This window comes from Pseudomonas sp. CHM02, assembly GCF_000612585.1.
Classification (GTDB): domain Bacteria; phylum Pseudomonadota; class Gammaproteobacteria; order Pseudomonadales; family Pseudomonadaceae; genus Aquipseudomonas.
Window position 1 is genome coordinate 111,887 of record NZ_JFCA01000002.1, and the last position, 107,740, is coordinate 219,626.

Below are 107,740 nucleotides of genomic sequence, written 5' to 3' on the forward strand. Positions count from 1 at the left end.
TCAACGACCTGACCTTTGACGATGCTGAGTTGACCGTGACCCGTGCAGGTAAACCTATCAACCTCACCGAGCGTGAATACCGGCTGGCCAGTTGCTTGTTTGCCAACCTCGCGCGGCCGCTGTCGCGCGAATATCTGTACGAGCGGTTTTGGACCCATGAAGAAATGGTGTCGTCACGACCGCTTGATACGCATATCTACCGCCTGCGCAATAAGCTTGGGCTGACTGCGGACAGGGGCTGGCAGTTGCTGACGATCTACGGGTATGGGTATCGCCTGGAGAGTGTGGCGACTGTTTCTGAAGGCTGAAAATGCAGATGTTCCACGTGGAGCATTTTGTAGATCACTGGAAATTGCCCAATAAAAAAGGCCAACGCTAAGCGTTGGCCTTTTGGGTTTGGCTGGTTACCTGAATCAGAAGTCCAGGTTGGACACCGCCAACGCGTTGCTCTCGATGAAGTCACGACGAGGCTCGACCGCATCACCCATCAGGGTGTTGAAGATCTGGTCCGCGCCAATGGCGTCTTCGATGGTCACGCGCAGCATGCGACGCTGAGCAGGGTCCATGGTGGTTTCCCACAGCTGATCCGGGTTCATTTCGCCCAGACCTTTGTATCGCTGAATGGTGTGACGCTTGGTGCTTTCGGCCATCAGCCAGTCGAGGGCTTCCTTGAATTCCTTGACCTGCTTCTTGCGTTCGCCACGCTGAATATAAGCGCCGTCGTCCAACAGGGTGCTCAGTTGCGCGCCCAGGGTCACCACGGTTTTGTAGTCATTGCTGCCGAAGAAGTCGCGGTTGAAGGTGACGTAGTTCGACAGGCCATGGGAGATCAGTTCAACCTCCGGCAACCATACGTTACGTTCACGGTCTTCACGCAGGCTAGCTTTATACACCAGGCCGGATTTCTCGACGGTGCGCAGGCGCACTTCGTACTGAGCCAGCCAATCCTGCATGTGCGCGTGGTCGCCCAACTGCTCCAGGCTCACGGCTGGCAGGTAAATGAAGTGCTCGGTCAGCTCCTGCGGGTACAGGCGCGACAGACGCTTGAGGGTCTTCATCACCATGCGGAAGTCGTTAACCAGACGCTCCAGCGCTTCACCGGAGATACCCGGTGCTTCGTCGTTCAAGTGCAGGCTGGCATCTTCCAGGGCCGACTGCGTCATGTACTCTTCCATGGCGTCGTCGTCTTTGATGTATTGCTCTTGCTTGCCTTTTTTGACTTTATACAACGGCGGCTGAGCGATGTAGATGTAGCCACGCTCGATCAGCTCCGGCAACTGACGGAAGAAGAAGGTCAGCAGCAGGGTACGGATGTGCGAACCGTCGACGTCAGCATCGGTCATGATGATGATGTTGTGGTAGCGCAGCTTGTCGATGTTGTACTCGTCACGGCCAATACCGCAGCCCAACGCCGTGATCAAGGTGCCGACTTCCTGGGAAGAAATCATCTTGTCGAAGCGCGCCTTCTCGACGTTGAGGATCTTACCCTTCAACGGCAGGATGGCCTGGGTGCGACGGTTGCGACCCTGCTTGGCGGAACCGCCAGCAGAGTCACCTTCCACCAGGTACAGCTCGGAGAGGGCAGGGTCCTTCTCCTGGCAGTCAGCCAGTTTGCCTGGCAGGCCGGCGATATCCAGTGCGCCTTTACGGCGAGTCATCTCACGGGCCTTACGCGCGGCTTCACGGGCGCGTGCAGCGTCGATCATCTTGCCGACGACCAGCTTGGCTTCGTTCGGGTTCTCCAGCAGGAAGTCGGAGAAGTACTTGCCCATTTCCTGTTCAACGGCCGTCTTCACTTCGGAAGATACCAGCTTGTCTTTGGTCTGGGAGCTGAACTTCGGATCCGGTACTTTCACCGAGATAATCGCGGTCAGGCCTTCGCGGGCGTCGTCACCGGTGGTGGCGACTTTATGCTTCTTGGCCAGGCCTTCGGCTTCGATATAGGTGTTCAGGTTACGCGTCAGTGCGGAACGGAAACCCACCAGGTGGGTACCGCCGTCGCGCTGAGGAATGTTGTTGGTGAAGCACAACAGGTTCTCGTTGAAGCTGTCGTTCCACTGCAGGGCGATTTCCACGCCGATGCCGTCTTCACGTTGGATGTTGAAGTGGAACACCTGGTTGACCGCAGTCTTGTTGGTGTTCAGGTATTCAACGAATGCACGCAAGCCGCCTTCATACTTGAACAGCTCTTCCTTGCCGCTGCGTTCATCCTTGAGGACGATACCCACACCGGAGTTGAGGAAGGACAGTTCACGAATACGCTTGGCCAGGATGTCCCAGCTGAAGTGGATATTCTTGAAGGTCTCAGCCGATGGCTTGAAGTGGATTTGCGTACCGGTGGTTTCGCTGTCGCCGACGATTTTCATCGGTTCTTGTGGAACACCGTGGACGTAAGTCTGTTCCCAGATCTTGCCGCTGCGGCGCACAGTCAGAATCAGTTCTTCGGAGAGTGCGTTCACTACGGACACGCCCACACCGTGCAAACCGCCGGAGACTTTATAGGAGTTGTCGTCGAACTTACCGCCGGCGTGAAGCACGGTCATAATGACCTCTGCCGCCGAAACGCCTTCTTCTTTGTGCACGTCTACCGGAATGCCGCGACCGTTGTCGCGCACAGTAATCGACTCATCCGGGTGGATGATAATGCTGATGTCGTCGCAGTGACCGGCCAAAGCTTCGTCGATGGAGTTGTCGACCACCTCGAACACCATGTGGTGCAGACCGCTACCGTCATCAGTGTCGCCAATGTACATACCGGGACGTTTGCGTACGGCATCCAAACCTTTCAGCACTTTAATGCTGGTCGAGTCGTACGTGTTTTCTTCGCTCATGCCTTCACTCCCGATGGTCGTGGGTCTGGGTGATACGGCCTTGTTCCACGTGGAACAAAGCGACTGGCGTTTCCGTCTGCCAGCCTTCCCTCAATAATTCGTGGTCTACACAGGTGATAAACACCTGGCAGCGTAATTCTTCCAACAAGCGGCATAGCGCACGGCGGTGTTGCTCGTCGAGCTCCGACGGCAAGTCATCCACCAGATAAATACACTGACCGCGCCGGGCCTGGCTAACCAGGTGGCCTTGGGCAATCCGCAATGCGCACACCACCAACTTCTGCTGGCCACGGGACAAAATATCCGCGGCATTGTGAGCGCCCAATCTAAGGCGCAAATCAGCCCGTTGTGGTCCGGCTTGGGTATGGCCAATTTGCTGATCCCGCTGCAAGGACGTCGCGAGCACTGCGCTCAGCTCACGCTCTTTATCCCAACCACGGTAGTAACTCAGCGTCAGCCCCTCGAGATCCAACAACTCACTCAAGGTCTGCTCAAAGACTGGTTTCAAGGCTTTGATGTAGGCACGGCGGTATTCATCTATTTCGTCGCTGGCCAGGCACAGTTCCCGGTCCCAGGCCGCTTGCGAAGCGGCGTCAAGTGTACCATGCCGCAGCCATGAGTTCCGCTGCCGCAGGGCCTTCTGCAGGCGCTGCCAAGTGGCCATGAAGCGCGGTTCCACGTGGAACACTCCCCAGTCGAGGAATTGTCGGCGGATTTTGGGCGCACCTTCCAACAGACGGAAACTGTCGGGGTTAATCAATTGCAGCGGCAGAATCTCCGCCAACTGCGCAGCGCTACGAGCATTTTGCCCGTCAATACGAATTTGGAACTCGCCGCCACGATCACGAGATATCCCCAGGCTGCTGTGCCCACCCTCAGCGAGTTCAACTTGGCCAAACACTGTGCACGCCAATTGCTCATACTGGATAACCGGCAACAAGCGGGCGCTGCGAAAGGAACGGGCGAGCCCCAGCAAGTGAATGGCTTCCAGCACGCTGGTTTTGCCACTGCCGTTGGCGCCGTGGAGGATATTGATGCGGGGGGAGGGGGAGAAGGTCACCGGGTGCAGATTGCGCACCGCGGTGACCGAGACGCGACTGAGGGACATCTAGCTTCTGCTGAGCATGATTACAGGCGCATCGGCATGACAACATAAGCCGAGTCGTCGTTGTCGGATTCCTGCACCAGGGCACTGCTGTTGGAGTCCGACAGAATCAGGCGAACCTGTTCGGTGGTCATCACACCCAGCACGTCCAACAGGTAGCTCACGTTGAAGCCGATCTCCAGCGAACCGCCGTTGTAGTCGACGCCGACTTCTTCTTCCGCTTCTTCCTGCTCCGGGTTGTTCGCCTGGATCTTCAATTGACCGTTGGCCAGTTGCAGACGGATACCACGGTACTTTTCGTTGGACAGAATCGCGGTGCGGCTGAACGCTTCACGCAGCGCTTGGCGATCACCCAGTACCAGCTTGTCACCGCCTTTAGGCAGCACGCGCTCGTAATCCGGGAACTTACCGTCAACCAGTTTGGAGGTGAAGGTGAACTCGCCGGTGGTTGCACGAATGTGGTGCTGACCCAGGACGATGCTGACGTTGCCTTCCGGCTCGGTGAGCAAGCGTGCCAGCTCAAGGATGCCTTTGCGTGGCACGATCACCTGGTGACGGTCTGGCTGGCCAATATCGGCGCGCATCGAGCACATCGCCAGACGGTGACCGTCGGTAGCCACGGCGCGGATGATGCCTTCCGACACCTCCAGCAGCATGCCGTTGAGGTAGTAACGTACGTCCTGCTGGGCCATGGCGAAGCTGGTGCGCTCGATCAAACGACGCAGCTTGCTCTGCTCCAGGCTGCAGGTCAGCGAGCCCGGGCCTTCTTCAACCGTCGGGAAATCATTCGCCGGCAAGGTGGACAAGGTGAAGCGGCTACGGCCGGCCTTGACGACCAGTTTCGCCTCATCGACCTTGATGTCGATCAGCGCGTCGTTCGGCAGGCTTTTGCAGATGTCCATCAGCTTGCGCGCCGGCACGGTGATCTCGCCAGGCTCGGCAGGCTCTTCCAGCTGTACACGGCCGACCAGTTCCACTTCCAGGTCGGTACCGGTCAGGGACAACTGCTGGCCTTCGACAACCAGCAATACGTTGGAGAGCACCGGCAAGGTCTGTCGGCGCTCGACGACGCCTGCGACCAGTTGCAGGGGTTTCAACAGGGCTTCGCGTTGAATGGTGAAATGCATGGTCTAGTCCCTTGCCTTATTAAGCTGCGCTGGTGTCATCAAGTTGTCAGTGTACGCAGCAGGTTCTTGTAGTCCTCGCGAATATCCGCGTCGGATTCCTTAAGTTCATTGATCTTGCGGCACGCGTGCAAGACCGTGGTGTGGTCGCGTCCGCCAAACACATCACCGATTTCCGGCAGGCTGTGGTTAGTCAACTCCTTGGAGAGGGCCATGGCCACCTGACGAGGACGTGCCACAGAGCGCGAACGGCGCTTGGACAGCAGGTCGGAAATCTTGATCTTGTAGTACTCGGCCACGGTGCGCTGGATGTTATCCACACTCACCAGTTTGTCCTGCAGTGCCAGCAAGTCCTTCAGGGATTCACGAATCAGCTCGATGGTGATGTCGCGGCCCATGAAGTGAGAGTGTGCGATGACCCGCTTGAGCGCGCCTTCCAACTCACGCACGTTGGAGCGGATGCGTTGAGCGATGAAAAAAGCCGCATCGTGGGGCAAGTCGACCTTGGCCTGGTCGGCTTTTTTCATCAGGATCGCGACGCGGGTTTCCAGCTCCGGCGGCTCTACCGCAACGGTCAGGCCCCAGCCGAAGCGCGATTTCAGGCGTTCTTCCAGACCTTCGATTTCTTTCGGGTAACGGTCGCTGGTCAAGATGACCTGTTGGCCACCTTCGAGCAGGGCGTTGAAGGTGTGGAAAAACTCTTCCTGGGAACGTTCTTTGCGGGCAAAGAATTGAATGTCATCGATCAGCAACGCGTCAACCGAGCGGTAGAACCGCTTGAACTCGTTGATTGCGTTGAGCTGCAAGGCCTTGACCATGTCAGCCACGAAGCGCTCCGAGTGCAGGTACACGACCTTGGCATTCGGGTTCTTCTTTAATAGGTGGTTACCCACAGCGTGCATCAAGTGGGTCTTACCCAAGCCAACGCCACCATAAAGAAAGAGCGGGTTGTAACCATGCTTGGGGTTATCGGCTACCTGCCAGGCGGCTGCACGAGCCAGCTGGTTGGATTTACCTTCGACGAAGTTCTCGAAGGTAAACGTACGGTTCAGGTAGCTGGTGTGCTTGAGCGCGCCTTCGACCTGCACGGTGCGCTGTTCGGCACGGACCGGGGCCTGCTGGGAGCTGGCGCCTGCCATCGGGTCGAAGCTGTCGCGGGATGGCTCTTCATTCTCTGGTGCATTTTTTTGCGCAGAGGATTTGGAGGGTGCCGCCGGTGCAGGCGCCGGTGTGCTGGCAGCCGGTGCTGCCGCGGCCTGGGCTTGCGACGCAGCAGCAGCCAATGGCGCGTTCGGCGCTGCGCGAGGCGCGGAGCTACGCTTGCTGCCTATCAATAAGGAGAGCACGGGCGCGAGGCCGTTGCCATGTTCGTCGAGCAATTCGAGAACGCGGCTCAGGTACTTCTCGTTGACCCAGTCGAGAACAAAACGATTGGGTGCGTAGACACGCAACTCGTCGCCTTCGGCTTCGACCTGTAGCGGACGGATCCAGGTGTTGAATTGCTGGGCAGGCAGCTCATCGCGCAAAAGCTCCACGCACTGCTGCCAAAGTTCCACTGACACGGATATCCCCTAAGTTGAAAGCCGGTGAGGCAAAAACAGCCGCCATTGTAGCGGCGAGCCGCCCACTTATCCACATGTAGGTTGATCACAGCCCAGCCAAAATCAACGTCTTAAGCGTAAAAAAGTCGACCAGCGGTCTGTGCATAAGCTCTGTGGATAAACCTGCCTGAGGTCGTTGTACAAGTGGGGGCGAAAGTCTGTGGGTAACCAGCCTGTGGATAACAAGCCATTCCACACACAGCTTATCCGACAGCGCAGCACAGGCAGAGCACTGTTTCTCCCCCGTGTTGTCATTCTCTGTACATCACGTGGAATATGGCCTCAAGGTAGTTATCCACAGATGAATGCCTACCTAGCTTTTATAAGCTTTACAGAAAAGCTTTAAATAACTTCCTTCTTTATTTTTATATTTATCCCATGACGTGTGGAAGCCAAGCGAACAGAAAAGGCCGGATTGCCTGTGGAGATCTAATTAAAGGAAAAGCTGGTTGGAAATTGACCTAGAGGCTTGCTTTCACTAGAATCGCCGGTCTCTTAAAACGGGGGCCATTCCGGCCCGTTGTGGACGAACCAGGTAACAACGCCATGAAACGTACTTTCCAACCAAGCACCATCAAACGCGCCCGCACCCACGGCTTCCGTGCTCGCATGGCTACCAAGAACGGCCGTGCTGTCCTGTCGCGTCGTCGCGCCAAAGGTCGTGCGCGCCTGGCAGTTTGATAATCCGGTACTGGTGGTGAGTCAGGACTTCAGTCGGGAAAAGCGTCTGCTAACCCCCCGGCATTTCAAGGCAGTCTTTGACTCCCCCACCGGCAAGGTTCCGGGGAAAAATCTCCTGCTCCTTGCGCGTAACAACGATCTGGATCACCCCCGACTCGGGTTGGTGATCGGCAAGAAGAGCGTAAAGCTCTCCGTTGAGCGCAATCGCCTCAAGCGTCTGATGCGCGAATCGTTTCGCCTCCACCAGGACACTCTGGTTGGTTGGGATATTGTTATCGTCGCGCGCAAAGGCTTGGGGGATGTAGAAAACCCCGAATTGATTCAGCATTTCGGCAAGCTCTGGAAACGTTTGGCGCGTACCAACAAGCCAGCACCAGCAGTCAGCACCGAAACTGTAGGGGTAGACAGCCTTGATGCGTAAACTGGCCCTCGTTCCGATCCAGTTTTATCGCTATGCCATTAGTCCTCTGATGGCCAACCACTGTCGTTTCTACCCCAGTTGTTCCTGCTACGCGTTAGAGGCCATAGAAAACCATGGTCTTCTGCGCGGTGGCTGGCTGACCTTTCGTCGTTTAGGTCGCTGTCATCCGTGGAATCCCGGTGGTTATGACCCGGTTCCACCTATCCCTACCTCCCGTTCTTCTTCGATGGCCGAGTAATCATGGATATTAAACGCACGATCCTGATCGTCGCCCTGGCAATCGTGTCCTACGTCATGGTTCTTAAGTGGAACCAGGACTACGGCCAGGCTGCCCTGCCGACTCAGAATGTTGCTACCAACCAGGCTGCGCCGGCTATTCCGGACACCCCGCTGGGTAACAATGCGTCCGCGAGTGCCGATGTTCCCAGCGCGAATGGCGAGACAAGCGCCCCTCTAGAAACGCCAGTGGTCACCAATAAAGACCTCATCCACGTAAAAACGGATGTGCTCGACTTGGCTATCGACCCACAGGGTGGTGATATCGCGCAGTTGAAACTGCCGCTGTATCCACGTCGCCAGGACCATCCGGATGTTCCGTTCCAACTGTTCGATAACGGTGGTGAACGTACTTATCTGGCGCAAAGCGGCCTGACCGGCACCAACGGTCCGGATGCACGTGCTACCGGTCGTCCGGTTTATTCGACCGAGCAAAAGACTTATCAACTGGCTGATGGCCAGAACCAGTTGAACGTCGACCTGAAATTCAGCCTCGACGGCGTCAACTACATCAAGCGTTTCAGCTTCACCCGTGGTTTGTACGACTTGAAGGTCACTTACCTGATCGACAACGAAAGCGACAAACCGTGGAGCGGCAACCTGTTTGCCCAGCTCAAGCGTGACGCCAGCTCCGATCCTTCTTCCAGCACTGCCACCGGCACCGCGACTTACCTGGGTGCTGCCCTGTGGACAAGTAACGAGCCGTACAAAAAAGTGTCGATGAAAGACATCGACAAGGGCTCGCTGAAAGAGACCGTCCAAGGTGGTTGGGTAGCCTGGCTGCAACACTACTTCGTGACCGCCTGGATCCCGAACAAAGGTGAAGCGAACCTGGTTCAGACCCGCAAGGACAGCCAGGGCAACTACATCATCGGTTTTACTGGCCCGGCGTTGACCGTCGCTCCAGGTGCCAAGGCTGAAACCAGCGCGACCCTGTACGCCGGTCCGAAAAGCCAGGCCGTACTGAAAGAGTTGTCCCCAGGTCTTGAGCTGACTGTGGATTACGGCTTCCTGTGGTTCATCGCCCAGCCGATTTTCTGGTTGCTGCAACATATCCACAGCATTGTGGGTAACTGGGGCTTCTCGATCATCTTCCTGACCATGCTGATCAAGGGGATCTTCTTCCCACTGTCGGCAGCCAGCTACAAGTCGATGGCGCGCATGCGTGCCGTAGCCCCGAAACTGGCGGCGCTGAAAGAACAACATGGCGATGACCGGCAGAAGATGTCGCAGGCCATGATGGAGCTGTACAAGAAAGAGAAGATCAACCCGCTGGGTGGATGCTTGCCGATTCTGGTGCAGATGCCAGTGTTCCTCTCGCTGTACTGGGTACTCCTGGAAAGCGTGGAAATGCGCCAGGCGCCGTTCATGCTGTGGATAACCGACCTGTCGATCAAAGACCCGTTCTTTATCCTGCCGATCATCATGGGCGCGACCATGTTCATCCAGCAGCGCTTGAACCCGACTCCTCCGGATCCGATGCAGGCCAAGGTGATGAAAATGATGCCAATCATCTTCACCTTCTTCTTCCTGTGGTTCCCAGCTGGTCTGGTGCTGTACTGGGTGGTCAACAACGTGTTGTCGATCTCTCAACAGTGGTACATCACACGTAAAATCGAAGCGGCTACCGCAAAAGCCGCGTCGTAATTTACTCTGTGGATAACCACTCAAGACGCCCCCTAGTGGGGCGTTTTGCTTTCCGTCACTTTTGTTCTGGAATCTGCTGATGAGCGCTCCTCGTGAAACCATCGCTGCTGTCGCTACCGCTCAGGGTCGCGGCGGTGTCGGTATCGTTAGAATTTCCGGGCCGCTCGCAAGCGTTGCTGCCAAGGCCATCAGCGGCCGTGAATTGAAGCCGCGTCACGCCCATTACGGCCCGTTCCTGGATGCAGACGAAACTGTGCTGGACGAAGGTTTGTCCCTCTACTTTCCCGGGCCCAATTCATTCACCGGTGAAGATGTCCTGGAATTGCAGGGCCACGGCGGTCCGGTCGTGCTGGATATGTTGCTGCAGCGTTGCTTGCAACTGGGCTGCCGCTTGGCCAGACCGGGGGAATTCAGCGAGCGGGCTTTTCTCAATGACAAGCTCGACCTGGCCCAGGCTGAAGCCATCGCTGACTTGATCGAGGCCAGTTCTGCACAGGCTGCACGCAATGCCCTGCGCTCGCTGCAGGGCGCGTTTTCCCTGCGTGTGCATAACTTGACCGAACAACTGATCAGCCTGCGCATTTACGTCGAGGCGGCGATTGATTTTCCCGAGGAAGAAATCGACTTTCTCGCCGATGGCCATGTATTGGCGATGCTGGACAAGGTCCGCGATGAGTTATCCACAGTCCTGCGCGAAGCCGGGCAGGGTGCGCTGCTGCGTGATGGCATGACGGTAGTGATCGCTGGGCGGCCCAATGCGGGCAAATCCAGCCTGCTCAATGCGCTGGCGGGCCGTGAAGCGGCCATTGTCACGGAGATCGCCGGCACGACCCGGGATATCCTGCGCGAACATATCCACATCGACGGCATGCCGCTGCACGTCGTCGACACAGCCGGTTTGCGCGATACCGATGACCAGGTGGAAAAGATCGGCGTGGAACGCGCGCTCAAAGCCATCGGCGAAGCGGACCGGGTACTGCTGGTGGTGGACGCCACGGCGCCGGAGGCTGTGGATCCTTTTGCGTTGTGGCCGGAATTCCTCGAGCAACGGCCGGACCCGGCCAAAGTCACCTTGATTCGCAACAAAGCCGACTTGACGGGTGAGGCTATTGCGATGGAAACCAGCGCTGATGGCCACGTCACCATCAGCCTGAGCGCGAAGGCAGCGGGTGAGGGCCTGGAATTGCTGCGCGAGCACCTCAAGGCCTGCATGGGCTACGAGCAGACCTCGGAAAGCAGCTTCAGTGCGCGCCGCAGGCACCTGGAGGCGTTGCGCCATGCAAGCGCGGCATTGGAGCATGGTCGGGCACAGCTGACCTTGGCGGGGGCAGGGGAGCTGCTGGCTGAAGACCTGCGCCAAGCGCAGCAGCTGTTGGGAGAAATCACTGGCGCATTCAGCTCCGATGACCTGTTGGGACGGATCTTCTCCAGCTTCTGCATCGGTAAATAACCAAGTTATCCACACCCCCTGGAGGTACTGGTTTGCCTGAAGAACGCCGGGTTCTTCAGGCCTTCACCCATTACCAGTTGTACGACACCGTCCCAAGCAGTGTACGGCTGTCACCCCAGTAGCAGCGGCCCGCGTCGTTGCAGCCAGAAACATATTCCTTGTCGAACAGGTTCTTGGCGTTCACGTCCACTGACCAGTGTGTGTCGATCTGGTAGCCGACTGCTGCGTCCACCAGAGTGACGCTCCCAGCGTCCAGCTTTCCGTACAGGCTTGGCTGGGTGTAGGAAAACGTACTGTCGAAATAACGCACACCGCCGCCCAGGGACAAACCCTTGAGTTGGCCATCAAGGAAGCGGTACTTGCCCCATACCGAGGCTTGGTTGCGCGGAACCCCCGTCATCTGGTGCCCCTCGACCAGCGATGTAGCCGAATCCTTGGTAATCCGAGCGTCAGTGTAGGTGTAGGCCGCGGTCACATTCAGGTTGGGCGTGATGTTGCTGTTCACCTCGACCTCGGCCCCTTTGGCCCGGCTTTCGCCCACTTGGCGGTAGCTGTTGGTGGTAGCGTCGAGGTAGGTGTCGTCTTCCTTGCGCAAGTCATACACCGACAGGGTCATCGCGGTGTCCCAACCGATCGGCTCGTACTTCACACCCACTTCGTACTGGCTGCTAGTGATCGGTTTCAGTGGTGAACCGGCATTGGAAATCTGCTGTACGGGGACGAATGCGGTGGAATAGCTGACGTACGGCGTCAGGCCGTTGTCGAACTGGTACATCACCCCGCCCTGGTAGGTGAACTTGCGGTCTTCGGAGCCGGTGTTGCTGGCCTTGTTGACCTTGTCGCGGAAGTCACTGTCGACCCAGTCCTGGCGGCCACCCAGCAGGAACAGCCAGTGGTCATACTTGCTCTGGATCTGTGCATAAACACCCTTCATCTGCTGCTCGAGCAGGGTGTTTTGCACAGCCACCGGGGTCAGCGGATCGCGCAGGTACACGGGGTTATACACATTGATGGTGCCGGCGAAGCCTGCGTCCCAATCCTGGTTGAACGAGGTGCGGTCATAACTGGCACCGAACAGCACGGTATTTTCCAAGCCTCCGACCTGGAATTTGCCTTCCAGCTGGTTATCCAGGGAATAGACCATCGACTTGTTGTACCGGTCGTAGGCGGTCATGTTCAGTTGGGTGCCGAAACCGCCATTGTTCAAGGTGCTCGGCCAGGTTTCGTGACGGTTGATGCGCGACTGCATGTACCGCGAGTTCTGCCGGAACTGCCAATCGTCGTTGAAGCTGTGGCTGAATTCGTAGCCGGTGCTCCAGGCTTCACGTTCGAACGTGTTCCAGTCCGGATCGCCGAGCATGGTGTGCTTGGACAGCTTTCCGTTCGGATTTGTCAGCAAGGTGCCCGCGGCGGGTAGGCCGAGTTCGAGATTGGTGTGGTCCTTTTGGTAATTGGCCAACAGGGTAAGGGTGTTGAAGTCGTCGAAATTCAGGGTCAGTGATGGCGCGATATACAGGCGATCATCAGGAACATGGTCAGTCTGCGTGTCGGATTTGCGACCGAGCATCACAACCCGACCAAGGATGTTGCCGCTGTCGTTGAGTGGCCCCGAGATATCCACACCCAACTGACGCCGATTATTCGAGCCATAACCGAGCTGCACTTCACCTTGCGGCGTGGCAGTCGGATGTTTACTCACCAGGTTCACCAAACCGCCAGGTGCGTTTTCACCGTAGAGCAGGGAGGAGGGACCACGGAAGATTTCGACCCTTTCCAGGCCATAGGGCTCACTGGTGGTGTCATACCGATTGCCTTGCACACGCAGGCCATCTCGCAGCAAACCGTAGCCGTAATCAGTGGCATTGAAACCGCGGATGAAGAACAAGTCTCCTGCGAGACCGTCGCCGGCAGCAAAGGGCGGCGCGAAGATGCCGGGCACGTAGCCCAATACTTCAGTCAGGGTCTGCGACTTCTGGTCCTTGATGCGCTGGCCGGTGACAACCGATACCGAACGTGGTGTTTCCGACAGAGGCGTGCTGGTCTTGGTACCGATGCGGCTGTTTTGCGCCTTGTAGCCCACATCACCGGCAATCTCTTGATTGAACCCCGCCTGTTGATAAGTGCTGACCGTGGTCGGCGCGAGCGTGAGTTGCCCTGCGGGAATGGCCTGCAGGACATAGCTGCCGGGCGCCTGGACGATCGCTTGTAACCCCGAGTTCTGCAGCAACAGTGCAAAGCCTTGCTCAACCGAATAGTCACCTTCCAGCCCGGTCGTGTTCAAACGCGCGGTTTGCTGGGGCGAGAAAGACAGAATCACATTCGCCCTGGCGGCAAATTGGCTCAAGGCATTGTCCAGTGGACCGGCCGCAATGACGTAATGTTGCACCGCGCTGGCGGCCATGGCGTCAGTGGATAGCAAAACACCGGCGGTGGCTGCCGTGCCGAGCAGCAGGCTGCACGTCATACCGTGGTAGGAAAGTCGCTGGCGAAGCTTGGTGGGAAGGCGCATAGGTGGGTAAGCCCTGAAGGTGGCGTCGTGATTACCTGTAGGGCCGTGTCAGGTAAAAAAAAGATAACCCCTTGTGCGGATATTTTTTGCGATCAGGCGATTCGCTTCACCGAAACCCAATAGCGAGTGAAGTACTTCACTTGAATCGGCAAGGTTGCCTGCAGATTCGCAAGTACCGCATCGGTGGAATCCAGGCGGAAGGTCCCGGAAACACGCAGGCGTGCGCAAGCCAAGTCGCATTGCAGGACACCCGGACGGTAACGGGCGAGGTCTTCGATCACATCCCCGAGGCGCGCATCCAATACGATCAACTGGCCATCGACCCAGGCTGCCTGGGACCCGCTATACGTGTGGTTAAGCCCAACGTGTTGACGATCGAAGTCAGCGCTTTCACCGGCTCCGAGCAGTCGAGCGTAATTGGGCTGATCACCAGGGGACACAGTCACCCGATCCTCCAGAACGCCGACACGCGTGGAATCTGGCAACTGACGCACGGTAAACCGGGTACCCAATGCCTGGACTCGGCCTTGGCGGGTTTCGACATAAAAGGGTGTCTGCCCGCCCAACTTGCCGGTGTGGATAAGTACTTCACCTTCACGCAGGCGGATCAAACGTTGGCGCCCGTCGAATATCACGTCCATCGCCGTGCTGGTATTCAGATCAATCCGTGTGCCGTCGGCTAATTCGATACGCCGGCGTTCGCCCACGGACGTCCGGTAGTCGGCCCAGACATTACCCAGGGAAGTGTGTTGCTGAACATTCCAGCCCAGGTACCCGGTACCGCCCATCACCAGCATCCACTTGAGTACCTGGCGACGTTGTTGCGTGGTCGACAATGCGCGGCGCGTAAAATCCTGGGGCAGGGCGCCGAGACTACGCTGCAATTGCTCCATCTGGTTCCACGCGGCCTGATGGGATGGATCGCCGTTGAGCCATTGTTGCCAGGCCTGGCGCTCGGCGGCGGTAGGGGGTTGAGATTGAAACTGCACATACCAGCTGGCAGCGGCCTCAAAGGTCTTGCGGTCGGGGGCTGCCATTACAGGTTGGCCATGATCAGCGAGCATTCAGTCAATGCACGGATCATGTGTTTCTTCACCGTGGTCAGTGACACCTTCAGTTGATCGGCGATCTGTTGATAGGTCAGCCCCTCGATCTGCGACAACATGAAGATCCGTCGCGCTCGTTCGCCTAGCCCCGACAGGGCTTTATCCACAGCCACCAGCGTCTCGATGATAATCGCTTTGTCTTCTTCACTGATGGCCGTGGCTTCGGGCCGTTCGGCCAAGGTTTGCTTGTAGGCCTGCTCGATGGCATGCCGACGATAACGATCAATCACCAGGCCCCTGGCGATGGTTGCCAGGTAGTCACGCGGCTCAACGATCTGTGCTGCATGCCGCCCGCCCAGAATGCGCACGAACGTATCGTGCGCCACATCGGCCGCATCGCAGGCGTTATGCAACTTACCCTTGAGCCAGCCGTGCAACCAGGAATGGTGCTGCTCGTAGATGTTCTGGACCGCAGCCGTGTGTGAAGAAGGGGACATAGGGCATGACAAGGCAAGTTAATGATAATCGCTATTATTAACTGCCCCGCGGTTTTCTCACAATAGATCTCTTTTTGCCGCGCTTACCACCAAATAGAAAGATTCGGACGGCTTCGTCGTGGGCGAAATGCACCTCGGTTCACCGATTTCTGTGGATTAAGCCCTGTGAATAACCGCCTCTGTGCCCAGTTGATAACAGGGACTGAAACCTGAGTAAAAACCCATCTGTGGATAACCGCCTGTTTAATCCACAGGCTTAAAGCAGTTATCCAAGGGCCTTATTGGCACATGACCACAGAGTTTTGAATCGCTGTACATACCGTAAATAAAGGCCTGTAGAGATCTATCCACAGAAAGGCGCCTCAGTAGAAATAAACATAAAAACAAAGATTTAATAAATTTCTCTCTTTTAATTTCTATTGTCTGTGATTCATCCACAGCTGGTTAAATTTTGTGCAAAGGGTTCTTTAGGAAGGGCTAAGTCCCTATACTTGCCGCCAAAGCTCTAAAACCAGCTCAACAATCAATTCCTAATTACCTACATAAGCAGGCACGAGGTGCGTGGTGGATTTCCCTTCCCGTTTTGAAGTGATCGTCATCGGCGGCGGTCATGCCGGTACCGAGGCAGCACTGGCGTCAGCACGCATGGGCGTAAAAACCCTGTTGTTGACGCATAACGTGGAAACCCTCGGTGCCATGAGTTGCAACCCTGCCATTGGCGGGATTGGCAAAAGCCATCTGGTCAAGGAAATAGACGCCCTTGGCGGCGTAATGGCCATGGCAACCGACAAGGGTGGTATTCAATTTCGCGTGCTCAACAGCCGCAAAGGCCCGGCCGTGCGTGCCACTCGGGCTCAGGCTGATCGCATTCTGTACAAGGCCGCGGTCCGCGAAACCCTGGAAAACCAGCCCAACCTGTGGATATTTCAGCAGGCTGCAGATGACTTGATCGTCGAGCAGGACCAGGTCCGCGGTGTTGTTACGCAAATGGGTCTGCGTTTCTTCGCAGAATCCGTGGTGTTGACCACCGGCACGTTCCTCGGCGGACTTATCCACATCGGCATGCAGAATTATTCCGGGGGCCGCGCCGGTGATCCGCCGTCGATTGCCTTGGCAAAACGCCTGCGTGAATTGCCGCTGCGTGTCGGTCGCCTGAAAACCGGAACCCCGCCGCGTATCGACGGGCGTTCTGTGGATTTTTCGGTGATGACCGAGCAAGCCGGCGACACGCCGATCCCGGTCATGTCGTTCATGGGCTCCAAGGAGCAGCACCCGAAACAGGTCAGCTGCTGGATTACCCATACCAATGCGCGCACCCACGAAATCATCGCCGCCAACCTCGACCGTTCGCCGATGTATTCTGGGGTGATCGAAGGCATCGGCCCACGTTACTGCCCGTCGATCGAAGATAAGATCCACCGCTTTGCCGACAAGGAAAGCCACCAGGTCTTCATCGAGCCCGAAGGCTTGACCACTCACGAGCTATACCCGAACGGGATTTCCACTTCGTTGCCGTTCGACGTGCAGATCCAGATCGTGCAATCGATTCGCGGCATGGAAAACGCGCACATCGTGCGTCCGGGCTACGCCATCGAGTATGACTATTTCGACCCGCGTGACCTGAAGTACAGCCTCGAAACCAAAGTGATCGGCGGTCTGTTCTTCGCCGGTCAAATCAACGGCACCACCGGTTACGAAGAAGCCGGCGCCCAGGGTTTGCTGGCCGGTACCAATGCCGCGCTGCGCGCCCAAGGCAAAGACAGCTGGTGCCCGCGTCGCGACGAAGCGTACATCGGTGTTTTGGTCGACGACCTGATCACCCTGGGTACCCAGGAACCGTACCGGATGTTCACTTCCCGGGCGGAATATCGCCTGATCCTGCGTGAAGACAACGCCGACCTGCGCCTGACCGAGAAAGGCCGTGAACTGGGCTTGGTCGATGACGCGCGTTGGGCAGCGTTCTGCAAAAAACGTGAAAGCATTGCGCTGGAAGAGCAGCGCCTGAAAAGTACCTGGGTTCGTCCAGGCACTGAGCAAGGCGACGCGATTGCGGAAAAATTCGGCACGCCGCTGACCCACGAATACAACTTGCTGAACCTGCTGTCCCGTCCGGAAATCGACTACGCTGGTCTGGTCGAAGTGACCGGCCAGGGTGCAGAAGACCCACAGGTCGCCGAGCAGGTCGAAATCAAGACCAAATACGCCGGTTACATTGACCGACAGCAGGACGAAATCGCTCGCCTGCGCGCCAGTGAAGACACCAAGCTGCCTGTGGATATCGACTACACCGGGATTTCCGGGTTGTCGAAAGAAATTCAAAGCAAGCTGGGGATAACTCGGCCGGAGACCCTGGGCCAGGCTTCACGTATTCCCGGCGTCACCCCGGCAGCGATTTCGCTGTTGATGATCCATTTGAAAAAACGCGGCGCGGGCCGTCAGTTGGAGCAAAGCGCTTGAGTTCGTTGGTCACCTCGCAACACGCCGAAGAGTTATCCACAGGTGCGCGCCAGTTGGGCGTCGACCTGACCCCGGCCCAGCACGAATTGCTGCTGGGCTACCTGGCCTTGTTGATCAAATGGAACAAGGCTTACAACCTCACTGCAGTGCGCGATCCCGACGAAATGGTGTCGCGCCACTTGCTCGACAGCTTGAGCGTGATGCCGTTTATCGAAAACGGTCGTTGGCTTGACGTCGGCAGTGGCGGCGGCATGCCTGGCATTCCTCTGGCGATCCTGTTTCCCGAGTCGCAAGTGACCTGCCTGGACAGCAACGGCAAGAAAACCCGCTTCCTGACCCAGGTCAAACTCGAACTCAAGCTGGACAACCTTCAAGTTATCCACAGTCGCGTCGAGGCCTTCACGCCTGAACAGCCTTTCACCGGAATTGTTTCCAGGGCGTTCAGCAGCATGGAGAACTTCAGCAACTGGACCCGTCACCTGGGCGACCGCGACACCCGCTGGCTGGCAATGAAGGGCGTCCATCCAAGCGACGAGCTGTTAGCATTGCCGGCAGACTTCCACCTCGATAGCGAACACGCCTTGGCCGTACCCGGTTGCCAAGGCCAACGCCATCTGCTGATACTGCGCCGCACGGCATGATTGGGAACACAAGCAAGAATGGCTAAGGTATTCGCGATAGCGAACCAGAAAGGTGGCGTGGGCAAAACCACCACCTGCATCAACCTCGCAGCTTCCCTGGTCGCTACCAAGCGTCGGGTGCTGCTGATCGATCTCGATCCACAGGGCAACGCCACCATGGGTAGCGGTGTGGATAAACACGGCCTGGAAAACTCGGTCTACGACTTGCTGATCGGCGAGTGCGACCTGGCGCAGGCCATGCACTATTCCGAGCACGGCGGTTACCAACTGCTGCCGGCCAACCGCGATTTGACCGCGGCGGAAGTGGTGCTGCTGGAAATGCAGATGAAAGAAAGCCGTCTGCGTAGTGCCCTGGCGCCGATCCGCGAGAATTACGACTACATCCTGATCGACTGCCCGCCGTCACTGTCGATGCTGACATTGAACGCGCTGGTGGCTGCCGATGGGGTGATTATCCCCATGCAGTGCGAGTACTACGCACTGGAAGGTCTGAGCGACCTTGTGGATAACATCAAGCGCATCGCCGAGTTGCTCAACCCGAACCTGCAGATCGAAGGCCTGCTGCGAACCATGTTCGATCCGCGCCTGAGCCTGATGAACGATGTGTCGGCGCAGCTCAAGGAACACTTCGGCGATCAGTTGTATGACACGGTGATCCCGCGCAACATCCGTTTGGCCGAGGCCCCGAGCTACGGCATGCCCGCCCTGGCGTACGACAAACAATCCCGTGGTGCCATTGCCTACCTGGCGCTGGCCGGCGAAATGGTTCGTCGCCAACGCCGCAACTCACGTACCGCTGCAGCCCAGCCAACTTAAGGAATCCCCATGGCCGTCAAGAAACGAGGTCTCGGACGTGGACTGGATGCACTGCTGAGTGGTCCAACCGTCACATCGCTTGAAGAACAAGCGGTGCAGGCCGACGAGCGCGAGTTGCAACACCTGCCCCTGGACCTGATCCAGCGCGGCAAATACCAGCCACGCCGGGACATGGACCCTCAGGCGCTGGAAGAACTGGCCAACTCGATCAAGGCTCAGGGCGTGATGCAGCCGATCGTGGTGCGCCCGATTGGTGGCGGTCGTTTTGAAATCATCGCCGGTGAGCGCCGCTGGCGCGCGAGCCAGCAGGCCGGCAAGGAAACGATTCCGGCGATGGTGCGTGATGTGCCGGATGAAACGGCCATCGCCATGGCGTTGATCGAGAACATCCAGCGCGAAGACCTCAACCCGATCGAAGAAGCGATCGCCCTGCAGCGCTTGCAGCAGGAATTCCAGCTGACCCAGCAACAAGTGGCCGAGGCGGTGGGTAAATCCCGCGTGACTGTGTCCAACCTGCTGCGCCTGATCGCGTTGCCGGAAGTCATCAAGACCATGCTTTCCCATGGCGACCTGGAGATGGGACACGCCCGTGCCTTGCTCGGTTTGCCGGAAAATCAACAGGTTGAGGGGGCGCGACACGTTGTCGCACGGGGGCTCACCGTTCGTCAGACCGAGGCCCTGGTTCGCCAGTGGCTCAGCGGCAAACCTGCACCGGTCGAAACGGCCAAAACTGATCCGGATATCGCTCGCCTCGAACAGCGCCTGGCCGAGCGCCTGGGCTCTGCGGTGCAAATTCGCCACGGCAAGAAAGGCAAAGGGCAATTGGTCATCGGATATAACTCCCTCGATGAGCTTCAGGGCGTCCTTGCCCACATCCGCTGAAACATTTGCTTATGTAGCGCGTGATCGGAAATCACTACCCGGCAGTTGAATAGGGGCAGAACCGCCCCTATACTCTGCGCGCATTTTGTCGGCACAAATTATGCCAAGTTATTGATTTCCGGCAGCCGACCATTGAGGAGCAAGAGTGATGGAAACCCGCACGCCAAACACGTTGCCGTTCCATCGCTTGGCCGTTTTCCCGGTTTTATTGGCTCAATTTGTCATTTTGCTGATCGCCGCATTGGCGCTTTGGTATTGGCATGGAGTCGTAGCCGGATATTCAGGACTCTGCGGAGGCCTGATAGCCTTGCTGCCCAATATGTATTTTGCTCACAGGGCCTTTCGGTTTTCCGGCGCCCGAGCAGCCCAGGCTATCGTCCGGTCCTTTTATGCCGGCGAGGCGGGGAAACTGATTTTGACGGCAGTGCTGTTTGCACTGACCTTTGCAGGTGTGAAGCCATTGGCGCCGCTGGCTGTATTCGGCGTCTTCGTGTTGACCCAACTGGTCAGCTGGTTCGCTCCCCTGCTAATGAAAACAAGACTTTCGAAACCTTAGGGCGTTTGAGGCAACCATGGCAGAAACAACCGCTTCGGGCTATATCCAGCACCACTTGCAGAACCTGACCTTCGGTCAGCTTCCTAATGGCGGCTGGGGCTTTGCCCACTCCGCAGCAGAGGCCAAAGAAATGGGCTTCTGGGCTTTCCACCTGGATACTCTGGGCTGGTCGGTCGCATTGGGTCTGATCTTCGTCCTGATTTTCCGCATGGCGGCAAAGAAGGCAACTTCCGGTCAGCCAGGTGCTTTGCAGAACTTCGTTGAAGTATTGGTCGAATTCGTCGATGGCAGCGTGAAAGACAGCTTCCATGGCCGTAGCCCGGTGATTGCACCGCTGGCACTGACCATCTTCGTCTGGGTGTTCCTGATGAACGCCGTCGACCTGATCCCGGTCGACTGGATTCCTCAACTGGCCATCCTGATCACCGGCGATGCGCACATTCCATTCCGTGCCGTATCGACTACCGACCCTAACGCCACCCTGGGCATGGCCCTGTCGGTGTTCGCGTTGATCATTTTCTACAGCATCAAGGTCAAGGGCATCGGTGGCTTCATCGGCGAACTGACCCTGCACCCGTTCGGCAGCAAGAACATCTTCGTTCAAGCCCTGCTGATCCCGGTGAACTTCCTGCTGGAGTTCGTGACCCTGGTCGCCAAGCCGATCTCCCTGGCCCTGCGACTGTTCGGCAACATGTATGCCGGCGAGCTGGTGTTCATTCTGATCGCTGTGATGTTCGGCAGCGGTCTGCTCTGGCTTAGCGGCCTGGGCGTGGTTCTGCAGTGGGCGTGGGCTGTGTTCCACATCCTGATCATCACCCTGCAGGCCTTCATCTTCATGATGCTGACCATTGTCTATCTGTCGATGGCGCACGAAGAGAACCATTAAGGCCAGTCTCGACTAGTCTGATGTCCTTCCCGGTGAAACGGGAAGGTGGCCCACCAGGGCTATGAAACGATTTGTTTTACCGCTTTAAAATCTAAAAAACCTAAACCATACGACGTAAAAGTCGGGAGGAAAGATGGAAACTGTAGTTGGTCTAACCGCTATCGCTGTTGCACTGTTGATCGGCCTGGGCGCCCTGGGTACTGCCATTGGTTTCGGCCTGCTGGGCGGCAAATTCCTGGAAGGCGCTGCGCGTCAGCCAGAAATGGTTCCAATGCTGCAAGTTAAAATGTTCATCGTCGCCGGCCTGCTCGACGCCGTGACCATGATCGGCGTTGGTATCGCTCTGTTCTTCACCTTCGCGAACCCCTTCGTTGGTCAACTCGCTGGCTAATCACTCGAATTTTCGAGTTGATTGGAGTGATGGACAACGAATGAGCGAGGTGTTGGCGTGAACATTAATGCAACCCTGATTGGCCAATCCGTTGCGTTCTTCATTTTTGTAGTGTTTTGCATGAAGTTCGTGTGGCCTCCGGTCATCGCGGCTTTGCACGAACGTCAGAAGAAGATCGCTGATGGCTTGGACGCTGCCAGCCGTGCAGCTCGCGACCTGGAGCTGGCCCAAGAGAAAGTGGGTCATCAACTGCGCGATGCTAAAGCACAGGCAGCTGAAATCATTGAGCAAGCCAAGAAACGCGGTAACCAGATCGTCGAAGAGGCTGTTGAAAAAGCCCGCGTCGAAGCTGACCGTGTGAAGGCTTCGGCTCATGCCGAGATCGAACAGGAACTGAACGGCGTCAAAGACGCGCTGCGTGCCCAACTGGGTGCTCTGGCGGTCGGCGGTGCTGAGAAGATCCTCGGTGCCACAATCGATCAAAACGCGCACGCGGAGCTGGTTAACAAACTGGCTGCTGAAATTTAAGCGAGGGCGATCATGGCAGAACTGACCACGTTGGCCCGACCTTACGCTAAGGCAGCCTTCGAGCACGCCCAGGCCCACCAGCAGCTGGCCTCTTGGTCAGCCATGCTCGGCCTGGCTGCAGCAGTGTCGCAAGACGACACCATGCAGCGCGTGCTCAAGGCCCCGCGCCTGACGAGCGCAGACAAGGCCGCCACTTTTATTGAAGTGTGCGGCGACAAGTTCGATGTGAAAGTGCAGAACTTCATTCACGTCGTTGCCGAAAACGACCGTCTCCCGCTTTTGCCGGAGATCGCCGCTCTGTTCGACCTGTACAAGGCCGAAGCAGAGAAATCGGTAGACGTAGAAGTGACCAGTGCTTTCGCATTGAACCAAGAACAGCAAGACAAACTCGCCAAGGTTCTCAGTGCACGACTCAATCGGGAAGTGCGCCTGCAAGCTTCGGAGGACGCATCCCTGATTGGTGGTGTCGTTATCCGTGCCGGCGACCTGGTTATCGATGGCTCGATTCGCGGCAAAATCGCGAAACTTGCCGAAGCATTGAAATCTTGAGTTTGAAGGGGCAGCAGAGCAATGCAGCAACTCAATCCTTCCGAAATAAGTGAAATTATCAAGGGCCGCATCGACAAGCTCGATGTGACCTCCCAAGCCCGTAACGAAGGCACTGTCGTCAGCGTATCTGACGGCATCGTGCGGATTCACGGTCTGGCCGACGTCATGTACGGCGAGATGATCGAGTTTCCGGGCGGCGTCTACGGTATGGCCCTCAACCTGGAGCAAGACTCCGTAGGTGCCGTTGTATTGGGCGCGTACACCAGTCTGGCTGAAGGCATGAGCGCCAAGTGCACAGGCCGCATCCTCGAAGTTCCGGTTGGTAAGGAACTGCTGGGTCGCGTAGTCGACGCACTGGGTAACCCTGTTGACGGCAAAGGTCCACTGGGCAACACCGAGACCGACGCGGTCGAGAAAGTTGCTCCAGGCGTGATCTGGCGTAAGTCGGTAGACCAGCCTGTACAGACTGGCTACAAGGCTGTCGATGCCATGATCCCAGTCGGCCGTGGCCAGCGTGAGCTGATCATCGGTGACCGTCAGATCGGTAAGACCGCTCTGGCGATCGACGCGATCATCAACCAGAAGAACAGCGGCATTTTCTGCGTCTACGTAGCCATCGGTCAGAAGCAATCGACCATCGCCAACGTGGTTCGCAAGCTGGAAGAAAACGGCGCCCTGGCCAACACGATCATCGTGGCTGCCAGTGCTTCGGAATCTCCTGCGCTGCAATTCCTGGCACCGTACTCCGGTTGCACCATGGGTGAATTCTTCCGCGACCGCGGTGAAGACGCGCTGATCGTTTATGACGATCTGTCCAAGCAAGCAGTGGCTTACCGCCAGATTTCCCTGCTGCTGCGCCGTCCACCAGGCCGTGAAGCTTACCCAGGCGACGTGTTCTATCTCCACTCCCGTCTGCTGGAGCGCGCATCCCGCGTTTCCGAAGAGTACGTAGAGAAGTTCACCAACGGCGCAGTGACCGGCAAAACCGGTTCCCTGACCGCACTGCCGATCATCGAAACCCAGGCTGGCGACGTTTCCGCGTTCGTTCCTACCAACGTGATCTCCATCACCGACGGTCAGATCTTCCTGGAATCGGCCATGTTCAACTCGGGCATCCGCCCTGCAGTGAACGCCGGTGTTTCGGTATCCCGTGTGGGTGGTGCCGCTCAGACCAAGATCATCAAGAAGCTCTCCGGTGGTATCCGTACCGCTCTGGCTCAGTACCGTGAACTGGCGGCATTCGCCCAGTTCGCTTCTGACCTGGACGAAGCGACCCGTAAGCAACTTGAGCATGGTCAGCGCGTTACCGAGCTGATGAAGCAGAAGCAATACGCCCCAATGTCGATCGCTGACATGGCGTTGTCGCTGTATGCCGCTGAGCGTGGGTTCCTGACCGACGTTGAAATCGCCAAGGTCGGCAGCTTTGAACAAGCGCTGATTGCTTACTTCAACCGCGATCACGCCGAATTGATGGCGAAGATCAACGTGAAGGGTGACTTCAATGACGATATCGACGCTGGCATGAAAGCCGGTATCGAGAAGTTCAAGGCCACCCAAACCTGGTAAGCCGCAGCGGGAGCCGCAAGGCTCCCGCTTGCTAACCTGATAGGTGTTACATGGCAGGCGCAAAAGAGATTCGCAGTAAGATTGCGAGCATCAAAAGCACGCAAAAAATTACCAGCGCCATGGAAAAAGTGGCGGTCAGCAAAATGCGCAAGGCACAAATGCGCATGGCTGCTAGCCGTCCTTATGCGGAGCGTATCCGCCAGGTAATTGGGCATCTGGCCAACGCCAACCCGGAATACCGCCACCCGTTCATGATCGACCGCGAAGTTAAGCGCGTCGGTTATGTGGTTGTGAGCAGTGACCGTGGTTTGTGCGGTGGTTTGAATACCAACCTGTTCAAGGCCCTGGTCAAGGACATGGCGGTAAACCGCGAAAACGGCGTCGAGATCGATCTGTGTGTTGTTGGTAGCAAGGGTGCGGCCTTTTTCCGCAACTTCGGCGGTAACGTCGTTGCAGCTATCAGCCACCTGGGTGAAGAGCCGTCGATCAATGATTTGATCGGCAGTGTGAAGGTGATGCTGGATGCGTACCTGGAAGGCCGGATTGACCGCCTGTCCGTGGTATCCAACAAGTTCATCAACACCATGACCCAGCAGCCAACCGTGGAGCAATTGATTCCACTGGTGGCGACTCCGGATCAGGAACTCAAGCACCACTGGGACTACCTCTACGAACCAGACGCCAAAGAGCTGCTTGACGGCTTGATGGTGCGCTACGTGGAGTCGCAGGTGTACCAGGCGGTGGTCGAGAACAACGCAGCTGAACAAGCGGCGCGGATGATCGCGATGAAAAACGCTACCGATAACGCCGGTGATCTGATCAGCGATTTGCAGCTGATCTACAACAAGGCGCGTCAGGCTGCGATCACCCAAGAGATCTCGGAAATCGTCGGCGGCGCTGCCGCGGTTTAACGGTTCAAATATTCAGAGGATCCAGCTATGAGTAGCGGACGTATCGTTCAAATCATCGGCGCCGTTATCGACGTGGAATTTCCACGCGACAGCGTACCGAGCATCTACAACGCGCTGAAAGTACAAGGCGCGGAAACTACTCTGGAAGTTCAGCAGCAGCTGGGCGACGGCGTAGTTCGTACCATTGCGATGGGTTCCACCGAAGGCTTGAAGCGCGGTCTGGACGTTGTCGACACTGGCGCTGCCATCTCCGTACCGGTCGGTAAAGCGACCCTGGGCCGGATCATGGACGTACTGGGCAACCCGATTGACGAAGCTGGCCCGATCGACACCGAAGAGCGTTGGGGCATTCACCGTCCAGCACCTTCGTTCGCGGAACAAGCTGGCGGCAACGACCTGCTGGAAACCGGCATCAAGGTTATCGACCTGGTTTGCCCGTTCGCCAAAGGCGGTAAAGTCGGTCTGTTCGGTGGTGCCGGTGTAGGCAAGACCGTAAACATGATGGAACTGATCCGTAACATCGCCATCGAGCACAGCGGTTATTCCGTGTTCGCCGGTGTGGGTGAGCGTACTCGTGAGGGTAACGACTTCTACCACGAGATGAAGGACTCCAACGTTCTGGACAAAGTGGCACTGGTTTACGGTCAGATGAACGAGCCGCCGGGAAACCGTCTGCGCGTAGCACTGACTGGCCTGACCATGGCCGAGAAGTTCCGTGACGAAGGTAACGACGTTCTGCTGTTCGTCGACAACATCTACCGTTACACCCTGGCCGGTACCGAAGTATCCGCACTGCTGGGCCGTATGCCTTCGGCAGTAGGTTACCAGCCGACCCTGGCTGAAGAGATGGGCGTTCTGCAAGAACGTATCACTTCGACCAAGGAAGGTTCGATCACTTCGATCCAAGCGGTATACGTACCTGCGGATGACTTGACCGACCCGTCGCCAGCGACCACCTTCGCCCACTTGGACGCCACCGTCGTACTGTCCCGTGACATCGCTTCCCTGGGTATCTACCCAGCGGTCGATCCACTCGACTCGACTTCGCGCCAACTGGACCCGAACGTGATCGGCCAGGAGCACTACGACACCGCTCGCGGCGTTCAGTACGTGCTGCAGCGTTACAAAGAACTGAAGGACATCATTGCGATCCTGGGTATGGACGAGTTGTCGGAAACCGACAAGCAGTTGGTATCCCGCGCTCGTAAGATCCAGCGCTTCTTGTCGCAGCCGTTCTTCGTGGCTGAAGTCTTCACCGGTGCATCGGGTAAATACGTTTCCCTGAAAGACACCATTGCTGGCTTCAAAGGCATCCTCAACGGTGACTACGACCACCTGCCAGAACAAGCGTTCTACATGGTCGGCGGCATCGAAGAAGCGATCGAGAAAGCCAAGAAACTGTAATCCAAGCGCCCGGAAACGGGCGCTCATCAGGTTGAGGCAATCAGATGGCTATGACAGTCCATTGCGATATCGTCAGCGCGGAAGGGGAAATCTTCTCCGGTCTGGTAGAAATGGTGATTGCACACGGCGAACTCGGTGACCTGGGTATTGCCATGGGCCACGCGCCGTTGATCACCAGCTTGAAGCCAGGTCCGATCACGCTGACCAAGCAAGGCGGGGAAAAAGAGGTGTTTTACATCTCTGGTGGTTTCCTCGAGGTTCAGCCGAACATGGTCAAGGTACTTGCCGACACCGTGCAACGTGCTGGCGACCTGGATGAAGCCTCCGCTCAGGAAGCCGTCAAGGCTGCCGAGAAGGCCCTGAACGAAAAGGGCGCGGACTTCGACTACAGCGCTGCTGCTGTACGTCTGGCCGAGGCTGCAGCTCAGCTGCGCACGCTCCAGCAGATCCGCAAGAAGTAAGCGGCCATGCCGTCATGCTTCATGCGCGATTGATTAAAAAGGGTAGCCTCGGCTACCCTTTTTCTTTTTTTGCAAAACACTTCTTTGGTCTGAAGCCGGACCGCCCAGGATTGGTAGCCATTCATGTCTCTTGAAATCGTCATTCTCGCCGCAGGCCAGGGCACCCGCATGCGTTCGGCCCTGCCCAAGGTGCTGCACCCGGTTGCGGGCAATTCCATGCTGGGTCATGTTATCCACAGCGCCCGACAGCTCGACCCCCAGCGCATTCACGTGGTGATCGGTCACGGTGCCGATGCGGTGCGTGAACGTCTCGCCGCAGACGACTTGAATTTCGTTCTTCAAGACAAACAACTCGGTACCGGCCATGCCACCGCGCAGGCCGTACCCTTCATCACGGCAGACACCGTGCTGATCCTGTATGGCGACGTTCCGCTGATCGAAGTGGAAACCCTGCAACGCCTGCTCAAGCACGTCGTGCCTGGCCAGATGGGTCTGCTGACCGTTGAGCTGGATGACCCCACCGGCTATGGGCGCATCGTGCGCAATGCCGACGGGAAGGTCGCGGCCATTGTTGAACACAAGGATGCCAGCGAAGCCCAGCGCGCCATCACCGAAGGCAATACCGGAATTCTGGCGGTGCCTGCCAATAAGCTCGCCGACTGGATGAGCCGCCTGTCCAACAACAACGCCCAGGGTGAGTACTACCTCACTGACGTCATTGAAATGGCCGTGAGCGATGGCCTGCTGGTTGCCACGGAACAACCCCACGACCCGATGGAAGTGCAGGGCGCCAACGACCGCAAGCAACTGGCCGAACTGGAGCGTCACTATCAATTGCGCGAAAGCCGCCGCCTGATGGCCCAGGGCGTGACCCTGCGCGACCCGGCGCGTTTCGATGTGCGCGGGGAAGTGACCGTCGGCCGTGATGTGCTGATCGATATCAACGTGATCCTCGAAGGCCGTGTGGTCATCGAAGACGACGTGGTGATTGGCCCTAACTGCGTGATCAAGGACAGTACCCTGCGCAAGGGCGTGGTGATCAAAGCTAACAGCCATATCGACGGTGCCGTGATGGGCGAGGGCAGTGACGCTGGCCCGTTTGCGCGGTTGCGTCCAGGTAGCGTGTTGGGCGCCAAGGCTCATGTGGGCAACTTTGTCGAATTGAAGAACGCCAAGTTGGACGCCGAAGCTAAAGTCGGCCACTTGACCTACTTGGGTGACGCCACCGTAGGTGCGCGAACCAACATCGGCGCGGGCACCATCACGTGTAACTATGACGGCGCCAATAAGCACCAGACCACCATTGGGGCGGACGTGTTTATCGGTTCCAATAATTCGTTGGTCGCCCCGGTTACCCTCGACGATGGCGCCACCACCGCAGCGGGCTCAACCATCAACCAGGATGTGGATAAGTCTCAACTGGCTGTTGCCCGCGCCCGCCAACGCAACATCGACGGCTGGAAACGTCCGGTCAAAATCAAAAAGCCCTGACTTATCCACACCCCGAGCGACCTGTAGGAGCCGACTTGCCGGCGATGGCACCCTCAAGTTCACCACTTGGTGAACTGACGCTATCGCCGGCAAGCCGGGCTCCTACAGGTTTTTTTGCGCCTGCAGCTTGACGATCTTTCGCCAATAGGTTTTGATTGCCTTCGTTATCTTTCGAAACGAAACTTATCATCACCATGTCGAAACGAAATACACCCCAACGGCGTCACAACATCCTGACCTTGCTCAATGAACAAGGCGAAGTCAGCGTGGACGAGTTGGCCAAGCGTTTCGAAACGTCGGAAGTCACCATCCGCAAGGACCTGGCCGCGCTGGAAAGCAACGGCCTGCTGCTGCGCCGCTACGGTGGCGCAATCACCATGCCTCAGGAATTGGTGGGCGATGCCACTCAACCGGTGTCGGTCTACAAGCGTGCCATCGCGCGGGCTGCCGTGATGCGCCTGCGCGAACACGCCCGCATCATCATCGACAGCGGCAGCACCACCGCCGCGATGATTCCCGAGCTGGGCCACCAGCCTGGCCTGGTGGTGATGACCAACTCCCTGCACGTGGCCAGCGCCTTGAGCGAACTTGAACACGAGCCGGTGCTGTTGATGACTGGCGGTACCTGGGACCCGCATTCGGACTCGTTCCAGGGCCAGGTCGCTGAGCAGGTGCTACGGTCCTACGACTTCGACCAGTTGTTTATCGGTGCCGATGGTATCGACCTGGAACGTGGCACCACCACCTTCAACGAATTGCTGGGCCTGAGCCGCGTCATGGCCGAGGTCGCCCGTGAAGTGGTGGTGATGGTCGAGTCCGACAAGATCGGCCGCAAGATTCCCAACCTGGAACTGCCGTGGAGCAGCGTCCATACCCTTATCACCGATGATCGCCTGCCGCTCGAGGCCCGCGACCAGATCCAAGCCCGCGGCATTACGCTGATATGCGCGGCAATCATCTAGGAGAAACACCATGTGTGGCATCGTAGGCGCAGTCGCTGAACGCAACATCACTCCCATCCTGCTCGAAGGCCTCAAGCGCCTGGAATACCGTGGCTATGACAGCGCCGGTGTGGCCGTCTTCACCAACGCCGGCAAGCTTGAGCGCATGCGCCGCCCGGGCAAGGTCAGCGAGCTGGAGCAAGCGCTGCTTGGCGAGCCGCTGGTAGGCCGCCTGGGCATTGCCCACACCCGCTGGGCGACCCACGGTGCGCCGTGCGAACGCAATGCCCACCCGCATTTCTCCGGTGACCTGGCCGTGGTCCACAACGGCATCATCGAAAACCACGAAGCGCTGCGCGAACAGCTCAAGGGCCAGGGTTACGTGTTCACCTCGGACACCGACACCGAAGTCATCGCCCACCTGCTCAACCACAAGCTCAAGGACCTTGGTGACCTGACGGTTGCCCTCAAGGCCACGGTCAAGGAACTGCACGGCGCCTATGGCCTGGCCGTGGTCAGCGCCAGCCAGCCCGACCGTGTGGTCGCCGCACGCAGTGGCAGCCCATTGGTGATCGGCCTGGGCCTGGGGGAAAACTTCCTCGCCTCCGACCAGTTGGCCCTGCGCCAGGTCACCGACCGCTTCATGTACCTGGAAGAAGGCGATATCGCTGACATCCGCCGTGAAAGCGTGCAGATCTGGGACGTTAACGGTCAATCCGTCGAGCGCGAAGCCGTGCAATACCGTGACGGCGCCGAAGCCGCCGACAAGGGCGAATACCGCCACTTCATGCTCAAGGAAATCCACGAGCAGCCAGCCGTGGTGCAGCGCACCCTTGAGGGTCGCCTGAGCCAGCACCAGGTGCTGGTCAACGCCTTCGGCCCACAAGCCGCCGATCTGTTCGCCAAAGTGCGCAACGTGCAGATCGTGGCCTGCGGCACCAGCTACCACGCCGGCATGGTTGCCCGTTACTGGCTGGAAGAACTGGCCGGTATCCCGTGCCAGGTAGAAGTCGCCAGTGAGTTCCGCTACCGCAAGGTGGTGGTGCAGCCCGACACCCTGTTCGTGACCATCTCCCAGTCCGGCGAAACCGCCGACACCCTGGCCGCCCTGCGCAATGCCAAGGAGCTGGGCTTCCTGGCCAGCCTGGCGATCTGCAACGTCAGCATCAGCTCCCTGGTGCGTGAATCCGACCTGACCCTGCTGACCCAGGCCGGTCGCGAAATCGGCGTGGCGTCCACCAAAGCCTTCACCACCCAGCTGGTTGGCTTGTTGTTGCTGACCCTGTCCCTGGGTCAGGTTCGCGGCACCCTGGCCGAAGGCGTCGAAGTCACGCTGGTCGAAGAACTGCGCCGCCTGCCAGCCCGCCTGGGTGAAGCCCTGGCCATGGACAGCACCGTGGAAAAAGTCGCCGAACTGTTCGCCGACAAGAACCACACCCTGTTCCTCGGCCGTGGCGCGCAATACCCAGTGGCGATGGAAGGTTCGCTCAAGCTCAAGGAAATCTCGTATATCCACGCCGAAGCCTACCCGGCCGGCGAACTCAAACACGGCCCATTGGCCTTGGTGGATGACGACATGCCCGTGGTCACCGTCGCGCCGAACAACGAACTGCTCGAGAAGCTCAAGTCCAACCTGCAGGAAGTCCGCGCCCGTGGCGGCCAACTGGTGGTGTTCGCTGATGAAAAAGCCGGCATGACCAACGGTGAAGGCACCCACGTCATCAACATGCCGCACATCAACGACACCTTGTCGCCAATCCTCTACACCATCCCGCTGCAACTGCTGTCGTACTACGTGGCCGTGCTCAAGGGCACCGACGTGGACCAGCCGCGCAACCTGGCGAAGTCGGTGACGGTGGAGTAACCCGACATACCCTGGAGGCCCGTCCGGGTCTCCAGGTTCAGCGAAAGGACGCGACCTCGATGCAAACCCCCTCCCAGATTCACCAGCGTCTGCACAACCGCCGCTTCACCGTCGCTAATAACGCCCACGGGCTGTCCGGTGCGGGCACGGTGTTTCATTACCTTGTGGAAGGTGATGTCATTTCCGGCACTTACCAGGGCGGGCGGATTCGTCTGGGCACGCAAGTCGGGCGAGTGACCGGCCCGGATACCATTGAACTGCTGTTTCAGTGCCTGACCTTGGAAGGTGAGCTGCTGTGCGGTTGGTCGCGTGGCACGGTAGGCACTGATCAGGCTGGGTGGACTACCCTGGCCTTCGAATGGGGCTGGCTGTCGGGCGCTACAGGCGGCGGGGAGTCCAGCTACATTGAGTGCGCCTCTCGTTAGCGACCTCTTGTCGGTTCTGTGGGCCAGTGCCCGTCGCGCGATCCGGTTTTACCCCTAAAATGCGACCCTGTGGATAACTCAGCCAGGGAATGCCTTCACCATGAACATCGAACTCCTTATCGCCAGCGTCGTCGTGCTGATCATTGTCGTCGGCCTGGTGGGCTGGATGGTGGGGGTCTACAACGGCCTGGTGATGCGGCGTAACGATGTGGACAAGGCCTTTGCCAACATCGACGTGTTGCTCAAGCAGCGGGCCGATCAGATCCCGGACCTGATGCGCGTGGTCCAAACCGCCATGAACCACGAGAACGCCCTGTTCACGCGCTTGAGTGACGCTCGCCAGCAATATCTCAATGCCAGCAGCCTCAACGATAAAGTCGATGCCTCCAACCAGCTCAATGCGGCGATCAAGTCGGTGATTGCGGTGGCGGAGGGGTATCCCGCGTTGATCTCGGGCCCGAACATGGTCGCGTTGCAACAGGCGATCTCGGCGGTGGAGGAGCGCATTGCCGACCGGCGTGAGTTCTTCAATGAGTCGATCAACCTCTACAACATTGCCATTGCGGTGTTCCCCGACCTGTTCTTTGCGAGGCTGCTGGGCTATTCGCGCATCCCGTTGCTGGCCATCAGCGCCGAAGAAACCCGCTATGAAGGTGTGAAGCTTGAGGTGCCAGGCGCATGAAGACCACGCCGGTAGGCGCCGTGGTGAAAAAGCCGAAGTGGAAAACCGCGTTGGCGCTGGTGATTCTTGCGGGCTTTATCGGTTTGCTGATCTACGCCCCGATGACGGTCGTCGCGCTGTTCTTCCCGGTGTTCTTGTTGATCTGCCTGCTGACCAGCTTTGGTCCGAGCTTCTACAAGACTGAGCAGCGGCTGGCGACGAGCCAGATTCGTTCACTGGCGATGGGCTTGGTGGAGTTGCGTGGCAAGGTGATTGTGGACAAGCCGTTGTTGTCGCCGGTGCATCACAAGCCGTGCGCCGGCTACGTGTGGATCATCGAGGACGGCGAGAAGGATGACGACGGGCGCTGGAGCTGGAGCCGGGCCAAAAGCGAGGCGTGCTGCAATGACTTTCGCCTGCAGGATGCCAGCGGCGAAATCCCTGTGATTGCCGAGGGCATCGATCTGTTCGGCAACAAGTCGCCCGCCGATTACGAGTCGATCGGCAGCTCTCGCCGGCAAGGTGAAATCCTGCTTGTCCAAGACCTCGATGTGATGCTGATCGGCGATGCCTGCGAACGGGACGGCCAGACCGTGATTGCCCAGGGCAAATACCCCAAGGCTGTGTTCGGCGTGGCGCTGACCGAGGACGTGGAAAGCCGCCGCGTGCTGGCGCCGCTGTGGCGTGCGGGCGGGTTCTATGCCGCCTTCGCAGGCATGATCGGCGTGGGCATCATGGCCCTCACACCCGAGCAGATTGCCCAGTTGCACTTACCGGGTCCGGACACTTATCAACAGATGGTGCCCCTCGGCCCGTTGTATCAACTGTTGGCCTGGTTGTACCGCGAAGGCGGTTTTCAGATTCCGTTCATGGCCGCGTTTGGCTTCTTCCTGGCGATCATCATGGTGATGATGGCCACCCGATTGGTCCTGCCCAAAGGCATACGCATGGCCGTGGGTCGTGTGTTGGGGGCGTGGATGGGGCTGGGCATGGTGATTGGCGGCGTGGTGACCCTGCTGCTGTTCGTGGCCCAGGTGGATACGCTGAAGCTGTTTCTGGTGTGGATGCTCATCCTGCTGGGCACCCTGGTGTTTTCTATCTTTGAACAACGAAAACTGGGGGCGGCGTACAACCATTTTGCCAAGCGTGTCGGCAAGGCGAGCTTCGGCGACGAAGACGCCTGATCACGGCACAAACTCCACCTTCAACCCTCGACTTGCGCTGCGCCCCTGATCATCGCTCACGCGCAATCGATACTCCCCCGACTTGCCCGGCCGCCAGTTCAGCGTGGTTTGCGGCGGGCCCTGGCCGATCAGGGTCTGGTCGGCAAACCAATACAACGTCGCCGCATCACTGGCCGCGTTGGCATTCAATGGGATGCTTTCCTGGGGTTGAGACAAGCGCAGTTGATAGCTCACCTGGGTCAGCGGCGAACGAATCTGCGGCGCTTCGCTTTGGTCACCGAGGCGGTTGGGCTGGCAGTTTTTCATCACATTGGGCGGCGTGCGCCGGGGCAGGCCGGCGGCGCGGTACAGGCGCTGTACGTCGCTGGGCCAGAATTCGAAGACTTCTTCGCGAGTGTATTGCGCCTCGAACGGCGGGCAGGCGGCCTTGCCGGTACGGGTGTCGATCAGCACCGGGCGGTGCAGGTTCGACACGCGAATCGGCGACACGCCGGGGATGTACCAGGTCTTGCGGGTTTGCGGGCACCAGCGGTTGGGCAACTCGCCGGACGCGGCGCAGACGTCGATGCGCACCAGCCCGGCAGGCGGCTTGTCGGGCTTTATGACGGTATTGGGCAAGGCCAGGGGCAGGGCGTCGGCGATGCGGAAGAACAGTGGCGCAGCGGTCTTGGCACCGATAAACGCCGGGTTGGGCCGGCCATCGAAGTTGCCCACCCACACCACCAGCACATAGGGCCCGACCAGGCCGGCACTCCAGGCATCGTGAAAACCCCAGGAGGTGCCGGTTTTCCAGGCAGTGCGCCAGTGGCGGCCGGGCAGGCCATCCGGGCGTGGATTGCGGCGTAGCATGTCGCGCACCATGAAGGCCGCCTGGGGCGTCAGCAGTTGGGCCCCCGTGGTCTGGGGCTGTTCCTGCAAATAGCGCAACGGGCGCAGGTGCCCATCACCGGCCAGCATCACATACAGTCGCGCCAGTTCTTCCGGGGTCATTTCACCGCCGCCAAGGGCAAGGGCCAGGCCGTAGTGGCTCTCGTCGCGCAGGCCCTTGATGCCGGCGCGTTGCAGCAGTCCGTATAAAGACGGCGACTTTACTTGGCTGGCGAGCCACACAGCAGGGATGTTGCGACTACGGATCAACGCATCTCGCGCGGTCAGCGGGCCGACAAAACTGCCGTCGAAATTTTCCGGCTGGAAGTAGCCGAAGTTACTCGGCAAGTCCTTGAGGATGCTCATGGGGTGGATGACCCCCTGGTCCAGCGCCAGTCCATACAGAAACGGCTTGAGCGTCGACCCCGGCGAGCGTCGCGACAGCACGCCATTGACCTGGCCGTGCAGGCTTGTGGATAAGTAGTCCGCCGAGCCCACCAATGCCTTGACGCTCTGGTCGCGGCTGTCGATCAGGATGGCCGTGGCGTTTTCCACCCCCCTGCTGCGCCGCTCGGCGATAAAGCCAGTGATCAGGCGTTCGAGCAATTGCTGCAACGGCAAGTTGAGGGTGCTGTTCAGTTCATTTCCGGCTTGGGAGGCCAGCAACTGTTCACTCAAGTGCGGGGCGAGGAATGGGATCTGCTGGCGGTTGCGAGCTTCCAAGGGCAAATCGAGCAGGCTGTCGTTACGCGGGTCCTGTGGATAAGTCTCGCGCCAGTCCGCCATCAAGCGCAGCCGCGCATTTTGCAGTGACGGTCCGAAGCGCGCCCGCCGCCCCGGCTGCTGCGGAATCACCGCCAGCGCCAGCGCCTCGGACAACGACAGCTGCGCCGCCGACTTGCCGAAATAGATACGGCTCGCCGCTTCGGCCCCTTCGATATTGCCGCCCATGGGCGCCAGGTTCAGGTAGGCCTCCAGGATGTCGTGCTTGCTGTAGCGCACCTCCAGCCACAGCGCCAATGCCATCTGTTGCAACTTGCCCGGTACTTGGCGGGTGTTCAGGTCCCACAGGCGCCGCGCCAGTTGCATGCTCAAGGTCGAGCCGCCCTGGCGCTGGCCACCGCTGTAGGTGGCCATGGCCGCACGCAGCAACGCCGGGGGATTGATCCCCGGGTGCCAGTAGAAATTGCGGTCTTCCTTGAGCAGCAAGGCTTCGACCAGAGAAGGGGATATCCGCTCCAGCGGCAGCCACAGGCGGTACTGACCGTCATCCGCCAATGTCATGCGCAACAGCGAACCGTCATCGGCCAATACCACCCGCGATGAGGTGACGGCGTGTTCCAGCGGGGCATGGGGCCAAAGCCGCAGCCCCACCAGCACCACCGCCGCTACGAGCAGCGGCGGCGCCAGGCGCTTAAGGCTTGGTAATTTCAAGCTGGCCTACTTTGCCGCGCCCTTGCAGGGTGGTTTCGTACATGCCTTCGGCGTAGGCCGGTGGCGTATTGAAGGTCCCGGCGTTGGTGGCGCGGACGCGGTACACGAACGTGCCGACATCACGCAGCGCGGTGCCGTACAACACCACGCGATCATCACGTACGTCCACGTAGTCCGGCTGCCAGTTGCTCAGCTCGGTTTCGCCGATGGGCGCCTGCCAGCTTTGTTCTTCCTGGCTGTCTTCTTCGACGTATTCAGACTCTTCGCCCTCACTGTCCTCGCTGCTGGCGGCTTCCGGCTCCGGCGGCAAGTTATACACAGGCTCGACGCCTCCGGGCAGCAGGTCGACCACGGCCACTTGTTGCACCTGATCGCGGTCGGTAGCCCGCAGGCGCAGGCGTACCAGGAACTCATCACCGACGGCGACCTTGCTCACCGGCTCGCCCTTGAGGTCGAGGTATTCGTGGATGATTTCCAGGCCATTGTTGATCGGCTTGAGCTTGGCGCCCTTGTCGAAACCGGCTTCGCTGAGCATGTAGAACGCCGCTGGGCCGTCGGATTTCTCCATCACCAGCTTTTGTGTGGTGCCTGGTACGGCCGCGCGCGGTGGCTGACCAGCCATTTCCAGCAATTGCTGCTGCTTGTCGCCCAGCCAGGCGGTGGCCTTGAGGGTCATGTCGCTTTGCGCACGTTGGCCGTAGTTGTCCAGTGCACGCAGCAGCAGGGCCGCCGACAGCGAGTTGTAACGCTGCTCGTTGAGGCGCTTGCCGAGTTTATCCAGCAGCGCTGTAGGCACATCGTCCATCAGCTCCGGGAAATGTCGCGCCAACAGGTGCAGGTGTTCGGCATCGTGCACCAGCGGGTCGTAATACAGGCCGTCGCTGTCCCACTTATCCACAAGCGCACGCCAGGGGATTTTGCGGAACAGCGTATCGGCCTGGCGATCCTGTTTGAGCAATTTGTAACTGGCCGCCAGGTAAGCGGCGCCCAGGTCGTTCTGCCAGGTGTCCTTGAAGTAGCTTTCGTAGCGCTCGCGGATATCGCTCAACGCACCACTCACCAGAATCCCCTGACGGCTCAGCAGGTAGCTGGCGTAGGCGCGGTTGCGCAATTCCGACAGGCCTTCGCTGGGACCATTGGCCAGGTCTGTCAGGTACGCATTCGAGCGCACCAGCAGGTCTTCCGGCACCGGCAACCCACGCTCCCTGGCTTCGATCAGGAAGTCGGTGGCGTAGAGGCTGGCGTACGGCGCCACGTCCGGGTTGGCTGCCCACAAACCGAAGCCGCCGGCCTGGTTCTGGCGTTGGCGCAGCATGCGTACCGCGCTGCCGAAGGCTTGTTCGGCCTCAGGTGCATTGCCGCCCCAGATCAACGCCGGCATGGCCTTGGACACCAGTTGCTCGGTGCAGGCGTAGCCGTAGTCATCCAGGTAGTGCTTGAGGCCATTGGCCCACACCAGCGGCGAGGCCGCTACGCCCAGTTGCACGTCGCGCAGTTGGCTGAACAACTCGCGGGTGGGTTTGAGCTCCTTGCTGGCGCTGTCGAAGCGGCCCAGGCTCAGGGCTACGCGATGTTCGCTCAGTGGGCGGATCGAGGTGGTTTCCGCCACCTGGATGCGTTTGCCATCCGGCAGCACTGCGACAAAACGCAGGTCCGCCGAGCCGAGGGTGTCGCCGACCTTGATCTTGAACTCGGCCGTGCCCTCTTTGCGCGGTTGCAGGGACAAGGTGCTGCCCTTGTCGCTCTGCACAACCAGGCCATCGCTGGTCTGCACTTCAAACTTCACGTCCGCCGCTGCATCCAGGTTACTGAACACCCCGGCGCTGACGTTGAACACATCCCCCGGCGCCACAAAGGCCGGCACGTTCGGCGTGATCACGATCGGCCCGCGCACGTCAGTACTGGCTTCGCTGACACCGACACTGTCGCTGTCCACCGCTACTGCGAACAGGTGCAGCTTGCCGTTGAAGCTGTCCGGCACTTGGTAATGCAGTACGGTTTCCCCGGCCGGCAGATCGACCAAGCCAGACCACCAGGCCACCGGCGGCTGGTGTTTACGCTTGAACGGGTTGAGGTGGTTGGCCAGGGCGCCTTCCGTATCGCCACCGGGCGCCGCCCCACTGAGCAGGCGGCTGAATTCCGGCAGGATCAGGTCAAGGATCTGACTGGTGCCGACCTCCAATGCACGCTTCTGGAAGAAGAAGCCCAGCGGGTCCGGCGTCTGGTAGCGCGCCACTTGCAGGATGCCTTCGTCGACCGCGTAGACCACCGCGCGGCCCGGGCGATCAGCGTTGACCTTGATATCCAGCGTCTGCCCCGGCTCGATCTTCGCCGGGCCTTCAACCTTCAAGGCCATGCGCCGCGCATCCAGGTTGATGCTGAACGGCACCACGCCGTAGGACAGCGGGCTCATGTACACCTCGGCCGAGCCCATGTCGCGTACAAACTGCACGTTGACGTAGGCATTGCCCTCAAGCCCTGCCGGCACGCGGATGTGTTGCACACTGTTGGTGCTGTCGGCCTTGAACCACTGCTGGGTGTAGACCTTGTCGCGTTCGATGGTGATCAAGCCGGCGCCGGTATACGGCGCTCGAATGCTGATGGCGATCTCATCGCCGGTGGCGTAGCTGCGTTTATCCAGGCGCAGTTGCAGCTCGGCGTTGCGTTCCAGGGAGCGCGATGTGTTGCCACGCCCGGCCACGCTGTAGTCGATCTGGTTGAGCAGGTTGCCGTTGGCGTCCTTCAACTGCAGGGTGAAATCGCCCGGTGTGGACGTGTTCAGGGTCTGTTTGGCGCCTTCTTTCGTCATCACCAGCGGTGAGGCGGGTTGGCTGATGTTCTTGATGCGCGACTCGTACTTGTAGGTGCCGTTGGACTGTTTCACCAACACCGACACATACCGGTGCTCGACCACTTCGCTGGTCAGGCCGTCCACCGCCACGGGCGTAAGGTCCGGCGCGACGGCCAGCCATTGCACCTGGCGCGGGGCATCCTTGGCGACGTACGACAGCGAATCCTGACTTTTCACACCCACCAGGTAGGGCGCGGACGACACCAGCAAGGCACTTTGTGCCGCCACATTGCGGCCGCCTTCGGCTTCGAACACCTGGGTCATCACCTGCAGGCGATAGGTGCTGTTGGCGAAGCGTTGCAGGTTGAGGTCGAGCACGGCCTGGCCGTTGTCGTCGACGGTGGTTTCGGCCAGGTCTTCGGTCGTGGCGTCTTCCAGTGAGTCGTTGAGGCGGAAACGGTAATCCGGGTAACGATCAAACGCCGCGAGCGTCGGGCTCAGGGACATCTTCGCGGTGACACGACGGCCGGTTGCCGGGGCGCCGAACAGGTGCATGGCGGTGACCTTGGCCACCACCTGGTCCGGTGGAATCCAGCCCTGCACCGGGGTGTCGTGCAGGCTAAGGCTGACCTTCATGCGGTCCGGCTCGAAGTCGCGGACCTTGAAGTTCACGCTGCCCAGGTCGGTGCGGGTCTGCTTCTGGCCAATCAACTGCAACGTTGCGGTGTACTCCCCGGCGGGGGCGACTTCACTGCTGGGGAAGTCAAAGGTTTCAAAGCCGCTGGCGGACAGCTTCAACGGCTGGCGAATCACTTCCAGGCCACGCGGGTCGGTGATTTGCAGCTCCACCGGCAGGCCTTGCAGCGCGCCTTTCCAGTTGCCGCTGCGCACAATCATGCCCAGGTGCGCGGTTTCGCCGGGCCGGTACAGGCCACGGTCGGTAAACAGGTAGGCGCTGAGGCGATCAATCGCGCCGTCTTCTTCCAGACCGCCGACGTCGAAACGCGACAAATCCAACTGCTGGGACTGGCGGGCGATCGGCAGGAACGACTGGTCATTGCCGCGCGTGACCACATACATCAGCGGCGTTTTCTCACGACGCAATTCATCCAGCTTGGCGAAATGCGCATGGCCTTCGGCATCCGTGTGGCCGCTGCTCACCGGCAAACCGTTGCGGCCGATGATGTCGACTTGCGCGTCGGAGACTGGCGAACCATTGCCGATGGACTGCACGTACACGTCATGGCTGCCATCGCTGGAGCGCTTGGCGATGATGCCCAGGTCCGTCACCACGATGAAACGCAGGTCGCTGGTACTGCTGCGGTCGTACTCGAACGTGCGCGGGGCCGGGTCGTCCTGCGGGCTGAGCTTGAGCACGAAAATGCCGCGCCGGCCGCCATTGGCGGTGAGGTAGTGGCTGAGGTCGACGTTGTCGTAGACGGTTTTCGCCGGGTCATTGGATGACAGGGGAATATCCAGCGACTGACGCTCGACCATGCGATCAAAATACTCGTTGCCGAAATTCGGCCGGGCAAAGCTGCCGCTGCTCTGGTCCACCAGGTGTTGTAGCTGGTTGGGCAACAGGCGGGCGATTTCCACATGGGCGCCAGGCACACCACGGGCCATGAAGCCCAAGCGCTTTTCACCGTTGAGGCTGAGCAAGGCGCCGTCAGAGAGGAACTGCAAGGTGCGCGGGTACGCCGGCATGCTGATCAGCGACGCTGTAGGGTTTTTCGCCAGATAACCGCCGATGGCTTCCAGGTTGGCGGGCACGCGCACATACACGGCGCGACCGGCCGGGGCCTTGAATTTGAAGGCGTGCAGGGTATTCAGCGGTTCGACGCTGGGCACGTGGGTCAGGTTGACCTTGGTGCTGCGGGCGAGCAGGGCGTCATCGATGTCGTTGCTGCTGTAGGGGCGCGTGTCGTCCTGGGCTTTTTCCGGCAACAGCCAGGCCTGGACCTTGCCGGCGATGGTTTCGTCGGCCACGGCGCTGGAGCTGCTGAACATCAGCACCGGCTCCGGCTCGCCACGTTCGTTGTCGACAAAGCTCACTTCGGCCCCGGTGAAGGTCAGGCGATAGCGACCGGGCACGGTGACCTCCGCCACCAGCGGCGCGGTGCTGGCGTTGCCGCCGTCGCGGGCCTTGATGCCTTCGTCGAGCTTGGCGCTGACCGGCGTGCTTTCCAGCGGGGTCGCCAGGGCGGCGGAACGTACGTAGGCGTTGAGTTTCTTCTCGTCGAAGGTGATTTCCGGGCGGTTGGGCAACTGGGCGTCGCGGTAGGCCAAGCCTTTGCCCAGGGTCACCGTGACGCGCTTGCGCAGGCTGTCTTCATCCACCGGGTGGGAAAAACGGAAGGTCGCCACCAGCTGTTTCAGCGTCGGGTTGGACGGGTCCTGATACAGCTCGTTTTGCGCCAGGGTGGCGCGGAACGCTTGGGTGGAAAACTGCGTGCTGTATTGGTCCAGCAACACGCCGTCAGCCAGCAGGTTTTTCTTGGCCAGGTCGAGGGTGTAATGGGCGTCGATGGGCCAGTCTTTTTCCGGTACGAACAACAGGCTGCGGTCATCCGCCCAACGCCAGGTGCCCGCGACCGCAGGTTTGAGGGTGATGCCCTCGGTAACCGGTTTGCCGATGGCCCCCAGCGGGGCCACGGATTCGCCAAAGCGCACCTGCAAGTTATCCACCACCGGCGTTTGCTGGGTGTAGTCGGTGAGGTTCGGTTTGTGCAGCGAATAGCTCGCGGTATAGGGCTTTGGCAGGTTGGAATACCAGTGCCAGCCGTAGAAACCGGCAGCCGCCAGCAGGACCAGCCCTAACACGCCGGCACCGGTTTGGCGTGGGTAAGCGCGGGCTTTGCTGCCCAGGTTCGCCAGCCCACGGCCGATGGCACGCAGCCAGGCCGGCGGATGCCATTGGCCAAACACGGCCCCCACCACAGTCAATAACGCACCGACAATACGGCGGCTGATCGCTTTGAACGAATCGAACATGGTGAGCATCCCTGGCTAAGTGCGGCGTATCTTACACGCGTCTTTGATACAAAAGATGACGCAGATACGCCGCCCCGCTAGGTGTGTTGCACAAAAGTGAGCCGTACCGCAAAACCGATCAAAAGACTGCCGAACAACCACTGCTGCATACGCTGCGCTGCGCGATTGCGCGCCAGCCACTGGCCGATGCGCGCGCCGGCCAGGGCGTAACAGCAATCGAACGCGAAGCCGAGACTCACCAGGATCACCCCCAGCAAGGCAAACTGCGCCGCCACCGGGCCGGCTTGCGGGTTGATGAATTGCGGCAGCAATACCGAGCAGAACAACAGCGCCTTGGGGTTGAGCAGGTTGGTCAGCAAGCCGCGTTGAAACGCCGCGCGCCAGGCATGCGCCGTTGGCGGCGTGTTCGCAGTCTCGAGGGACGGCAGCATAGTCGCGCGCAGGCATTGAACACCCAGCCACAACAGATAGGCCGCGCCGCCCAGGCGCACCACATCAAAGGTCCACGGTGCCACCTTGAACAAGGTCGCCAGCCCCATGCCTGCCAATGCCACGTGGCAGGCGCGGGCCAGCCCCAGGCCAATCGCCGTGGTCAGCGCCAGGGCCTTGCCCTGGCGCGCACCGGTTTGCAGCAACAGGATCATGTCCGGCCCAGGCAATAGAAACGCCACTGAAAGGGCCACCAGAAATAACCAGAGTTCCGCCATGTCTCACCCCCTTGTGTGTTCGCCAATTCTAGGGCCGGAGGACGGGGCAGGTGCTTGCGTATTCAGCCATGAAAGCGTCTATTATTGGTACTATCTACCACTAAACGACTGATCGGCAATTCATTTATGCCAAACATGAAACTCGATGCGTTTGACCGCAAGATTCTCGAAGCCCTGCAACGCGATGGTCGCCTGAGCAACGTACAACTGGCGGACGAGATCGGGCTGTCTGCTTCACCCTGCCTGAGGCGCGTGCGTCTGCTGGAAGAAGCCGGCGTGATTCGCGGCTACCAGGCCACGCTGGATCGCGATGAAGTCGGCCTGGGGATGATGGTGTTCGTGGGCGTGAAGGTGGAACGGCATAACGATACCGAAGCCAACGCCTTTCGCGAGGCGGTGACGGCGCTGCCGGAAGTGATCTCGGCGTTCCTGGTGTCGGGGGAGTCGGACTTTCTATTGCAGGTGGTGGTGCCGGATTTGCGCGGCTACGAACGGTTTGTCACCGGCAGTCTGTTGAAACTGCCAGGGGTGAGGGACATCCGCAGCAACTTCGCGATCCAGACCGTAAAGACCCCAGGCGCATTGCCGCTGGGGCATTTGCCGGGCTAATGACTGTAGGAGCCGGCTTGCCGGCGAGAGGCCCGTGAGTTTTATGAACGTTCAGGATCGCCATCGCCGGCAAGCCGGCTCCTGCAGGGGGCTTGTCAGGTCCACCAGTAGCGCACGAGGTGGAAGAAGATCGGCGCGGCGAAGCACACCGAATCCAGCCGATCCAGCATCCCGCCGTGCCCTTCGATCATATGGCCCCAGTCCTTCACGCCCCGGTCGCGCTTGATCGCCGACATCACGATGCCGCCGGCAAACCCCAGCAGGTTGATCAGCAGCGCAATCAAGAACGACTGCCACGGGTTGAACGGCGTGGTCCACCACAACGCCGCGCCGATCAGCGACGAGAGCAGAATCCCGCCGACAAACCCTTCCACCGTCTTCGAAGGGGACAAGTTGGGTGCGATCTTGTGTTTGCCGAACAGCTTGCCGCACACGTACTGCAACACATCGGAAAGTTGCACCACGATCACCAGGTAGGCGATCAGCAGCAGGTTGCGGCCTTCGTAGCCGGGGATGTCGAGGGTCAGCAAGGCGGGCACGAACGACACGCAGAACACTGCGATCATCAAGCCCCACTGCACCTTCGAAGCACGCTCCAGGAAGTGCGTGCTGTCGCCGCCCAGGGACGCGAGGATCGGCAGCAGCAGGAACACGTACACCGGGATGAAGATCGAGAACAGCCCGTACCAGTCCGAATAGATCAGCAGGTATTGCAGCGGCAGCGCCAGGTAGAACGCGGCGACCAATGCCGGGTAATCGCTGCGACGAGTGGGCGTGAGGGTGAGGAATTCGCGCAGGGCGTAGAACGACACCGCGTAGAACAGCAGGATCACCGCGCCGGTACCGAGCCAGAAGGCGATGCCGATGACCACCACCATCACCCACCAGGCGTTGATGCGCGCGTTGAGGTTGTCGATCACCGCGTTGGGGTTGCCGCGGGTGCGCAGCTTGAGGATCAGGCCGATCAGCGAGGCGAGCACCAGGATCGCGCCGATGCCGCCGAACAACATCAGGGTTTGGCTATCCATGTCAGACGTGCTCCGGGGCAAGGGCGAGCAGGGCATCGCGGGTGCGGGCGAGGAAGGCGGCTTTGTCTTCGCCGTCTTCCAATTGCAGCGGCGCGCCGAAGCTGGTGGTGCACAGCAGGGGCAGCGGCAATACGCGGCCCTTGGGCATGACCCGGTTGAGGTTGGCGATCCACACCGGGATCAGTTCGGCCTGTGGGTAACTTTTGGCCAGGTGATACAAGCCGCTTTTGAATGGCAGCAGGCCATCTTCGAGGTTACGCGTGCCTTCGGGGAAAATGATCAGCGAATCGCCGCCTTCCAGGGCGTTGAGCATGGGCTGCAACGGGTTATCCACAGGGTCCTTGCGTTCGCGATCGATCAATACGCCGTTGAACACGCGGTTGATGATGTAGCGGCGCAAGGCGCTTTTATTCCAGTAATCGCTGCCGGCCACCGGGCGTGTGAATTTGCGCAGGTTCTGCGGCAGCGAGGCCCACAGCAACACGAAGTCGCCGTGGCTGCTGTGGTTGGCGAAGTAGATGCGTTGCACCGGCACTGGCGCGCAACCCAGCCACAGGCTGCGTGCCCCGGTGACGGTGCGGGCCATGGAAGTAATCAGCGTGGCGACCACGGGTTCGAACATGGGAATTCCTTATCCGGCGAAAGGCAGCCAAGGGCTGGCCAGGATCACGCCCAGGGTCAGCAGCGCTTGCGCGCCGAGCAGCCAGGCTTGTTTGCGCAACAGTTTGAGCGCGCCGCGACGGCGCTCGGCCCACGGCCGGCCAACGCGCTTGGCCGATTGCAGGCCGAGGGTTTGCAGGGCCTGGTCAAGGTCCGGAGTGCGCTCGATGTCACGGGCCAGCAGGGCGAACAGGTCTGCGTCGAAGGCCACGCGCAGCGCCCAGTACTTTTGCAGCAGCCCGAGGATAATCATCCACAGGCTCAGCAACAGGCAGATCGGCGCAATGCTCGCCATCAGCAGTTGCGCCAGGCCGAACAATACGCCGACCAAGGTCAGGCCTGTGGATAACTGATCCAGCGAGCGACCACGACGCAACAGGCTGGCGACGACCTGGAGTTCCATATCAGCCGGCATGGGGAAAACCCTCCAATGCTTCACGGTGTGCGGGGTGCAGGACCACATCGGCCCGCGCTGTACGAATGATAGTCAGCGCCTGCTCGACCGTCGCGGCGCGTCCGGTGTGCAGCAACCAGGCGGCGACGGCGGTAGCGCTGCGCGAGTAGCCGAGGGCGCAGCACACCAGCAGCGGGCCGCTGGCGCGCAGGCGTTCGATGGCGTGGGCAGCCTGCAGGCATTCGTCGGGCGTTGGGGCGATCAGATCCAGCACGGGGATGCATTGGTAGGTGCGGCCCTGTGGATCAATCGGCAATTCGGCACACAGATCGACGATGGCCTTGAAGGGCGCTTGCTCGCTTCTCGTAGGAATTCGACCGAGCCAGACGTTATCCACAATCAGATCGGGTTGGGGATGCTTGTGTGTCCACAGGCGTGAGTTAAACCACGCGGCAGCCAGATAGGGCGCGTACAGCCAGCGTGCGGCGGGCGTTAGTTGGCCGTCGGTGCGTTTCTGAAAACCCGCAGCGCCCAGCACGAAGTAATTGGCCTTGATCAACCCCAGGGAAACGGCCGGCCACAGGAGCCACAGCCAGGCGCCGCCCAATACAAACGCTGGAATCGCCAACAGCAGGGCTCCAAGCCCGTAGCGCATTCCCAGTCGCCAGCGCTTGGGATCGCGCGTCAGCCGTGCACTCAACAACGGACTCGGATGTTCCACCGGCCACAGCCACACGCAAATCCACCCGGCGAGGGCGCCTGTGGGTAAGTCGATAAAGTGATGTTGATAAGTGGTCAGCACCGAAATCCCGATCAAGGCGAACCAGCCATGCACCAGCCACCGCCAGAAACCCTGGGTATGGCGCTGGTACATGACCCACAGGATTACCAGCAGCGCGATATGCAGCGACGGTGCCTGGTTGAACGGCTTATCGAAGCCCGCCAGCACGGCAAACAGCCAGCCGAATACGCCGTCCAGTTCCGGCCGCTCGAAGGTAAAGCGCAGCGGCCAGATCAGGAAACAACTCACCGCGATGACCTGGGCCGACAGCAGCCGCAGCGCATGCTGCTTCAACTCGTGTCGAGTGTTGGGCAGCAGCAGGGAAAACCCGTAGAGCAGGTCGATGGACCAGTAAGGCACGATGGTCCAGGCCCAGAACGGCATATGGGTTTCCCAATCGAACACCAGGGTGCCGACGTCGCTGCGTTGGCTGGTCACCCACGTGGCAAAGCCGTAGGTGCTGAAAAACAGCGGCGTCAACAGCAGCAGCCAGAGGACCGCGGGTTTCAACAAGCCGGGTTCGCGCATGTTCAGATCTTCTGCGCCAGGGACACGGTAAAGATGCCCCACTCATCCACCCGCTGGGTGATCTTGCGAAAGCCCGCGGCCTCGACCAATTGATCCATTTCCGCCTGGCTGCGGCGACGCATCACCCAGGCCTGGCCCTGGCGGTGGCTGGTCAGCGCACGGGCGATCAGTTCCAGTTGCGGGTGCCATGGCTGGCCGGTGTAGACCAGATAACCACCGGGCTCCACTGCCTCAGCCAGGCCGGCCAATGAGCTGCCGACCATGCCGTTATCGGCAAACAATTCATACAACCCGGACACCACCGCCAGCGTCGGTTTCGGCTCCAGTGCGGCCAGGTCCAGGCGGTCGAACGCATCGCCTTTGACGAACTGTGCGATATCCCCAAGGCCTTTCTCACGGATCAGCGCGCCACCGTCGCGTACGTTGATGTCGCTGTAGTCGCGCAGCAGGATCGATTCCGGCAGCGGCGACACGCCCTGCAAGGCTTCCAGAATGTAGCGGCCATGGCCGGCGGCGATATCCACGATACGCACTTCGCGATCGTCGGCGCGTAACCTGGCCATGGCCAGGCGCAGCAGTTCCTCGACGTTCAGCTTGCGCTGGCGAATGCCGCGCCAGCCAATGGAGTTGAGGTAGTTGGTGTCGATCATCCGCCCCAGCCCGCCCTTGCCGGTGGGCGTGTTGCGGTACACGTAGTCCAGGGTGCTGCCGGAGTCGAAACCGGTGTCGAAGCCCAGTTTCACGCCGTCCGAGAGGTTCTTGCCCAGGCCCATGCTGGCGCGGGTCAGGCGCCAGTACAGGTCGCGCAGGGAGCTGCGTGGCAACGGCGCGGCGAGGGCTTCGGATTCGGCGCAGGTGGCGCCCAGTTTGTCCGCATCCAGCAATGAGGCGCGGTCCAGCGGGTGTTCGAAGTTCTGCAGGATAAAGCGCCTGGCGCTGTTCACGGCCGTGGCGCGATCGCGCTCGCCGAGGGTGTCATGGAAAAAGCCGGGGAGGATGTGCAGCTCTTTTTTCAGGCTGCCAAGGCGATCGAAAAATTGCTGCTGGGGTTTGCGATGCACCACGAAGTCGGAGCCGGAGACCAGCAGTTGGGTCGGCACCTGGATCGCCTGCGCATCGGCTACCACCCGGTCCGCCGCTTCATACAGGCCAAGCAGCACATTGACCGAGATCGCCTTGGTGATCAGGGGGTCACTGTCGTAGGACGCTACGCGTTCAGGGTCATGGCTGAGGAACTTGGCCTTGACGTAACTGTTGACGAAAAAGTTGCCGCGAAACTTGCGCATCAACGCCAGGCCCGGCCGCGCGAAGGGCACGTAGAGCTTGACCTTGAACGCCGGCGAGGCGAGCACCAGGGCACGGATTTTCGGCGCGTAATCGTGCACCCAGGTCGCGGCAATCACCGCACCGACGCTTTGGGCGATGACGGCGAAGTTTTCTTCCTCGATGCCATAGGTGGCGCCGATGTGGTCGCGAAAGGTCTGCACATCGCGGGCGCTGGTGGCGAAGCTGGGGCTGTCACCACGCTCGCCGGGGGACTGGCCGTGACCACGGGCGTCCCAGGCGAAGAAATCGAATTGGGGCAGGTTCAGCTCATCGACCAGATGGGCGATACGCCCTGAATGCTCGTGGCCGCGATGGAACAACACAATCGCCTTGCGCGGCTCGCCGTGTGCTGAAGCGGCAGCCGGCCAGTGCCGGTAGAAAAGCTCGACGCCATCATGGGTACTGAAGGTGTGCTCTTGCTGTTCGCGCATCGCAAAATCCTTATGCAGAAGGGGAAGTGTCTTGTTGTTCTTTAAGGCCCTGACGCACACGATTGACCAGGGTGTAGGCGAGCAGGGCAGCGACCAGCCACATCACCACGTCGACCCAGCCGGCGCCCAGCCAGCCCAGCGCCACGCCGGTGGCCAGGACGCCGAGTACGAAGGCGCGATCACTCTTGCCCATCGGCCCGTCATAGCGGCGCGATGCACCGGCCATCGGCCCGAGCACGCCGGCGTATTCGCTGAACACCGCCAGCAGCGCCACCAGCAGCACCGGCGCCAGGCTCACACCGGGGATCAGTGCAAACGGCAGGATCAGCGCGCTGTCGGCGATCACGTCGCACAGTTCATTGAGGTAGGCACCCAGGCGTGACTGCTGGCCGAATTCGCGGGCGAGCATGCCGTCGATGGCGTTGAGGGCCATGCGCAGGATCATCCACAGCGGGATCAGCGCGAACAGCCATAGGTGGTTGGCGAAGCTGGCGATCAGCAGGCCGACCAGCAGCGAAACCACGCCGGCCAATACGGTGATCTGGTTGGCGGTGGTGCCGTTGTCGTAGAGGCGCTGCACCAGTGGGCGCAGCAGGTTTTGAAAACGCGGCTTGAGCTGATAGATCGAAATCATGGGGGTGACGCTTCCTTGTCCGTGAACCCGCGAAAAACTGTGCTGGAGTGTGCCGATTAATCCCGGCCTGCACCAGTGATGGCGCGTGTTTCTGGGGGGTTAGTCACGGTCTGCTTCTAAGCAAACAAAAATTTCACGCCTTGTGTTATATCGTAACTAATTGTGTACAACTGGGCGTTGAGTGGATGCAAGTGGATCTGGAAGCTGACGGCGCGTGGGTAGAAAGCCTTCCGCGTTTTCAACAGGGGCTGTTCCATGCCCGTCGATTGCGCCAGGCCGGTATCTGCCTGACGGTACTGGCCGTGGCCGGTTGGGTGTTGGCGCTGTTTGTCGCGCTGTTTGTGCCGCTGTCGATCTGGCCGGTGGTGCTGATCAACTGCGCGTCGGCGTTATTGCTGCTGGTGGCCGGTTTGCAATCGGCGTGGTGGGTGGCGGATTGGCGCGCCCAGGCGTTGGAAGAGCCCGCGGTTGAAGTGCCGGTTGAAGACACGAGCCGGTACGCGCGCCTGGTGGAGCGTGTTGTCGAGCAGATCGGTGCACCGGTGTTGTGGCTCGGCGGCTGGTCGTTGCTGGCGCTGGTCAGCATTATCGAGTTCTGGAACCTGGCGTTGCCCGCCGCGCCGGTCGGTCAATCGGCAAGCATCGGTGCGGCGCTGGCCCTGGCCCTGGCGTTTGGGTTGCTGGTGTTCGAACGCCGCCTCGCCCAGGAAACCACCGCACAATGGCCAGAAGCTTCGCAACTGGCACCGTTGAGCCGGGTGGCGATCATCTGCCTGGTGGTCTGTGCGGTTTGCCTGCTGTTTGCCGGGGCCGAATCCGTGTGGCCGTTGCGCCTGGCGGTACTGATCGGCCTGCTGCCTGGGCTGGTGGCGCTGGAGTTTCTACTAAGGGCCGTGCTGTCGCTGTTCAGCCCCCGTCAACGGCGCCTCGAACCTCGCTTGATGGCGCAGAGCTTCATCGCCGGACTGCTGCGTTGGCCGCCTCAACCCTTGCTTGCCTTGCAGCATGAATTGCACAACCGCTTTGGCATCGACTTGCGCCAGATCTGGGCATTTACCTACATGCGTAGGGCGTTCCTGCCGGTGTTGCTGGTGGTACTGGCGGTAGGCTGGGCGCTCACCGGCGTGCACGAAGTGCCCCTGCAAGGCCGTGGGATTTATGAGCGCTTCGGTAAACCCGTCGAGGTGTTCGGCCCCGGTTTGCATGCCGGGTTACCGTGGCCGCTGGGGCGTGTCATCAGCGTGGAAAACGGCGTGGTGCATGAGCTGGCCACCAGCGTCACTGACTCCGCAGCACCAGAACTGGCCCCCGCCGAAGGCCCGCCGCCGCTGATCGCCAATCGGTTGTGGGACGCCAGCCATGTGAATGACAAATCCCAGGTGATCGCCAGCAGCAGCGGCGACAAGCAGAGCTTCCAGATCGTCAATATGGATGTGCGCTTCGTTTACCGCATCGGCCTCACCGATCAGGCGGCGTTGGCAGCCACCTATAACAGCGCGGATGTGCCGACCCTGATCCGCAGCACTGCGAGCCGCATCCTGGTGCACGACTTTGCTTCGCGTACCCTCGATGAATTGCTCGGCGAACAACGCACCCGCCTGGCCGACGAGATCGGCCGCGCCGTGCAGGCAGATCTGCAAAGGCTCGACAGCGGCGTGGACATCCTCGCCACTGTGGTCGAAGCGATCCACCCTCCGGCCGGCGCAGCCAATGCCTATCACGGCGTGCAAGCTGCGCAGATCGGCGCCCAGGCCCTGATCTCCCGCGAGCGCGGTGCGGCCAGCGAACAAACCAACCAGGCGTTGCTGCAAGCCAGCACTGCGCGTGATCAGGCCCAGGCCACCGCACGGGAAGTGAATGCCGGTGCCCAAGCCGCCGGCCTGCGTTTCGCCGCCGAACAAAAGGCCTATGCCACGGCCGGCCAGGCCTTCGTGCTGGAGCAATACCTTGGCCAACTGAGCCAGGGCCTGGCCCACGCCAAGCTGCTTATCCTGGATCACCGCCTGGGCGCCGATGGCGCGCCGACGATCGATCTGCGTTCTTTTACCTTGCCGGCCGATCCCTCGCAGCCGCGTAAAGCCGTTCAATAAGGAGTCTGTCTGTTGAGCGCTCATTCTCACGATCATCATCACGGCCATCACCACCACCACCACCATCATCATGGTGACGAACAAGCGGCCGGCCCGTTCCCCTGGCGGCGCATGGCCTGGGCGCTGTTGCTGGTGCTGTTTGCGGTCGCTGCCGCCAGCCTGGTGCAAGTGCGTTCCGGCGAGGCCACGGTGATTACCCGTTTCGGCAACCCCTCGCGGGTGCTGCTGGAGCCGGGCCTGGGCTGGCGCTGGCCGGCGCCGTTCGAAGCGGCGATCCCGGTGGATCTGCGCCTGCGCACCACCTCCAGCGGCTTGCAGGATGTGGGCACCCGCGATGGCCTGCGCATCATCGTGCAGGCGTACGTTGCGTGGCAGGTGCAGGGCGATGCGGACAATGTGCAACGCTTTATGCGCGCGGTGCAGAACCAGCCGGATGAAGCGGCGCGGCAGATCCGCACCTTCGTGGGTTCGGCGCTGGAAACCACCGCGGCCAGCTTCGACCTGTCGAGCCTGATCAACACCGATGCCAGCCAAGTGCGCATCGCCGATTTCGAAACGCAGTTACGCCAGCAGATCGATCAACAATTGCTCACCACTTATGGCGTGCGCGTGGCCCAAGTCGGTATCGAACGGCTGACCTTGCCGTCGGTCACCCTGACGGCCACTGTGGACCGCATGCGTGCCGAGCGGGAAACCATCGCCACCGAACGCACCGCTGTGGGCAAGCGCGAGGCGGCGCAGATCCGTTCCGCCGCCGAGCGCGATGCGCGCATCGTGCAGGCCGATGCGACGGTGAAAGCCGCCGATATCGAAGCGCAATCGCGGGTCGAGGCCGCGCAGATCTATGGCCGCGCCTACGCCGGCAATCCGCAGCTGTATAACCTGCTGCGCTCCCTGGATACCTTGGGCACCGTGGTCACGCCGGGCACCAAGATCATTCTGCGCACCGACGCTGCGCCGTTCCGCGCCTTGGTGGACGGGCCTAAGGATGTCCAGCCATGACCGAGCGTGACAGCCCCGACAGCCCGTGGATCCAGGCCGGGCGCCTGACCTTCCTGGCGTTGTACGCGGTGACGGTGCTGGCGGCGTTGGCCTGGGCATTTTCCAATGTGCGCCAGATCGACCCGCAGAACCGTGCGGTGGTTTTGCACTTCGGCGCTCTCGATCGTATCCAGAATGCCGGCCTGTTGCTGGCCTGGCCGCAGCCGTTCGAGCAGGTGGTGCTGTTGCCGGCGGCCGACCGGGTGATCGAGCGGCGGGTGGAGAACCTGCTGCGTTCCGACGCGGCGATCCAGGCCGACCGCGTGGCCAGTTTCGCCACGCCGTTGAGTGATGCACTGGCCGGCTCCGGTTACCTGCTGACCGGTGATGCCGGCGTGGTGCAACTGGATGTGCGGGTGTTCTACAAAGTCACCGAACCCTATGCCTTTGTGCTGCAGGGCGAGCATGTGCTGCCGGCGCTGGATCGCCTGGTCACTCGTAGCGCCGTGGCCCTCACGGCGGCGCGGGACCTGGACACGATTCTGGTCGCACGACCTGAATTGATCGGGTCAGATAACGGCGCTGCCGAACGTCGCGAGCGGCTGCGCGGCGACTTGGTACAAGGCATCAACAAACGCCTGGCGGAGCTGACATCCACAGGGTTGGGATTGGGTATCCAGGTCACCCGCGTGGATGTGCAATCGAGCCTGCCAAGCCCGGCGGTAAACGCGTTCAACGCGGTGCTGACCGCCAGTCAGCAGGCCGATAAAGCCGTGGCCAACGCCCGCACCGACGCGGAAAAACTCACCCAGACCGCGAACCAGCAGGCCGATCGCCTGGTGCAAGTCGCCCACGCCCAGGCCAGCGAACGCCTGGCCAACGCCCAGGCGCAAACCGCCACGGTCGCCAGCCTGGCCCAGGTGAACGACCCGGGCCTGTTGGTGCGTCTGTACCGCGAGCGCCTGCCGAAGATTCTCGGCCAGGCGGGTTCCGTGACCACGGTCGATCCGAAAGACGACTCCCGCTTGATCATCCAGGGAGCCGAACAATGAGCGCACCCATGCTGACTTCCGCCGAGCAGCGCAGTGCTGCCCGGCAATTGACCCTCGCCATGCTCGCCTTGGGCTTGCTGGTGTTGGGCCTGGTATGGCGCTGGCTGGCGCCAGGCCAGAGCGGTGTGAGCCAATTGCTGTTGGGCGTCGCTTCGCTGTTGGTGGCGGTGCCGGTGATGCGTTCGGCCTGGTACAGCCTGCGGTTTCCCAGCCTGCATGGCATCACCGACCAACTGATCGCCCTGGCCATGCTCGGTGCGTGGGCCACGGGTGATCTGCTGACCGCCGCGCTGCTGCCGATCATCATGATCTTTGGCCATGTGCTGGAAGAGCGCAGCGTGATCGGCTCCCAGGAGGCGATCCGTGCCCTGGGCAAGCTGACCCGCAGCCACGCGCGGTTGGTGCAGGCTGACGGCAGCATCCATGAAGTGGACAACGGCACGCTGAACACCGGCGACATCGTCGAGGTGCGTGCGGGTGATCGGGTGCCGGCGGATGGCGTGGTGCTGTCGGGCCGGGCGAGCCTCGACACGGCGCCGATTACCGGTGAGTCGGTACCGTTGGAAGCCAGTGTGGGCGTGCAGGTGTTTGGTGGGGCGATCAACCTCGACGGCTTGCTGCGCCTGCAAGTGACCCGCACCGGTAACGAGTCCACCTTGGGCAAAGTCATTGCGCTGATGCAGAACGCCGAGCGTTCCAAGCCGCCAATCACGCGGTTGCTGGAGCGTTATGCCGGCAGCTATATGGTGCTGGTGTTGCTGCTGGCGGCGGTCACCTGGTTTGTGACCAATGATGCCCAGGCGATGCTCGCCGTGCTGGTGGCCGCATGTCCGTGTGCGTTGGTGCTGTCGGCGCCGGCCACCGCCATTGCCGGGATCGCCGTGGCGGCGCGCCATGGCATCCTGATTCGCAGCTCGGCGTTCCTCGAAGAGCTGGCGGACCTGACCTCGCTGGTGGTCGACAAGACGGGCACCCTGACCTTTGGCACCCTGCGGTTGCAATCCATCGAGACCACCGCGCCGGATCGGCAGCTGTTGCTGAACCTGGCGGCCAGCTTGGGCTCGGCCAGCAGCCACCCGGTCAGCCGAGCGTTGGCGGGGTTGGCGACGCAGGAACAGATGCTGGCGTTGACGGATATTCGCGAGCGCCAGGGCCTGGGGGTGGTGGCGCGGACCGATCAAGGCGAAGCGGCATTGGGCCGGCCGGAGTTATTCGAACAGCTGGGCATCCTCACCACCGCGGTTCCGAATCACGACGGGCCCATCGCCGGGTTGGCGCTGGACGGGCGGTTTCTTGCCTGGCTGTTGCTGGCCGATAGCGTCAAGCCGGAAGCCCGCCAGGCGCTGCAAGAGTTGCGTGACCTTGGCCTCGGTCGCCAACTGCTGCTCACCGGCGACCGCCAGAGCGTGGCTGACAGCCTGGCGCTGGACGTGGGTATCAGCGATGTCGAAGCCCAGGCCTTGCCGGAAGACAAGCTCAACCGCGTGCTGGGCGAAATCGGCAGTGGCTTTCGACCGATGGTGGTAGGGGATGGCATCAACGATTCGCTGGCGCTCAAGGCCGGTGTGGTGGGCGTGGCCATGGGCGCGGGCGGGGCGGATATCGCCTTGGCGTCGGCGGATGTGGTGCTGATCGGCAGCGACCTGCGGCGCCTGGGCACCTGTGTGCGCTTGAGCCGTCAGTGTCGGCAGACATTGCAGGTCAATGTGATCATCGGCCTGGGCTGGACCTTGGCCATTGTCGTATTTGCCGCCTTTGGCTGGCTGGGTGTCGCCGGCGCGATGATCGCGGCGGTGCTGCACAACCTCAGCACCTTGCTGGTGCTGGGGAATGCCGGGCGGTTGCTGCGCTTCCAGGAGCCCCTGTTGAAGCTTGAGGAATAATTTTCAGAAATATTTGCACAGGGCTGTAACGCGGATGAGGGGCCTCACTCTAGTGGTGTGTCGAGACTGAACAATCCGTTCAGACCGACACCCCTACGATCATGAGGAATACAACAATGAACATCAAATCCGCTGCTGCTGGTGCCGCCCTCGCAATGGCTGCCGCTACTATGTTTGCGGGTGTTGTCACTCAGGCCCAGGCCGCTGACACCGCCGTCCACTGCTACGGCATCAACGCGTGCAAAGGCCAGAACGACTGCAAAACCAAGGACCACGCGTGCAAAGGCCAGGGCTCCTGCAAAGGCCAGGGCTTTAAAGTCCAGGCCAGTGCCGATGCCTGCACCAAGGCGGGCGGCAAAGTCGGCGAGTAACCGGCAAACAAGTGCACCCGCAGCGGTTGCCCCCACCGCTGCGGTCACTTTCCCAGGAGTGTCTTATGCCTACCTCCCTTCCGAGCCTCGGTTACGGCCTGGGTCTACGCAGTGAGTATTACCAGCAGATCCTTGAACAATCGCCGGCCGTGGATTGGTTCGAAGTGATCTCCGAAAATTATCTGGTCCAGGGCGGTAAAGCCTTGTACTACCTGGACGCGATAGCCGAGCGTTATCCCCTGGTGATGCACGGCGTGTCCCTGTCCATCGGCGGGCCCCATGCCCTCGATATCGATTACCTGAAACAAATCAAACAGCTCGCCGAGCGTATCCAGCCAGCGTGGGTTTCCGATCATCTGTGCTGGAGCCGCGGCAGCGCCCACCAGTTGCACGACCTGCTGCCGCTGCCTTACACCGAAGAAAGCCTCTACCACGTGGCTGCCCGCGTGCGCCAAGTGCAGGACGTATTGCAACGCCCGCTGGTGTTGGAAAACGTCTCCAGCTATGTGCGCTCGAAGGCCGATGAATTCACCGAGTGGGAATTCCTCAACGCCCTGGCGCACCTGTCGGGCTGCCAGTTGTTGCTCGACGTCAACAATGTGTATGTCAGCTCGCGCAATCATGGTTTTGACGCCTGGACGTTTATCCGCAACCTGCCACCGGAGAGCATCCGCCAACTGCATCTGGCGGGCCATATGGACTATGGCGACTATGTGGTCGACACCCATGACCATCCCGTGTGTGACCCGGTGTGGGCGCTCTATCAACAGACACTGGAGCACCTGGGACCCGTGTCGACGCTACTGGAGCGGGACGACCATTTCCCACCTTTCGAAGCGCTGCTCACCGAACTGAGCAAGGCGCGCGAACTGGGTGCCATGGCGTTGGCAAGGAGATCGTTATGCGCCTGACCGATTGGCAGTTGGCCTTCGAGCAGCATCTGTTATCCGAAACGCCAGTGGCCAACAGTGGTTTCGCCGCCACCCTGCTGGGTGGGCCGACACTGGACGTGGACACGGGCCTGGCGATTTACCACAACGCTTACCTCTCGCGGTTGCAGGAGGTATTGCGGCATGACTTCAGTGCCATCTTCTATTGGCTGGGTGATGATGAATTTGCGTCGCTGACCGAGGCCTATGTGCGCCGCTATCCATCGGCGCACTACAGCCTGCGTTGGCTGGGCGAGCGTTTCCCGGCGTTCATCCTTGAGCACTTGGTGGCGGAGCAAAGCGCGCCGCTGGCGGAGCTGGCGCGGTTGGAATGGACGTTTACCCTGGCGTTTGATGCGCCGCAGGGCGAACCGCTGACCCTGGACGACATGGCACACCTGGCGCCTGAAGACTGGCCGGGTTTGCAGGTGACGCTGGCGCCCTCCGTGCAGCAGATACTCTGCCGCTTCAATACGGTGGCAATCTGGCGGGCCAGCAAGGATGAGTCGGACTTCCCCCACAGCCAGGCGCTGGACCCGGCGCAAATCTGCCTGGTGTGGCGGCACCAGAATGTGTGCCATTACCGCAGCCTGGAGCCTGCAGAAATGTGCGCCCTGGCAGGCATGGTGACTACCGGCTGGTGTTTTTCAGAACTGTGCGCCGAACTTGCAGTCACTTATGCAGAGGGTGCACCACTGCAAGCCGTCACGTGGCTGAAACAGTGGATCCAGGACGGTTTGCTCGAGCGCCGAGCCCCATAGAAGACCGCTATCAAATCGATAGCCTCCTACTTTGTCTTCGGATGGTCTACCCTCACACCAGACGTCTGAAACAAGGGGGGACCACTCATGCTCGCGCAACTTCCACCGGCCTTACAGAATCTTCAGCTACCGCTGCGTCTTCGACTCTGGGACGGCCATGAATTCAACTTGGGCCCCGAGCCCAGTGTGACCATCGTGGTGAAGGACCCCACGGTTGTCTCCAAGCTGACCCATCCCACGCTCGACTCTCTGGGCGAAGCCTTCGTCGAGGGCAAATTGGAGCTGGAAGGCTCCATCTCCGAGGTCATCCGGGTATGTGACGAATTGAGTCACGCCCTGATCGAAGACGACGAGGGGCGTCGTCCGGTGCGCTCGATCCACGACAAGGCCACTGACGCAGCGGCCATTTCCTACCATTACGACCTGTCCAACGAGTTCTACCAGCTGTGGCTGGACCAGGACATGGCGTACTCCTGTGGCTATTTCGAAACCGGCAGCGAATCCATCGACCAGGCTCAACAGGACAAATTTCGCCACCTGTGCCGCAAACTGCGGCTGCAGCCAGGCGAGTATTTGCTCGATGTCGGCTGTGGTTGGGGCGGGCTGGCGCGGTTTGCGGCGCGGGAGTTCGGGGTGAAAGTGTTTGGTATCACCTTGAGCAAGGAGCAATTGGCCCTGGCCCGGGAACGGGTGAAAGCCGAAGGCCTGGAAGGCCAGGTGGACCTGCAACTGCTCGATTACCGTGACCTGCCGCAGGACGGCCGTTTCGACAAGGTGGTGAGCGTGGGCATGTTTGAACACGTCGGCCACGCCAACCTGGCTGAGTACTGCAAGACCCTGTTTGGTGCCGTGCGCGAAGGCGGCCTGGTGATGAACCACGGCATTACCGCCAAGCACACCGATGGCCGACCTGTGGGCCGTGGCGCCGGAGATTTTATCGAGCGTTACGTGTTCCCCAACGGCGAGCTGCCGCACCTGGCGATGATGACCGCCGAGATCAGTGAAGTCGGGCTGGAAGTGGTCGACGTCGAAAGCCTGCGCCTGCACTACGCGCGCACCTTGGACCATTGGAGCGAACGCCTGGAAGACAACCTGGAAGCGGCGGCGAAGATGGTGCCGGAGCAAGCGTTGCGCATTTGGCGGCTGTACCTGGCCGGTTGCGCGTATGCGTTTGCGCGGGGCTGGATCAACCTGCATCAGATCCTGGCGGTGAAACCCCATGCCGATGGCAGCCATGAACTGCCGTGGACACGGGAAGATATCTACCGCTGATTATTGAAAACGCAGAAGACCTGACTGTAGGAGCTGGCTTGCCAGCGATGGCGGTGTATCAGTACCGGATCAGTCGGCTGACACGACGCTATCGCTGGCAAGCCAGCTCCTACACTGGGTATCGGATGTGTTAAAGAATCGGTGAAATAAGCCGCGCGACCCGCATGCCCAGTTGTTGAAGGCGGCGGGTTTCGCGGCTTTCTTCCTGGCTGACTTCATGGGCCAGGGCGAAGTCGTCCAGCAGCATGTGTTCGACTTGTTGGGCGAAGGCTTCGTCGACGGTCAGCAGCATCACTTCGAAATTCAGCCGGAACGAACGGTTGTCCATGTTCGCGCTGCCAATGGCGCTGATCTCGCTGTCCACCAACACCACCTTTTGATGCAGAAACCCTGGCGTATAGCGGAACACGCGCACGCCGGCACGTACTGCTTCGATCGCGTAAAGGCTGGAGGCGGCGTAGACGATGCGGTGATCGGGCCGCGAGGGCAGCAGCAGGCGCACGTCTACGCCACGCAAGACCGCCAGGCGCAGTGCGGCAAACACGGCTTCGTCGGGGATGAAATACGGGCTGGTGATCCACACGCGTTCGGTCGCCGCGTGGATGGCTTCGACGAAGAACAGCGAGCAGGTTTCGTACGGGTCGGCCGGCCCGCTGGCGAGCAATTGGCAGAGCACGCCGTCCTCGGGGTAGGCGTCTGGCAGGATCAGCGGCGGCAACTCGCGCGCGGCCCAGAACCAGTCTTCGGCAAACGACTCCTGCAAGCACGCCACCACGGGGCCGGTGACCTGCACGTGGGTATCGCGCCATGGTGCCAGCGGTGGTTTTTTGCCCAGGTATTCATCACCGACGTTGTGCCCGCCGACAAACCCGGTGATGCCGTCCACCACGACGATCTTGCGGTGGTTGCGGAAGTTGACCTGGAAGCGATTGAGCCAGCCGCTGCGGGTGGCGAAGGCTTTGACTTTCACCCCGGCGTCGCGCAGCGATTGCACATACCGGTGGGGCAGCGCGTGGCTGCCGATGCGGTCGTAGAGCACGTGGATGTCCACGCCCTCGGCGGCTTTTTCCTTCAACAGAGCGTGCAGCTGGCGGCCGAGCTCGTCGTCATGAATGATGAAAAACTGGAAAAGCACCGCTGTCCTGGCGCTGCGGATCGCTTCGAAGATCGCGCTGAAGGTGGCCTCGCCATTGATCAACAAGCGCACTTCATTGTTGGCCAGGCACGGCATGCGGCCCAGCTTGGGCATGGCGCGCAGCGAGGCGTAGGCGCTGGAGTTGCGCGCGGCCAGGGCTTCTTCGACCCAAGGGCGCCAGTTCAGCTCGGTGATGGCGGTGTGCATTTCCTGGTTGGCCTGGCGACGCGCCTGGATATACGCATCGAAGGTGCTGCGGCCGAAGATCAGGTAGGGGATCAGCGTGAGGTAGGGCATGAACATCAGCGACAAGGCCCAGGCGATCGAGCCTTGGGCAGTCCTGACGGTCAGCACCGCGTGGATCGCAGCGAGGGTCCCGAGAAAATGCAGCGTGGCGATGAAGTAGGCGAGCAGGTGCGGGCCAAAAAAATCCATGGACGACGGTACTCCAGGCAATCCAGTGCCTAACAGACCATGTTCGGTCACGAATGTCGCTATTTTATTTGCCGTGCAACACTGGCCGCTTTGCGGCGTCTAACGCCAACAATTGTCCAGGAGTTACCCGATGAATGCTCGTCTGCTTGGTTTAGCCATGGTTATTGGTTTGTCGCTGCCGGTGGCAGCGCAGGCGCAGATGCTGGCGCCGGGCTTGTGGGAATTGACCACCAGCAATATGAAAGTCGATAACCAGGACCTGCCGGACCTGTCGCTGATCCTCGGTCAACTCAAGCAACAGATGACCCCTGAACAGCGCGCCATGCTCGAAAAACAAGGCATCACCATGGCGGGCAAAGGCGTGCAGGTGTGCCTGACACCGGCGCAGGTCGCCTCCGATTCGATCCCCCTGACCGACCCGCAATCGGGCTGCAAACAGGAAGTGACCGACAAGACCGGCAACCAGTGGAAATTCCGTTTCAGTTGTCCGAAAGCCCAGGGCACCGGCGTCGCCACTTTCCAGAGCCAGAAAGAATTCACCACCACCGTCAACGGCACCTTCAATGCCACCGGCATTCAGCAGAAGGGCAGCCTCGACAGCCATGCCCAGTGGCTGGGTAACGATTGCGGCACGGTCAAGCCGCGCGCCTGACGCCACACCCTGTGGAGCGAGCTTGCTCGCGCCTACAGGTGTTGTGTTGGGTCAGCGCTCAAAGTGCAGGGGCAAGCCCTGGCAACTGTCGACCACCTGGCCGTTGTGCCAAGCCAGGTGGCCGGAGACCAGCGTGGTGCTGACGCGGTGGCGAAAGCTGCGCTCGGCGAAGGGCGTCCAGCCGCAGCGGGCCAGGACCGGCTGGCTACTGACCGGCATGCCCGCAGGCTCCGGTTTGATCAACACCAGGTCGGCCCAATAACCCTCGCGTAGATAACCCCGATCCGGGATGGCGAACAGGTCGGCCACGCGGTGACTGGTTTTCGCCACCAGGGTGGTCAGCGGCAGCAGCCCATCGGCCACCAGTTCCAACAACGCCGGCAGCGCGTGCTGCACCAGGGGCAAACCCGACGGCGCTTCACGATAGCCCAACTGCTTTTGCGCCCAGCTATGCGGCGCATGGTCAGTGCCAATCACATCCAGACGATCACTCAACAAGGCCAGGCGCAGTGCGTCACGGTCGGTACGGGTCTTGATCGCCGGGTTGCATTTGATCTGGTGGCCCAGGCGGTGATAGTCGCGGTCATCGAACAACAGGTGGTGCACGCAGACTTCAGCGGTGATGCGTTTTTCCGCCAGTGGCTTGTCCTCGAACAGGCTCAATTCGCGAGCGCTGGTCAGGTGCAGCACATGCAGGCGCGTGCCAAAGCGCTGGGCCAATGTCACGGCGAACGACGACGAGCGATAACACGCCTCGGCATCCCGGATCAGCGGGTGGGCCACGGGTGGAATCTTGTCGCCGAAGCGCTCGCGCAGGCGCTGTTCGTTGGCCAGGATGCTCGGCGTGTGTTCGCAGTGGGCCAGCAGAATGGTGGGCACTTCGGCAAACAGCCGCTCCAGGATCTGTGGGTCATCCACCAACATGTTGCCGGTGGAGGCGCCCATGAACACTTTGACCCCGGCCACTTCGCGCGGATCGAGGGCGGCGACGGTGTCGAGGTTGTCGTTGCTCACGCCGAAGTGGAAGGCATAGTTGGCCACCGAGTGCAGGGCGGCGCGGCGCTTTTTGTCGGCCAGGGCTTCCAGGGTCAGGGTGGCGGGGCTGGTGTTGGGCATGTCCATGAAGCTGGTGATGCCGCCAGCCACCGCTGCACGGGATTCGCTGTAGAAGCTGCCTTTGTCCGGTGCGCCAGGTTCGCGAAAGTGCACCTGGTCATCGATCATGCCCGGCAGCAGCCACTGGCCTTGGGCGTCGATGGCCATTGGCGCGTTGCAGTCCTCGATGCTGCTGGCGATCTTCTCGATCCGGCCGTTGGCGACCAGCACATCAGCGTCGAATTCCTGGCCTTCGTTCACCAGGCGGGCATTGCGAATCAGCAGGCGGCTCATGGTTCAGAACTCGTTTTGCAAGGCTTTGTAGCCACGCACCAGATCGACGTTGGTACGCGCCACGTCTTCGGAAAACTCCGAGGCGCTCACACTCACTGGCGGGAATTGCGACAGGTCGGTGTTGGGCCCGATGCGGGTGGTGGAGGGCACATAGAAGGCAGCAGGCAAGTCGCGACCGTCGACCACCGAGTTGTGGCGCACCACACAGCCGTGGCCCACGGCGCAATTGAACAGCACGCTGTTGAAGCCGATGAACACGCGGTCGCCAACCGTGCAGGGGCCGTGCACGATGGAGCGGTGCGCAATCGAGGTGAATTCGCCGATAGTCACCGCCGCACCAGACTTGGAGTGGATGACCACGCCGTCCTGGATATTGGAGTTGGCGCCGATGGTGATCGGGTCCATGGCGCCGCTGGCGTCGACTTCGTCGGCACGGATCACCGCGTAGGGGCCGACGAAGACGTTCTCGCCGATGATGACCTTGCCGCAGATGATTGCGGTCTTGTCGACGTAGGCCGATTCGGCAATCACTGGCAGATCGCCGGAAGGGTTCTTGCGGATCATGCGCAGGGCTCCGTGAGGATGTGAACGTAGTCGCCATCGATAGCGTTGTAGAAACAGGTGGGCCGCCCGGTGTGGCACGCCGGGCCTTGCTGGTCGACGATCAGCAGCACCGCGTCGCCATCACAATCGAGCCGCGCCTCCACTAACTGCTGCCAGTTGCCCGAGGTTTCGCCCTTGCGCCACAAGTGCTGGCGCGAGCGCGACCAGTAGCAGACTTGCCCGGTGGCCAGGGTTTCCTTGAGGGCCTGGCGGTTCATCCAGGCCAGCATCAGCACCTCGCCGCTGCCGTGTTGCTGGGCGATGGCGGCGATCAGTCCATCGCTGTTCCATGGCAATGCGTCGAGGACGTGTTCGAGTGGAAAGCGGCTGCCGACGGCAGCCCCTTCCAGGTCGAGCATGCTCAAGGTCATGGCTTGGATTTTTCAGGTGAGCTTAGGGCCGCGCACAGGGTGTTGAGGTTGTATTCGAACAGCCCGGCAAACGTGCTGGCCGGGCCTTCTGCGGCGAGAGCGTCGGAGTACAGCGTGCCGCCGATCTGAGCACCGCTTTCGTCAGCGATCTGCTGGAGCAGGCGCGAATCCTTGATGTTTTCCATGAACACCGCTTTGACTTTGTCTTTGCGGATCTGGGTGATCAGTGCGGCGACTTCGGCGGCGGACGGCTCACGTTCGGTGGACAAGCCTTGTGGCGCGAGGAACTGAATGCCATAGGCCTGGCCCAGGTAGCCAAAGGCGTCATGGGACGTGACGATGCGGCGATTGCCCGCTGGCAGTGCGCCGAATTTGGTCTTGGCTTCGGCGAGCAGACGGTAGATTTCTTTCAGGTAGGCCTGACTGTTGCGCAGGTAGTCAGCCTTGTTGGCCGGGTCCGCGGCCACCAGCGCCTTGGTGATGTTGTTCACGTAGATTTCGGCGTTGGCCAGGTTATGCCAGGCGTGCGGGTCGGGGATGGTTTCGCCGTCCTCTTCCATGGTGTGGGAGATCACGCCTTTGCTGGCGGTAACCACCGTGGCCTTGGTTTCGGTGCTGGTCACCAGTCGGTCCAGCCACGGCTCGAACCCCAGGCCGTTCTTGATGATCACCTTGGCCTTGAGCAGCGCCTTGGCGTCGTCGGGTGTTGGCTCGTAGGTATGGGCGTCGGCGTCGGGGCCGACCATGTTGCTGATCTGGATGTGATCGCCACCGATCTGGTGAGTGATGTCATCGAGAATACTGAAGCTGGTTACCACTTGGAGTTTGTCTGCGGCCTGAGCCGTCGATAACGACAGGACTAGACTGAACAGCACGAGTAGAGCGCGCATCGGGAAACACCTCATTGGGATGACAGCAAGGGCGGGCGGCGCAGCAAGCCGTGCACCGGACCGAAGACCACGGACAGCAGATACCCGGCGCCTGCCACCAGCACGATGGCCGGGCCGCTGGGCAGCGAGTAGTAGAACGACAGCAACAAACCCAGCCATACCGACAGGCATCCCAGCACTGCCGATACCGCGATCAACACCGGCAGGCGCCGGCTCCAGAAACGTGAAGCAATGGCCGGCAACATCATCAACCCCACCACCATCAACGCGCCGATCGCCTGGAAACCGATCACCAGGTTCAGCACCACCAGGGTCAGGAACAAACCGTGGGCCAAGGGGCCGAGACGGCTGACGGTCTGCAGGAACAGGGGGTCGAGGGTGTCCAGCAGCAGCGGTTTGTAGATCGCGGCCATGGCGATCAGGCTGAAGCCGGAGACCCAGAGCATGCCGGTGAGGGTGGTTTCGTCCACGGCCAGGGCGGAGCCGAACAGCAGGTGGAGCAGGTCCAGGCGTTTGCCGGCGAGGCCAAGGATCAGCACGCCGGCGGCGAGGGAGATGGGGTAGATGGCCGCGAGGCTGGCATCTTCGCGTAGGCCGGTACGGCGGGTGATCCACGCGGACAGGCCGGCCATGCTCAGGCCGGCGCCGAGGCCGCCGATGGTCAGGGCGGGCAGGCTGAGGCCGGCGAACCAGAAGCCAAGCGCAGCGCCGGGCAGGATGCCGTGGGCCACGGCGTCACCGATCAGGCTCATGCGGCGCAGGATCAGGAACACTCCCAGCGGCGCAGTGCTGCAGGCCAGTACCAGCCCGCCGATCAATGCACGGCGCATGAACACGAAGTCGAGGAAGGGCATCCACAGGTGGGAAGCGAAGTGCATCAGGCCACCTGCATCTGAGGTTGCGGGCGGATCAGTTCTTTACTGGGCCCGAAGACGCAGCCGGTGCTTTTGATCTGCACCACTTGCTGGGTGTGATGGCGCACGGACGCGAGGTCATGGCAGACGACGATCAGCGTGCGGCCCTGGTCGTGCCAGGCATGGATGTGTTTCCAGCACAGCGCCTGGCCTTCTTCATCGAGGGCGGCGTGGGGTTCGTCGAGCAAGAGCACCGGCGCTTCGGCCAGGCTCATGCGGGCGAGCAGGGCGCGTTGCAACTCGCCACCGGACAAGGCCATCAACGGGCGGCGCTCCAGGCCGCTGAGGCACCAGTCCTCCAAAACCGCTTCAAGGCGCTGGCTGCGTTGCTGCGGGGAGAGTTGGGTGCCCCAGAAACCGGCGGCGACCAGTTCCTGCAGGCTGATCGGGAACTGGCGGTCCAAGTGCTGCTGCTGAGGCAGGAACGACAGGCCGCCACGGCGTGGAACATCCACCGTGACTTTGCCAGCCAGCGGCTTTTGCAGGCCGGCGATGACTTTGAGCAGGCTGCTTTTGCCGGTGCCGTTGGCGCCGATGATGCCGGTAAGGCTGCCTTTTTCCAGGGTGAGGTCTATGGCTGGCGTCAGCGGTTGACCCGGGGCGCCCCAACGCAAAGCGGTGCAGGTGATCATGCAGGGTTTCTCGTCCAGCGGCTTTCAGCCACGGCATCGTGCGCGTGCAGGCTTTCGGCGTGGATCACTTTCAGGTGGAAGGCTTTGACGGCATCCGAGCGTTTCAAGGCGAGGTTCAGGCGGCGGGCGGCGTCTTCGCAGAACATCAGGTTCTGCCCATTGGCCAGGGCGAAGGCTTGTTCGTCCGCGCGTTTTACAGCGGTTTGTACGGCGGTGCCGAGGGCGGCTTCGACGTCATCTATCAGGTCAGTGATGGGCAGGCGGGGTTGTTCGCCGTCCAATGCGATCAGCAGTTGTGCGCTGCTGCGCTGGCTGTGGGGCGTGGCGACGATGCCGTTGGTGCTGCCAAGCCAGGTCAATACGTCTTCATGTTGCAACGGTGTATTGGCGAAGTCTTCGAGAAATTGCTGTTGAATCAATTGCCTGGCGAGTGCAGCCGAGCAAGGGCACGTCGAGGAATAAGTAACGTCAATTTTTAGTTCCACGTGGAACATCTGGTTTTCCAGACGCGCTTCGATGCTCACCGGATAGCCTTTCCAACCGGCCAGCGGACTGACCAGCGCCGGGCGTTTGAGCAGCAAATCGGTGTGGATACGCAGGTAGGCGTTATTAGATAAACCTTCATGACTGTCGAGAAAACGCTGCAGTACATTACGCAGAAGTGCAGGCGTCAGCGGTTGCTGGTCGAGCATCTCCAGCGCCAGGTACAGGCGTGACATATGAATGCCACGGGCAGTGCCATCGTCCAGGCTCACCCCGGCATCGGCGGTGGCGGTGAGGCGCTGGCCGCCGATGAGAATCGGCAGGGCGATGCCGCACATGCCTACCCAGTCGAGTGGCAAGGCTTGGCGTGAAGCCTGCGCGGCGATATCCGGCAGAGTCAGCGCATTCATGAGCAGGTCCGTCGTTGGAAATAAAAAGACATGTTATATTATAACTATTAAATCGACGATGATTTTTCTGCTCCAGCCTTTTTTCAGTCATGTCGAGTAGGGACGCTCCTTCATTTGCGGTATTTGTCATGCACAGACGTCAGCTCCTTAACCTGCTTCTGGCCAGTCCTCTTTTCACACTGCCGTTTGCAGCCCACGCCACACAGATACGCAACGCCCGTCTGTGGCGCTCGGACGACAAGCTGCGGCTGGTGTTCGACCTCAGCGGCCCGGTGCAATACAAGACCTTCACCTTGAGCGCGCCGGAACGCCTGATCATCGACCTGAGTGGCGCCGGGCTCAGTGGTGATTTCTCTCAACTGGCGCTGACGAACAGCGGCATCACGGCGATCCGCTCCGGGCATTTCGGCAAAGGCGACACGCGCATCGTGCTCGACCTGGCCGCGCCGATGCAGCTCAACAGCTTTGTATTGCCGCCCCAGGATGGCCAGGGTCATCGCCTGGTGCTGGACCTGACCAGCGCCACCCAGGCGCCTCGCCAAATCGCCGCCGAGCCTGCGCCGCTCGTGGATAAGGCGCACCCCAAGCGCGACATCATTGTGGTGGTCGATCCTGGCCACGGCGGCAAGGACCCTGGTGCGGTCGGCTCCAAGGGCCAGCGCGAAAAAGACGTGGTGCTGTCCATCGCTCAACTGTTGGCCAAACGCTTGAAGCGCGAGAAGGGCTTTGACGTAAAATTGGTGCGCAACGACGACTTCTTCGTGCCGCTGCGCAAGCGCGTGGAGATTGCCCACAAGCACAACGCCGATATGTTTATCTCGGTGCATGCGGATGCGGCACCACGGATCACTGCGTCGGGTGCTTCGGTGTATGCCTTGTCCGAAGGCGGCGCGACTTCAGCCACCGCACGCTTCATGGCGCAGCGGGAAAACGGCGCCGATCTGCTCGGCGCCACCAGCCTGCTCAATCTGAAGGACAAGGACCCGATGCTGGCAGGGGTCATTCTGGATATGTCGATGAACGCCACCATCGCCTCCAGCCTGCAACTGGGCAACTCGATCCTGGGCAGCCTGGAAGGCATCACCAGCCTGCACCAGAAGCGCGTGGAGCAAGCGGGATTCGCGGTGCTCAAGTCACCGGACGTGCCGTCGATCCTGGTGGAAACCGGGTTTATCTCCAATGCGCGTGACAGTGCGCGCCTGGTTACCGCGCGGCATCAACAGGCGGTTGCCGATGGTTTGTTCGAAGGCCTGAAAAAATACTTCCAGAAGAACCCGCCGATGAACAGCTATATGGCGTGGGTGCAGGAACAGAAGAACAGTCAGGTCTAACAACCCGTTATACGGCTGCAGGTGAATTTGGCGCTGGCGCCACCCGAACTGGAAAACCGGTTGAGGGTGGTCCAGCCCACACGCCGCGTGTAGCCGACCCACGCCTCACCGTCCGACGCCAACCCGGTAAAGAACGTCAGTTGCCCGTAGCGGCTGTTGGTCTGTGCCCAATAGCGTTTGCCGATCACCTCGTACCCGCGCAAATACGTGGTGCTGCCGACCGTCGCCACACTGTAGGCATTGCCCAGGGGATCGACGCAGGCCAGCAGATTGGCGCTGCGCGTGCAGTTGGCCAGCAGGTTGGGTACCTGTGCGCAGGCCGTTCCGGCCGTTGCCAATAACAGGGCGCACACCAGGTATTTCATCGGATTTCTCGTGGCGGGGAAGTGTTCAAGCATTGCGCCCTTCGTCGAGGTGAGCAAGAGGGGATTGGCTTATTTGTATTGTTATACTATAACATTAAAACACAGCCTGACCCGTGAACCGCTCCCCATGACCGAACAAGACCTGCTGGCCCAGCCGCCTGCCGACTACATGAATGAAGCCCAGCAAGGGTTCTTCCGTGAGTTGCTGCTGACCCAGCGCAATGAGCTGCAAGCACGTATCGACGCCGAGTTCCTGGCGTTGCGTGAACAGGAAACCAACAGCGACCCGGCCGATGTGGGCAGCGCCGAAGAACAGCGCCAATGGCAACTGCGCCTGCTCGAGCGGGAAAAGAAGCTGTTGGACAAGATCGACGACGCCCTGGAATTGCTGGCCCGTGGTGAATACGGCTGGTGCCGCGAAACCGGTGAGCCCATCGGCCTGCACCGCCTGCTGCTACGTCCCACCGCCACCCTGTGTATCGAAGCCAAAGAACGTGAAGAGCTGCGCGAACGCCATAAACGGGCGATTTGACCGGCCAACCCTGATGAGGAATACCTGATGCCCAATCGTCTCCCCGTTACCGTGTTGTCCGGCTTTCTCGGCGCCGGTAAAAGCACGCTGCTCAACTACGTCCTGCGCAACCGCGACAACCTGCGGGTGGCGGTGATCGTCAACGACATGAGCGAAATCAACATCGACGGCAGCGAAGTCCAGCGTGACGTCACCCTCAACCGCGCCGAAGAAAAACTGGTGGAGATGAGCAACGGCTGCATCTGCTGCACCTTGCGTGAAGACTTGCTGGAAGAAGTCGGAAAACTCGCCAAGGAAGGTCGGTTCGATTACCTGCTGATCGAGTCCACCGGTATCTCCGAGCCTTTGCCGGTGGCCGAGACCTTCACCTTTCGTGATGAAAACGAGCAAAGCCTGGCCGACATCGCACGCCTGGACACCATGGTCACGGTGGTCGACGGCATGAACTTCCTGCTCGACTACCAGGCCGCCGAAAGCCTGGCCTCACGGGGTGAAACCCTCGGTGAAGAAGACGAGCGCTCCATCACCGACCTGCTGATCGAGCAGATCGAATTCGCCGATGTGATCCTTATCAGCAAGATCGACCTGATCAGCAGCCGCGAACGCGAAGAGTTGATGGCGATCCTCGAGCGCCTGAATGCCCAGGCGGAAATCATCCCGATGGTCATGGGCGAAGTACCGCTGAACAAGATCCTCAACACCGGCCGCTTCGACTTTGAACGCGCAGCTCAAGCGCCGGGCTGGCTGCAGGAGTTGCGCGGTGAACATGTACCGGAAACCGAAGAGTACGGCATCGCGTCCACCGCTTACCGTGCGCGCCGTCCCTTTCATCCGCAGCGCTTTTTCGACTTTATCGACCGCCCGTGGGTCAACGGCAAACTGCTGCGCTCCAAAGGCTTCTTCTGGCTGGCCAGCAAGCATCAGGATGCGGGCAGTTGGTCACAGGCCGGCGGCCTGATGCGCCATGGTTTTGCTGGTCGCTGGTGGCGCTTCGTGCCCAAAAACCAGTGGCCCCAGGATGAAGAAAACATTGCGGCGATCATGGGCAATTGGCAACTGAGCACCGGTGACTGTCGCCAGGAACTGGTGTTTATCGGGCAGAACATCGACTTCAACCAGCTGCGCGCCGAGTTGGACGCTTGCTTGCTCAACGATGAAGAAATGGCCCTGGGCGTCGACGGTTGGCGCCTGCTGGCCGATCCCTTTGGCCCCTGGTATGAGGAGGCAGCCGCCTGATGCTGGCCCCGGTTATTCCCCTGCGCCCCGTGATTCGCCAGACTTATGGTGAAACTCCGCTGGCGCTGTCCGACATCCTTGAAGATGGCGTCAACCTGGCGGTGTGGCAGCGCCAGTTGCCCCTGCATATCGCCGAGTTCGGCGCCTTGCTGGTGGCGCTCAACGAGCCATTGGCCGAAGCCATGGTGATTGAGCTCAACGACGAAGACGCCGTGCCCAACTTGCAAGGGCTGGCGTCCAGTTGCCGCGATCTTGAAGGCTACGAAGGCTTTATCGCCGATGTGTCTTGGCTGGTCAGTGCGTTCGCCTGTTTGCTGGGCGCCAAGCGCATCGGCGTGCGCCTGCGCGTGTTGGATAAAGCCATGTGTCCGCGTTTTCACGTCGACCATGTGCCGGTGCGGCTGATCACCACCTATGCCGGGATCGGCAGCCAGTGGTTGCGTGAAGGTGTGATGGACCGTCGCAAGCTGAGCCAGCCGGATGCCGAACCCACCGAGCGTGTCGAACAGATCCACTGCGGCGAAGTCGCCCTGCTCAAGGGCACCAAATGGCATGGCAATGAAGGTCACGGCCTGATTCACCGTTCGCCGGCACTCAAGGCTGACGAGCGTCGCTTGATCCTGACACTGGATTGGCTCGCATAACCGCGTAGGATCAAACGCTCTACACGGTCCGAACGATGCCCCTCATGCTGCAGAACATTCCCACCCACGTGATTGCCGGGCCCTTGGGGGCCGGCAAGACCAGCCTCATCAAGCACCTGCTCGCCCAGCGCCCGGCCAACGAGCGCTGGGCCGTGCTGATCAACGAGTTCGGGCAGATCGGCCTGGACGCTGCCTTGCTCACTCAGGATGACGACGGCATTGCCCTGGGCGAAGTCGCTGGCGGCTGCCTGTGCTGTGTGAATGGCGCACCGTTCCAGGTAGGACTGGGTCGTTTGTTGCGCAAAGCCAAGCCCGACCGGCTGTTTATCGAACCGTCGGGCCTGGGCCATCCGGCGCAATTGCTCAAGCAGTTGCGCGAGGCGCCTTGGCAGAACGTGCTGGCGGTTCAGCCCTGTGTGCTGGTGCTGGATGCCCAGGCGCTGGCGGCGGGCAAACCTTTGCCGGCAGCGCAGCAGGAAGCCCTGGCGAGTGCCGGGCTGCTGGTATTGAACAAGGATGAAGCACTGGACGCTGCGCAGCGCCAGGCGATTGAACAGCAGTTGCCTGACTGCCCTCTGTACTGGACGCGCCAGGCTCAATTGCCTCTGGAGCAGTTGCCAGGCCTGAATGCGCAGGCGGCAGCGGCTGTGGATAACTTCGACGTGCCCAGGGGGGTGGCGCAGATGCCGGCGATCTGGAGCGATCCCGCGCAACCGATCTGCTTGAGCCAGGCCCAAGAGGGCGGCTGGAGCGTTGGCTGGCGCTGGCACCCAAGCCAGCAATTCGATGCGCAACGCCTGAATCGTTGGCTGGCAAGCCTTGAGTGGCGCCGCGCCAAGCTGGTTATCCACAGCGCCGAAGGTTGGGTTTGCGCCAATGCTGTGGACAACAGCGCGCTCGCTTGGCAGCCCAGCGAATGGCGGCGTGACTCGCGTATCGAATTGATTTTCGGCGAACCGCAGGACGTGGCTGCGTTGCAGGCCGCCCTGGCAGCCTGTCGTTACTGACGGTTCTTGGTGCCGTGGTCCTGGCGCCACTGGCTCAGCTCGATCACTTCGGCACTGGGCAGCGGGGTCTTGATCTCGAACGGGTAGGGTGCCAGTTCGATCTGCGCGCTGTGAGCGCCGAACTGGGTGATCACGCCGGCGTGGCGGGTTTCGCCCGTCACCGTGAATTCAAAGTTGTAGATGCGTGCCAGGCGTCGCCGACCGTTGGCATCCTTTACAAAACCGATGCGCTTGAGCGCCACCGCACCGTCCAGCAACTCGATGTCGAGTTTGGCGCAATGCTGCTTGACCCGTTCCAGCGCGCGCTCGCGCAGGCCGTGGTTGTGCCACACCCAGGCGGCACCAGTCGCCAGCAGCATCAACACGAAGATGTTTCCCAGGGTGAGCATGCAATGAACTCCAACAAAGTGAGAGCAGCTTAACTGTGTCGCCGGTCTGTCGTACAGGCTGCGTTTAGTCGCATACTGCGTGGCCAGAATTTCAACGGCTTTACGGAAATCTCCTGCATGAAACGCACACCTCATCTGCTTGCGATCCAGTCTCATGTGGTCTTTGGCCACGCCGGAAACAGCGCCGCCGTGTTCCCCATGCAGCGGGTCGGGGTGAATGTCTGGCCGCTGAACACGGTGCAGTTCTCCAACCACACCCAGTATGGTCAGTGGGCGGGCGAAGTGTTGGCGTCGCAGCAGATTCCGGCGCTGGTGGAAGGTATCGCCGCGATCGGTGAACTGGGCAATTGTGACGCGGTGTTGTCCGGTTACCTGGGCAGTGCGGATCAGGGCCGGGCGATCCTGACGGGTGTGGCGCGCATCAAGGCCATCAATCCCAAGGCCCTGTACCTGTGCGACCCGGTGATGGGCCACCCGGAAAAGGGCTGCATCGTGCCTCAGGAAGTCAGCGACTTCCTGCTGGACGAAGCCGCGGCCATGGCCGACTTCCTGTGCCCCAACCAGCTTGAGCTGGACAGCTTTGCCGGGCGCAAGCCGCAGTCGTTGTTCGATTGCCTGGCCATGGCCAAGGCGTTGCTGGCACGCGGGCCGAAAGCCGTATTGGTCAAACATCTGGATTACCCCGGCAAGCTGCCGGACGGTTTCGAGATGCTGCTGGTGACCGCCGAAGGCAGCTGGCACCTGCGCCGACCATTGTTGGCATTCCCGCGTCAGCCAGTGGGCGTCGGCGACCTGACCTCGGGACTGTTCCTGGCGCGGGTGCTGTTGGGCGACAGCCTGTTGGCGGCGTTTGAGTTCACTGCCGCAGCGGTGCATGAAGTGCTGCTGGAAACCCAGGCTTGCGCCAGTTATGAACTGGAGTTGGTGCGTGCTCAGGACCGTATCGCCCATCCCCGCGTGCGGTTTGAAGCCACCCCTATAGATCTATAAGTACACAAAACTCCATGTGGGAGCGGGCTTGCTCGCGAATGCGGTGCACCAGACCCTGATGAGCCGGCTGACACACTGCCTTCGCGAGCAAGCCCGCTCCCACAGTTTGATTGGGTTTACAGTTTGAGATTTACGGCGCTTCAGCCTTTGATTTCCTGGTAGCGCTTTTCCAGCTCCTGGCGGATCTGCCGACGTTGCTGGGCCTGCACGAACCGGCGCTTGTCTTCGCTGTTGTGCGGTTGCAGCGGCGGTACGGCGGCTGGTTTGCGCTGGTCGTCCACCGCCACCATGGTGAAGAAGCAGCTGTTGGTATGGCGCACCGAGCGCTCGCGGATGTTCTCGGTCACCACCTTGATGCCCACCTCCATCGAGGTATTGCCGGTGTAGTTGACCGACGCAAGGAACGTCACCAGTTCGCCGACATGGATGGGCTCGCGGAAGATCACCTGGTCCACCGACAGCGTCACGACATAGCGGCCGGCATAACGGCTCGCGCAGGCGTAGGCCACTTCGTCGAGGTACTTGAGCAGGGTGCCGCCGTGGACATTGCCTGAGAAGTTGGCCATATCAGGGGTCATCAATACCGTCATCGACAGCTGGGCGTTTCCGGGTTCCATAGCACACTCACGGGTTGTAGGCATTGGTTGGGGGGCACCTCTGCGGGTGCTGGAATCTTTGCAGCGCCATCCATAACGGGACGCCGGCAGGCGGCTTGCCGTCACGCGTGCACCGATCTGTTTCCATATATTGCACCGGCTTTCTGCCGGAAGTCGCGGTGTTAACCTTCAAAAGCCCATCTCAGGGCATTTCTTACGATCAAGGCAGACTTTTCCCTCCGCACTTTGCGACAGTTCAAGGGCGCGGGCGGAAGTGGGAAAAGCGCCAGTACCCTCAAGGAGCCCCTCGCCATGCACGCCATCAGCTTTATCCAGGACCTGGCCGTGATCATGTTGGTGGCAGGGGTTGTCACCATCCTGTTTCACCGCCTCAAGCAGCCGGTGGTGCTGGGCTACATCGTCGCCGGGTTCATCATCGGCCCCCACACCCCGCCGTTCGGCCTGATCCACGACGAAGACACCATCAAGACGCTCGCCGAGCTGGGCGTGATCTTCCTGATGTTCTGCCTGGGCCTGGAGTTCAGCCTGCGCAAACTGTTCAAGGTTGGCGCCACGGCGTTTATCGCGGCCTTCCTGGAAATCATCCTGATGATCTGGATCGGCTACGAGATTGGCCGCTGGTTCGACTGGAACACCATGGACTCGCTGTTCCTCGGCGCGATCCTGGCGATCTCCTCGACCACCATCATCGTCAAGGCGCTCAATGACCTGAAGATGAAGAACCAGCGCTTCGCCCAGCTGATTTTTGGCGTGTTGATCGTGGAAGACATCCTCGGTATCGGCATCATCGCGTTGCTGTCGAGCATTGCGGTCAGCGGCACGGTCAGCTCCGGCGAAGTCTTCTCCACGGTCGGCAAGCTCTCGCTGTTCATGATTGTCGCGTTGGTCATCGGCATTTTGCTGGTGCCGCGTTTGCTGGCCTACGTGGCCAAGTTCGAAAGCAACGAGATGCTGCTGATCACCGTGCTGGGCCTGTGCTTCGGCTTCTGCCTGCTGGTGGTCAAGCTGGAATACAGCATGGTGCTGGGTGCCTTCCTGATCGGCGCGATCATGGCCGAATCCCGTCAGTTGATTAAGATCGAACGCCTGATCGAGCCGGTTCGCGACATGTTCAGCGCCATCTTCTTTGTGGCGATTGGCTTGATGATCGACCCGCAGATCCTGCTGCAATATGCCTGGCCGATTGCGGTGATCACCGTAGCGGTGGTGCTGGGCAAGATGTTGTCCTGCGGCCTGGGCGCGTTTATCGCCGGCAATGATGGCCGTACCTCACTGCGTGTGGGCATGGGGCTGTCACAAATTGGTGAGTTTTCCTTCATCATCGCGGCGCTGGGGATGACGTTGCAGGTGACGAGTGATTTCCTCTATCCCGTCGCGGTGGCGGTTTCGGCGATTACCACACTGCTCACGCCGTACCTGATCCGTGGCGCCGACCCGCTGTCATTGAAGATCGCGGCGGTCATGCCCAAGCGTTTGAGCCGGGTGTTCGGCCTGTATGGTGAATGGCTGCGCAGCATTCAGCCCCAGGGTGAGGGGGCCATGCTGGCGTCGATGATCCGCAAGATCATCCTGCAAGTCGGGGTCAACTTGGCGCTGGTGGTGGCGATCTTCTTTGCCGGCAGCTTTTTCGCGGCGCGCATTGGTGGGTATCTGGAAGGCTGGATCAGCGATCCAAGCTGGCAGAAGGCGCTGATCTGGGGCGGGGCGTTGCTGTTGTCGCTGCCATTCCTGATCGCGGCGTACCGCAAGCTCAAGGCGCTGTCGATGTTGCTGGCGGAGATGAGCGTGAAGCCGGAAATGGCCGGGCGGCATACCCAGCGCGTGCGGCGGGTGATCGCGGAACTGATCCCGATCCTCTCGCTGCTGGTGATTTTCCTGCTATTGGCAGCCTTGTCGGCCAGTATCCTGCCGACCAACAAGTTGCTGGTGCTGATCGCCGTGGTGACGGCGGCGGTGGCGGCGGTGCTCTGGCGGTGGTTCATCCGCGTGCATACACGGATGCAGGTCGCCTTGCTGGAGACCCTGGATAACCACAAGGATACGCCCGAACACTGAGTGAGCGGGCCACTTAGCTTTTTGTGGTGAGCGAGCTTGCTCGCGCTGGGCTGCGTAGCAGCCCCAGTCCAGGCGACGCGTTCTTTCAGGTTTTGCGAGGGGAGGCATGGGGCCGCTACGCAGCCCAGCGCGGGGCAAGCCCGCTCACCACGCTAAGCCCGATCACCACAGCAAGCCGGTCACCATGGGTGCAGGGCTCAGCTTTCCAGCCAGACATCCCGCGCCCAGTGCCACACCGATTCCCAGGTTTCTTCGGTAACGATTTCTTCTTCGCCAGACCACAGCACCACGGTGCCGTCTTCTTCGACGCAGTAGTAATCGTCGCCATCCTGGCAGATCGGGATCAGGCTGCGATCAACACCGGCGTCCCAGGCGTTGGCGGCCACGTCCGGCAGGTAGGTGTGGGACTGCGGGTCGGTGACGGTCACCGGCTCCAGGCTGCCGTACACCACGTCACTGACGGTCAGCAGGAATTCACGGAAGACAAACGGGATGTCGATGAACAATTGTTCCTCGATCTCCACCAGTAAATCTTCGTCAGGCAGCTCCAGAGGAACCGGGACCGGTTCGTTGGCTTCACGCAATTGTTCGATGATTTCTTCCACGGCCGGGATCCTCGTGCTAGATGGCGCGGTTTATAGGGGCGTTTTATACAGTAGCTCGCTATAAGTGCAACCGTGAAATAGAAAACCCCGGACAGGTCCGGGGTTTTTTGTATCTGCTTGCCAGGCGTGCAGGGATCAGCCGTTCTGGCGGATACCGGCGACCAGCCAAGGCTGGTTGTCACCTTGGGCACGTTCCATGTTCCAGCTTTCGCTGAACACTTCGCCCTGGTCGAAACGCGAGGTCTTCGACACACCGCTGAAGGTCAGGGTGGCGATGGTCTTGTCGGCGCGATCATCCACACCTTCCAGCTGTACGCGCAGGTCGTCGATGTAGGTCGACTGGAAGCCGTCGCCCAGGTCGGCGCGTTCGCGCTTGAGGAACTCCAGCAGTTGCGGGGTCACGAACTCGGAGATCTTGTCCATTTCGTTGGCGTCCCAGTGTTGCTGCAGGGACTGGAAGTGGCTGCGGGCCGCTTCGACGAAACGCTCTTCGTTGAACCAGGCCGGTGCGTTGATCACCGGGCGGGCTGCAGCAGGGGCTGGCGAACCACCGAAGATCGAACCCATGGCGGGTTTCTGCTCGAACACTTCACGCTGCATCGGCGCGCCGGCTGGAGCCAGGTGCTCCTGCTGCTTGCGGCGACGGGCGGCGATAAAACGGAAGACCAGGAAGGCGATGACCGCCATGATCAGGATGTCGAAGATCTGCATGCCCTGGAAGCCGCCGCCCATGAACATGGAAGCGAGCAGGCCACCGGCGGCGATACCGGCCAGCGGGCCCAACCAGCGCGAAGCACCGCCAGCCTTGGCAGCGGCGCCTGCAGCACCGGCTGCGCCTGCGGTAGCCGCAGCACCGCCGGCACCGGCGGATGGAGCCATTTGGCTGGTCTGGTGAGTCGGTGCCGAGCCCATGCTTTTGCCGCCACCAAAGCGCTTGGCGTTGGCGTCGAGGCTCATCGTCAGGCCGATGCACAACGCCATGGCGATGCTAAGAAAACGTTTCATAAAGGGAATTCCCATTTGTGGATTGCACGCGCGCCATGTTGCACAGGTGTAGTGACAGTGGCTAGCGGCATAATGTTTCGGGCTTTTGCGTAAGACCTATTCCGAAGGGTCTGTAGGACTAATTACAGATATTGGCCCGAGCGGATGAAAAACAAGGGATGGGCCAACCATCTTCATGTCCACACGCCCTCTGTAGGAGCGAGCTTGCTCGCGAAAAACGCTCAGGCAACGCGTTCATCCAGAATGCCCGCATTATCGTTGACGATCTTCGCGAGCAAGCTCGCTCCTACAAAGGGAAGGTCTCAGATGGCTTCGAGCTTCGCGTAGCCCATCATCAGCCACTTGCTGCCTTCGGTGAAGTTCACCTGCACCCGTGCCTGGGCGCCGGCACCTTCGAAGTTGAGGATCACGCCTTCGCCGAACACCGAATGCCTGACCTGCTGGCCAAGGCTGAACTGCGTTTCCGGAATCTCGGAACCGGCAAACATGCTGCTGGAGTTCTGCTGCTGGCCCCCGCCGAACGGGCGGCTGACGCTATTGGACAGGCGCACTTCCTGGATCAGCCCCTTCGGCACTTCACGTACGAAGCGCGACACCTTGTTGTAGGTCTCGCTGCCGTAGAGGCGTCGGGTTTCGGCGTAGGTCATCACCAGGTTCTGCATCGCCCGGGTGATGCCCACATAGGCCAGGCGGCGCTCTTCCTCAAGTCGGCCGGGCTCTTCCAGGCTCATCTTGTGGGGGAACAGGCCTTCTTCCATGCCCACCAGGAACACGTACAGGAATTCCAGGCCCTTGGCGCTGTGCAAAGTCATCAGCTGGATGCTGTCTTCATGTTCATCGGCCTGGGTATCGCCGGCTTCCAGCGAGGCGTGGCCGAGGAACGCGGCGAGCGGGGTCAGCTCTTCGTCTTCGTCGGTGTTTTCGAACGCACGGGCGGCGCTGACCAGTTCCTCAAGGTTTTCTACCCGGGCCTGGCCTTTCTCGCCTTTTTCCGCTTCGTGGTAGGCGATCAACCCTGACTGTTCGATCACGGTCTGGGTCATCAGGTGCAGGGGCATTTCCGCGCACTTGGCGGCGAGGTTCTCGATCAGCTCGACAAACACGCCCAACGCCCCGGCAGCACGACCGGTCAGGCCTTTATTGGCGATCAGCAAGCGCATGGCTTCCCACATCGACACATCGGCATGGCGCGCGTGGTCGCGAATGGCTTCGACGGTTTTTTCGCCGATGCCGCGGGCCGGGATGTTGATCACCCGCTCCAGCGCCGCATCGTTGCCACGGCCTTCCAGCAGGCGCAGGTAAGCCATGGCGTTCTTGATTTCGGCACGCTCGAAGAAGCGCTGGCCACCATAGATGCGGTAAGGGATACGTTCGCGCAGCAAGGCTTCTTCCAATACCCGCGATTGGGCGTTGGAGCGGTACAGGATGGCGATGTCGCTGCGTGCCAGGCCGGTTTTCAGCGCGCTCTCGATGGTTTCCACCACGTAGCGCGCCTCATCATGCTCGTTGAACGCGGCGTACAGGTTGATCGCTTCGCCTTCGCCGCCGTCGGTCCACAGCTCTTTGCCAAGACGCCCGGTGTTGTTGGCGATCAAGGCGTTGGCTGCCTTGAGGATCCCGGCGGTGGAGCGGTAGTTCTGCTCCAGGCGGATGGTGACCGCGTCCGGGAAGTCTTCGGAATACTGGTAGATGTTCTCGATTTTCGCGCCACGCCAGCCGTAGATCGACTGGTCGTCGTCGCCCACCACCATCAGGCTGTCGCCACCTTTGGCCAGCAGGCGCAACCAGGCGTACTGCACGGCGTTGGTGTCCTGGAACTCGTCCACCAGGATATGCCGGAAGCGCTTCTGGTAATGGGCCAGCAAGCCTGGGTTGTCACGCCACAGGTCGAGGGCGCGCAGCAGCAGCTCGGAGAAGTCGATGACCCCGGCGCGCACGCAGGCCGCCTCGTAGGCTTCATAAATGCTGCGCATGGTGGCCAGGAACAAATCACCGCTGGCCTGGATATGTTGTGGACGCAGGCCTTCGTCTTTCTGGCCGTTGATGAACCATTGTGCCTGGCGCGCCGGCCAGCGCTGTTCGTCCAGGCCCAACTCGCGGATCACCCGCTTGACCAGGCGTTGCTGGTCGTCGCTGTCGAGAATCTGGAAGGTCTGGCTCAGGCCCGCTTCCTGCCAGTGCGCTCGCAACAGGCGGTGTGCCAGGCCGTGGAAGGTGCCCACCCACATGCCGGCCGGGCTGATGCCCATCAGTTGCTCGATGCGGTGGCGCATCTCGGCAGCGGCCTTATTGGTGAAGGTCACCGACAGGATCGAATGGGGGGACGCGTTCTCGACCTGGATCAACCAGGCGATACGGTGCACCAGCACTCGGGTTTTACCGGAGCCAGCACCGGCCAGGACCAACTGACGGCCAACGGGGGCGGCTACGGCCTGGCGTTGGGCATCGTTGAGGGAGTTCAGCAAAAGAGAGAGATCATCGCGCATCGGCGCATTCTATGGCCCCCGGGAGAGTGGGGCAAATACCAATGCCGGGTGGTCGACGGAAAACCGCCAGGGTGATGACCGGTCGGTCAACGGCCACAGCCCGCGCAGCGTCTCGCTCAAGCCGTCTGGCCCCGAAGTTTGCGCCGCGTGACCGTGCAGTTTTTATGACGTAGAGCAGTTTGGCCCACGCGCTTGCTTGTGTATGCTCCGTCGACGTTTCGGGCTCACCATTATAAGAACATTGCCTATGACCCTCAGCACTGACCTGCTCGGCCCCTCGGCGGCGCCCGCGCAGGTTCTTCGCAAACACTACGCCACGGAGATGGCGGTCGAGCGCACGCGCCTGCTGTATCAGGGCTCGCTGCTGCCGACCCTGTTGATGTTGGTCAATGGCCTGGTCTGTGCCTGGCTGCTCTGGAACCCCACGCAATACCTGCTGGACAGCATCTGGCTGGTCTGGCTGCTGGCCCTGGTGGCGATGCGCGTCATCCAGGTGGCGGCGTTTGACTCCGCCATGCCGAGCCGCCAGGCCCAGCCCGTATGGCGACGCATGTTCATGCTCGGCTCGGCGGTCAGCGGCCTGACCCTGGCCGCCGCGGCCATCGCCCTGGTGCCGGTCGACAGCTTTATGCAACAGGCCTGGGTGTTCGGCCTGATCGGCGCGGCGACACTGTCTGCCAGCGTGGCCTACGCCGTGAGCCTGCCGGCGTTTTTGTCGTTTGCCTTGCCGTGCCTGGTGCCGACCATCATTTACCTGTTCTGGAGCGGCGACCCGCAGCAACGTGGCTGGGGCGTACTTGGCCTGATCCTGCTGGCGTCCTTGAGCCTGGTGGCGTGGCAGGTCAACCGCCTGATCCAGCGCGGGCTGTTGCGACGCTTCCAGAACCAGGCGCTGATCGAGCACCTGCAACAGGCGCAGCAGCGCAGCGAACAACTCAATCAGGAGCTGGTGCGCGAAGTCGAACAGCGTCGCCAGGTCGAGCAAGAACTGCGCGAAGCCCAGATCGGCCTGCAGGACCGCGTGGCACAGCGCAGCCAGGAGCTGGACGCCGCCAGCCTGGCCTTGAATAAAAGCGAGGCGCGCCTGGCCATGGCCCTGCAGGCCAGTGAGCTGGGCCTGTGGGACTGGAACCTGCAAACCGACGAAGTCCACCACACCCAGCTCAAGGAACTGTTCGGCCTGGAGCCGGAGTACGTCACGGCGATGCTCAGCCACCTCAAGCCGCGCCTGCACCCCGAAGACTTGCCGCTGCTCAAGCGTGCCCTGGTGGAGCACCTCAAGGGCCGCAGCGAGGACTATCAGGTGGAATACCGTGTGCGCCACGGCGACGGCCACTGGGTATGGATCGAAGACCGTGGCCGCGCCGTGGAGCGCACGCCCGGTGGTCGGGTCACGCGCATGCTGGGTACCCGCCGCGATATCAGCGCCGGCAAAGTCCTGGAAGAACAGCAGCGCCTGGCGTCGACCGTATTTGAAGCGGCCAGCGAAGGCATCGTGATCCTTGATCCGGAGTACAAGCTGATTGCCGTCAACCAGGCCTTTAGCCGAGTCACCGGCTTTGACATCGACGACATGCTCGGTCGCAACGTGGTTGAGCTACCCAGCAGTCGTGATGCCCGTCGCCACTTCCCGGCGATCCGCCAGGCGTTACTCAGCCACGGCACATGGCAGGGCGAACTAGTGGAGACGCGCAAGAACGGCGAGCTTTACCCACAGTGGCTGCAACTGAACGTGGTGCGCGATATTCGTGGAAAAGTCAGTCACATCGTGGGCTTTTTCGCCGATCTGTCAGCACGGCGTGAGTCCGAAGAGCGCATGCGCTACCTCACCCATTACGACGAGTTGACCGGCCTGGCCAACCGCTCGCTGTTCCGCGAACGGCTGCGCGAGGCTCACCAGCGTGTACGCCAGGGCGGGCGCAGTTTGGCGTTGCTGCACATCAACCTGGACCGGTTCAAACTGCTTAACGACAGCCTCGGTCATGAAGTCGCCGACCAATTGCTGCAGAAAATGGCGCGCCGCCTGATCAACGCCTTGCCGGAGGCCGACACCATTGCCCGCCTGTCCGGGGACGAATTCGCGGTGTTGTTCGACGCCTACGGCAACCTGTCGAGCCTGGCGCGAGTCGCCACGCGGCTGCTGGCCAAATTGCGCGTGCCGGTGACGGTGGAAGGGCATGAGCTGGTGGTCAGTGCTTCGATGGGCGTCAGCCTGTTGCCAGACAACGCACGGGAAATTTCCGCACTGGTCAGCCAGTCGAACATGGCGATGCAGCACGCCAAACACTTGGGCGGTAACAACTTCCAGTTCTACACCGACAGCCTGCAAGCCAGCACCCTGGAGCGCTTGCAGCTGGAAAACCATCTGCGCAAAGCCATCGAAGAGCGCCAACTCTCGGTGTTCTATCAACCGAAACTGTGTCTGGCCACCGGCAAGCTGAATGCGGCTGAAGCGCTGATTCGCTGGGAGCATCCGCAGTGGGGCATGGTGCCGCCGGGGGATTTTATCGGCCTGGCCGAAGAGACCGGCCTGATCGTGCCGCTGGGTGAGTTCGTGCTGCGCCAGGCCTGCTGGCAGGCGTGTGAATGGCAGCGTCAGGGGCTGGCGCCGATCCGGGTGTCGGTGAACCTCTCGGTGCACCAACTGCGCCAGGGCAAGTTGGTCAGCCTGGTGCGCCAGGTGCTCGAAGAAACCGGCCTGGACCCGCAATACCTCGAACTGGAGCTGACCGAAAGCCAGTTGCTCGACAGCGTCGAACATATCATCGCTACCTTCCAGCAACTGCGCGACCTGGGGGTGAAGCTGGCGATCGATGATTTTGGCACCGGTTATTCGTCCCTCAGCTACCTCAAGCGCATCCCTGTGGACTACGTGAAGATCGACCAGACCTTCATCCGGGGGCTTGGCCAGGGGCGTGAAGATGCCGCTATCACCCGGGCAATCATCGCCATGGCCCACGGGCTGGCGCTCAAGGTGGTGGCCGAGGGTGTGGAAGACCAGCAACAACTGGATTTCCTGCGCGGGGAACGTTGTGACGAAGTGCAGGGCTATTTGATCAGCCGGCCGATGGAGGCAGAAGGGCTGGCAGATTTGTTACGGAAAAATGCAGAATTTCCTCAGTGATGCCGAGGCCGCTCCTGTGGCTACAACTACGCCGCCCTTAGATTCAAAGGCGGGCAGGGCGATTTAGTGATGCGTCGGACGGGCAAAACGGCAATTCTTGTAGTATAACTACAAGCTTGCTACATCCTTGGCCCTGCCCATAACAAGAGTCCTGCCCTTTGAACCTGTTGCAACATATCGCCCAGTCGCGCCACCTGTTACGCAAATCGGAACTCAAGGTTGCCGATCACGTGCTGCTTGACCCTGCGGCTGTGATGCACAGTTCCATGGCCGACCTGGCCCACAGCGTGGGCATCAGCGAGCCGACCATCGTGCGCTTCTGCCGCGCCATCGGTTGCTCCGGGTTCCAGGACTTGAAACTCAAGCTGGCCCAAAGCCTGGCCGCCGGTGCGAGCTTCGGGCAATTTGCGATTCATGAAGACGATTCTGTCGCTGACTACAGCCTGAAGATCTTCGACACCACCCTGCACACCCTGATGGAAGTGCGCGAAAAGCTCGACCCGGTGGAGTTGCAAAAGGCCGTGACGGCCATGTCCCAGGCCCAGCGCGTCGAGTTCTATGGCTTCGGTGCTTCTGGCGCGGTGGCTGCCGATGCCCAGCACAAATTCTTCCGCCTGTTGCTCACCGCAGCGGCCTACAGTGACCCGCACATGCAGGCCATGTCAGCGGTGACCTTGAAGCCCACCGACGTGGCCATCTGCATCTCCCAGTCGGGCCGCTCCAAAGACTTGCTGATCACCGCCAACCTGGTGCGTGAAAGCGGCGCTTCGCTGATCACCCTGTGCCCAAGCCAGACGCCGTTGGCGGAACTGTCCACGGTCAACCTGGCGATCGATGTGCATGAAGACACCGAAATCTATACGCCGCTGACCTCGCGCATCGCCCATCTGGTGGTGATCGACGTGCTGGCGATGGGTGTGGCCATGGCGCGTGGGCCGAGCCTGGTCAACCACCTCAAGAGTGTGAAGCGCAGTCTGCGCAGCCTTCGCCTGTCACCGAAATCCGTCAAAGCCCTCGACGATTGACCTGAGATCAAAATGTGGGAGGGGGCTTGCCCCCGATTGCGGTGTATCAGTCACCAAATGCATTGGCTGGCCCACTGCTATCGGGGGCAAGCCCCCTCCCACATTTGGATTTCCTACAGATCAGGAATGTTCATCGTCTTGTCATGCGTGTGCCGCCAAACCGTAACTCCCCAAGGCCATCCTGAACTCCCCGTACTCGCATTGGGAGACTCCAAATGGCCCGGCACTACGAAGAAAGCAGCAGCTCCGTCAAAACCCGTCGTCAGCAGGAAGACCAGCGCCGCATGGCGTTCCGTCGCGCAATCGAAGACCGTTGTGAGGCGCGCCAGCTGCTCCAGAGCATCACGGATTACCCGGAACTCCACTGGCAGGCACCCGCGGCTGCCCAGCGAAGCGCTCAGCCAGCGCGCTGATCTGCACCCGCTCGCTACGGATAAAGCCCAGGAACGCATGGGCCACCGGTGACAGGCGCTTGGCCTTGGCCTGCACCAGGCACCAACTGCGGTACAGCGGCAGTTCTTCCACCGGCAGCTCTTTGAGCCCGCCGGTGGCCAGTTCCATATTGACCGCATGGCGCGTCAGTAACGCCACGCCCAGCCCGGCACATACGCATTCGCGTTGCGCCTCGGCCGAGGCCACTTCCACCGTCTGGGTGAAGTGCACGCGTTTTTCCTTGAAGTACTCCTCGCAGGCCAGCCGCGTGCCGGAGCCCGGTTCTCGCAGCAGCAGCGTGTAGGGCTCCAGGTCCTGCAGGCGCAGCGGGCCTTGCAGGCTCAAGGGATGGTCGAGCGGCGCCACGGCGACGATCGGGTTGTTGAGGAACGGCAGGAATTCCAGGCCCATGTCCTGAGGCACCATGGACATGATTACCAAGTCGTCGCGGTTGTCCGAAAGCCGGCGGATCACCTGGGCGCGGTTGACCACCGTGAGGTGCAACTGCACCTCTGGATGCTGGCGCTTGAAGGCGGCAAACAGGTGCGGCACGAAGTACTTGGCGCTGGATTCAATCGCCAGTTTCAACTGGCCTTGCAGCGAGCCCTGCATGTCCGAGAGCTGCATGTCGAGATTTTCCAGGCGCCCGAAAATGTCGCGGCTGGCACGCTGCAGGGCTTCGGCGGCTTCGGTCATGTAGAGCTTTTTGCCGACGTAATCGAACAGCGGCTGGCCGATCAGCTCTTCTAACTGGCGAATTTGTAGGCTAACGGCAGGCTGTGTGAGGGACATTTCCTCGGCCGCGCGGCTGTAGGAGCGCAAATCACACACTTCATTGAAGATCTGCAATTGACGCAATGTCATACGCATCAATGACTTACGCATTATCTAAATCCTTTCGCCCAAGGCCGTCTGGCCAACTATAAGTCTTTACTTATGAGCAACCCAATAATTATTGATTTTTGTTAATCCCTCTGCGGGCTTAGTGTGTGTCTTGCGACTGTCATGAAACATTTGGTCACGCGCCGACCCGGCTTCAGCGGGTCGAAGAACGCAGCAATCGGCTCAAGGGAATTTCCAAGTGATAAAAAAGATCCTGATCGCCAACCGTGGTGAAATTGCCGTACGAATCGTGCGTGCCTGCGCCGAGATGGGCATTCGCTCGGTCGCGGTCTATTCCGACGCCGACCGCCATGCGTTGCACGTCAAGCGTGCCGACGAAGCCCACAGCATTGGTGCCGAGCCGCTGGCCGGCTACCTGAACCCGCGCAAGCTGGTGAACCTGGCCGTGGAAACCGGTTGCGATGCGTTGCACCCTGGCTACGGCTTCCTGTCGGAAAACGCTGAACTGGCGGACATCTGCGCCGAACGTGGTATCAAATTCATTGGTCCGTCGGCCGAAGTCATTCGCCGCATGGGCGACAAGACCGAAGCACGTCGCAGCATGATCAAGGCCGGTGTGCCGGTCACGCCGGGCACCGAAGGCAACGTCGCGGATATCCACGAAGCCCTGACCGAAGGTGACCGCATTGGTTACCCGGTAATGCTCAAGGCCACTTCTGGTGGTGGTGGTCGCGGTATCCGTCGCTGCAACAGCCGTGAAGAACTCGAACAAGCCTTCCCCCGTGTGATTTCCGAGGCCACCAAGGCGTTCGGTTCGGCGGAAGTGTTCCTGGAAAAATGCATCGTCAATCCCAAGCACATCGAGGCGCAGATCCTCGGTGACAGCTTTGGCAATGTGGTGCACCTGTTCGAGCGCGATTGCTCGATTCAGCGCCGCAACCAGAAGCTCATTGAAATCGCCCCAAGCCCGCAATTGACGCCTGAACAGCGCGCCTACATCGGCGACCTGTCGGTGCGTGCGGCTAAGGCCGTGGGCTACGAGAACGCCGGCACCGTGGAGTTCCTGCTCGCCGAGGGCGAGGTGTACTTCATGGAGATGAACACCCGGGTGCAGGTGGAACACACCATCACCGAAGAAATCACCGGCATTGATATCGTCCGCGAGCAGATCCGCATTGCGTCCGGCCTGCCGCTGTCGGTGAAACAGGAAGACATCCAGCACCGTGGTTTCGCGTTGCAGTTCCGCATCAACGCCGAAGACCCGAAGAACAACTTCCTGCCCAGCTTCGGCAAGATCACCCGTTACTACGCACCCGGCGGCCCCGGCGTGCGCACCGATACGGCGATCTATACCGGCTACACCATTCCGCCGTTCTACGACTCCATGTGCCTGAAACTGGTGGTGTGGGCGTTGACCTGGGAAGAAGCCATGGACCGCGGCCTGCGTGCCCTGGATGACATGCGCCTGCAAGGCGTGAAGACCACTGCCGCCTACTACCAGGAAATCCTGCGCAATCCGGAATTCCGCAGTGGCCAGTTCAACACCAGCTTTGTGGAAAGCCATCCTGAGCTGACCAACTACTCGATCAAGCGCAAACCCGAAGAGCTGGCCCTGGCCATCGCCGCCGCCATCGCCGCCCACGCAGGCCTGTGAGGAATATAACAATGAGCAAAAAGATCTTCGTAACCGACACCATCCTGCGCGACGCCCACCAATCGTTGCTGGCGACCCGCATGCGCACCGACGACATGCTGCCGATCTGCGACAAGCTCGACAAAGTCGGCTACTGGTCCCTGGAAGTCTGGGGCGGCGCGACCTTCGACGCTTGCGTGCGCTTCCTGAAAGAAGACCCGTGGGAGCGCCTGCGCAAACTGCGCGCGGCGTTGCCCAACACCCGCTTGCAGATGCTGTTGCGCGGTCAGAACCTGCTGGGCTACCGCCATTACAGTGATGACGTGGTCAAGGCGTTCGTGGCCAAGGCTGCCGTCAACGGTATCGATGTCTTCCGTATTTTCGATGCCATGAACGACGTGCGTAACCTGCGCGTGGCCATCGAAGCGGTAAAAGCCGCTGGCAAACATGCCCAGGGCACTATCGCCTACACCACCAGCCCGGTGCACACCGTCGAGGCCTTCGTGGCCCAGGCCAAGCAGCTGGAATCCATGGGGTGCGACTCGATCGCGATCAAGGACATGGCCGGCCTGCTGACCCCGTACGCCACCGGCGAACTGGTCAAGGCGCTCAAAGCCGAGCAAAGCCTGCCGGTGTTCATCCACTCCCACGACACCGCCGGCCTGGCTGCGATGTGCCAACTCAAGGCCATCGAAAACGGTGCCGACCATATCGACACGGCCATCTCCAGCTTCGCCTGGGGCACCAGCCACCCGGGTACCGAGTCGATGGTCGCCGCCCTTAAAGGCAGTGAGTTCGACACCGGCCTGAGCCTGGAACTGCTGCAAGAGATCGGTCTGTACTTCTACGCCGTGCGCAAGAAGTACCACCAGTTCGAAAGCGAATTCACCGCCGTCGATACCCGCGTGCAAGTCAACCAAGTGCCGGGCGGGATGATTTCCAACCTGGCCAACCAGTTGAAAGAGCAGGGCGCCCTCAACCGCATGGGTGAAGTGCTGGCCGAGATTCCGCGCGTGCGTGAAGACCTTGGTTTCCCGCCGCTGGTGACCCCGACGTCGCAGATCGTCGGTACCCAGGCCTTTTTCAACGTGCTGGCCGGCGAGCGCTACAAGACCATCACCAACGAAGTGAAGCTGTACCTTCAAGGCGGCTACGGCAAGGCGCCGGGCACCGTGAACGAGAAGCTGCGTCGCCAGGCCATCGGCAGCGAAGAAGTGATCGACGTACGCCCGGCCGACCTGCTCAAGCCGGAAATGACCAAGCTGCGCGGCGAGATCGGCGCGTTGGCCAAGTCCGAAGAAGATGTGCTGACCTACGCCATGTTCCCGGACATCGGGCGCAAGTTCCTTGAAGAGCGCGATGCCGGCACCCTGGCGCCGGAAGTGCTGCTGCCGATTCCTGAAGCGGGTGGTGTGGCGCGTGCTGGTGGCGAGGGTGTACCGACCGAGTTCGTCATCGACGTGCACGGCGAAAGCTACCGTGTCGACATCACCGGCGTCGGCGTGAAGGCCGAAGGCAAGCGTCACTTCTACCTGTCCATCGATGGCATGCCGGAAGAAGTGGTGTTCGAACCGCTCAACGAGTTTGTCAGCAGCGGCGGCAGCAAGCGCAAGCACGCCACCGAGCCGGGGCATGTCAGCACCGCGATGCCGGGCAACATCGTCGATGTGCTGGTCAAGGAAGGTGACGTGGTCAAGGCCGGCCAGGCCGTATTGATTACCGAAGCCATGAAGATGGAAACCGAAGTGCAGGCAGCGATTGCCGGCAAGGTGACCGCCGTTCACGTGGCCAAGGGCGACCGGGTAAACCCTGGCGAAATCCTGATTGAAATCGAAGGCTGATAACAGCCTTCGAGACTAACGTTTAATCCTCGGGGGGGCGGGTGCCCCCCTTTTTTTCGCCCGTCATTTGGTGGTTAGAAGCTCATCTTCCAGGCGCCCGCCAGGCCTTGGTTTCGGCTGTTTGTACCCGCCTGGGCGCTGTAGGCCAGGCCGAGGGTGTGGTGTGTCGACAACGCGAGGTCCAGGCCGGCTTGCAGGTCCAGGGTATTGCGGTCCAGCGAGGTGCCATTGACCGTGAAGCCGTCAACCAGCCCTGGCAGGGCGCGGTAGGATTGACGGACCTGGCTGTCGACGTCGCCGTAGAGGTGTTTCCAGCCAGTGCTGAGGTGGGGCGTGAGGCTGATCTGGTTATCGAATCGATATACCGTCGCCAGGCGCAGGCCAAAGGTGCTGCTGAGGTTTTGCTGGGTTTGTGCGCCGACGTTCAGCGCGGTCAGGCCACCCGTTTCTTTGAAACTGTCGCGGTGGTAGCGCTGGAAGCCGAGGCCGGCGAAGGGTTCGACGCTGACATCGGCACTGCCTAGTTGATAGCCCAGCTCGGAGAACAGGGTTTGGCTTTGAGCGTTGTAGCTGCCCTTTAGCTGCTCCTTGTAGTCGAGCAGGTTGACGTTACGTTTGTTCCGGCCGGCATGGTCGCTGTAGATCGCTCCCAGACGCAGGGCCAGTGGCCCGTCCGTACGCACGGCATAACCCCCCAGGTGCCAGCTGTCCAGGTCGGCGGAGAAGCGTTGTGCATTGAGATTGCTGCTGGATTTGGCGCCCATGACCCCAACCCGCCAAGCATGATCCAGTGCCCAGTCGGCACCCAACAACAGACCGTGGGTATCGTGTTTCAGGCCGGCGCTGCCGCCGTGTTTGTCGAGGCTGCCGCCGTTGCCCACGCCCTGCACCCAGAAGTGACCGTTGTCGTCAGCGGGCAGCGTGCGTAGCGTCGAGAGCAATTGGTTACTCAGTTGCTGCATGGTGTTTTGCGTTGCACCAGCGAGGTTGGCGTTCTGGCTACCGGCCAATTGCTCAAGGCTTGCGCCGATCCCGCCGGGTTGCTTTTCCAGCCCATCGCCAAATTTTTCCAGGGCTTTGATTTGCTCGGAGGTCAGCTCCTCGGACTCCAGTAAACGAGTCAGCGCAGGCTCCAGCACCTTGGCCACTTGCAAGCCATTGTGCGAGGTGGCTCTCTGGGTGAGGTAGCTATCGAGTGGGGCGGCTTCGATTTCGGATTCGTCATACCACTCATCCGGCAGCGCATCGTAGGGTTGAAACGCGTATGGGTTATATCCGATATCGCCTCGCGCTTGCGCGGATTGAAGGCTGGCGGCGCTGAGGGCGAGGGCGATGACAAATGCAAGTTTGTGCTGTGTAAAGGGCATGAATTCCCAACCTCTGATGAATGAGGCCGGGAATTTAGCGAGATGGCGAGGCGATAACTGTCAGGCTACCGACCTCTGGTTTGCGGGAGTTGTCTCTAGTGCGGCGCGATTAAAAACGCATCTGCCATTGGCCGCTCTGAGCTTAGCGGTTGATGGGTTTGCATTTTATTGCGCTTTTTAGGCGACGCTCTTTAATTTTATGCACTATATTGCAGTTTAAATGGCGACTCTTAACTTTCAGGTGCATTAAATTGCCGATAGACACTCCTCTCAGGCTTACCCTCCAGGTTTTTGAAACGGGCCGTTGGCAGGATGCGATGACCTTGGATTTTGCCGAGCCGCAAAAAGGCTTCGACAGCCCGTGTCGTTTTGGCTATGAGTCTGACTATTTGGTCAGCCATTACGAGCAGATTGAAACCCTGTTTGCCAAGGCGGTCAGTGCAAGAGTGCCGTTGAACTGGGAGCAGGGAGCGCTAAAACAAGCGCCTGCCTTTCTGTATGACATCGCACCCGCTGGCGATGCAAAGCGCTTTCTTATGGCGCGAATTGGACAGGATAAACCTGCCGGAATCAGAGAGGATCTATTTCTGCTGGCGCGCAGTACACCCGCGCCTGTTGGCCATATGCGTGTCAAGGAAGCCCTCCAGACAGAAAGTGGGCGGCGAGCGATAGGGTTCGAGCGAAAGGAGGTAGTGGGGCGCGACAATCGCTTTCTTGAGTACGCTTACGAGGAGGGCGCCGCGATTGGCGGTGCCACCGGCGCGGGGGGGGAAGCGCCTAAATTATTGCTCGCGCAAAGCAGTGAAGGACTGCTGTATCCCGATGCCGTGCTGGCCGATGAGCAGGTGAGCCAGCACTGGTTTGTCAAATTTTCCCGAAACAAGGGTTTGCAAAGCGACCAAGACATCCTTCGAAGTGAGTACCACTATTACAAGGCCATTCAGGCGCTTGGAATTGATACCGTCGCGGCCGAGGGCCTGACACTTGAGGACGCTGACGGGATTAAACCGAGCTTATGGATGCATCGATTCGATCGCAGTGTCGGCGCCCAAGGCGTCGAGCGCCTTGCGGTCGAGTCGATATTTTCATTGTCGGGTATAGCGGTTGACGTCGCCGGCATGAGCCATATGAATGTGCTGCAAATGCTGATCGGGTTTTGGCGCGCAGCGGGTCAAGGTGAGCAAGTGACTGACCTCGTGGCCGAGTACTTACGTCGTGATTTACTCAACAAAATTTTGGGCAATTCAGACAATCACGGGCGAAATATCTCAATTATCCGTGGTGATGACAGCCTGCGTCTGGCTCCGATTTACGACCTGGCGCCCATGGTCATGGATGACGCAGGTATTAGCCGCTCGACTAAATGGCCACGTTCATTGGAGCTGGCAGGTGACGTTGATTGGCGTGGCGTTTGTGATGCGCTTTCGCAGTTTGTCGATCCTGCACTGGCCTTTCACCGCCTGCGCCAAGATGCAGAACACCTAAGAGCCCTACCCGACATCCTGGTTGCCAGCGGTCTACCGGAAGTCACCTTGAACCATCCACAAATTGGCTTGCGTGACCTTGATCAGCGCTTGAAAACCTGGGGGTTGAGATGAGCCTTTCGATTGATCAGCGGGCGCGCGTCATTGAGAGTATTGAACAAGGCCTAACCAATGGTTCGCTTGAAATAGGCGACGCCGTACGCCGTCTGCGCACCGAAGTCACTGGCCTGCACCAAAGCCAATTTGCCAGGATGTGCAAAATCTCGGTGCGGACCTTGGTGCATATCGAGCATGGCGAGGGCAATCAGACCCTGAAGTCGCTGAATGCGGTGTTCAGGCCGTTCGGGTTGAGGATGGGCGTGGTGAAGGTTCGGCGCGATCTTTGACGCGACTGTTCCCACCCCTGTGGGAACAATCCTCTACGTCATCAGGCGCGGCACTGCGCCAGGCTTTTCACTTGTCCGTCACCGCTCTGATTGGCCTGCGACAACCACTCCTCAAAACCCGCCTCAATCTTCGGCCACTCCGAATCGATGATCGAGTACCACGCGGTATCCCGGTTCTTGCCTTTCACCACTGTGTGCTGGCGGAACACGCCCTCGAAGCTGAACCCCAATCGCTCGGCAGCGTATTTGGAACGGCCATTGGCGTTGTTGCACTTCCACTCCAGGCGGCGGTTGCCTTGGTCGAACGCGTATTTGGCCAGCAGGTATACCGCCTCGGTGCTCTTGGGCGAGCGCTGCATCGGCGCGCCAAAGGTGACGTGGCCGATTTCGATGCGACCGTGCTCGGGGACGATGGACATCAGGCTGAGGATGCCCTGCACTTGGCCCGTTGAGCGATCGATCACGCTGAAAAAATACGGGTCTTTGTGGGCCGCGTGATTATTCAGCCAGTCATTGAAGGCGCTGCGCTCCGCGAAAGGGCCGTAGGGCAGGTAATCCCAGAGTTTCGGGTCGGCATCGGGACCTTGCAGCGCTTGAAATAAATCATCGCCATGGCGCGTGAGGTCGAGTTTTTCCAGGCGGATAAAACGCCCTTCAAGCAGTTGCACGGTCGGCGCCGGGACGCCTTTCCAGTCAGTGAGGGAAGTGGACATGCTGCGCTCCTTAAAGGCCTTTGCGAAATTGGATGAAACCCGGGCGTTCGGCGATGCGTTCGTACAGCTGGATTGCGGTGGCGTTGGTTTCGTGAGTCAGCCAGTGCACCTTGGCACATCCATCGGCCTTGGCGGTGGCGTAGACGAATTCGATCAGCTTGCGGCCGACACCGGTGCCGCGTTGGGCCGGGTCCACCAGCAGATCCTGCAGGTAGCAGGAATTTTCGATGCTCCAATTGGAGCGATGGTAGATGAAGTTGACCATGCCCACTGCCTTGCCATCCTGCCAGGCCAGCGCCGAATGGGTCGGCTCGTTGGCGTCGATCAGGCGTTGCCAGGTGCTTTGGCTTACAGCGTCCGGCAGTTCGGTGTTGTAGAACGTCAAATATGCCTGCCACAACGGCAACCACGCGGCGTGGTCGGGGGCGGTGACGGGGCGGATGTCGATCGGGCTCATTCTGAAGCTCCTTGGGGAATAAAGCGGGCGAGGGTCTGGTCGCGCACGTCCGCACTGGCAGCCAGGCCTTCGCGCACGCCGGCCATGTCGGCCGGGCTGCGGTTCTGGCTGAGTTTGCGTTTGCCGATCAGGCGCTCCACCGGCAGGGCGAAGCCAACGATGGCCTTGAGCATGCCGTCAATGTAGTCGGCCGGGGCGTCGCTGACTTTCCAGGGTTGGGCGCGGCCTGATTCATGGCGATCCGTCAGCGCCGTGACCACGCTGAGCAAGCGCTCGGCGTCGCTGAACACCTCAGGCGTGCCATAGGCGTGCACCGCGATGTAGTTCCAGGTGGGCACCACTTTGCCGTGCTCGGCCTTGGCCGGATAAAACGCCGGGCTGATATAGGCCTCGGCACCGGCAAAAATGACCAGGGCTTCGCTACCGTTCTGCAAATCCTTCCACTGAGGATTGGCTTTGGCCAGGTGCCCGTACAGCGTGCCGTTCGCGCCCTCATCGGGGTTAAGCAACAGCGGTAGGTGGCTGGCCAGCAAGCCTTGCTCACCAAAGGTCACTATCTGTGCCAGGCGAGTGTGCTGGATCAGTTGCTGGATTTCGGGCAAATCATCGAGGGCAAAGGCGCGCGGTGTGTACATGCAAATATTCCTTGGCGAATGCTTGCATCCTAGGCAGGCTAATGGCTGGTTTAAAGATCCATCTGGCAGCCATTTCATAGGTCCAATATGTCGCCTGTCTCACCGCCCTTGTCATTCAACCCCGCCGGTATTGAGTTGGACCGCCGCCAAGGGCTGACGCGTCAACTGTATGAAGCCCTGCGCCAGCGCGTGCTGGACGGGCGGCTGGTCAGCGGCACGCGCTTGCCGGCTACCCGTGACTTGGCGGCAGCATTGTCGATTTCCCGTAACAGCGTGGTGCGCGCCTATGACCAGTTGTATGCGGAGGGGTTTATTGAGAGTCGGGTCGGTGACGGCACTTACGTAGCCCAATTGCCCACGGCTAAAAAACTATCCACAAAAGTATCCACAGGGTTATCGACAGGCTTATCCCCAGCTTTATCCACAAAATGGGCCAACTTACCCCAAGATCTGGACAGTGAAGTTATCCACAGCGGGGGCTTGGCGCAGATAAAAACCAATCATCTGCCCCAACCTCCTGCGGGACCGCCACGGGCATTTCGGGTAGGCGTACCGGCGTTCGATCTATTCCCATTTGAGGTATGGGCCAAGCTGAACGGGGCGTTTTGGCGCAAGCCGGACCTGGAACAACTCTGTTACGGCGACCCGGCTGGCGACGGTCGCCTGCGCGGTTTGATCGCCGCCTACCTGCGTAGCTCACGGGGCATGCAGTGCACGGCTGAACAAATAGTGATCACCAGTGGCGCGCAGCAGGCGATCAGCCTTTGTGCACAGTTGCTGGTAGAGCGCGGTGACGGCGTGGCGGTGGAAAACCCTGGCTATCGCGCAGCCGGGCATGCGTTCGCCCTGGCGGGCGGAAAGTTGCACGGCGTGCCGGTGGATGGCGAGGGCATTGATTGCCAGGTGCTCAACACCCTGCAGGGCTGCCGTGTGGCTTACGTCACCCCGTCCCATCAGTATCCGTTGGGGGTGGTGATGAGCCTGGCGCGGCGCCTGGAATTGCTCGCCTGGGCCGAGCGCACGGGTGGCTGGATCATCGAGGATGACTACGACGGCGAGTACCGTTACAGCGGTGCACCGTTGTCGCCCTTGGCGGCCCTGGATCGTAGTGGGAGGGTGCTCTACGTCGGTACTTTCGGCAAGGTGGCGTTTCCCGCGTTGCGCCTGGGCTATCTGGTTTTGCCTGTGGGACTGGTGGACGCATTCTCCCGGCGGCGTGCGGTGGACATGCGCCATTCCGAAGTGAGTACCCAGGCGGTGATGGCCGAGTTCATGGCGGCCGGGCATTTCCAGCGGCATATCCGGCGTATGCGCCGAGCCGCACTCAGTCGGCGTAACGCATTGCTGAACGGCTGGCCAAGCGAGCTGCCTGGCGTGGACAACCTGCCAAATACGGCCGCAGGGTTGCACCTTACCGTGCGGGTGGACAGCCTGGCCCGCGAACACCAATTGGTGGAGCAGGCCCGCGCCGTGGAGGTGGAGGTCAATGGCCTGAGCAGCTATTGGCTACCCGACTCCAGCACCCCGCCCGATCAGCGTGCCGGGCTGGTGCTGGGGTTTGCCGCAGTGCCGGAGGCGGCGATCAGCCAGGCGTTGGGTCGATTGCGCGAGGCCTGGGCAGGTTAGGCGGCGGGCTTAGGCGGTATAGCGTTGAGGAACAGCTACGTCTGTGGCCGAAGTACGCGAGTCAACTACCTACCGACACACCGCAAGGCTGGCCCTTTACCTTGGCGTTGATAGCCGGGGCATTGTGCTTGCGGCGCCTAAGGTCTTCAAAGGTGATTGATCATGCCTGGTTCCACTGTTTTCGACCCTTTTATGCTGCATGTCTGTCAGATGTTCGCGTTACGCCCCAGCCTGAAATCGCTGGCGATTACCCAAGCGCAGATTGATCAGCGCTATCACACCGTGCTCGATACCTACGTTGAAAAACTGATCGTGTTTTTTACACAGCCCACCACGGGCGGTGTAAGCCGTTGGGGCCGTCTGGCTCACTTGCTTGAACAGAAACTGCTCCAGGCCAGTGTGTCGCACGCGCACGCCAGCGTTCGTAACATGATTCGCAGCGTGTTGTATTACCCCGACAGCGGCTTGCGTGATGAGCAATTGGATGTGCTGTCCCCCAAGGTTTACCTGGTTGAGCGTCATGGCTGCCAGGCACTGGCGATCAGTCGGGACAACGACAAGGCGTTGGTATTCACGCTGGCCCGGGGAGTCGAAGTGTTCGACAGTGTCGCATCGCTGAGGCAGCAAACGGGACTGCTGCTGGACGCCAGCGAGCGCCTGGAACATGACGTGTTCGAAGGTTGGGCGCTTGGCGCGCTGGAGATGGCGATCCAGCGTATCGAAAGGGTCGATTTGAGCCAGTTTCCAGATCTGGAGCAATTGGATCGCCAGTTGGCTTGGGCGTCACGCTTTTGGGATTTCCTTGAGCCCCAGGTGCAACAGGATAAGCAGCGCTATGAGTTGGAGGCACAGTTGCCACCCTGGTTGAAGAACGCATCGCCCGAAGGCCGCTTGGCCTATAGCCGGTGCCTGGAGAGGATGGCCGTAATCCATAAACGATTCAAGGGCACGAGTTTTCTCGACAACCTGCCGCCTGAGAAAGCGCTGCTCAACGATGTGCAAACCGAAGAAGGCGGTGAATGTCGGCAGCGAGTGGCTGACCAGCTAGTCGTGCACCTGCGTCGCCTGGCCCTGGAATGCGCATTGCAGGGAGTGGGCGGTGTTACGTTTGACGGGTATCGAATCCTTTATGCCGCGACGCAATTCTTCATTCCACACCGTCAGCTAAACGATGTGCCCATGGTGTTCAGGCCATTGAAGGATGAGAGCGGGTACCTCGTGGGGCCACCCGCGGGCCAGCCGGGGCCTTGGATGGTGGTGCGGCTATGGTCGCAACCGGTGATGCAGCAAACGCAGGTTGAGCTCGCGACGGGCGCGGCGTTGACCGACCCTCTCACGGCCTTGTACCTCGCCTGCATTGAGCGCTGGTTGCCCCTGGCAGAACCGAAGGCGACGCAGTATGGCGCGGGCTGGACGCGCTCGCAGTTGATGTTGCCAGTACTTGAACACCCTTTGCAGACCGTGGCGCGCCTCGGTCAAATCGGCGGCAACCTTCAGGGGGCTTGCGAAGCAGAGCCAGACTGGCGATGTGAAGTCAGTTTGCTGCGCAACGTGGCCCTGCTGCTGGTATGCCCAGGCACGCTGCAGCCCGATGAGGTTCACGCTGCGCGTCCCAGGGTCAAACGTCTGGACAGCGCCTGGGCCGGTGCTCGTCAGGTGCTGTCAGTGAAGCAGCAAGACCAATTGAGTTCTCTGCGGCGTACGTCGCCGACCCTGGCGGAACGGGTGACGAGCGGTATTCATAAAGGGCTGCACCGTCTCAGAAACGGGGCGAACACCTTGCTGGAGACGGTGATCTACAACAAAGACGAGAACCACTTCAACGTTTTGTCGAACAATCAACTAGTGATTTCCTTCAATCCGGTCGTCGAACACCAACTCGTCGACAACCCCCATCAACCGGTCCATTACGGGCCCTACATCGCGCCCGATGCCGATGATCAGTGGCATATTCAACGCGCACCCAGACTCAAACGCGATAGCCCGGCAGCCCTTCAGGCGATGGAACGGGGTAACGCCCTGGGTCTCACATTTTCCACGCTATTGAGCGATGCAGAGCGCCAATCACGCATGCCGGGCACGTTGGCGGTGGAAGTGGAGGAGCGACTGGAGCGCAACGCCTCGGCGTTTGATGGGGCGGCAAGTGCCATTCGCAACGCGCGTGGCAATGCCGCGCTTGCCAGCCAATTACAGGCTCAAGCGCTGCTGTTGCGCGCTAAAGGCCGAGCGCTACGGATCGAAATGACACGCCAGAGTCAAACGCCAACGGTGGGCGATGTGCAGTACCTGCTTGCGCAGCAGGTGGTCCGTATCCGTCGCCTTGAAGGTCGGGTCCCCGAAACGATTGAGGGTAAGACGGATTACTTGCAGGAGTATGAGGTTCAGGACCTCAGCGCAGGCAATAAGCCTCTGTGGTATGCGCATTTTCACTATGCCAGCCTGCACGCCGCTGACCAGCAACCGACTGCCGCTCACCTGAAAACGGCGGCCCAGCGCAGGCTGGGCCGCGAGTATGAAAACAAGACCGGCCAAAGGGTTTATCGCGGGCCCCTTGCCAATGCGGCGGCTCGCCAGATTTTCCTGGGGAGCCCCGTGGCTTGAGAGGCGACGCTTGTTACGTGCCCGACTTGATCTTGGTCCAGGCCCGCGTCCTGGCGCGCTCCGCATCTCGGCCCAGAGGCTTCAAGGTATACAGCGTGGCCATCGCCGCCTCGGTGGGGTACAGGTTGGGGTTGTTGCGGATCGCGGCATCGACCTGCTCGGTAGCGTCCTTGTTGGGGTTGGGGTAGCCGACAAAATCGCTGATCGGCGCGATCACCTGGGGTTGCAGCAGGTAGTTGATAAAGGTGTAGGCGTCTTGCGGGTTCTTGGCACCCTTTGGAATGGCGAGCATGTCGAACCAGATCGGCGCACCTTCTTTAGGCAGGCGCATGTCCACGGTCACGCCGTTCTTGGCCTCTTTGGCGCGGTTGGCGGCCTGGGAGAAGCTGCCGGAATAACCGACGGCGACGCAGATGTCACCGTTGGCGATGTCAGCCATGTACTTGGAGGAGTGAAAGTAGGTGATGTAGGGGCGGATCTTCATCAGCAGCGCTTCGGCCTTGTCATAGTCCTTGGGGTTGCTGCTGTTGGGGTCCAGGCCCAGGTGTTGCAGGGCCAGCGGCAGGATCTCGGACGGCGAGTCCAGCAGCGCGACGCCGCACTGCTTGAGCTTGCTGATGTTTTCTTCCTTGAAGATCAGGTCCCAGCTGTCTACCGGAGCATCGGCGCCCAGCGCCGCCTTGACCTTGTCCGGGTTGAAGCCGATGAGGATGGTGCCGTACATGTAGGGCACGGCGAATTTATTACCGGGGTCGTTGGCTTCGATCAGCTTCATCAGCTTGGGATCGAGGTGTTTCCAGTTCGGCAACTGACTGCGGTCCAGCGGCTGGAACACGCCGGCTTCGATCTGCTTGGCCAGGAATACATTGGACGGCACCACCACGTCATACCCGGAGTTGCCGGTAAGCAGCTTGGCTTCCAGGGCTTCGTTGGTGTCGAAGATGTCGTACACCAGTTTGGTCTGGGTGTTCTGCGCCTTGAAGTCTTCCAGTGCCTTGGGCGTGATGTAGTCGAACCAGTTGTAGACCCGCAGGGTTTTCTCTTCGGCGTGGGCCACGCCGCTGATAACGGCGGCACAGAGGACGAGCGACTTGAGCATGTTCATTGGGCAGCCCCTTCAAAACCTTCAAGAACGTTGACGGCATTGATGCCGATTTCTTCCACGGCGTAGCCGCCTTCCATCACGAACAGCGTGGGTTTGCCCAGGCCCGCGATGCGTGCACCCATCGCCAGGTAATCCGGGCTGTCGAGCTTGAATTGCGAGATGGGATCGTCCTTGAAGGTATCCACGCCCAGGGACACGACGATGATGTCGGCGCCATAACGCTCGATCTCTGCGCAGGCTTCTTCAAGCGCGGCACTCCAGCGCTCCCAGTCGGAACCGGCCGGCAGCGGATAGTTGAAGTTGAAACCTTCGCCCGGGCCTTCACCCAATTCGTCCGCATAGCCCAGGAAGAACGGAAACTCCGCCTCGGGATGGCCGTGGATCGAGGTGAAGAGCACATCGCTGCGCGCGTAGAAAATCGACTGGGTACCGTTGCCGTGATGGTAGTCCACATCGAGGATCGCGACCTTTTTGTAGCCCTGGTCGAGAAAGGCCTGAGTGGCAATGGCGGCGTTGTTGAGGTAGCAATAACCGCCCATCAAGTCGCTGGCGGCGTGATGTCCTGGTGGTCGGCACAGGGCGAAGGCACTGTGGGCACCTTGCGCGATGGCCTGCTGCGCCGTGAGGGCAACTTGCGCTGCACTGTAGGCGGCTTGCCAGGTGCCGGCAGTGATCGGCGCGCCGCCGTCGAAGCTGTAGTAACCGAGCTGCCCGTGCAGGCTGGTGGGCAATACGCGGCGCAAGGTGCGGGCGGGCCAGGTGTAGGGCAACAGGTCGCCGTCCTGGCCGAATTCGGTCCAGCGCGCCCAGGCACCCTGGAAGAAGTCCAGGTAGTCGCGGCTGTGGATGCGTTGCAACGGCGCCAGGCCGAAGTCCTGCGGAGCCTGGACCGGGCCCAGCTCACGGTCCTTGACCCGTTGCAGCACGTGGTCGGCACGCGAGGGCATTTCGAAGCAGGGCATCAGTTGCCCGTCCATCAATTCACAGCGGCCGTGGTGCAGGTGGTGATCGTCCGAGTAGATCGTCAGCATATTGTTGTTCTCCGCAGGCGTTATCGGTGCATGCAGTCTTGCTGGCGGCGGGTGTTATGAGAACGGCAAGAGCGGCCAAAAGGGGATAAATATGGCCAGATTGTCTGTCCGCAATTCGCCCCTCAATAGGGCATCATGCGCGAAATTGGCTCGGCGCCACGCCGCTCCAGCGCACGAAGGCGTGCCGGAAACTCGCGGTTTCACTGAAACCCAACTGCTCGGCAATCCGGTAGATAGGCCACTGGTCTTGCGCCAGCCATTGCTTGGCGCGTTCGAAACGCAGCTCATCGAGCAGTTCCTGGTAGCTGCAGCCCAGGTCATGCAAGTGTCGGCGCAGGGTGCGCGGCGAACAGTTCATCTGTTGGGCCAGCCCCTCCAGCCCGGGTGCGGCATGCAGTTGCGCCGCGAGCAATTGGCGGATTCGCCCCAGCCACGCCTCGCGCCCGGTGAATTCGGTGTTCTGTTTGCGGCAGCGCTCGGTCATGGCCTGGTGGGTCACGGTGTCGGCCAGGGGCAAAGGCTGGGTGAGCCAGCGTTTATCGAAGGCGAACGCATTGGCGGTGGCCTGGAACTGCAGCGGGCAGTCGAAACTCTCGGCATAGCGCGCTTGATAATCCGGCGCGTCGTGCTCAAAGCGCGCGCCCAGCAAGGGCAGTGGGTGGCCGAGCAGGTCGTCGCAGATGACCTTCAGCGAGCCCAGGCACAGCTCGACATTGAAGGCGGTCAGTGCCGGGTTCTCGCGGTAATCGCCAGCGGTGAACCAGATACGTTCGCCGTCCTCTTCCAGGCTCAGCTCGAAGAGTGTTCCCAACAGCGCCGGATAACGCAGCGCCAGGCGCAAAGCGTCACCGAAAGTGGCACTGGTGAGCAGGGCGTAGCCAAGCATGCCGTAGGACGAGACGTGCATTCGCCGTCCGACGATCAGGCCGATATCGCGCTGCAGGGCCACGGCATTGGCGCACACCTGCATTTCCTGGTGCGTGGCGATGCGCGTGTCGGCGCGGTTCAAATCCGCCGCACAGATACCACTGCCGGCCAGGAGCGCCTCGGCGGGCCAGCCTTCGGCCTTGAACGTGCTGAGCACCAGTGAGACGGCATTGAGGGTGGTGAGGTGGGAGTGCAGCATGGGAACTTCCAGCCAGGGGAGGCTGGAAGGACAGCAAGTTATATGCCGCTCAGCTCAGTTCGCCGCACAGGTCCAGCTCCACCAGGCGCCGCACCTCGCTGGTGAGCAGCCCGGCACCGAGCAGGGCCTGCAGCTTGCCGAACACTGCTTCGCGGGTCATGCCGCCACCGGACAACACGCCGACGCCGCGCAGGCGACTGCCGGCTTCGTACACGTCCAGCTCCACGCCGCCCTCATGGCATTGGGTGATTGCCACCACGACCACGTCAAGGTCCTGCGCACGCTTGAGGCTTGCGAGGAACGCCGGGTTATCGCTCGGCCCGGTGCCGCTGCCAAAGCACTCCAGCACCAGCGCCTGGATGCCGCTGTCGATCAGTGCATCCAGTTGCCCGGCGGCGATGCCCGGCACCAGCGGCAGCACGCCCACATTGGCCAGGGCTTTGGGCTGGCGATAATCCAGGACGGCGGGAACTGCGTCGGCCTGGGCCACGCCGCCATTGCGCTGCAAGGCTGCAAACGGATGGCGACCAAAGCTGCGGATCTTCGCGCAATGGGTGGGCGCCATCAGCGCGCCGTGGAAGTACAGTTGCACGCCCGGTGCCAGGCCTTGGCCCAATGCGGTGAGCGCGCCGCTGACATTTTCCCACGCATCGCTGTCCGGCACGCCGGCGGGCAACATCGAGCCGGTAAACAGCACCGGTGCCGGCAGGCCCAGCAGTTGGAAGCTCATGGCCGCCGCGCTGTAGGCCAGGGTATCGGTGCCGTGCAGGATCAGTACCGCGTCGCAGCCTTCATCCACGGCCTCGACCACGGCGGTGCGCAGGCGCTGCCAGTAAGCGGGGGTCATGTTGGCGCTGTCGATCAGCGGCGACATTTCCCGGAAGCGCCAGGCGGGCAGTTGTTCGTTGGCAAGCTGTTCGCGCATGCGTGCTTCGAAACCGGATGCGGGCGCCAGGCCATTCGCGCTGGCCTGCATGCCGATGGTGCCGCCGGTGTAGAGCACCATCACGTTGTTAGCTGATTGCATCGAAAAATCTCCTGAACGAAAAACGCCGCCGGGCCCAGAGCATGCCCAAGGCCGGACGGCGTGTCATCTATCTAGGCTGACTGCGCTTAGCGTTGCGCTTGAGCGTTCAGTTCAGCCGATGCTTGAGCCGCTGGCCCAGGCTTCACCGGATTCGCCGGCCAGGCCTTGCGGTCCAGGTCCAGGTCAGGGAATTGGCTGGAGTCGAACACTGGAGTCTTGATGCCCGCTGCGCGCTGGTTGTCGTAGTCGTTCAGGATGCGCATGGCGATCTTGAACAGGAACGCCAGGGCGAACAGGTTGACGAACGCAAGCAGGGTCATGGTGATGTCGGCAAAGGCGAACACGGTGCTCAGGTTCTCGATGGAGCCCCAGAAAATCAGCACCAGCACCAGCGCACGGTAGCCCATCAGTACTTTGCGGTTGTTGCCCACCAGGAAGCGCAGGTTGCTCTCGCCGAGGTAGTAGTTGTACATGATCGAGGTGAACACGAACAACGCCAGGGCCACCGAGATGAACATGCGGCCCCAGTCGCCGACCACGGCCGCCAGGGAGTTCTGGGTCAGGGCAATGCCGTCGCCTTCGAAGCCCGGGGTGTAGAAACCGGAAAGCAGGATCAGCAACGCGGTGCAGGTGCAGATCACGAAGGTGTCGAGGAACACGCTGAACGCCTGGACCACGCCTTGGGCGATCGGGTGTTCTACCGAAGCCACTGCCGCCACGTTAGGCGCACTGCCCAGACCGGCTTCGTTGGCGAACACGCCGCGCTTCACGCCCATGATGATCGCGCTGCCTACCAGGCCACCGAAGGCTTGGTCGAGGCCGAAAGCGCTCTTGACGATGGTCGCGAGCATGGCCGGCACGTGGTCGAATTGCAGCACGATCACGTAGAGCGTCACGGCGATGTAGACCAGGGTCTTGACTGGCACCAGCAGGTCGGCGATCGAGGCGATGCGCTTGATCCCGCCGATGAACACCAGGCCGAGCAATACCGTCAGGGCCAGGCCGGTGTAGGTGGTGTCCAGGCCGAAAGCGTTGTTCAGCGAATGGGTCACGGCGTGGGCTTGCAGGCCGTTGAAGGCGAAACCGAAGGTCACCAGCAGCAGGAACGCCATGACCATGCCCAGCCAGCGCTTCTGCAGGCCGTGCTGGATGTAGTAGGCCGGGCCGCCACGGTAGGTGCCTTCCGCATCGGTGCGCTTGTACAACTGGCCGAGGGAGCATTCGATAAAGCTCGAGGACATGCCCACCAGCGCGGTGACCCACATCCAGAATACGGCACCGGGGCCGCCCAGGGTCACGGCGATACCGACGCCTGCGATGTTACCGGCACCGACGCGGCCGGCGAGGCTGAGCATCAGCGCCTGGAACGAGCTGAGCTGGCCGGAGCTGCTCTTGAGGCTGTCTTTGAACACCGAGAACATGTGGAAAAAGTGGCGCAACTGAACGAAACGCGAGCGAATCGTGAAATAACCGCCGAGCCCGACAATGAGCACGATCAGTACTTTCCCTGAGAGGAAGTCGTTGATGACTTCGAGCATGGAGTGTTCCTCGCTGATTTTTCTAATGGCAAACGCAGGACGGTCCGACACGTCGTATGGCACCAGGCAGTGCACGACGCTTCGACCCCAATCCTTTTGCGGGTGTTGTTATTCATGCGGTTTCGCGCTGTCCAGGACCTCGTTATCCGGTCACTGACGCGAAGAGGGGCGGCACTATACCTAGGAGCGCGTGATCCGTCTGCACGGGCCGATTAAAGGTTTCACCAAAATGTTTTGCGCACGGCACATCTCCTGTGGGAGCCGGGCTTGCCCGCGATGAGGCCCGGTCAGTTGATAGTGTGGGTGCCTGACACACCGCATCGCGGGCAAGCCTGAACTGGCCTAATGCTCCCGGACACCTCTTAAGGGCGATATGATTCGCCCAATCAGGAGGTTCCATGCAAGAGCGAAAGACCTACACCCGCGAGTTCAAGCAACGTGCTGCAAGCATGGTTCTTGATGATAGCTGCTCAGTTCCTGACGTCTGTGCATCGATGGACGTTGGGCCTACGGCGCTGCGCCGTTGGATTGATCAGGTTCGCAAAGAACGTCAGAAAGGGCAGCCAGTGGCAGGTACTAAGGCAATCAGCGATGAACAGCGAGAGCTTCAACAGCTGCGAGCCAAGGTCAAGCGCCTGGAGATCGAGGCTGAAATCTTAAAAAAAGCTACGGCTCTCTTGATGTCGGATCCCGATCGTTTTTCCTGATCGAAGAGCTGAGAGAGTCGAGCTCATATCCGACCCGCCTTCTTTGTAGTGCGCTGAGCGTTTCCCGCAGCGCGTTTTATGACTGGCTTAAGCGTCGCTCAGCGCCGAATACCAAGCGTGATGCGCTTAGAGCAAAAGTCGTGCAACTGCATGACGAAAGCCGGGGAAGTGCAGGTGCGCGGATGATCTCTCAGCACTTGAAGGCCCAGCAGATCAAGGTGGGACGGCATCTGGCCGGAAAACTCATGGCAGAGGCAAATCTGGCCAGCAGACAGCGCCGCCGCCATCAGTATCGCTCTAGAGGCGTCGAAGCATTTGTGGCCAAGAACCTGCTCGAGCGTAACTTCGAGCCAACCGCAATCAATCAGGTCTGGTGCGGCGACGTTACCAGTCTGATGGTTGGTAAACGCTGGTATCACTTGGCAGCGGTCATTGATCTGTTCGCCCGCCGAATCGTTGGCTGGGCGTTCTCTCTGATCAATGACGCCAACCTGGTTAGCAGGGCGCTGAGAATGGCGGTGGAGGTTCGAGGTAAACATGCAGGCTTGATGTTTCATTCGGATCAAGGCTGCCAATACACCAGCCAGCTCTTTCAGTCCGCGCTGCTGGAGCATGGGATAACGCAAAGCATGAGCCGCAGAGGGCAGTGCTGGGACAACGCGCCAACAGAGCGTTTCTTCGGGACACTCAAATCAGAGTGGGTGCCCAATAAGGGCTACACGACAGTTGAAGAAGCCAGGCAGGATATGACTAGCTTCTTCATGCGATACAACCGAATCAGGCTCCACAGCTACAACAACTACCTGTCGCCAATAGCCATGGAGCAAAAAGCGGCATAAACACCGTAATCGGTGTCCGGGATGACTTGACCAGTTCAGCCCGGCTCCCACAAGGTCCTTCGGTGTTCGGTCGAGCGTATTTCAAGCAAAAAAAAGGGCCTGAAGAACGAGCCTTCAGGCCCTCAAAAGGTGAGAGGTGTCTAGTCCCTCAACCTGGTGAGCGGTGCAGCAAACGCTTAGGCCTTCAGCGGGACCAGGCGTGGGGCAATCATGTTTTCGGGGCGCAGGATGTCGTCGAGCATGGCGTCGTCGAGCAAGCCTTCTTCGCGCACCAGTTCCAGCACGCCGCGGCCGCTTTCCAGAGCGATACGCGCGATGCGGGTGGCGTTTTCATAGCCGATGTACGGGTTCAGCGCGGTGACCAGGCCGATGGAGTGTTCCACCAGTTCGCGGCAGCGGGCTTCGTTGGCGGTGATGCCGACGATGCAGTGCTCGCGCAGCATGTCCATGGCGCGTTGCAGCAGGCGGATCGAGTCGAAGATCTTGAAGGCGATCAGCGGCTCCATCACGTTCAACTGCAGTTGGCCGCCCTCGGCTGCCATGGTCAGGGCCAGGTCGTTACCGATGACCTGGAACGCAACCTGGTTCACGGCTTCCGGGATGACCGGGTTGACCTTGCCGGGCATGATCGAGCTGCCTGGCTGGCGGGCCGGCAGGTTGATCTCGTTGATGCCGGTACGCGGGCCGCTGGACAACAGGCGCAGGTCGTTGCAGATCTTCGACAGCTTCACCGCGGTACGCTTGAGCATGCCGGAGAACAGGACGAAGGCGCCCATGTCGGAGGTGGCTTCGATCAGGTCGGCGGCTGGAACAACCGGCTGGCCGCTGATAACGGCCAGGCGTTGTACGGCCAGGGCCTGGTAACGTGGGTCGGCGTTGATGCCGGTACCGATGGCGGTGCCGCCCAGGTTGACTTCGGTCAGCAGCTCGGGCGCCAGGGTTTTCAGGCGTGCCAGGTCTTCACCGAGGGTGGTGGCGAAAGCGCGGAATTCCTGGCCGAGGGTCATCGGCACGGCGTCTTGCAGTTGGGTGCGGCCCATTTTCAGCACGTGGCTGAATTCGACGCCTTTGGCGGCGAACGCCTGGATCAGGCTGTCGAGGCTGGCCAGCAATGCGTCGTGGCCCAGCAGCAGACCCAGGCGGATCGCGGTCGGGTAGGCGTCGTTGGTCGACTGCGCCATGTTCACGTCGTTGTTGGGGTGCAGGTACTGGTATTCGCCCTTGTTGTGGCCCATGGCCTCCAACGCGATGTTGGCGATGACTTCGTTGGCATTCATGTTGGTTGAAGTGCCAGCGCCGCCTTGAATCATGTCCACCACGAACTCTTCGTGGAAATCGCCGCGGATCAGGCGGGCACAGGCTTCGCTGATGGCAGCGTGCTTGGCTTCGCTGAGCTGGCCCAACTCGCGGTTGGCGTCAGCGGCTGCTTGCTTGACCATTGCCAGGCCGACCACCAATTTCGGGTAATGCGAAATCGGAACGCCCGAGAGGCGGAAGTTGTTCACCGCTCGCAGGGTCTGGATGCCGTAATACGCTTGAGCCGGTACTTCGAGTACGCCAAGCAGGTCTTTTTCGGTACGGAAAGATGCAGCGGAGGACATGACGGAAATCATCTCGATATGGACCCGGAACTGGCCGGAACGCTGCGAATGCTAGGCTTGTAGAACTTTTTGGGCCAATGCTGTTAAGCACTGGCCTATGCACAAACGGCATAATGTGAGTGTGACCCGGTTATCATGGCGGGCGTGTGTGCCAAAATGGTGCGTACCCACGGGAGGCAGTAATGAACCTTGAGAGCAAATGGCTGGAAGACTTCAGCGCCTTGGCGGCGACCCGCAGTTTTTCCCAGGCGGCGGAGCGGCGCTTCGTCACCCAGCCGGCGTTCAGCCGACGCATCCGCAGCCTGGAGGCCGCGTTGGGCCTGACCCTGGTCAACCGCTCGCGCACGCCCGTGGAGTTGACCGCGGCGGGGCAGTTGTTCCTGGTCACCGCGCGCACGGTGGTCGAACAGCTCGGTGAAGTGCTGCGCCATTTGCATCACCTGGAAGGCGGGCAGGGCGAGGTCATGCAAGTGGCGGCGGCCCACTCCCTGGCCCTGGGCTTCTTCCCGCGCTGGATCGCGCAATTGCGCAACGAAGGCCTGAACATCGCCACCCGGCTGGTGGCTACCAACGTGGGTGATGCCGTGCATGCGCTGCGCGAAGGCGGTTGTGACCTGATGCTGGCGTTCTATGACCCTGACGCGGCGATGCAAATGGACGCGGAAATCTTCCCGTCGCTGCACCTGGGCAATACCGAAATGCTCCCGGTGTGTGCCGCCGATGCCGACGGCAAACCGCTGTTCGACCTGGAAGGCGAGGGCAGTGTGCCGTTGCTGGCCTACAGCGCCGGTGCGTTTCTCGGTCGTTCGGTGAATTTGCTGTTGCGCCAGCGTGCGCTGCGCTTTACCACCGTGTACGAAACCGCCATGGCCGATAGCCTCAAGAGCATGGCGCTTGAGGGCTTGGGCATTGCCTGGGTGCCACAGTTGAGCGTACGCGCCGAGCTGGCGCGGGGTGAGCTGGTGGTGTGCGGCGGGCCGCAATGGCATGTGCCGCTGGAGATCCGCCTGTACCGCTGTGCACTGGTGCGCAAGGCGAATGTGCGGTTGTTGTGGCGCAAGCTGGAAGGTGGGGCCGCTGCCGAACGCGCTTGACTGT

General features: G+C 60.6%; 95 protein-coding genes (1 of these 95 only partly in view). 54 read left to right on the forward strand and 41 right to left on the reverse strand.

Going from position 1 to position 107,740, the window contains the following annotated elements; translation table 11 throughout:
• Window positions 1-308, forward strand: partial view of a response regulator transcription factor gene (locus BM70_RS0101655; RefSeq protein WP_025854385.1) — the 3' end only. Its footprint begins 415 nt before the window's first position; the window shows 308 of its 723 coding nt (coding positions 416-723); the start codon falls outside the window, past its left edge; it ends in the stop codon at window positions 306-308.
• Window positions 309-413: 105 nt separating this feature from the next.
• Here the strand turns inward: BM70_RS0101655 and gyrB are convergent, their stop codons facing one another.
• The 4 genes from gyrB to dnaA are packed head-to-tail and all read right to left on the reverse strand — an operon-like array spanning window position 414 to window position 6,622.
• Complete coding sequence (gene gyrB, locus BM70_RS0101660) at window positions 414-2,831, reverse strand: DNA topoisomerase (ATP-hydrolyzing) subunit B (protein WP_025854386.1); 2,418 nt, start codon at window positions 2,829-2,831, stop codon at window positions 414-416.
• A 4-nt stretch (window positions 2,832-2,835) separates the two neighbouring features.
• Window positions 2,836-3,939, reverse strand: coding sequence for a DNA replication/repair protein RecF (recF, locus tag BM70_RS0101665; protein ID WP_012721452.1), 1,104 nt, complete (start codon window positions 3,937-3,939; stop codon window positions 2,836-2,838).
• Between the two features lie 20 nt (window positions 3,940-3,959).
• The gene (gene dnaN / locus BM70_RS0101670) at window positions 3,960-5,063 is read right to left on the reverse strand and encodes a DNA polymerase III subunit beta (RefSeq protein WP_010207719.1); all 1,104 of its coding nucleotides are present in this window, start codon (window positions 5,061-5,063) and stop codon (window positions 3,960-3,962) included.
• Between the two features lie 38 nt (window positions 5,064-5,101).
• Complete coding sequence (dnaA, locus tag BM70_RS0101675) at window positions 5,102-6,622, reverse strand: chromosomal replication initiator protein DnaA (protein WP_025854387.1); 1,521 nt, start codon at window positions 6,620-6,622, stop codon at window positions 5,102-5,104.
• Window positions 6,623-7,207: 585 nt separating this feature from the next.
• Here dnaA and rpmH point away from each other — a divergent pair.
• The 5 genes from rpmH to mnmE all read left to right on the forward strand — a co-directional run bounded on the left by rpmH (window position 7,208) and on the right by mnmE (window position 11,136).
• A complete protein-coding gene (gene rpmH / locus BM70_RS0101680) occupies window positions 7,208-7,342 on the forward strand; it encodes a 50S ribosomal protein L34 (RefSeq protein ID WP_003213577.1) in 135 nt (44 codons plus the stop codon).
• 16 nt (window positions 7,343-7,358) lie between these two features.
• Window positions 7,359-7,763 carry a ribonuclease P protein component gene (rnpA, locus tag BM70_RS32060; RefSeq protein WP_010565857.1) on the forward strand — a complete coding sequence of 135 codons (405 nt, stop codon included), beginning with the start codon at window positions 7,359-7,361 and terminating at the stop codon, window positions 7,761-7,763.
• Window positions 7,756-8,001 (forward strand): membrane protein insertion efficiency factor YidD, encoded by a 246-nt coding sequence (gene yidD / locus BM70_RS32065; protein ID WP_003213574.1) that lies wholly within the window; start codon window positions 7,756-7,758, stop codon window positions 7,999-8,001. Before rnpA ends, yidD begins: the two co-directional genes overlap by 8 nt.
• 2 nt (window positions 8,002-8,003) lie before the next feature.
• Entirely contained in the window at window positions 8,004-9,686 is a 1,683-nt protein-coding gene (gene yidC / locus BM70_RS0101690; protein ID WP_025854389.1) for a membrane protein insertase YidC, read from the forward strand.
• Between the two features lie 79 nt (window positions 9,687-9,765).
• Complete coding sequence (mnmE, locus tag BM70_RS0101695; protein WP_025854390.1) at window positions 9,766-11,136, forward strand: tRNA uridine-5-carboxymethylaminomethyl(34) synthesis GTPase MnmE; 1,371 nt, start codon at window positions 9,766-9,768, stop codon at window positions 11,134-11,136.
• 70 nt (window positions 11,137-11,206) lie between these two features.
• On the opposite strand, the gene BM70_RS0101700 is transcribed toward mnmE, so the two are convergent.
• From BM70_RS0101700 to BM70_RS0101710, 3 genes are all read right to left on the reverse strand, one after another.
• Window positions 11,207-13,645 (reverse strand): TonB-dependent siderophore receptor, encoded by a 2,439-nt coding sequence (locus tag BM70_RS0101700; RefSeq protein ID WP_025854391.1) that lies wholly within the window; start codon window positions 13,643-13,645, stop codon window positions 11,207-11,209.
• Between the two features lie 92 nt (window positions 13,646-13,737).
• The gene (locus BM70_RS0101705) at window positions 13,738-14,682 is read right to left on the reverse strand and encodes a FecR domain-containing protein (RefSeq protein ID WP_025854392.1); all 945 of its coding nucleotides are present in this window, start codon (window positions 14,680-14,682) and stop codon (window positions 13,738-13,740) included.
• Window positions 14,682-15,188, reverse strand: coding sequence for a sigma-70 family RNA polymerase sigma factor (locus tag BM70_RS0101710; RefSeq protein ID WP_025854393.1), 507 nt, complete (start codon window positions 15,186-15,188; stop codon window positions 14,682-14,684). Before BM70_RS0101710 ends, BM70_RS0101705 begins: the two co-directional genes overlap by 1 nt.
• Before the next feature lie 564 nt (window positions 15,189-15,752).
• On the opposite strand from BM70_RS0101710, the gene mnmG reads away from it, so the two are divergent.
• The 19 genes from mnmG to BM70_RS0101805 all read left to right on the forward strand — a co-directional run bounded on the left by mnmG (window position 15,753) and on the right by BM70_RS0101805 (window position 33,802).
• A complete protein-coding gene (gene mnmG, locus BM70_RS0101715) occupies window positions 15,753-17,645 on the forward strand; it encodes a tRNA uridine-5-carboxymethylaminomethyl(34) synthesis enzyme MnmG (protein WP_025854394.1) in 1,893 nt (630 codons plus the stop codon).
• On the forward strand, window positions 17,642-18,286 hold the full coding sequence (gene rsmG / locus BM70_RS0101720; protein WP_025854395.1) for a 16S rRNA (guanine(527)-N(7))-methyltransferase RsmG: 645 nt from the start codon (window positions 17,642-17,644) through the stop codon (window positions 18,284-18,286). Before mnmG ends, rsmG begins: the two co-directional genes overlap by 4 nt.
• A gap of 18 nt (window positions 18,287-18,304) precedes the next feature.
• Window positions 18,305-19,102: a ParA family protein gene (locus BM70_RS0101725; RefSeq protein ID WP_010207696.1), complete on the forward strand. Its 798-nt coding sequence runs from the start codon at window positions 18,305-18,307 to the stop codon at window positions 19,100-19,102.
• A 9-nt stretch (window positions 19,103-19,111) separates the two neighbouring features.
• On the forward strand, window positions 19,112-19,984 hold the full coding sequence (locus BM70_RS0101730) for a ParB/RepB/Spo0J family partition protein (RefSeq protein ID WP_025854396.1): 873 nt from the start codon (window positions 19,112-19,114) through the stop codon (window positions 19,982-19,984).
• A 148-nt stretch (window positions 19,985-20,132) separates the two neighbouring features.
• Complete coding sequence (locus BM70_RS0101735) at window positions 20,133-20,540, forward strand: F0F1 ATP synthase subunit I (RefSeq protein WP_010565865.1); 408 nt, start codon at window positions 20,133-20,135, stop codon at window positions 20,538-20,540.
• A 16-nt stretch (window positions 20,541-20,556) separates the two neighbouring features.
• Window positions 20,557-21,426 carry a F0F1 ATP synthase subunit A gene (atpB, locus tag BM70_RS0101740; protein ID WP_025854397.1) on the forward strand — a complete coding sequence of 290 codons (870 nt, stop codon included), beginning with the start codon at window positions 20,557-20,559 and terminating at the stop codon, window positions 21,424-21,426.
• 133 nt (window positions 21,427-21,559) lie between these two features.
• Window positions 21,560-21,817, forward strand: coding sequence for a F0F1 ATP synthase subunit C (gene atpE, locus BM70_RS0101745; protein ID WP_002555987.1), 258 nt, complete (start codon window positions 21,560-21,562; stop codon window positions 21,815-21,817).
• A 57-nt stretch (window positions 21,818-21,874) separates the two neighbouring features.
• Window positions 21,875-22,345: a F0F1 ATP synthase subunit B gene (locus BM70_RS0101750; RefSeq protein WP_015886647.1), complete on the forward strand. Its 471-nt coding sequence runs from the start codon at window positions 21,875-21,877 to the stop codon at window positions 22,343-22,345.
• A gap of 12 nt (window positions 22,346-22,357) precedes the next feature.
• On the forward strand, window positions 22,358-22,894 hold the full coding sequence (locus tag BM70_RS0101755; protein ID WP_015886646.1) for a F0F1 ATP synthase subunit delta: 537 nt from the start codon (window positions 22,358-22,360) through the stop codon (window positions 22,892-22,894).
• 21 nt (window positions 22,895-22,915) lie between these two features.
• On the forward strand, window positions 22,916-24,460 hold the full coding sequence (gene atpA / locus BM70_RS0101760; protein ID WP_003177064.1) for a F0F1 ATP synthase subunit alpha: 1,545 nt from the start codon (window positions 22,916-22,918) through the stop codon (window positions 24,458-24,460).
• Window positions 24,461-24,510: 50 nt separating this feature from the next.
• Window positions 24,511-25,371, forward strand: coding sequence for a F0F1 ATP synthase subunit gamma (gene atpG, locus BM70_RS0101765; RefSeq protein WP_010565870.1), 861 nt, complete (start codon window positions 24,511-24,513; stop codon window positions 25,369-25,371).
• A 27-nt stretch (window positions 25,372-25,398) separates the two neighbouring features.
• Complete coding sequence (gene atpD / locus BM70_RS0101770; protein WP_015886645.1) at window positions 25,399-26,775, forward strand: F0F1 ATP synthase subunit beta; 1,377 nt, start codon at window positions 25,399-25,401, stop codon at window positions 26,773-26,775.
• Window positions 26,776-26,819: 44 nt separating this feature from the next.
• Window positions 26,820-27,236, forward strand: a complete 417-nt coding sequence (locus tag BM70_RS0101775; RefSeq protein ID WP_003177061.1) for a F0F1 ATP synthase subunit epsilon — start codon at window positions 26,820-26,822, stop codon at window positions 27,234-27,236.
• Between the two features lie 123 nt (window positions 27,237-27,359).
• Window positions 27,360-28,727 carry a bifunctional UDP-N-acetylglucosamine diphosphorylase/glucosamine-1-phosphate N-acetyltransferase GlmU gene (gene glmU, locus BM70_RS0101780; RefSeq protein WP_025854398.1) on the forward strand — a complete coding sequence of 456 codons (1,368 nt, stop codon included), beginning with the start codon at window positions 27,360-27,362 and terminating at the stop codon, window positions 28,725-28,727.
• A 194-nt stretch (window positions 28,728-28,921) separates the two neighbouring features.
• Window positions 28,922-29,689, forward strand: coding sequence for a DeoR/GlpR family DNA-binding transcription regulator (locus tag BM70_RS0101785; protein WP_025854399.1), 768 nt, complete (start codon window positions 28,922-28,924; stop codon window positions 29,687-29,689).
• A gap of 10 nt (window positions 29,690-29,699) precedes the next feature.
• Entirely contained in the window at window positions 29,700-31,532 is a 1,833-nt protein-coding gene (gene glmS, locus BM70_RS0101790; protein WP_025854400.1) for a glutamine--fructose-6-phosphate transaminase (isomerizing), read from the forward strand.
• Window positions 31,533-31,591: 59 nt separating this feature from the next.
• Complete coding sequence (locus tag BM70_RS0101795) at window positions 31,592-31,957, forward strand: hypothetical protein (protein WP_025854401.1); 366 nt, start codon at window positions 31,592-31,594, stop codon at window positions 31,955-31,957.
• Between the two features lie 100 nt (window positions 31,958-32,057).
• On the forward strand, window positions 32,058-32,639 hold the full coding sequence (locus BM70_RS0101800) for a LemA family protein (RefSeq protein ID WP_025854402.1): 582 nt from the start codon (window positions 32,058-32,060) through the stop codon (window positions 32,637-32,639).
• Window positions 32,636-33,802, forward strand: a complete 1,167-nt coding sequence (locus BM70_RS0101805; protein WP_025854403.1) for a hypothetical protein — start codon at window positions 32,636-32,638, stop codon at window positions 33,800-33,802. The genes BM70_RS0101800 and BM70_RS0101805 overlap by 4 nt, the downstream gene beginning before the upstream one ends.
• On the opposite strand, the gene pbpC is transcribed toward BM70_RS0101805, so the two are convergent.
• The 3 genes from pbpC to BM70_RS0101820 all read right to left on the reverse strand — a co-directional run bounded on the left by pbpC (window position 33,803) and on the right by BM70_RS0101820 (window position 42,595).
• On the reverse strand, window positions 33,803-36,103 hold the full coding sequence (gene pbpC, locus BM70_RS0101810; RefSeq protein ID WP_025854404.1) for a penicillin-binding protein 1C: 2,301 nt from the start codon (window positions 36,101-36,103) through the stop codon (window positions 33,803-33,805). It lies immediately after the preceding gene.
• Window positions 36,084-41,888, reverse strand: coding sequence for an MG2 domain-containing protein (locus BM70_RS0101815; protein WP_025854405.1), 5,805 nt, complete (start codon window positions 41,886-41,888; stop codon window positions 36,084-36,086). The genes pbpC and BM70_RS0101815 overlap by 20 nt, the downstream gene beginning before the upstream one ends.
• A gap of 77 nt (window positions 41,889-41,965) precedes the next feature.
• Window positions 41,966-42,595: a LysE family translocator gene (locus tag BM70_RS0101820; protein ID WP_025854406.1), complete on the reverse strand. Its 630-nt coding sequence runs from the start codon at window positions 42,593-42,595 to the stop codon at window positions 41,966-41,968.
• 135 nt (window positions 42,596-42,730) lie between these two features.
• Between BM70_RS0101820 and BM70_RS0101825 the strand changes: the two genes are divergently transcribed.
• On the forward strand, window positions 42,731-43,204 hold the full coding sequence (locus BM70_RS0101825) for an Lrp/AsnC family transcriptional regulator (protein WP_025854407.1): 474 nt from the start codon (window positions 42,731-42,733) through the stop codon (window positions 43,202-43,204).
• Between the two features lie 95 nt (window positions 43,205-43,299).
• Here the strand turns inward: BM70_RS0101825 and BM70_RS0101830 are convergent, their stop codons facing one another.
• From BM70_RS0101830 to BM70_RS0101855, 6 genes are read right to left on the reverse strand one after another with little or no spacing between them, the layout of a single operon-like run.
• On the reverse strand, window positions 43,300-44,232 hold the full coding sequence (locus BM70_RS0101830; RefSeq protein WP_025854408.1) for a phosphatidate cytidylyltransferase: 933 nt from the start codon (window positions 44,230-44,232) through the stop codon (window positions 43,300-43,302).
• A 1-nt stretch (window position 44,233) separates the two neighbouring features.
• The gene (locus tag BM70_RS0101835) at window positions 44,234-44,854 is read right to left on the reverse strand and encodes a 1-acyl-sn-glycerol-3-phosphate acyltransferase (RefSeq protein WP_025854409.1); all 621 of its coding nucleotides are present in this window, start codon (window positions 44,852-44,854) and stop codon (window positions 44,234-44,236) included.
• Between the two features lie 9 nt (window positions 44,855-44,863).
• Window positions 44,864-45,307, reverse strand: coding sequence for a hypothetical protein (locus BM70_RS0101840; protein ID WP_025854410.1), 444 nt, complete (start codon window positions 45,305-45,307; stop codon window positions 44,864-44,866).
• The gene (locus BM70_RS0101845; protein ID WP_025854411.1) at window positions 45,297-46,595 is read right to left on the reverse strand and encodes a phosphatase PAP2/dual specificity phosphatase family protein; all 1,299 of its coding nucleotides are present in this window, start codon (window positions 46,593-46,595) and stop codon (window positions 45,297-45,299) included. Before BM70_RS0101845 ends, BM70_RS0101840 begins: the two co-directional genes overlap by 11 nt.
• Before the next feature lie 2 nt (window positions 46,596-46,597).
• Window positions 46,598-48,352, reverse strand: coding sequence for a bifunctional alpha/beta hydrolase/class I SAM-dependent methyltransferase (locus BM70_RS0101850; protein WP_025854412.1), 1,755 nt, complete (start codon window positions 48,350-48,352; stop codon window positions 46,598-46,600).
• 10 nt (window positions 48,353-48,362) lie between these two features.
• Window positions 48,363-48,986 (reverse strand): CDP-alcohol phosphatidyltransferase family protein, encoded by a 624-nt coding sequence (locus tag BM70_RS0101855; protein WP_025854413.1) that lies wholly within the window; start codon window positions 48,984-48,986, stop codon window positions 48,363-48,365.
• 185 nt (window positions 48,987-49,171) lie between these two features.
• Between BM70_RS0101855 and hflK (BM70_RS0101860) the strand changes: the two genes are divergently transcribed.
• From hflK (BM70_RS0101860) to cfaB, 8 genes are all read left to right on the forward strand, one after another.
• A complete protein-coding gene (hflK, locus tag BM70_RS0101860) occupies window positions 49,172-51,076 on the forward strand; it encodes a protease modulator HflK (protein ID WP_025854414.1) in 1,905 nt (634 codons plus the stop codon).
• A 12-nt stretch (window positions 51,077-51,088) separates the two neighbouring features.
• Window positions 51,089-52,078, forward strand: coding sequence for a protease modulator HflC (hflC, locus tag BM70_RS0101865; RefSeq protein ID WP_025854415.1), 990 nt, complete (start codon window positions 51,089-51,091; stop codon window positions 52,076-52,078).
• Complete coding sequence (gene hflK / locus BM70_RS0101870) at window positions 52,075-53,109, forward strand: protease modulator HflK (RefSeq protein WP_025854416.1); 1,035 nt, start codon at window positions 52,075-52,077, stop codon at window positions 53,107-53,109. The genes hflC and hflK (BM70_RS0101870) overlap by 4 nt, the downstream gene beginning before the upstream one ends.
• The gene (locus BM70_RS0101875; protein ID WP_025854417.1) at window positions 53,106-54,992 is read left to right on the forward strand and encodes a cation-translocating P-type ATPase; all 1,887 of its coding nucleotides are present in this window, start codon (window positions 53,106-53,108) and stop codon (window positions 54,990-54,992) included. Before hflK (BM70_RS0101870) ends, BM70_RS0101875 begins: the two co-directional genes overlap by 4 nt.
• A 116-nt stretch (window positions 54,993-55,108) precedes the next feature.
• Window positions 55,109-55,363: a membrane protein gene (locus tag BM70_RS0101880; RefSeq protein ID WP_025854418.1), complete on the forward strand. Its 255-nt coding sequence runs from the start codon at window positions 55,109-55,111 to the stop codon at window positions 55,361-55,363.
• 65 nt (window positions 55,364-55,428) lie between these two features.
• Entirely contained in the window at window positions 55,429-56,274 is an 846-nt protein-coding gene (locus BM70_RS0101885; protein WP_025854419.1) for a DUF692 domain-containing protein, read from the forward strand.
• On the forward strand, window positions 56,265-57,053 hold the full coding sequence (locus BM70_RS0101890) for a DNA-binding domain-containing protein (protein WP_025854420.1): 789 nt from the start codon (window positions 56,265-56,267) through the stop codon (window positions 57,051-57,053). The genes BM70_RS0101885 and BM70_RS0101890 overlap by 10 nt, the downstream gene beginning before the upstream one ends.
• An 87-nt stretch (window positions 57,054-57,140) precedes the next feature.
• On the forward strand, window positions 57,141-58,325 hold the full coding sequence (gene cfaB, locus BM70_RS0101895) for a C17 cyclopropane fatty acid synthase CfaB (protein WP_025854421.1): 1,185 nt from the start codon (window positions 57,141-57,143) through the stop codon (window positions 58,323-58,325).
• Between the two features lie 130 nt (window positions 58,326-58,455).
• On the opposite strand, the gene cls is transcribed toward cfaB, so the two are convergent.
• The gene (gene cls / locus BM70_RS0101900) at window positions 58,456-59,895 is read right to left on the reverse strand and encodes a cardiolipin synthase (protein ID WP_025854422.1); all 1,440 of its coding nucleotides are present in this window, start codon (window positions 59,893-59,895) and stop codon (window positions 58,456-58,458) included.
• Between the two features lie 130 nt (window positions 59,896-60,025).
• Between cls and BM70_RS0101905 the strand changes: the two genes are divergently transcribed.
• The gene (locus BM70_RS0101905; protein WP_015886622.1) at window positions 60,026-60,547 is read left to right on the forward strand and encodes a DUF3617 domain-containing protein; all 522 of its coding nucleotides are present in this window, start codon (window positions 60,026-60,028) and stop codon (window positions 60,545-60,547) included.
• 51 nt (window positions 60,548-60,598) lie between these two features.
• On the opposite strand, the gene BM70_RS0101910 is transcribed toward BM70_RS0101905, so the two are convergent.
• Genes BM70_RS0101910 through folE2 form a run of 7 tightly spaced genes read right to left on the reverse strand, consistent with a single transcriptional unit; the run spans window position 60,599 to window position 66,239 of the window.
• Window positions 60,599-61,936, reverse strand: coding sequence for a dihydroorotase (locus BM70_RS0101910; RefSeq protein WP_025854423.1), 1,338 nt, complete (start codon window positions 61,934-61,936; stop codon window positions 60,599-60,601).
• 3 nt (window positions 61,937-61,939) lie between these two features.
• Window positions 61,940-62,500 (reverse strand): DapH/DapD/GlmU-related protein, encoded by a 561-nt coding sequence (locus tag BM70_RS0101915; protein ID WP_025854424.1) that lies wholly within the window; start codon window positions 62,498-62,500, stop codon window positions 61,940-61,942.
• Window positions 62,497-62,910 carry a phosphoribosyl-AMP cyclohydrolase gene (gene hisI, locus BM70_RS0101920; protein ID WP_025854425.1) on the reverse strand — a complete coding sequence of 138 codons (414 nt, stop codon included), beginning with the start codon at window positions 62,908-62,910 and terminating at the stop codon, window positions 62,497-62,499. The genes BM70_RS0101915 and hisI overlap by 4 nt, the downstream gene beginning before the upstream one ends.
• Entirely contained in the window at window positions 62,907-63,800 is an 894-nt protein-coding gene (locus BM70_RS0101925; protein WP_025854426.1) for a metal ABC transporter substrate-binding protein, read from the reverse strand. Before BM70_RS0101925 ends, hisI begins: the two co-directional genes overlap by 4 nt.
• An 11-nt stretch (window positions 63,801-63,811) precedes the next feature.
• Window positions 63,812-64,678 (reverse strand): metal ABC transporter permease, encoded by an 867-nt coding sequence (locus tag BM70_RS0101930; RefSeq protein WP_025854427.1) that lies wholly within the window; start codon window positions 64,676-64,678, stop codon window positions 63,812-63,814.
• Complete coding sequence (locus BM70_RS0101935; protein ID WP_025854428.1) at window positions 64,678-65,346, reverse strand: metal ABC transporter ATP-binding protein; 669 nt, start codon at window positions 65,344-65,346, stop codon at window positions 64,678-64,680. Before BM70_RS0101935 ends, BM70_RS0101930 begins: the two co-directional genes overlap by 1 nt.
• Window positions 65,343-66,239, reverse strand: coding sequence for a GTP cyclohydrolase FolE2 (gene folE2, locus BM70_RS0101940; protein ID WP_025854429.1), 897 nt, complete (start codon window positions 66,237-66,239; stop codon window positions 65,343-65,345). The genes BM70_RS0101935 and folE2 overlap by 4 nt, the downstream gene beginning before the upstream one ends.
• A gap of 128 nt (window positions 66,240-66,367) precedes the next feature.
• Here folE2 and BM70_RS0101945 point away from each other — a divergent pair, with 128 nt between their 5' ends.
• Window positions 66,368-67,570, forward strand: a complete 1,203-nt coding sequence (locus BM70_RS0101945) for an N-acetylmuramoyl-L-alanine amidase (protein ID WP_025854430.1) — start codon at window positions 66,368-66,370, stop codon at window positions 67,568-67,570.
• Here BM70_RS0101945 and BM70_RS0101950 read toward each other — a convergent pair.
• On the reverse strand, window positions 67,567-67,935 hold the full coding sequence (locus BM70_RS0101950; RefSeq protein ID WP_025854431.1) for a hypothetical protein: 369 nt from the start codon (window positions 67,933-67,935) through the stop codon (window positions 67,567-67,569). The genes BM70_RS0101945 and BM70_RS0101950 overlap by 4 nt on opposite strands.
• 127 nt (window positions 67,936-68,062) lie before the next feature.
• On the opposite strand from BM70_RS0101950, the gene dksA reads away from it, so the two are divergent.
• From dksA to BM70_RS0101970, 4 genes are read left to right on the forward strand one after another with little or no spacing between them, the layout of a single operon-like run.
• Window positions 68,063-68,467: an RNA polymerase-binding protein DksA gene (gene dksA / locus BM70_RS0101955; RefSeq protein WP_025854432.1), complete on the forward strand. Its 405-nt coding sequence runs from the start codon at window positions 68,063-68,065 to the stop codon at window positions 68,465-68,467.
• Between the two features lie 27 nt (window positions 68,468-68,494).
• The gene (gene zigA, locus BM70_RS0101960) at window positions 68,495-69,703 is read left to right on the forward strand and encodes a zinc metallochaperone GTPase ZigA (protein WP_025854433.1); all 1,209 of its coding nucleotides are present in this window, start codon (window positions 68,495-68,497) and stop codon (window positions 69,701-69,703) included.
• A complete protein-coding gene (locus BM70_RS0101965; RefSeq protein WP_025854434.1) occupies window positions 69,703-70,347 on the forward strand; it encodes a DUF1826 domain-containing protein in 645 nt (214 codons plus the stop codon). Before zigA ends, BM70_RS0101965 begins: the two co-directional genes overlap by 1 nt.
• Window positions 70,348-70,391: 44 nt before the next feature.
• A complete protein-coding gene (locus BM70_RS0101970; RefSeq protein ID WP_025854435.1) occupies window positions 70,392-71,354 on the forward strand; it encodes a GTP-binding protein in 963 nt (320 codons plus the stop codon).
• Here the strand turns inward: BM70_RS0101970 and BM70_RS0101975 are convergent.
• Complete coding sequence (locus BM70_RS0101975) at window positions 71,348-71,743, reverse strand: DUF3301 domain-containing protein (protein WP_025854436.1); 396 nt, start codon at window positions 71,741-71,743, stop codon at window positions 71,348-71,350. The two genes, BM70_RS0101970 and BM70_RS0101975, sit on opposite strands and share 7 nt — an antisense overlap.
• Window positions 71,744-71,860: 117 nt before the next feature.
• Here BM70_RS0101975 and pdxY point away from each other — a divergent pair, with 117 nt between their 5' ends.
• The gene (gene pdxY, locus BM70_RS0101980; protein WP_025854437.1) at window positions 71,861-72,733 is read left to right on the forward strand and encodes a pyridoxal kinase PdxY; all 873 of its coding nucleotides are present in this window, start codon (window positions 71,861-71,863) and stop codon (window positions 72,731-72,733) included.
• Between the two features lie 140 nt (window positions 72,734-72,873).
• Here the strand turns inward: pdxY and BM70_RS0101985 are convergent, their stop codons facing one another.
• Window positions 72,874-73,350, reverse strand: coding sequence for an acyl-CoA thioesterase (locus BM70_RS0101985; protein WP_017739034.1), 477 nt, complete (start codon window positions 73,348-73,350; stop codon window positions 72,874-72,876).
• A 291-nt stretch (window positions 73,351-73,641) separates the two neighbouring features.
• Between BM70_RS0101985 and BM70_RS0101990 the strand changes: the two genes are divergently transcribed.
• Window positions 73,642-75,405 (forward strand): cation:proton antiporter, encoded by a 1,764-nt coding sequence (locus tag BM70_RS0101990; protein ID WP_025854438.1) that lies wholly within the window; start codon window positions 73,642-73,644, stop codon window positions 75,403-75,405.
• Window positions 75,406-75,602: 197 nt separating this feature from the next.
• Here the strand turns inward: BM70_RS0101990 and BM70_RS0101995 are convergent, their stop codons facing one another.
• From BM70_RS0101995 to uvrD, 3 genes are all read right to left on the reverse strand, one after another.
• A complete protein-coding gene (locus BM70_RS0101995) occupies window positions 75,603-76,010 on the reverse strand; it encodes an SMI1/KNR4 family protein (RefSeq protein ID WP_010207624.1) in 408 nt (135 codons plus the stop codon).
• Between the two features lie 135 nt (window positions 76,011-76,145).
• Window positions 76,146-77,015, reverse strand: a complete 870-nt coding sequence (locus BM70_RS0102000; protein WP_025854439.1) for a Tim44 domain-containing protein — start codon at window positions 77,013-77,015, stop codon at window positions 76,146-76,148.
• Window positions 77,016-77,317: 302 nt separating this feature from the next.
• Complete coding sequence (gene uvrD, locus BM70_RS0102005) at window positions 77,318-79,501, reverse strand: DNA helicase II (protein ID WP_025854440.1); 2,184 nt, start codon at window positions 79,499-79,501, stop codon at window positions 77,318-77,320.
• 247 nt (window positions 79,502-79,748) lie between these two features.
• On the opposite strand from uvrD, the gene BM70_RS0102010 reads away from it, so the two are divergent.
• The 3 genes from BM70_RS0102010 to BM70_RS33490 all read left to right on the forward strand — a co-directional run bounded on the left by BM70_RS0102010 (window position 79,749) and on the right by BM70_RS33490 (window position 84,063).
• On the forward strand, window positions 79,749-82,625 hold the full coding sequence (locus BM70_RS0102010; protein WP_025854441.1) for an EAL domain-containing protein: 2,877 nt from the start codon (window positions 79,749-79,751) through the stop codon (window positions 82,623-82,625).
• Window positions 82,626-82,783: 158 nt separating this feature from the next.
• Window positions 82,784-83,650: a transcriptional regulator HexR gene (gene hexR / locus BM70_RS0102015; RefSeq protein WP_003177007.1), complete on the forward strand. Its 867-nt coding sequence runs from the start codon at window positions 82,784-82,786 to the stop codon at window positions 83,648-83,650.
• A 215-nt stretch (window positions 83,651-83,865) separates the two neighbouring features.
• Window positions 83,866-84,063: a PA3496 family putative envelope integrity protein gene (locus BM70_RS33490; RefSeq protein ID WP_081782021.1), complete on the forward strand. Its 198-nt coding sequence runs from the start codon at window positions 83,866-83,868 to the stop codon at window positions 84,061-84,063.
• On the opposite strand, the gene BM70_RS0102020 is transcribed toward BM70_RS33490, so the two are convergent.
• On the reverse strand, window positions 83,993-84,967 hold the full coding sequence (locus BM70_RS0102020; RefSeq protein ID WP_025854442.1) for a LysR family transcriptional regulator: 975 nt from the start codon (window positions 84,965-84,967) through the stop codon (window positions 83,993-83,995). The two genes, BM70_RS33490 and BM70_RS0102020, sit on opposite strands and share 71 nt — an antisense overlap.
• A gap of 196 nt (window positions 84,968-85,163) precedes the next feature.
• On the opposite strand from BM70_RS0102020, the gene BM70_RS0102025 reads away from it, so the two are divergent.
• Window positions 85,164-86,579, forward strand: a complete 1,416-nt coding sequence (locus BM70_RS0102025) for an acetyl-CoA carboxylase biotin carboxylase subunit (RefSeq protein ID WP_003195732.1) — start codon at window positions 85,164-85,166, stop codon at window positions 86,577-86,579.
• A gap of 11 nt (window positions 86,580-86,590) precedes the next feature.
• Entirely contained in the window at window positions 86,591-88,399 is a 1,809-nt protein-coding gene (gene oadA / locus BM70_RS0102030) for a sodium-extruding oxaloacetate decarboxylase subunit alpha (RefSeq protein WP_025854443.1), read from the forward strand.
• Window positions 88,400-88,473: 74 nt separating this feature from the next.
• On the opposite strand, the gene BM70_RS0102035 is transcribed toward oadA, so the two are convergent.
• A complete protein-coding gene (locus tag BM70_RS0102035) occupies window positions 88,474-89,766 on the reverse strand; it encodes an autotransporter domain-containing protein (protein ID WP_025854444.1) in 1,293 nt (430 codons plus the stop codon).
• A gap of 317 nt (window positions 89,767-90,083) precedes the next feature.
• Between BM70_RS0102035 and BM70_RS0102040 the strand changes: the two genes are divergently transcribed.
• Window positions 90,084-91,364 (forward strand): HipA domain-containing protein, encoded by a 1,281-nt coding sequence (locus tag BM70_RS0102040; RefSeq protein ID WP_025854445.1) that lies wholly within the window; start codon window positions 90,084-90,086, stop codon window positions 91,362-91,364.
• Window positions 91,361-91,636, forward strand: a complete 276-nt coding sequence (locus BM70_RS0102045; RefSeq protein ID WP_025854446.1) for a helix-turn-helix transcriptional regulator — start codon at window positions 91,361-91,363, stop codon at window positions 91,634-91,636. The genes BM70_RS0102040 and BM70_RS0102045 overlap by 4 nt, the downstream gene beginning before the upstream one ends.
• A gap of 41 nt (window positions 91,637-91,677) precedes the next feature.
• Here BM70_RS0102045 and BM70_RS0102050 read toward each other — a convergent pair whose 3' ends face one another.
• Genes BM70_RS0102050 through BM70_RS0102060 form a run of 3 tightly spaced genes read right to left on the reverse strand, consistent with a single transcriptional unit; the run spans window position 91,678 to window position 93,441 of the window.
• Entirely contained in the window at window positions 91,678-92,349 is a 672-nt protein-coding gene (locus tag BM70_RS0102050) for a GNAT family N-acetyltransferase (protein WP_025854447.1), read from the reverse strand.
• A gap of 10 nt (window positions 92,350-92,359) precedes the next feature.
• Window positions 92,360-92,806 (reverse strand): GNAT family N-acetyltransferase, encoded by a 447-nt coding sequence (locus BM70_RS0102055; protein ID WP_025854448.1) that lies wholly within the window; start codon window positions 92,804-92,806, stop codon window positions 92,360-92,362.
• Window positions 92,803-93,441 (reverse strand): FMN-binding negative transcriptional regulator, encoded by a 639-nt coding sequence (locus BM70_RS0102060; RefSeq protein ID WP_025854449.1) that lies wholly within the window; start codon window positions 93,439-93,441, stop codon window positions 92,803-92,805. The genes BM70_RS0102055 and BM70_RS0102060 overlap by 4 nt, the downstream gene beginning before the upstream one ends.
• 87 nt (window positions 93,442-93,528) lie before the next feature.
• Between BM70_RS0102060 and BM70_RS0102065 the strand changes: the two genes are divergently transcribed.
• Together BM70_RS0102065 and BM70_RS0102070 are read left to right on the forward strand one after the other, a co-directional pair.
• Window positions 93,529-95,067, forward strand: coding sequence for a PLP-dependent aminotransferase family protein (locus BM70_RS0102065; protein WP_025854450.1), 1,539 nt, complete (start codon window positions 93,529-93,531; stop codon window positions 95,065-95,067).
• A 162-nt stretch (window positions 95,068-95,229) separates the two neighbouring features.
• Window positions 95,230-97,668 carry a hypothetical protein gene (locus tag BM70_RS0102070; protein ID WP_025854451.1) on the forward strand — a complete coding sequence of 813 codons (2,439 nt, stop codon included), beginning with the start codon at window positions 95,230-95,232 and terminating at the stop codon, window positions 97,666-97,668.
• A gap of 13 nt (window positions 97,669-97,681) precedes the next feature.
• Here BM70_RS0102070 and BM70_RS0102075 read toward each other — a convergent pair whose 3' ends face one another.
• The 5 genes from BM70_RS0102075 to BM70_RS0102095 form a co-directional block, all read right to left on the reverse strand.
• A complete protein-coding gene (locus BM70_RS0102075) occupies window positions 97,682-98,773 on the reverse strand; it encodes a polyamine ABC transporter substrate-binding protein (RefSeq protein ID WP_025854452.1) in 1,092 nt (363 codons plus the stop codon).
• On the reverse strand, window positions 98,770-99,804 hold the full coding sequence (locus BM70_RS0102080) for a histone deacetylase family protein (protein WP_025854453.1): 1,035 nt from the start codon (window positions 99,802-99,804) through the stop codon (window positions 98,770-98,772). Before BM70_RS0102080 ends, BM70_RS0102075 begins: the two co-directional genes overlap by 4 nt.
• A 133-nt stretch (window positions 99,805-99,937) precedes the next feature.
• Window positions 99,938-100,930: an AraC family transcriptional regulator gene (locus tag BM70_RS0102085; protein ID WP_025854454.1), complete on the reverse strand. Its 993-nt coding sequence runs from the start codon at window positions 100,928-100,930 to the stop codon at window positions 99,938-99,940.
• A 49-nt stretch (window positions 100,931-100,979) separates the two neighbouring features.
• Window positions 100,980-101,957 carry an asparaginase gene (locus tag BM70_RS0102090; RefSeq protein WP_025854455.1) on the reverse strand — a complete coding sequence of 326 codons (978 nt, stop codon included), beginning with the start codon at window positions 101,955-101,957 and terminating at the stop codon, window positions 100,980-100,982.
• 86 nt (window positions 101,958-102,043) lie between these two features.
• The gene (locus BM70_RS0102095; protein WP_025854456.1) at window positions 102,044-103,495 is read right to left on the reverse strand and encodes a sodium:alanine symporter family protein; all 1,452 of its coding nucleotides are present in this window, start codon (window positions 103,493-103,495) and stop codon (window positions 102,044-102,046) included.
• Window positions 103,496-103,893: 398 nt separating this feature from the next.
• On the opposite strand from BM70_RS0102095, the gene BM70_RS33495 reads away from it, so the two are divergent.
• Window positions 103,894-104,202 carry a transposase gene (locus BM70_RS33495; protein WP_025854457.1) on the forward strand — a complete coding sequence of 103 codons (309 nt, stop codon included), beginning with the start codon at window positions 103,894-103,896 and terminating at the stop codon, window positions 104,200-104,202.
• Between the two features lie 8 nt (window positions 104,203-104,210).
• On the forward strand, window positions 104,211-105,041 hold the full coding sequence (locus BM70_RS31045; protein ID WP_256220865.1) for an IS3 family transposase: 831 nt from the start codon (window positions 104,211-104,213) through the stop codon (window positions 105,039-105,041).
• A 176-nt stretch (window positions 105,042-105,217) separates the two neighbouring features.
• Here the strand turns inward: BM70_RS31045 and aspA are convergent, their stop codons facing one another.
• The gene (gene aspA, locus BM70_RS0102110; protein WP_025854459.1) at window positions 105,218-106,642 is read right to left on the reverse strand and encodes an aspartate ammonia-lyase; all 1,425 of its coding nucleotides are present in this window, start codon (window positions 106,640-106,642) and stop codon (window positions 105,218-105,220) included.
• Between the two features lie 182 nt (window positions 106,643-106,824).
• On the opposite strand from aspA, the gene BM70_RS0102115 reads away from it, so the two are divergent.
• Window positions 106,825-107,736 carry a LysR substrate-binding domain-containing protein gene (locus BM70_RS0102115; RefSeq protein ID WP_025854460.1) on the forward strand — a complete coding sequence of 304 codons (912 nt, stop codon included), beginning with the start codon at window positions 106,825-106,827 and terminating at the stop codon, window positions 107,734-107,736.
• The last annotated feature ends 4 nt before the right edge of the window (window positions 107,737-107,740 follow it).

Excerpts from the sequence above, each read along its gene's own strand:
- BM70_RS0101785 (WP_025854399.1), top strand. The coding sequence starts at position 28,922 with ATGTCGAAACGAAATACACCCCAACGGCGTCACAACATCCTGACCTTG.
- folE2 (WP_025854429.1), bottom strand. The coding sequence starts at position 66,239 with ATGAATGCGCTGACTCTGCCGGATATCGCCGCGCAGGCTTCACGCCAA.
- BM70_RS0101875 (WP_025854417.1), top strand. The coding sequence starts at position 53,106 with ATGAGCGCACCCATGCTGACTTCCGCCGAGCAGCGCAGTGCTGCCCGG.
- BM70_RS0101905 (WP_015886622.1), top strand. The coding sequence starts at position 60,026 with ATGAATGCTCGTCTGCTTGGTTTAGCCATGGTTATTGGTTTGTCGCTG.
- BM70_RS0101840 (WP_025854410.1), bottom strand. The coding sequence starts at position 45,307 with ATGCCGGCTGATATGGAACTCCAGGTCGTCGCCAGCCTGTTGCGTCGT.
- hflK (WP_025854416.1), top strand. The coding sequence starts at position 52,075 with ATGACCGAGCGTGACAGCCCCGACAGCCCGTGGATCCAGGCCGGGCGC.
- atpD (WP_015886645.1), top strand. The coding sequence starts at position 25,399 with ATGAGTAGCGGACGTATCGTTCAAATCATCGGCGCCGTTATCGACGTG.
- uvrD (WP_025854440.1), bottom strand. The coding sequence starts at position 79,501 with ATGCGCGATGATCTCTCTCTTTTGCTGAACTCCCTCAACGATGCCCAA.
- mnmE (WP_025854390.1), top strand. The coding sequence starts at position 9,766 with ATGAGCGCTCCTCGTGAAACCATCGCTGCTGTCGCTACCGCTCAGGGT.
- zigA (WP_025854433.1), top strand. The coding sequence starts at position 68,495 with ATGCCCAATCGTCTCCCCGTTACCGTGTTGTCCGGCTTTCTCGGCGCC.
- BM70_RS0102090 (WP_025854455.1), bottom strand. The coding sequence starts at position 101,957 with ATGCAATCAGCTAACAACGTGATGGTGCTCTACACCGGCGGCACCATC.
- BM70_RS0101820 (WP_025854406.1), bottom strand. The coding sequence starts at position 42,595 with ATGGCGGAACTCTGGTTATTTCTGGTGGCCCTTTCAGTGGCGTTTCTA.
- BM70_RS0102095 (WP_025854456.1), bottom strand. The coding sequence starts at position 103,495 with ATGCTCGAAGTCATCAACGACTTCCTCTCAGGGAAAGTACTGATCGTG.
- aspA (WP_025854459.1), bottom strand. The coding sequence starts at position 106,642 with ATGTCCTCCGCTGCATCTTTCCGTACCGAAAAAGACCTGCTTGGCGTA.
- BM70_RS0101990 (WP_025854438.1), top strand. The coding sequence starts at position 73,642 with ATGCACGCCATCAGCTTTATCCAGGACCTGGCCGTGATCATGTTGGTG.
- BM70_RS0101830 (WP_025854408.1), bottom strand. The coding sequence starts at position 44,232 with ATGGATAGCCAAACCCTGATGTTGTTCGGCGGCATCGGCGCGATCCTG.
- BM70_RS33490 (WP_081782021.1), top strand. The coding sequence starts at position 83,866 with ATGGCCCGGCACTACGAAGAAAGCAGCAGCTCCGTCAAAACCCGTCGT.
- BM70_RS0101705 (WP_025854392.1), bottom strand. The coding sequence starts at position 14,682 with ATGGCAGCCCCCGACCGCAAGACCTTTGAGGCCGCTGCCAGCTGGTAT.
- BM70_RS33495 (WP_025854457.1), top strand. The coding sequence starts at position 103,894 with ATGCAAGAGCGAAAGACCTACACCCGCGAGTTCAAGCAACGTGCTGCA.
- atpE (WP_002555987.1), top strand. The coding sequence starts at position 21,560 with ATGGAAACTGTAGTTGGTCTAACCGCTATCGCTGTTGCACTGTTGATC.
- BM70_RS0101845 (WP_025854411.1), bottom strand. The coding sequence starts at position 46,595 with ATGCGCGAACCCGGCTTGTTGAAACCCGCGGTCCTCTGGCTGCTGCTG.
- BM70_RS0101710 (WP_025854393.1), bottom strand. The coding sequence starts at position 15,188 with ATGTCCCCTTCTTCACACACGGCTGCGGTCCAGAACATCTACGAGCAG.
- BM70_RS0101950 (WP_025854431.1), bottom strand. The coding sequence starts at position 67,935 with ATGAAATACCTGGTGTGCGCCCTGTTATTGGCAACGGCCGGAACGGCC.
- yidD (WP_003213574.1), top strand. The coding sequence starts at position 7,756 with ATGCGTAAACTGGCCCTCGTTCCGATCCAGTTTTATCGCTATGCCATT.
- BM70_RS0101835 (WP_025854409.1), bottom strand. The coding sequence starts at position 44,854 with ATGTTCGAACCCGTGGTCGCCACGCTGATTACTTCCATGGCCCGCACC.
- BM70_RS0101970 (WP_025854435.1), top strand. The coding sequence starts at position 70,392 with ATGCTGCAGAACATTCCCACCCACGTGATTGCCGGGCCCTTGGGGGCC.
- hflK (WP_025854414.1), top strand. The coding sequence starts at position 49,172 with ATGCAAGTGGATCTGGAAGCTGACGGCGCGTGGGTAGAAAGCCTTCCG.
- BM70_RS0101795 (WP_025854401.1), top strand. The coding sequence starts at position 31,592 with ATGCAAACCCCCTCCCAGATTCACCAGCGTCTGCACAACCGCCGCTTC.
- BM70_RS0101815 (WP_025854405.1), bottom strand. The coding sequence starts at position 41,888 with ATGTTCGATTCGTTCAAAGCGATCAGCCGCCGTATTGTCGGTGCGTTA.
- dnaN (WP_010207719.1), bottom strand. The coding sequence starts at position 5,063 with ATGCATTTCACCATTCAACGCGAAGCCCTGTTGAAACCCCTGCAACTG.
- BM70_RS0102045 (WP_025854446.1), top strand. The coding sequence starts at position 91,361 with ATGAGCCTTTCGATTGATCAGCGGGCGCGCGTCATTGAGAGTATTGAA.
- BM70_RS0101825 (WP_025854407.1), top strand. The coding sequence starts at position 42,731 with ATGAAACTCGATGCGTTTGACCGCAAGATTCTCGAAGCCCTGCAACGC.
- BM70_RS0102115 (WP_025854460.1), top strand. The coding sequence starts at position 106,825 with ATGAACCTTGAGAGCAAATGGCTGGAAGACTTCAGCGCCTTGGCGGCG.
- cfaB (WP_025854421.1), top strand. The coding sequence starts at position 57,141 with ATGCTCGCGCAACTTCCACCGGCCTTACAGAATCTTCAGCTACCGCTG.
- BM70_RS0102000 (WP_025854439.1), bottom strand. The coding sequence starts at position 77,015 with ATGAAACGTTTTCTTAGCATCGCCATGGCGTTGTGCATCGGCCTGACG.
- BM70_RS0102010 (WP_025854441.1), top strand. The coding sequence starts at position 79,749 with ATGACCCTCAGCACTGACCTGCTCGGCCCCTCGGCGGCGCCCGCGCAG.
- BM70_RS0102050 (WP_025854447.1), bottom strand. The coding sequence starts at position 92,349 with ATGTCCACTTCCCTCACTGACTGGAAAGGCGTCCCGGCGCCGACCGTG.
- atpB (WP_025854397.1), top strand. The coding sequence starts at position 20,557 with ATGGCAGAAACAACCGCTTCGGGCTATATCCAGCACCACTTGCAGAAC.
- BM70_RS0101975 (WP_025854436.1), bottom strand. The coding sequence starts at position 71,743 with ATGCTCACCCTGGGAAACATCTTCGTGTTGATGCTGCTGGCGACTGGT.
- BM70_RS0102040 (WP_025854445.1), top strand. The coding sequence starts at position 90,084 with ATGACCTTGGATTTTGCCGAGCCGCAAAAAGGCTTCGACAGCCCGTGT.
- hisI (WP_025854425.1), bottom strand. The coding sequence starts at position 62,910 with ATGACCTTGAGCATGCTCGACCTGGAAGGGGCTGCCGTCGGCAGCCGC.
- atpG (WP_010565870.1), top strand. The coding sequence starts at position 24,511 with ATGGCAGGCGCAAAAGAGATTCGCAGTAAGATTGCGAGCATCAAAAGC.
- BM70_RS0102060 (WP_025854449.1), bottom strand. The coding sequence starts at position 93,441 with ATGTACACACCGCGCGCCTTTGCCCTCGATGATTTGCCCGAAATCCAG.
- rpmH (WP_003213577.1), top strand. The coding sequence starts at position 7,208 with ATGAAACGTACTTTCCAACCAAGCACCATCAAACGCGCCCGCACCCAC.
- BM70_RS0101910 (WP_025854423.1), bottom strand. The coding sequence starts at position 61,936 with ATGAGCCGCCTGCTGATTCGCAATGCCCGCCTGGTGAACGAAGGCCAG.
- dksA (WP_025854432.1), top strand. The coding sequence starts at position 68,063 with ATGACCGAACAAGACCTGCTGGCCCAGCCGCCTGCCGACTACATGAAT.
- BM70_RS0101850 (WP_025854412.1), bottom strand. The coding sequence starts at position 48,352 with ATGCGCGAACAGCAAGAGCACACCTTCAGTACCCATGATGGCGTCGAG.
- BM70_RS0101935 (WP_025854428.1), bottom strand. The coding sequence starts at position 65,346 with ATGATCACCTGCACCGCTTTGCGTTGGGGCGCCCCGGGTCAACCGCTG.
- BM70_RS0101730 (WP_025854396.1), top strand. The coding sequence starts at position 19,112 with ATGGCCGTCAAGAAACGAGGTCTCGGACGTGGACTGGATGCACTGCTG.
- BM70_RS0101925 (WP_025854426.1), bottom strand. The coding sequence starts at position 63,800 with ATGCGCGCTCTACTCGTGCTGTTCAGTCTAGTCCTGTCGTTATCGACG.
- BM70_RS0102080 (WP_025854453.1), bottom strand. The coding sequence starts at position 99,804 with ATGCTGACGATCTACTCGGACGATCACCACCTGCACCACGGCCGCTGT.
- BM70_RS0101735 (WP_010565865.1), top strand. The coding sequence starts at position 20,133 with ATGGAAACCCGCACGCCAAACACGTTGCCGTTCCATCGCTTGGCCGTT.
- BM70_RS0102035 (WP_025854444.1), bottom strand. The coding sequence starts at position 89,766 with ATGCCCTTTACACAGCACAAACTTGCATTTGTCATCGCCCTCGCCCTC.
- BM70_RS0101985 (WP_017739034.1), bottom strand. The coding sequence starts at position 73,350 with ATGGAACCCGGAAACGCCCAGCTGTCGATGACGGTATTGATGACCCCT.
- glmS (WP_025854400.1), top strand. The coding sequence starts at position 29,700 with ATGTGTGGCATCGTAGGCGCAGTCGCTGAACGCAACATCACTCCCATC.
- BM70_RS0101800 (WP_025854402.1), top strand. The coding sequence starts at position 32,058 with ATGAACATCGAACTCCTTATCGCCAGCGTCGTCGTGCTGATCATTGTC.
- BM70_RS0101915 (WP_025854424.1), bottom strand. The coding sequence starts at position 62,500 with ATGATCCGCAAGAACCCTTCCGGCGATCTGCCAGTGATTGCCGAATCG.
- recF (WP_012721452.1), bottom strand. The coding sequence starts at position 3,939 with ATGTCCCTCAGTCGCGTCTCGGTCACCGCGGTGCGCAATCTGCACCCG.
- BM70_RS0101880 (WP_025854418.1), top strand. The coding sequence starts at position 55,109 with ATGAACATCAAATCCGCTGCTGCTGGTGCCGCCCTCGCAATGGCTGCC.
- BM70_RS0101805 (WP_025854403.1), top strand. The coding sequence starts at position 32,636 with ATGAAGACCACGCCGGTAGGCGCCGTGGTGAAAAAGCCGAAGTGGAAA.
- BM70_RS0102075 (WP_025854452.1), bottom strand. The coding sequence starts at position 98,773 with ATGAACATGCTCAAGTCGCTCGTCCTCTGTGCCGCCGTTATCAGCGGC.
- BM70_RS0101965 (WP_025854434.1), top strand. The coding sequence starts at position 69,703 with ATGCTGGCCCCGGTTATTCCCCTGCGCCCCGTGATTCGCCAGACTTAT.
- BM70_RS0101855 (WP_025854413.1), bottom strand. The coding sequence starts at position 48,986 with ATGATTTCGATCTATCAGCTCAAGCCGCGTTTTCAAAACCTGCTGCGC.
- glmU (WP_025854398.1), top strand. The coding sequence starts at position 27,360 with ATGTCTCTTGAAATCGTCATTCTCGCCGCAGGCCAGGGCACCCGCATG.
- BM70_RS0101700 (WP_025854391.1), bottom strand. The coding sequence starts at position 13,645 with ATGCGCCTTCCCACCAAGCTTCGCCAGCGACTTTCCTACCACGGTATG.
- atpA (WP_003177064.1), top strand. The coding sequence starts at position 22,916 with ATGCAGCAACTCAATCCTTCCGAAATAAGTGAAATTATCAAGGGCCGC.
- yidC (WP_025854389.1), top strand. The coding sequence starts at position 8,004 with ATGGATATTAAACGCACGATCCTGATCGTCGCCCTGGCAATCGTGTCC.
- oadA (WP_025854443.1), top strand. The coding sequence starts at position 86,591 with ATGAGCAAAAAGATCTTCGTAACCGACACCATCCTGCGCGACGCCCAC.
- pdxY (WP_025854437.1), top strand. The coding sequence starts at position 71,861 with ATGAAACGCACACCTCATCTGCTTGCGATCCAGTCTCATGTGGTCTTT.
- gyrB (WP_025854386.1), bottom strand. The coding sequence starts at position 2,831 with ATGAGCGAAGAAAACACGTACGACTCGACCAGCATTAAAGTGCTGAAA.
- BM70_RS0101755 (WP_015886646.1), top strand. The coding sequence starts at position 22,358 with ATGGCAGAACTGACCACGTTGGCCCGACCTTACGCTAAGGCAGCCTTC.
- BM70_RS0101890 (WP_025854420.1), top strand. The coding sequence starts at position 56,265 with ATGCGCCTGACCGATTGGCAGTTGGCCTTCGAGCAGCATCTGTTATCC.
- cls (WP_025854422.1), bottom strand. The coding sequence starts at position 59,895 with ATGGATTTTTTTGGCCCGCACCTGCTCGCCTACTTCATCGCCACGCTG.
- BM70_RS0102085 (WP_025854454.1), bottom strand. The coding sequence starts at position 100,930 with ATGCTGCACTCCCACCTCACCACCCTCAATGCCGTCTCACTGGTGCTC.
- BM70_RS0102055 (WP_025854448.1), bottom strand. The coding sequence starts at position 92,806 with ATGAGCCCGATCGACATCCGCCCCGTCACCGCCCCCGACCACGCCGCG.
- BM70_RS0101930 (WP_025854427.1), bottom strand. The coding sequence starts at position 64,678 with ATGCACTTCGCTTCCCACCTGTGGATGCCCTTCCTCGACTTCGTGTTC.
- BM70_RS0101885 (WP_025854419.1), top strand. The coding sequence starts at position 55,429 with ATGCCTACCTCCCTTCCGAGCCTCGGTTACGGCCTGGGTCTACGCAGT.
- BM70_RS0101775 (WP_003177061.1), top strand. The coding sequence starts at position 26,820 with ATGGCTATGACAGTCCATTGCGATATCGTCAGCGCGGAAGGGGAAATC.
- BM70_RS0102070 (WP_025854451.1), top strand. The coding sequence starts at position 95,230 with ATGCCTGGTTCCACTGTTTTCGACCCTTTTATGCTGCATGTCTGTCAG.
- BM70_RS0102020 (WP_025854442.1), bottom strand. The coding sequence starts at position 84,967 with ATGCGTAAGTCATTGATGCGTATGACATTGCGTCAATTGCAGATCTTC.
- BM70_RS0101945 (WP_025854430.1), top strand. The coding sequence starts at position 66,368 with ATGCACAGACGTCAGCTCCTTAACCTGCTTCTGGCCAGTCCTCTTTTC.
- BM70_RS0101725 (WP_010207696.1), top strand. The coding sequence starts at position 18,305 with ATGGCTAAGGTATTCGCGATAGCGAACCAGAAAGGTGGCGTGGGCAAA.
- BM70_RS0102065 (WP_025854450.1), top strand. The coding sequence starts at position 93,529 with ATGTCGCCTGTCTCACCGCCCTTGTCATTCAACCCCGCCGGTATTGAG.